General features: G+C 40.8%; 105 protein-coding genes, 2 tRNA genes and 1 pseudogene (2 of these 108 running past the window's edge). 54 read left to right on the forward strand and 54 right to left on the reverse strand.

Features of this window, described 5'->3' with window-relative positions; translation table 11 throughout:
- From OKW21_RS06110 to OKW21_RS06140, 7 genes are all read right to left on the reverse strand, one after another.
- Nucleotides 1-127, reverse strand: partial view of a cbb3-type cytochrome c oxidase N-terminal domain-containing protein gene (locus OKW21_RS06110; protein ID WP_277478300.1) — the beginning only. Its footprint begins 782 nt before the window's first position; only the first 127 of its 909 coding nucleotides appear in the window; the start codon lies at nucleotides 125-127; its stop codon lies off the left edge, out of view.
- 112 nt (nucleotides 128-239) lie between these two features.
- The gene (locus tag OKW21_RS06115; RefSeq protein ID WP_277478302.1) at nucleotides 240-440 is read right to left on the reverse strand and encodes a CcoQ/FixQ family Cbb3-type cytochrome c oxidase assembly chaperone; all 201 of its coding nucleotides are present in this window, start codon (nucleotides 438-440) and stop codon (nucleotides 240-242) included.
- Between the two features lie 84 nt (nucleotides 441-524).
- On the reverse strand, nucleotides 525-2696 hold the full coding sequence (ccoN, locus tag OKW21_RS06120) for a cytochrome-c oxidase, cbb3-type subunit I (protein ID WP_277478304.1): 2172 nt from the start codon (nucleotides 2694-2696) through the stop codon (nucleotides 525-527).
- A gap of 6 nt (nucleotides 2697-2702) precedes the next feature.
- Nucleotides 2703-2873, reverse strand: a complete 171-nt coding sequence (gene ccoS / locus OKW21_RS06125; RefSeq protein WP_277478306.1) for a cbb3-type cytochrome oxidase assembly protein CcoS — start codon at nucleotides 2871-2873, stop codon at nucleotides 2703-2705.
- Nucleotides 2874-3028: 155 nt separating this feature from the next.
- Nucleotides 3029-5419, reverse strand: coding sequence for a heavy metal translocating P-type ATPase (locus tag OKW21_RS06130; RefSeq protein ID WP_277478308.1), 2391 nt, complete (start codon nucleotides 5417-5419; stop codon nucleotides 3029-3031).
- A 95-nt stretch (nucleotides 5420-5514) separates the two neighbouring features.
- Nucleotides 5515-6342 (reverse strand): hypothetical protein, encoded by an 828-nt coding sequence (locus OKW21_RS06135; RefSeq protein WP_277478310.1) that lies wholly within the window; start codon nucleotides 6340-6342, stop codon nucleotides 5515-5517.
- Nucleotides 6343-6548: 206 nt separating this feature from the next.
- A complete protein-coding gene (locus tag OKW21_RS06140; RefSeq protein ID WP_277478312.1) occupies nucleotides 6549-7259 on the reverse strand; it encodes a Crp/Fnr family transcriptional regulator in 711 nt (236 codons plus the stop codon).
- 199 nt (nucleotides 7260-7458) lie between these two features.
- Between OKW21_RS06140 and OKW21_RS06145 the strand changes: the two genes are divergently transcribed.
- Entirely contained in the window at nucleotides 7459-8175 is a 717-nt protein-coding gene (locus OKW21_RS06145; protein ID WP_277478314.1) for a hypothetical protein, read from the forward strand.
- Nucleotides 8176-8185: 10 nt separating this feature from the next.
- Here OKW21_RS06145 and OKW21_RS06150 read toward each other — a convergent pair whose 3' ends face one another.
- From OKW21_RS06150 to OKW21_RS06160, 3 genes are all read right to left on the reverse strand, one after another.
- Nucleotides 8186-8569 carry a MerC domain-containing protein gene (locus OKW21_RS06150; RefSeq protein ID WP_277478316.1) on the reverse strand — a complete coding sequence of 128 codons (384 nt, stop codon included), beginning with the start codon at nucleotides 8567-8569 and terminating at the stop codon, nucleotides 8186-8188.
- Nucleotides 8570-8704: 135 nt separating this feature from the next.
- Nucleotides 8705-9982: a citrate synthase gene (locus OKW21_RS06155; RefSeq protein ID WP_277478318.1), complete on the reverse strand. Its 1278-nt coding sequence runs from the start codon at nucleotides 9980-9982 to the stop codon at nucleotides 8705-8707.
- Between the two features lie 76 nt (nucleotides 9983-10058).
- A complete protein-coding gene (locus OKW21_RS06160) occupies nucleotides 10059-10883 on the reverse strand; it encodes a prohibitin family protein (protein ID WP_277478320.1) in 825 nt (274 codons plus the stop codon).
- Between the two features lie 293 nt (nucleotides 10884-11176).
- Between OKW21_RS06160 and OKW21_RS06165 the strand changes: the two genes are divergently transcribed.
- Complete coding sequence (locus tag OKW21_RS06165; protein ID WP_277478322.1) at nucleotides 11177-12547, forward strand: cystathionine beta-synthase; 1371 nt, start codon at nucleotides 11177-11179, stop codon at nucleotides 12545-12547.
- Between the two features lie 136 nt (nucleotides 12548-12683).
- Nucleotides 12684-13442: a 3-keto-disaccharide hydrolase gene (locus tag OKW21_RS06170; RefSeq protein WP_277478324.1), complete on the forward strand. Its 759-nt coding sequence runs from the start codon at nucleotides 12684-12686 to the stop codon at nucleotides 13440-13442.
- An 80-nt stretch (nucleotides 13443-13522) separates the two neighbouring features.
- On the opposite strand, the gene priA is transcribed toward OKW21_RS06170, so the two are convergent.
- From priA to rpsF, 6 genes are all read right to left on the reverse strand, one after another.
- On the reverse strand, nucleotides 13523-15979 hold the full coding sequence (priA, locus tag OKW21_RS06175; RefSeq protein WP_277487615.1) for a replication restart helicase PriA: 2457 nt from the start codon (nucleotides 15977-15979) through the stop codon (nucleotides 13523-13525).
- Between the two features lie 208 nt (nucleotides 15980-16187).
- A complete protein-coding gene (locus OKW21_RS06180) occupies nucleotides 16188-18266 on the reverse strand; it encodes a thioredoxin domain-containing protein (RefSeq protein WP_277478326.1) in 2079 nt (692 codons plus the stop codon).
- Nucleotides 18263-19237, reverse strand: a complete 975-nt coding sequence (locus tag OKW21_RS06185; RefSeq protein WP_277478328.1) for a GSCFA domain-containing protein — start codon at nucleotides 19235-19237, stop codon at nucleotides 18263-18265. Before OKW21_RS06185 ends, OKW21_RS06180 begins: the two co-directional genes overlap by 4 nt.
- A gap of 89 nt (nucleotides 19238-19326) precedes the next feature.
- Entirely contained in the window at nucleotides 19327-19770 is a 444-nt protein-coding gene (gene rplI / locus OKW21_RS06190; protein WP_277478330.1) for a 50S ribosomal protein L9, read from the reverse strand.
- 71 nt (nucleotides 19771-19841) lie between these two features.
- Nucleotides 19842-20099 carry a 30S ribosomal protein S18 gene (gene rpsR / locus OKW21_RS06195; RefSeq protein ID WP_277478332.1) on the reverse strand — a complete coding sequence of 86 codons (258 nt, stop codon included), beginning with the start codon at nucleotides 20097-20099 and terminating at the stop codon, nucleotides 19842-19844.
- A complete protein-coding gene (gene rpsF, locus OKW21_RS06200; protein WP_277478334.1) occupies nucleotides 20096-20473 on the reverse strand; it encodes a 30S ribosomal protein S6 in 378 nt (125 codons plus the stop codon). Before rpsF ends, rpsR begins: the two co-directional genes overlap by 4 nt.
- A 178-nt stretch (nucleotides 20474-20651) precedes the next feature.
- Here rpsF and OKW21_RS06205 point away from each other — a divergent pair, with 178 nt between their 5' ends.
- The 6 genes from OKW21_RS06205 to OKW21_RS06230 all read left to right on the forward strand — a co-directional run bounded on the left by OKW21_RS06205 (nucleotide 20652) and on the right by OKW21_RS06230 (nucleotide 26762).
- Complete coding sequence (locus tag OKW21_RS06205; protein WP_277478336.1) at nucleotides 20652-21302, forward strand: SOS response-associated peptidase; 651 nt, start codon at nucleotides 20652-20654, stop codon at nucleotides 21300-21302.
- A 107-nt stretch (nucleotides 21303-21409) separates the two neighbouring features.
- The gene (locus OKW21_RS06210; protein ID WP_277478338.1) at nucleotides 21410-21643 is read left to right on the forward strand and encodes a hypothetical protein; all 234 of its coding nucleotides are present in this window, start codon (nucleotides 21410-21412) and stop codon (nucleotides 21641-21643) included.
- On the forward strand, nucleotides 21636-22274 hold the full coding sequence (locus OKW21_RS06215) for a hypothetical protein (protein ID WP_277478340.1): 639 nt from the start codon (nucleotides 21636-21638) through the stop codon (nucleotides 22272-22274). Before OKW21_RS06210 ends, OKW21_RS06215 begins: the two co-directional genes overlap by 8 nt.
- Before the next feature lie 40 nt (nucleotides 22275-22314).
- Nucleotides 22315-23376, forward strand: coding sequence for a toxin-antitoxin system YwqK family antitoxin (locus OKW21_RS06220; protein WP_277478342.1), 1062 nt, complete (start codon nucleotides 22315-22317; stop codon nucleotides 23374-23376).
- A 142-nt stretch (nucleotides 23377-23518) separates the two neighbouring features.
- Nucleotides 23519-25882, forward strand: coding sequence for a TonB-dependent receptor (locus OKW21_RS06225; RefSeq protein ID WP_277478344.1), 2364 nt, complete (start codon nucleotides 23519-23521; stop codon nucleotides 25880-25882).
- A 10-nt stretch (nucleotides 25883-25892) separates the two neighbouring features.
- Nucleotides 25893-26762 (forward strand): DUF4249 domain-containing protein, encoded by an 870-nt coding sequence (locus OKW21_RS06230; RefSeq protein WP_277478345.1) that lies wholly within the window; start codon nucleotides 25893-25895, stop codon nucleotides 26760-26762.
- Nucleotides 26763-26825: 63 nt separating this feature from the next.
- Here OKW21_RS06230 and OKW21_RS06235 read toward each other — a convergent pair whose 3' ends face one another.
- Nucleotides 26826-28172: a hypothetical protein gene (locus tag OKW21_RS06235; RefSeq protein ID WP_277478346.1), complete on the reverse strand. Its 1347-nt coding sequence runs from the start codon at nucleotides 28170-28172 to the stop codon at nucleotides 26826-26828.
- Nucleotides 28173-28682: 510 nt separating this feature from the next.
- Between OKW21_RS06235 and OKW21_RS06240 the strand changes: the two genes are divergently transcribed.
- Together OKW21_RS06240 and OKW21_RS06245 are read left to right on the forward strand one after the other, a co-directional pair.
- A complete protein-coding gene (locus OKW21_RS06240; protein WP_277478349.1) occupies nucleotides 28683-29078 on the forward strand; it encodes a hypothetical protein in 396 nt (131 codons plus the stop codon).
- Between the two features lie 162 nt (nucleotides 29079-29240).
- On the forward strand, nucleotides 29241-30338 hold the full coding sequence (locus OKW21_RS06245; RefSeq protein ID WP_277478352.1) for an amidohydrolase family protein: 1098 nt from the start codon (nucleotides 29241-29243) through the stop codon (nucleotides 30336-30338).
- Nucleotides 30339-30342: 4 nt separating this feature from the next.
- Here OKW21_RS06245 and OKW21_RS06250 read toward each other — a convergent pair whose 3' ends face one another.
- The 4 genes from OKW21_RS06250 to OKW21_RS06265 form a co-directional block, all read right to left on the reverse strand.
- A complete protein-coding gene (locus tag OKW21_RS06250; protein ID WP_277478354.1) occupies nucleotides 30343-31488 on the reverse strand; it encodes an acyltransferase family protein in 1146 nt (381 codons plus the stop codon).
- Nucleotides 31489-31606: 118 nt separating this feature from the next.
- Entirely contained in the window at nucleotides 31607-32218 is a 612-nt protein-coding gene (locus OKW21_RS06255) for a MarC family protein (RefSeq protein WP_277478356.1), read from the reverse strand.
- Between the two features lie 146 nt (nucleotides 32219-32364).
- Complete coding sequence (gene acs / locus OKW21_RS06260; protein ID WP_277478361.1) at nucleotides 32365-34263, reverse strand: acetate--CoA ligase; 1899 nt, start codon at nucleotides 34261-34263, stop codon at nucleotides 32365-32367.
- Between the two features lie 89 nt (nucleotides 34264-34352).
- Entirely contained in the window at nucleotides 34353-36128 is a 1776-nt protein-coding gene (locus OKW21_RS06265) for a sodium:solute symporter family protein (protein ID WP_277478363.1), read from the reverse strand.
- Between the two features lie 287 nt (nucleotides 36129-36415).
- On the opposite strand from OKW21_RS06265, the pseudogene OKW21_RS32685 reads away from it, so the two are divergent.
- Nucleotides 36416-36614, forward strand: a pseudogene (locus tag OKW21_RS32685) (DUF1549 domain-containing protein); the annotation flags it as partial.
- 95 nt (nucleotides 36615-36709) lie between these two features.
- On the opposite strand, the gene OKW21_RS06275 reads toward OKW21_RS32685, so the two are convergent.
- From OKW21_RS06275 to OKW21_RS06290, 4 genes are all read right to left on the reverse strand, one after another.
- Nucleotides 36710-37078 carry a BlaI/MecI/CopY family transcriptional regulator gene (locus OKW21_RS06275; protein WP_277478367.1) on the reverse strand — a complete coding sequence of 123 codons (369 nt, stop codon included), beginning with the start codon at nucleotides 37076-37078 and terminating at the stop codon, nucleotides 36710-36712.
- Between the two features lie 3 nt (nucleotides 37079-37081).
- Nucleotides 37082-37723: a POTRA domain-containing protein gene (locus OKW21_RS06280; protein WP_277478369.1), complete on the reverse strand. Its 642-nt coding sequence runs from the start codon at nucleotides 37721-37723 to the stop codon at nucleotides 37082-37084.
- Nucleotides 37662-38462, reverse strand: coding sequence for a M56 family metallopeptidase (locus OKW21_RS06285; RefSeq protein WP_277478371.1), 801 nt, complete (start codon nucleotides 38460-38462; stop codon nucleotides 37662-37664). The genes OKW21_RS06280 and OKW21_RS06285 overlap by 62 nt, the downstream gene beginning before the upstream one ends.
- Nucleotides 38463-38816: 354 nt before the next feature.
- Nucleotides 38817-39926: an alkene reductase gene (locus tag OKW21_RS06290; RefSeq protein ID WP_277478374.1), complete on the reverse strand. Its 1110-nt coding sequence runs from the start codon at nucleotides 39924-39926 to the stop codon at nucleotides 38817-38819.
- Between the two features lie 281 nt (nucleotides 39927-40207).
- Between OKW21_RS06290 and OKW21_RS06295 the strand changes: the two genes are divergently transcribed.
- From OKW21_RS06295 to OKW21_RS06305, 3 genes are all read left to right on the forward strand, one after another.
- Nucleotides 40208-41581: a PQQ-dependent sugar dehydrogenase gene (locus OKW21_RS06295; protein ID WP_277478376.1), complete on the forward strand. Its 1374-nt coding sequence runs from the start codon at nucleotides 40208-40210 to the stop codon at nucleotides 41579-41581.
- 89 nt (nucleotides 41582-41670) lie between these two features.
- Nucleotides 41671-42162, forward strand: coding sequence for a c-type cytochrome (locus tag OKW21_RS06300; protein ID WP_277478378.1), 492 nt, complete (start codon nucleotides 41671-41673; stop codon nucleotides 42160-42162).
- Nucleotides 42163-42388: 226 nt separating this feature from the next.
- The gene (locus tag OKW21_RS06305) at nucleotides 42389-43954 is read left to right on the forward strand and encodes a peptide MFS transporter (protein WP_277478381.1); all 1566 of its coding nucleotides are present in this window, start codon (nucleotides 42389-42391) and stop codon (nucleotides 43952-43954) included.
- A gap of 44 nt (nucleotides 43955-43998) precedes the next feature.
- On the opposite strand, the gene OKW21_RS06310 is transcribed toward OKW21_RS06305, so the two are convergent.
- From OKW21_RS06310 to OKW21_RS06320, 3 genes are all read right to left on the reverse strand, one after another.
- Entirely contained in the window at nucleotides 43999-45024 is a 1026-nt protein-coding gene (locus OKW21_RS06310) for a DNA topoisomerase IB (protein WP_277478383.1), read from the reverse strand.
- 109 nt (nucleotides 45025-45133) lie between these two features.
- Nucleotides 45134-45415, reverse strand: a complete 282-nt coding sequence (locus OKW21_RS06315) for a DUF4235 domain-containing protein (protein ID WP_277478384.1) — start codon at nucleotides 45413-45415, stop codon at nucleotides 45134-45136.
- 109 nt (nucleotides 45416-45524) lie between these two features.
- Nucleotides 45525-45680 carry a YqaE/Pmp3 family membrane protein gene (locus OKW21_RS06320; protein ID WP_277478386.1) on the reverse strand — a complete coding sequence of 52 codons (156 nt, stop codon included), beginning with the start codon at nucleotides 45678-45680 and terminating at the stop codon, nucleotides 45525-45527.
- 344 nt (nucleotides 45681-46024) lie between these two features.
- On the opposite strand from OKW21_RS06320, the gene OKW21_RS06325 reads away from it, so the two are divergent.
- The 3 genes from OKW21_RS06325 to OKW21_RS06335 all read left to right on the forward strand — a co-directional run bounded on the left by OKW21_RS06325 (nucleotide 46025) and on the right by OKW21_RS06335 (nucleotide 47877).
- Nucleotides 46025-46276: a YtxH domain-containing protein gene (locus tag OKW21_RS06325; protein ID WP_277478388.1), complete on the forward strand. Its 252-nt coding sequence runs from the start codon at nucleotides 46025-46027 to the stop codon at nucleotides 46274-46276.
- A gap of 161 nt (nucleotides 46277-46437) precedes the next feature.
- A complete protein-coding gene (locus OKW21_RS06330; protein ID WP_277478390.1) occupies nucleotides 46438-46848 on the forward strand; it encodes a V-type ATP synthase subunit I domain-containing protein in 411 nt (136 codons plus the stop codon).
- A gap of 114 nt (nucleotides 46849-46962) precedes the next feature.
- Complete coding sequence (locus OKW21_RS06335) at nucleotides 46963-47877, forward strand: diacylglycerol/lipid kinase family protein (protein WP_277478391.1); 915 nt, start codon at nucleotides 46963-46965, stop codon at nucleotides 47875-47877.
- Here OKW21_RS06335 and OKW21_RS06340 read toward each other — a convergent pair.
- Together OKW21_RS06340 and OKW21_RS06345 are read right to left on the reverse strand one after the other, a co-directional pair.
- A complete protein-coding gene (locus OKW21_RS06340) occupies nucleotides 47864-49033 on the reverse strand; it encodes an App1 family protein (RefSeq protein WP_277478392.1) in 1170 nt (389 codons plus the stop codon). The two genes, OKW21_RS06335 and OKW21_RS06340, sit on opposite strands and share 14 nt — an antisense overlap.
- Nucleotides 49034-49108: 75 nt before the next feature.
- On the reverse strand, nucleotides 49109-49573 hold the full coding sequence (locus OKW21_RS06345; RefSeq protein WP_277478394.1) for a ferritin-like domain-containing protein: 465 nt from the start codon (nucleotides 49571-49573) through the stop codon (nucleotides 49109-49111).
- A gap of 476 nt (nucleotides 49574-50049) precedes the next feature.
- On the opposite strand from OKW21_RS06345, the gene OKW21_RS06350 reads away from it, so the two are divergent.
- Nucleotides 50050-50280, forward strand: a complete 231-nt coding sequence (locus tag OKW21_RS06350) for a hypothetical protein (protein ID WP_277478396.1) — start codon at nucleotides 50050-50052, stop codon at nucleotides 50278-50280.
- 56 nt (nucleotides 50281-50336) lie between these two features.
- Nucleotides 50337-50726: a VOC family protein gene (locus tag OKW21_RS06355; RefSeq protein WP_277478398.1), complete on the forward strand. Its 390-nt coding sequence runs from the start codon at nucleotides 50337-50339 to the stop codon at nucleotides 50724-50726.
- Here the strand turns inward: OKW21_RS06355 and OKW21_RS06360 are convergent, their stop codons facing one another.
- A complete protein-coding gene (locus OKW21_RS06360; protein WP_277478400.1) occupies nucleotides 50727-50900 on the reverse strand; it encodes a hypothetical protein in 174 nt (57 codons plus the stop codon). It lies immediately after the preceding gene.
- A 144-nt stretch (nucleotides 50901-51044) separates the two neighbouring features.
- On the opposite strand from OKW21_RS06360, the gene OKW21_RS06365 reads away from it, so the two are divergent.
- Both OKW21_RS06365 and map read left to right on the forward strand, forming a co-directional pair.
- Nucleotides 51045-51824 carry a S24 family peptidase gene (locus OKW21_RS06365; protein ID WP_277478401.1) on the forward strand — a complete coding sequence of 260 codons (780 nt, stop codon included), beginning with the start codon at nucleotides 51045-51047 and terminating at the stop codon, nucleotides 51822-51824.
- Nucleotides 51825-51993: 169 nt separating this feature from the next.
- Complete coding sequence (gene map / locus OKW21_RS06370; RefSeq protein WP_277478403.1) at nucleotides 51994-52776, forward strand: type I methionyl aminopeptidase; 783 nt, start codon at nucleotides 51994-51996, stop codon at nucleotides 52774-52776.
- A gap of 66 nt (nucleotides 52777-52842) precedes the next feature.
- Here the strand turns inward: map and OKW21_RS06375 are convergent, their stop codons facing one another.
- Nucleotides 52843-53805 carry a hypothetical protein gene (locus OKW21_RS06375; protein ID WP_277478405.1) on the reverse strand — a complete coding sequence of 321 codons (963 nt, stop codon included), beginning with the start codon at nucleotides 53803-53805 and terminating at the stop codon, nucleotides 52843-52845.
- A gap of 448 nt (nucleotides 53806-54253) precedes the next feature.
- Here OKW21_RS06375 and OKW21_RS06380 point away from each other — a divergent pair, with 448 nt between their 5' ends.
- The 6 genes from OKW21_RS06380 (at nucleotide 54254) to OKW21_RS06405 (ending at nucleotide 62340) form a co-directional block, all read left to right on the forward strand.
- Nucleotides 54254-57313, forward strand: a complete 3060-nt coding sequence (locus OKW21_RS06380) for a SusC/RagA family TonB-linked outer membrane protein (RefSeq protein WP_277478406.1) — start codon at nucleotides 54254-54256, stop codon at nucleotides 57311-57313.
- A gap of 19 nt (nucleotides 57314-57332) precedes the next feature.
- Entirely contained in the window at nucleotides 57333-59027 is a 1695-nt protein-coding gene (locus OKW21_RS06385; RefSeq protein ID WP_277478408.1) for a RagB/SusD family nutrient uptake outer membrane protein, read from the forward strand.
- A 248-nt stretch (nucleotides 59028-59275) separates the two neighbouring features.
- On the forward strand, nucleotides 59276-60601 hold the full coding sequence (locus tag OKW21_RS06390) for an NAD(P)H-dependent oxidoreductase (protein ID WP_277478410.1): 1326 nt from the start codon (nucleotides 59276-59278) through the stop codon (nucleotides 60599-60601).
- 280 nt (nucleotides 60602-60881) lie between these two features.
- Nucleotides 60882-61265, forward strand: a complete 384-nt coding sequence (locus OKW21_RS06395) for a TraR/DksA family transcriptional regulator (protein ID WP_277478412.1) — start codon at nucleotides 60882-60884, stop codon at nucleotides 61263-61265.
- A gap of 33 nt (nucleotides 61266-61298) precedes the next feature.
- Entirely contained in the window at nucleotides 61299-61946 is a 648-nt protein-coding gene (gene scpB, locus OKW21_RS06400; protein ID WP_338130030.1) for an SMC-Scp complex subunit ScpB, read from the forward strand.
- A gap of 34 nt (nucleotides 61947-61980) precedes the next feature.
- Nucleotides 61981-62340: a hypothetical protein gene (locus tag OKW21_RS06405; protein ID WP_277478415.1), complete on the forward strand. Its 360-nt coding sequence runs from the start codon at nucleotides 61981-61983 to the stop codon at nucleotides 62338-62340.
- Nucleotides 62341-62342: 2 nt separating this feature from the next.
- Here OKW21_RS06405 and OKW21_RS06410 read toward each other — a convergent pair whose 3' ends face one another.
- Both OKW21_RS06410 and lptB read right to left on the reverse strand, forming a co-directional pair.
- On the reverse strand, nucleotides 62343-63872 hold the full coding sequence (locus OKW21_RS06410) for a GH3 auxin-responsive promoter family protein (RefSeq protein ID WP_477099971.1): 1530 nt from the start codon (nucleotides 63870-63872) through the stop codon (nucleotides 62343-62345).
- Nucleotides 63873-63924: 52 nt separating this feature from the next.
- Entirely contained in the window at nucleotides 63925-64659 is a 735-nt protein-coding gene (gene lptB, locus OKW21_RS06415) for an LPS export ABC transporter ATP-binding protein (RefSeq protein ID WP_277478419.1), read from the reverse strand.
- 298 nt (nucleotides 64660-64957) lie between these two features.
- Here lptB and OKW21_RS06420 point away from each other — a divergent pair, with 298 nt between their 5' ends.
- The 6 genes from OKW21_RS06420 to OKW21_RS06445 all read left to right on the forward strand — a co-directional run bounded on the left by OKW21_RS06420 (nucleotide 64958) and on the right by OKW21_RS06445 (nucleotide 69633).
- Nucleotides 64958-66253 carry a bifunctional folylpolyglutamate synthase/dihydrofolate synthase gene (locus OKW21_RS06420; protein ID WP_277478423.1) on the forward strand — a complete coding sequence of 432 codons (1296 nt, stop codon included), beginning with the start codon at nucleotides 64958-64960 and terminating at the stop codon, nucleotides 66251-66253.
- A complete protein-coding gene (gene trmB / locus OKW21_RS06425; RefSeq protein ID WP_338130031.1) occupies nucleotides 66250-66906 on the forward strand; it encodes a tRNA (guanosine(46)-N7)-methyltransferase TrmB in 657 nt (218 codons plus the stop codon). The genes OKW21_RS06420 and trmB overlap by 4 nt, the downstream gene beginning before the upstream one ends.
- A gap of 107 nt (nucleotides 66907-67013) precedes the next feature.
- Nucleotides 67014-67322, forward strand: a complete 309-nt coding sequence (locus tag OKW21_RS06430) for a hypothetical protein (protein WP_277478425.1) — start codon at nucleotides 67014-67016, stop codon at nucleotides 67320-67322.
- Between the two features lie 65 nt (nucleotides 67323-67387).
- Entirely contained in the window at nucleotides 67388-68119 is a 732-nt protein-coding gene (locus OKW21_RS06435) for a CPBP family intramembrane glutamic endopeptidase (protein WP_277478426.1), read from the forward strand.
- Nucleotides 68116-68937 carry an SDR family oxidoreductase gene (locus OKW21_RS06440; RefSeq protein WP_277478428.1) on the forward strand — a complete coding sequence of 274 codons (822 nt, stop codon included), beginning with the start codon at nucleotides 68116-68118 and terminating at the stop codon, nucleotides 68935-68937. Before OKW21_RS06435 ends, OKW21_RS06440 begins: the two co-directional genes overlap by 4 nt.
- A gap of 297 nt (nucleotides 68938-69234) precedes the next feature.
- Nucleotides 69235-69633, forward strand: a complete 399-nt coding sequence (locus OKW21_RS06445) for a hypothetical protein (RefSeq protein ID WP_277478430.1) — start codon at nucleotides 69235-69237, stop codon at nucleotides 69631-69633.
- Nucleotides 69634-69704: 71 nt separating this feature from the next.
- Here the strand turns inward: OKW21_RS06445 and OKW21_RS06450 are convergent, their stop codons facing one another.
- The 3 genes from OKW21_RS06450 to OKW21_RS06460 form a co-directional block, all read right to left on the reverse strand.
- Complete coding sequence (locus OKW21_RS06450; protein WP_277478432.1) at nucleotides 69705-72107, reverse strand: TonB-dependent receptor; 2403 nt, start codon at nucleotides 72105-72107, stop codon at nucleotides 69705-69707.
- A 424-nt stretch (nucleotides 72108-72531) separates the two neighbouring features.
- On the reverse strand, nucleotides 72532-74955 hold the full coding sequence (locus OKW21_RS06455; protein WP_277478434.1) for an ABC transporter permease: 2424 nt from the start codon (nucleotides 74953-74955) through the stop codon (nucleotides 72532-72534).
- A gap of 558 nt (nucleotides 74956-75513) precedes the next feature.
- Nucleotides 75514-76479 (reverse strand): OmpA family protein, encoded by a 966-nt coding sequence (locus tag OKW21_RS06460; protein ID WP_277478435.1) that lies wholly within the window; start codon nucleotides 76477-76479, stop codon nucleotides 75514-75516.
- Nucleotides 76480-77096: 617 nt separating this feature from the next.
- Between OKW21_RS06460 and OKW21_RS06465 the strand changes: the two genes are divergently transcribed.
- Nucleotides 77097-77378 (forward strand): hypothetical protein, encoded by a 282-nt coding sequence (locus OKW21_RS06465; protein WP_277478436.1) that lies wholly within the window; start codon nucleotides 77097-77099, stop codon nucleotides 77376-77378.
- Nucleotides 77379-77445: 67 nt separating this feature from the next.
- Here the strand turns inward: OKW21_RS06465 and OKW21_RS06470 are convergent.
- The 4 genes from OKW21_RS06470 to OKW21_RS06485 all read right to left on the reverse strand — a co-directional run bounded on the left by OKW21_RS06470 (nucleotide 77446) and on the right by OKW21_RS06485 (nucleotide 80509).
- Nucleotides 77446-77519: transfer RNA gene (locus OKW21_RS06470), tRNA-Arg, on the reverse strand.
- 91 nt (nucleotides 77520-77610) lie between these two features.
- A complete protein-coding gene (locus tag OKW21_RS06475) occupies nucleotides 77611-77880 on the reverse strand; it encodes a hypothetical protein (RefSeq protein WP_277478438.1) in 270 nt (89 codons plus the stop codon).
- 111 nt (nucleotides 77881-77991) lie between these two features.
- Nucleotides 77992-79305, reverse strand: coding sequence for a cation:proton antiporter domain-containing protein (locus tag OKW21_RS06480; RefSeq protein WP_277478440.1), 1314 nt, complete (start codon nucleotides 79303-79305; stop codon nucleotides 77992-77994).
- A 76-nt stretch (nucleotides 79306-79381) separates the two neighbouring features.
- The gene (locus tag OKW21_RS06485) at nucleotides 79382-80509 is read right to left on the reverse strand and encodes a glycoside hydrolase family 5 protein (protein ID WP_277478442.1); all 1128 of its coding nucleotides are present in this window, start codon (nucleotides 80507-80509) and stop codon (nucleotides 79382-79384) included.
- Between the two features lie 131 nt (nucleotides 80510-80640).
- Between OKW21_RS06485 and OKW21_RS06490 the strand changes: the two genes are divergently transcribed.
- Nucleotides 80641-83940 carry a UvrD-helicase domain-containing protein gene (locus tag OKW21_RS06490; protein WP_277478443.1) on the forward strand — a complete coding sequence of 1100 codons (3300 nt, stop codon included), beginning with the start codon at nucleotides 80641-80643 and terminating at the stop codon, nucleotides 83938-83940.
- A 1-nt stretch (nucleotide 83941) separates the two neighbouring features.
- Here OKW21_RS06490 and OKW21_RS06495 read toward each other — a convergent pair whose 3' ends face one another.
- Nucleotides 83942-84538: a DUF445 domain-containing protein gene (locus OKW21_RS06495; RefSeq protein ID WP_277478445.1), complete on the reverse strand. Its 597-nt coding sequence runs from the start codon at nucleotides 84536-84538 to the stop codon at nucleotides 83942-83944.
- Between the two features lie 218 nt (nucleotides 84539-84756).
- Here OKW21_RS06495 and OKW21_RS06500 point away from each other — a divergent pair, with 218 nt between their 5' ends.
- Nucleotides 84757-86091, forward strand: a complete 1335-nt coding sequence (locus OKW21_RS06500) for a Gfo/Idh/MocA family protein (protein ID WP_277478447.1) — start codon at nucleotides 84757-84759, stop codon at nucleotides 86089-86091.
- A gap of 64 nt (nucleotides 86092-86155) precedes the next feature.
- On the opposite strand, the gene OKW21_RS06505 is transcribed toward OKW21_RS06500, so the two are convergent.
- Together OKW21_RS06505 and OKW21_RS06510 are read right to left on the reverse strand one after the other, a co-directional pair.
- Nucleotides 86156-86467 carry a hypothetical protein gene (locus tag OKW21_RS06505; RefSeq protein ID WP_277478449.1) on the reverse strand — a complete coding sequence of 104 codons (312 nt, stop codon included), beginning with the start codon at nucleotides 86465-86467 and terminating at the stop codon, nucleotides 86156-86158.
- 309 nt (nucleotides 86468-86776) lie between these two features.
- Nucleotides 86777-87220: a TM2 domain-containing protein gene (locus OKW21_RS06510; protein ID WP_277478450.1), complete on the reverse strand. Its 444-nt coding sequence runs from the start codon at nucleotides 87218-87220 to the stop codon at nucleotides 86777-86779.
- A 496-nt stretch (nucleotides 87221-87716) separates the two neighbouring features.
- Here OKW21_RS06510 and OKW21_RS06515 point away from each other — a divergent pair, with 496 nt between their 5' ends.
- The 9 genes from OKW21_RS06515 to OKW21_RS06555 all read left to right on the forward strand — a co-directional run bounded on the left by OKW21_RS06515 (nucleotide 87717) and on the right by OKW21_RS06555 (nucleotide 97752).
- Nucleotides 87717-88280 carry a YqgE/AlgH family protein gene (locus OKW21_RS06515; protein WP_277478452.1) on the forward strand — a complete coding sequence of 188 codons (564 nt, stop codon included), beginning with the start codon at nucleotides 87717-87719 and terminating at the stop codon, nucleotides 88278-88280.
- Nucleotides 88281-88331: 51 nt separating this feature from the next.
- The gene (locus OKW21_RS06520; protein ID WP_277478453.1) at nucleotides 88332-90524 is read left to right on the forward strand and encodes a DUF349 domain-containing protein; all 2193 of its coding nucleotides are present in this window, start codon (nucleotides 88332-88334) and stop codon (nucleotides 90522-90524) included.
- A gap of 58 nt (nucleotides 90525-90582) precedes the next feature.
- Nucleotides 90583-90656 (forward strand) — tRNA-Thr (locus OKW21_RS06525).
- 989 nt (nucleotides 90657-91645) lie between these two features.
- Nucleotides 91646-92167: a GNAT family N-acetyltransferase gene (locus OKW21_RS06530; RefSeq protein WP_277478456.1), complete on the forward strand. Its 522-nt coding sequence runs from the start codon at nucleotides 91646-91648 to the stop codon at nucleotides 92165-92167.
- Nucleotides 92168-92272: 105 nt separating this feature from the next.
- Nucleotides 92273-93385, forward strand: coding sequence for an LOG family protein (locus OKW21_RS06535; protein ID WP_277478457.1), 1113 nt, complete (start codon nucleotides 92273-92275; stop codon nucleotides 93383-93385).
- A 233-nt stretch (nucleotides 93386-93618) separates the two neighbouring features.
- Entirely contained in the window at nucleotides 93619-94542 is a 924-nt protein-coding gene (locus OKW21_RS06540; RefSeq protein WP_277478459.1) for a hypothetical protein, read from the forward strand.
- A complete protein-coding gene (locus OKW21_RS06545) occupies nucleotides 94529-94990 on the forward strand; it encodes an SRPBCC domain-containing protein (RefSeq protein ID WP_277478461.1) in 462 nt (153 codons plus the stop codon). Before OKW21_RS06540 ends, OKW21_RS06545 begins: the two co-directional genes overlap by 14 nt.
- A 167-nt stretch (nucleotides 94991-95157) precedes the next feature.
- Nucleotides 95158-96270 carry a plastocyanin/azurin family copper-binding protein gene (locus tag OKW21_RS06550; RefSeq protein ID WP_277478463.1) on the forward strand — a complete coding sequence of 371 codons (1113 nt, stop codon included), beginning with the start codon at nucleotides 95158-95160 and terminating at the stop codon, nucleotides 96268-96270.
- Between the two features lie 3 nt (nucleotides 96271-96273).
- Nucleotides 96274-97752 (forward strand): DUF7133 domain-containing protein, encoded by a 1479-nt coding sequence (locus OKW21_RS06555; RefSeq protein ID WP_277478466.1) that lies wholly within the window; start codon nucleotides 96274-96276, stop codon nucleotides 97750-97752.
- Between the two features lie 39 nt (nucleotides 97753-97791).
- Here OKW21_RS06555 and OKW21_RS06560 read toward each other — a convergent pair whose 3' ends face one another.
- Nucleotides 97792-98469: an NAD-dependent epimerase/dehydratase family protein gene (locus OKW21_RS06560; RefSeq protein WP_277478467.1), complete on the reverse strand. Its 678-nt coding sequence runs from the start codon at nucleotides 98467-98469 to the stop codon at nucleotides 97792-97794.
- Between the two features lie 565 nt (nucleotides 98470-99034).
- Between OKW21_RS06560 and OKW21_RS06565 the strand changes: the two genes are divergently transcribed.
- Both OKW21_RS06565 and OKW21_RS06570 read left to right on the forward strand, forming a co-directional pair.
- The gene (locus OKW21_RS06565; RefSeq protein ID WP_277478470.1) at nucleotides 99035-99835 is read left to right on the forward strand and encodes a DUF4369 domain-containing protein; all 801 of its coding nucleotides are present in this window, start codon (nucleotides 99035-99037) and stop codon (nucleotides 99833-99835) included.
- Nucleotides 99786-100184 (forward strand): peroxiredoxin family protein, encoded by a 399-nt coding sequence (locus tag OKW21_RS06570; protein ID WP_277478471.1) that lies wholly within the window; start codon nucleotides 99786-99788, stop codon nucleotides 100182-100184. Before OKW21_RS06565 ends, OKW21_RS06570 begins: the two co-directional genes overlap by 50 nt.
- A gap of 115 nt (nucleotides 100185-100299) precedes the next feature.
- Here OKW21_RS06570 and OKW21_RS06575 read toward each other — a convergent pair whose 3' ends face one another.
- The 6 genes from OKW21_RS06575 to OKW21_RS06600 all read right to left on the reverse strand — a co-directional run bounded on the left by OKW21_RS06575 (nucleotide 100300) and on the right by OKW21_RS06600 (nucleotide 104459).
- Entirely contained in the window at nucleotides 100300-101004 is a 705-nt protein-coding gene (locus OKW21_RS06575; protein ID WP_277478473.1) for a hypothetical protein, read from the reverse strand.
- Nucleotides 101005-101098: 94 nt separating this feature from the next.
- Nucleotides 101099-101509, reverse strand: coding sequence for a hypothetical protein (locus OKW21_RS06580; protein ID WP_277478475.1), 411 nt, complete (start codon nucleotides 101507-101509; stop codon nucleotides 101099-101101).
- A gap of 276 nt (nucleotides 101510-101785) precedes the next feature.
- Complete coding sequence (locus tag OKW21_RS06585) at nucleotides 101786-102775, reverse strand: nucleoside hydrolase (RefSeq protein WP_277478476.1); 990 nt, start codon at nucleotides 102773-102775, stop codon at nucleotides 101786-101788.
- A gap of 279 nt (nucleotides 102776-103054) precedes the next feature.
- Nucleotides 103055-103576 (reverse strand): transposase, encoded by a 522-nt coding sequence (locus tag OKW21_RS06590; RefSeq protein ID WP_277478478.1) that lies wholly within the window; start codon nucleotides 103574-103576, stop codon nucleotides 103055-103057.
- A gap of 252 nt (nucleotides 103577-103828) precedes the next feature.
- Entirely contained in the window at nucleotides 103829-104149 is a 321-nt protein-coding gene (locus OKW21_RS06595; protein ID WP_277478479.1) for a PQLLE family protein, read from the reverse strand.
- A complete protein-coding gene (locus OKW21_RS06600; protein ID WP_277478481.1) occupies nucleotides 104121-104459 on the reverse strand; it encodes a hypothetical protein in 339 nt (112 codons plus the stop codon). Before OKW21_RS06600 ends, OKW21_RS06595 begins: the two co-directional genes overlap by 29 nt.
- 659 nt (nucleotides 104460-105118) lie before the next feature.
- Here OKW21_RS06600 and OKW21_RS06605 point away from each other — a divergent pair.
- The 5 genes from OKW21_RS06605 (at nucleotide 105119) to OKW21_RS06625 (ending at nucleotide 112110) form a co-directional block, all read left to right on the forward strand.
- The gene (locus OKW21_RS06605; RefSeq protein WP_277478483.1) at nucleotides 105119-106384 is read left to right on the forward strand and encodes a Cdc6/Cdc18 family protein; all 1266 of its coding nucleotides are present in this window, start codon (nucleotides 105119-105121) and stop codon (nucleotides 106382-106384) included.
- A gap of 324 nt (nucleotides 106385-106708) precedes the next feature.
- Complete coding sequence (locus OKW21_RS06610; RefSeq protein WP_277478485.1) at nucleotides 106709-107479, forward strand: alpha/beta fold hydrolase; 771 nt, start codon at nucleotides 106709-106711, stop codon at nucleotides 107477-107479.
- Nucleotides 107480-107634: 155 nt separating this feature from the next.
- A complete protein-coding gene (locus OKW21_RS06615; RefSeq protein WP_277478486.1) occupies nucleotides 107635-109620 on the forward strand; it encodes a hypothetical protein in 1986 nt (661 codons plus the stop codon).
- Nucleotides 109621-109716: 96 nt separating this feature from the next.
- Nucleotides 109717-110862, forward strand: coding sequence for a YncE family protein (locus OKW21_RS06620; RefSeq protein WP_277478487.1), 1146 nt, complete (start codon nucleotides 109717-109719; stop codon nucleotides 110860-110862).
- Between the two features lie 78 nt (nucleotides 110863-110940).
- Entirely contained in the window at nucleotides 110941-112110 is a 1170-nt protein-coding gene (locus OKW21_RS06625) for an N-acetylmuramoyl-L-alanine amidase (protein WP_277478488.1), read from the forward strand.
- Between the two features lie 351 nt (nucleotides 112111-112461).
- Here OKW21_RS06625 and OKW21_RS06630 read toward each other — a convergent pair whose 3' ends face one another.
- The 3 genes from OKW21_RS06630 to OKW21_RS06640 form a co-directional block, all read right to left on the reverse strand.
- On the reverse strand, nucleotides 112462-112629 hold the full coding sequence (locus OKW21_RS06630; protein ID WP_277478489.1) for a hypothetical protein: 168 nt from the start codon (nucleotides 112627-112629) through the stop codon (nucleotides 112462-112464).
- A 132-nt stretch (nucleotides 112630-112761) separates the two neighbouring features.
- Nucleotides 112762-113370, reverse strand: coding sequence for a DUF2179 domain-containing protein (locus OKW21_RS06635; protein WP_277478491.1), 609 nt, complete (start codon nucleotides 113368-113370; stop codon nucleotides 112762-112764).
- A gap of 923 nt (nucleotides 113371-114293) precedes the next feature.
- On the reverse strand, nucleotides 114294-115040 hold the full coding sequence (locus OKW21_RS06640) for a DUF502 domain-containing protein (protein ID WP_277478493.1): 747 nt from the start codon (nucleotides 115038-115040) through the stop codon (nucleotides 114294-114296).
- 229 nt (nucleotides 115041-115269) lie between these two features.
- Between OKW21_RS06640 and OKW21_RS06645 the strand changes: the two genes are divergently transcribed.
- A protein-coding gene (locus tag OKW21_RS06645; protein WP_277487619.1) for an AI-2E family transporter crosses the window boundary here: on the forward strand, nucleotides 115270-115343 show its 5' portion. It continues 1159 nt past the right edge of the window; the window shows 74 of its 1233 coding nt (coding positions 1-74); its start codon is at nucleotides 115270-115272; the stop codon falls past the right edge of the window.

A 115343-nucleotide genomic window follows, 5' to 3' on the forward strand; every position in this document is an offset into this window, starting at 1 on the left:
CCTGAGCATTGATTTCCCAGAAGCTGCTCTGGGAAGAGCTGTCCTGAGCAAATGCAGTTATTGGTAAGAGGCTGATTGCGAGCCAGATCCTGAATGCTGGTTTTATAGATTGAAGCAGTCTTTTCATCTGTTTATAATTTTGATTTCATTGGTCAGTGGTGCCCCACTGGGATGGAACCTGGCGTGAAAATTATTCTTTTGGGCGAGAATTTTTTTGCTCATGCTCGGTTTCATGACATTTATTTTAGATCGTTCTGTTGATTTCTCTCTGATTCATTATCCAGGGGGAGACTTGCGATTTCTGCTATTTCCCGCTTATCTGCTTTGATTACCCAAATCAGCAACAGCAGAAAGAAAGTGAAGAAAATGATGAAGGAGATCAGGGGATATATCTCAATCCCTGCGATGGTCTCCATATGGTATTTGATGAATTTTAGCATGTCTATTAGTTTAATGTTGCAAGTTTCAGGTTGAAGGCATGAGGAGCTGTCCTTTAACTTTCAACCTAAAACCTTCAACTAATTTTATTTTTCCTCAGCATTAATATCTGTTCCCAACCTTTGCAGATATGCGATCAGTGCGATGATCTCTTTCTCTGCTTTTACCTCTATGCCACTTTCTTTCAGATTTGCGGCAATGGCGACAGCCTGCTTATTAAGATCTTCCAGTGCCTGTCCTTCGGCATAGCCTTCAGGATAAGGTACTCCCAGGGTCTGCATCGCTTCAATTTTACCAGCCAGGTGGCTTACGTCCAGATCCTGCTCAAACATCCAGGGATAAGGGGGCATGATAGAGCCGGGCGACATAGACTCAGGGTCCAGCATGTGGTGGTAATGCCAGGAGTCTGGATATTTCCCACCTAACCTGAGCAAATCAGGACCGGTACGTTTGGAACCCCATAAGAAAGGGTGATCATACACAAACTCACCGGCTTTGGCATATTCGCCATATCTTTCAGTTTCGGAGCGGAACGGACGAACCATCTGAGAGTGGCAATTATTACAGCCTTCTTTGATGTACAGGTCGCGCCCTTCCAGTTCCAGTGGTGTGTATGGCTGCACGCTGGCGATCGTAGGGACATTGGATTTTATCAGGAAAGTAGGTATCATTTCCACCAATCCACCGATCAGGATAGCGATCAAACTCCAGAATAGTAGTGCTACCGGACGGCGTTCAAATAATCTTCTATGCCAGTGTTCCCCTTTATGCCCCTGATAATTTTTTGAAAGAGGTGCTGCATGGGCTTCTTCATCTTTGAGCAATGAGCCGCTGGATATGGTTTTGACCATATTATAGACCATGATGATTACACCTGTGATATACAGGGTGCCGCCACCAGCGCGGAGCATATACATAGGTTTGATCTGGGTGACAGTTTCCAGGAAATTGGGATACGCTAAGAGACCTTCCTGAGTAAACTCTTTCCACATCAAACTTTGGGTAAATCCTGCCCAGTAAAGAGGGAGCGCATAGAAGATGATTCCTAAAGTACCTATCCAGAAATGGGCATTTGCCAGTTTTTTAGAATAGAGTTGCGTTCTGTACAGGCGAGGAATAAGGTAGTACATCATTCCGAAGATCATAAAACCATTCCATCCCAGACCACCGATGTGTACGTGAGCGATAATCCAGTCGGTAAAGTGAGCGATGGCGTTCACGTTTTTCAGTGAAAGCATAGGCCCTTCAAATGTCGCCATACCATAACAAGTGATGGCTACCACGAAAAATTTTAGGATAGGCTCTTCTCTCACTTTATCCCAGGCCCCTCTCAGTGTCAACAGACCGTTTAGCATACCACCCCAGGAAGGCGCTATCAGCATCACGGAGAACACTACACCGAGAGACTGTGCCCAGTCAGGCAAGGCATTGTACAGCAAGTGGTGTGGCCCTGCCCAGATATAGATGAAAATAAGTGCCCAGAAGTGGATGATGGACAGCCTGTAAGAATAGATAGGACGGTTGGCAGCTTTGGGAACAAAATAATACATCAGACCCAATACGGGGGTAGTCAAAAAGAAAGCTACCGCATTGTGTCCATACCACCACTGAATCAGGGCATCCTGTACTCCGGCGTACCAGGAGTAACTTTTCATGAAGGAAACGGGCAATTCAAAATTGTTGACCAGATGCAGTACCGCTACGGTAACGAATGTAGCGATGTAAAACCAGATAGCTACATACAAGTGACGTTCTCTTCTCTTTAGGATGGTGGCAAACATATTCCAACCGAAAACTACCCAGATGACGGTAATAGCGATGTCAATCGGCCATTCAAGTTCCGCGTACTCCTTGCTGGAGGTAAATCCGAAAGGTAGTGTCAGCACGGCAGAAAGGATGATGAGCTGCCAGCCCCAGAAATTGATTCTGCTAAGGAGGTCGCTATACATGCGGGTTTTACAAAGTCTTTGCAAAGAGTAGTATACTCCGGTAAAAGTACCATTACCTACAAAAGCAAAGATGACAGCATTGGTATGCAAAGGGCGTATTCTCCCAAAAGTAACATACTGCAAACCCAGGTTGAGCTGAGGGAAAACCAGCTCAAGGGCTACATAAAGTCCTACCAGCATCCCGATAAGGCCCCATATCACTGTAGCCATGGCAAACATTCTGACAATAGCATTGTCGTAATAGAATGTTTCAAGCTGTTCTGATTGAAGCTTTATATCAGCTTCCGAAGATTTTACACTAGTTGACATATCCGATTACTTAGTATTTGATTGATTATTTTTAGACTGATCTTCGTCAAACAGAATTCGTACTGAAGGGGTGTAGTCATCATCATACTGACCGCTCTTGGTAGCCCACAGAAAAGCTATCAAGAAGCCTATCGCTACAACAAGACTAATACCGATAAGAAGAAATATTGCACTCATGATTTGATTATTAATACACAAAGAAACTATCTGAGCCAGGGAGTAGAAATGATAGGAGTCAGTGAAAAAACTGATATTTGTCAGGTTTTCTGATATTTGGTACTACTCCTCCTATCAGATCAGGCCTCCGGGCTGTGAATTATGGCAATGATAAATCATCTGAAAGCATTATGACCCGACCAATTGACTGCCAGTGTAATAAAGCTTACCACACTGACTGAACTTATCGGCATTAAGATGGCAGCGATCAATGGGGTAAGCATCCCACTTACCGCAAAGCTTAAACCGATGATATTGTAGAGAAAGGAAAAGAGAAATGCCGCTTTTACAATGCGCATACTTGTCTTGGAAAAGCGTAGAAAACTATACAGTTTCTTAAACTGTCGGGCGTCAAGAATAGCATCGCAGGCCGGAGAGAAGTGGTAAATGTTGTCCGCTACTGCTATGCCAAGCTTACTTTGCTTCAGTGCTCCCGCATCGTTGAGGCCATCGCCTATCATCATCGTTTGCTTTTGTGCTTCATCCAATGACTTCAGATATTCCAGCTTGTTAAGCGGCGACTGATTAAAATGTAAGTGATCAAAGTAAGGTTGTAAGGTTACTTTTTCCCGCTCATTATCACCCGATAGCATATGAAGTTTATACTTATCCTTTAACGAAAGCATGAGTTCATCAAATCCTTCACGATAAAGGTTTTCAAATGCATAATATCCTTTCACCTCATTATTTATACTAATGTAAACCCTGGTGGTACGCTTGTTAGAGGATGAATTAGCAGTTACGAATGCTTCCGCTCCGATCACAAGTTTGTTGCCATCCACATAGGCAATGATTCCTTTACCAGGGATCTCTTCAAAAGCATCTGTCTTTATCAAAGGTATTTCATCATCCAGCGACTGATAAATAGTTTTACTAAGCGGATGGGTAGAGTTTCTTACCACAGAGCGCAGCCACATGTTTTCCATTGGGTTTAAACTGTCTCCTTCCAGCTTTAGATGCTGAGGCTTGGACTGGGTGATGGTGCCGGTTTTGTCAAATATTATATCGCTGGTACGGGCCATCTGCTCTACCGCCTCTGTGTTTTTCAGATAAAGCCCTTGCTTACCAAACAGTCTTACGGTGTGCCCAAATGTAAAAGGTACTGAAAGTGCCAGGGCACAGGGACAAGCAATGATCAGAACCGAAGTGACAGCATTAAGGATCTGGCTGCTATCCACAAAATGCCAGTAAATAGCAGTTGTAGCGCTGATGATGAGTATGACCGCAGTGAAGTATTTACTTACAGTATTGACCAAAGAGTTGAGTTGAGAAGTCTTTTGCTTACTAAACACTTCCTGATTCCATAGTTCTGTCAGATAGCTGTTTGCTACAGGTTTTTGTATCTCAATGGTAAGGGTACTGCCTACCTGCCGTCCTCCGGCATAGAGCAGGTCTCCGCTGTTTTTAGAGACAGGCACAGACTCACCGCTGACAAAGCTGTAGTCAATGTTGGCGTCTCCTTTCAGCAAAACCGCGTCGGCAGGAATTAATTCCTGGTTACGAATCATGATCTGGTCACCGATCTGTAAATCTTTTAGTGCCACACTTTCTTCCGTGCCACGGTTCATCTTAGTGACAGCAATAGGAAAATATGAAGCATAATCGCGATCATAGGAAAGTGCCTGATAGGTCTTACTCTGATACCATTTGCCAATGAGCATAAAGAAAATCAGGCCGTTGAGCGAATCCATATAGCCGGGGCCCTGCTGCATCATGATTTCGTAAGTACTGCGAAGAAAAAAGGCCAGCATACCCAGGGCAATGGGAAAATCTATGTTGATGAAGCGATACCGGATGGCTTTCCAGGCAGATACCAGATAATCGGAGCCAGCGTAAAAAAATACCGGCAAAGCCAGCAGAAAATTGATGTAGCCAAAGAAGACCTGATAATCTTTGGTTAGGGAAAAGTCTGTATCCAGATATTCGGGTAAGCTCAGTAACATGGAATTGCCAAAACAGAATCCTGCGATACCGATTTTGATGGCCAGGCTACGATCTTTATGCTTTTTGCCTTCTTTTTTTCCATCGGCTAGAGAGATTTCCGGCTCATAGCCTACGGAAGTTAACAGCTCAACCAACTGCCGCAGCGTGATTTTGTCTTCTTCAAATGTGATACTTACCCTCTTTTTCAGGAACTGTACACTGGCGTGTAAGACACCTCTCCTAAGCTTGTACAGGTTCTCCAGCAACCAGATACAGGAGCTGCAGTGAATGGCAGGAATATAAAAGCTAACTTTCCTGAGATTACCATCCTGGAAATCGTACAGTTTGGCACTGATCTCCTGATGATCCAGAAAAGCAAATTTTTCTAATCTATTTGGGCTTTTTAACTGTTGTCCGGGATTCTTTTCCAGTGCATAATACTGACACAGATCGCTGGCGTTTAATATTTCGTATACCGTTTTGCAGCCCTGACAGCAAAATGTCTTCTCATCAAATGCTATGCTCTCATCTACACAATCTTCGCCGCAGTGGTAGCATTTCTCTTTCTCCAGTATTTGAGTCATAATTGCCTTAGAATATTTTACGGCAGCTAAGGTCTCAAGATCAGGAGGTTTTCTGTATGATCACAATCAGTCATAATTATGACTTTTGTCAGTTTTTAGCTCACGTTGGCCTGAAACAAAAAATAGATATTATCCTGTGCCTGTTTAAATTTTTCTATCTCTTTCTCCATAAATAGTGGGAAAGATTGTCCCGGCTTATTGTATACAAGCAATACCTTTTTGTGAGGGTCAATAGCAAAATGAAGGGTATGGGCAGACTCCTCACAAATTTTATGAACCCCCAAATCTTTGAAGTGAAGTCGTAGATACTCAATGAGCATTTTTTCTTCATTAGAAGAAAGAAGTGTGTTTTCTTTACTGCAGGGCATGAGTACAGTAATGGGTAAAGTATGGCATATGGGCATCAATACCATTCTTAAAAGCTTTATGGCAGAAAGTGACGTAGTATTGCCATCATAAATCAATACAATTTGTTGAATTTTGCTCAGCTGGTCAGGGATAACCATCACTGGGCAACCTGCTTTTTTGAGAATCTCATAGATAGACTTTTGTTGTCCGTAATAGGAGCAGTCTGCATAGAAATTGGTGTTTCGTATGATCAGCATATCTGCGTACTGGCTCTCCGTAATCAGCTCTTTGATACTGCTGGAAAAAATTGACTGTCTTTTGTTTTTGTTCTGACTCTCTAAAACTTTAGAGTGGCTTTTTGCCTTTACAACTGAACCCAGAACTGCTTCGGTCTGCTGGGTGCCTCCAACGGAGCCAGCAATATAAGCTACGGATAAATCTTCAACAGCAATACTTTCCAGGTGAAATTTCATGATCTGGTGTTGTGGATGTGCAAGTTGGAGATGTATAAAAGCCATTTCAAGCTGCGCATCATCCTTCCCATTAAGGCATATCAAAATCTTCTTCCTGTACATGGTCCTCATGAATTAAATTAGATGATGGTGTAGGATGTCAATATCACAAATGTAACATGAAGAGAAGGGCAAGAAAATGATAGCAGTCAGCCAAAAAAATGACAATTATCAGTAAAAATAACTACAGGAAAATATGGGAATGCTATAAAAAGCCAGTTTAAACATAAAAAAAGCCCAGTAATGGGCTTAATTCCTTTGAATGGCGTCTAGTAAAGGTTAGCGGTTTTGACCAATCCTTCCAAATCATCAATGCTAATCTTCCTGCCTTTGGTAGAAATTAACTTATCATCCTTAAACTCATGCAAGAGTCTGATCAGTGTCTCAGTAGCAGTCCCCACAATATTAGCTAGATCTTCGCGTGTCAGGTTGATTTCAACAGGTCCATTTTCGTGGTAATCTAAACCGTAAGTATCTTTCAGTTTGAGCAGGGTAATCGCTAGTCTTTCTCTTACCGTACGTTGTGCCTGATTGGTCAGACTTTCGGTCATTATCCCGAACTCATGGCACACTTGCTTCATAATTCTTCTGTTAAGGTCTGATGAATCACTCAGTGCCTGCAAAAAGTTAGGTCGGGAAAGGAAACAGATAGTGCAGTCTTCCAGTGTTTCGGCAGATACAGAGTAGGGTTCTTCGGCAAGCATCGCTTTATATCCCAAAAGTCCTCCCGCTCCAATAATATTTACAATCTGCTCTTTACCATCAAAACCGATCTTATATACTTTGATCTTGCCTTTATTAACACAAAATACACCCAGGGGTCTCGTCCCTTCATGGAAAAGTATTTGTCCTTTTTTATAAATCGTACATGACTTGTTTTGCGAAATTTCGGAGAGCTGTTTCCCGCAGACTACATTAAAGAGTGAGGCGCTTCTTGAACTGCATTCTTCGCAAGAAATAAAAGTTTGTCCCTTTCGCATAATTAGGTATTAGTTCTTAGGTAAAGCTAATTTATGAAATATGAAATAAATATCAAGTATCAAAATTCTGACAAACCTAAAACGGTAAGGTATAAAATGTAGTTCACTAATGTAGATGACTTAAATCATTGTATAGATTTTTTTATAAGCTTAATATTTAATTTTTGACATGCGTAGATATCTATTACCTCTTATTTTTTTGAGTATATGCCCCCTGTTCCTGCCTCTTTCAAGTAAAGCTCAGTTTCGTATAGATGTGGAAAGTGGTGCTGCGTTTACAGGATATAACAAAATTCAGGTACCCGGAACCAGCGGGACCCGCTTTGATCTAAGTGAAGAATTAGATGTAGACGACCGTTTCTTTTATCGGGTCAAGCTCTTGTATACAATCAATGGCAAACATACCATTGCCGCCTTATATGCTCCCTTAAGTATTACGGCACAAGGAGTTACAAATGAGCAAATTTCGTTTGCCGGATCCAGTTTTGCTGAAGGTGAAGCCCTGAATACCCGCTATGAGTTTAATTCTTACCGACTTACCTATCGCTATCTTTTTCCACGTAAAGGTGATTTCCAACTGGGTTTGGGAGCCACTGCCAAAATCAGAGATGCGCTAATCAGGATAGAAGATGATGAGAAAAGTGCTGCCAAAACCAATGTCGGTTTTGTTCCTTTGATCAATTTTCAACTGGAATGGTTTGCTAAGGAAAAACTAAGTTTTCTGTTACAGGGAGACGCACTGGTCAGTACACAGGGTAGGGCAGAAGATGTACTGTTAGCAGCTTTGTTTTATCCAAGCCGCAATGTGACACTAAAAGCCGGTTATCGTGTGCTTGAAGGCGGGGCTGACAGTGATGAGGTATACAATTTTACGTTAATACATTATGCATTGATTGGTGGCATCATAAACTTCTGAATCAGCGAAGTCAGGCAGTAGCGTTCTTGGTATGAAACCTTTGCTGATGATTCTTGAAGTTGATACTATGAAGTACCACGAGCACCACAGAAGCTGCCATGGAAGAGTATAATGCCAGGTTAAAAGTTTCGTGAAGTAGTATAGATGCTGAGAACCAAGCTACTGAAAACCACATCAATCCTTTGAGCGTGTTATTTTTAGACTGACGAGCAGCAAAAAATACGGCACTGATGGCCAGTATAATAAAAATAAAATCAACCCATTCCGCATGCGAACTCCATTCTTCATTCAACATTCCCCCCATCACGAGAACCGGAAATATTAAGCAATGAATCAGGCAAAAAATAGAACCGAGAATACCTATGGTATCTGCTTTTGTGTCTGCTAAAAACATTCAATCTTGATTTTGGGACAAAGATAGTCTGTTAACGAAGTTATTTGCAACTAAGTTGCATAAAAAAATAAGAATAAAAAAGCTTCATCAAATCATGATGAAGCCTTAATTATATAAGTCCGTTAACAAATGCGTTTAGCGGTCAAGCTTACGAAGGTTATGTCCGGTATAAATCTGACGAGGGCGACCGATAGGCTCTTTGTTTTCGCGCATTTCTTTCCACTGAGCAATCCATCCGGGCAGACGACCAAGCGCAAACATCACTGTAAACATATCAGTAGGGATACCCATGGCACGATACAATATACCTGAATAGAAGTCCACGTTAGGGTACAGTTTTCTTTCTTTGAAGTAATCATCGTTTAGCGCAGTCTCTTCCAGTTCTTTGGCAATGTCCAATACCGGATCAGTGATTCCTAAGCCGCTCAGTACTTCGTCAGCATTCTTTTTGATGATCTTGGCCCTTGGGTCAAAATTTTTGTACACGCGGTGACCAAAGCCCATTAAGCGGAAAGGATCATTTTTATCTTTGGCTTTGTCAATAAACTTCTTCACATCTCCGCCATCTTCTTTGATTTTCTCCAGCATTTCAATTACTGCCTGGTTGGCACCACCATGAAGTGGTCCCCATAGCGCATTGATTCCGGCAGAGATTGAAGCATACAGGCTGGCCTGAGACGATCCTACTATTCTTACTGTGGAAGTAGAACAGTTTTGTTCGTGTTCAGCATGGAGGATAAGTAGTTTATCCAAAGCGTCGGCACGTGCAGCATCTACCTCATAGCCTTCGGCAGGCAGGGCGAACATCATTTTCAGAAAATTACTGCAATAGTCAAGCGAGTTATCAGGATAACTTACAGGGTGGCCAATTTTATGTTTGAAAGCCCAGGCCGCAAAAGTAGGCATTTTGGCGATGATGCGGATGATGCTCAGGTTTACTTCTTCTTTTGAGCGGTTGGGGTCTAGTGATTCAGGATAAAAAGCGGTAAGTGAGCATACCAGGGATGACAACACGCCCATAGGATGTGCACTGGAAGGAAAACCATCCAGAATTTTTTTGATGTCTTCATGAACCAGGGTATGGTGCGTAATTTCTTCTTTGAACGCTTGAAACTCACTCTCATTGGGCAATTCACCGTAGATAAGAAGGTAGGCTACTTCCAGAAAACTCGACTTTGCTGTCAGGTCTTCAATAGAGTATCCACGGTAACGAAGCACACCATTTTCTCCATCTAAGTAGGTAATGGAACTGGTGGTAGAGCCAGTGTTTTTAAAGCCAGGGTCCAGTGTGATATAACCACTCTGTGCTCTTAGCTTACTGATATCTATACCTTTTTCTTGTTCAGATCCTTCGACAATTGGAAATTCATATGATTTCCCATCAACTTTTAGTTCCGCAGTGTTATTGGACATATTTGGAATGATTTAAATAGTAATAAAAATTCAAGCTAAAAATAATGGATAACATTGGAATAAAATATTTTAAAGGCTAATTGTTGCCCAGGATAAGGGGTAATCCGTCACTACCGTTGCCAATCACCACAACTTTTGCATTACTGGACTCCGAAAGTCGAGTAGTAGCTTCAATCCCTCTCATTTTTAGGAGTTCGTTTGTCAAGCTGCTATTGATAATTTTATTGGCTTCTGCTTCCCCTTCGGCAGCTATTCTTTTCCTTTCCGCTTCGCTTTTCTCTCTTTCTAACCTAAACTGATAAGCAAGAGCTTCCTGTTCTTGTTTAAGTTTATTTTCAATAGCGGTTTTAATTTGTTCCGGTAAATTAATAGAACGGATCAATAGGGCTCTCATTTGTATGTTATTGGATTCATGCTGGAGAATATCTTCAGTTTCTTCAATGATTGATGTTTCCACCTCGCTGCGTTTGGTAGAGTAGATCTCCTCAGCGGTATAACGGCCCATGACCCGGCGTACAGTAGAGCGTGTTTCCGGAATGATCAGCTTATTGATATAGCCTTCACCGAAGAGCTCGTGGATATATCCTATTTTGTCATACATAGGGTGAAAACGTACGGTGACATCCACTTTCAGTGAGAGGCCGTTTTTGTCCAGCACATCCATTGTTTCATCAATACTGTTTTCTTTGACATCATATACATACATATCATTCCAGGGTGCTTTAATTACAAAGCCAGGGGGGTAAATTCTATCTTTGTCCAGTCCTTCACCAAACTTTCTGAAGATCACTCCCCGCTCTCCTGAGTTAATGGTGAGGAAAATACTGGAGGAGAGATATACTACAGCTATAAATAAAATGACTCCAATGACGATAAATGGCAAAAATTTTCTGTTATCCATATACAAAGGTTGTTACAAAGGGTTAATTAATAATATGATTGATAAACACAATAGTGCTGAATAGCAATAATCATTTAGAATATAAGGCCAGCAAAATTTCAAACGTTTTTTTGAACACATCGTTACTGAAAGATTAAAAGTATGGTTTTAGCATCAGGCCGCTCTAAATGATTTTTTCATCTGTCACTTTAATGATAAATTTTTAATTTGACATGATTTTTTGATAATAACACCAAGTGATTGCTAATAAATAATCCTAATTTTGCGCTAAATTAATAATTACAGGCAGAAATATGTACTACAACTCAATTATAGAAACCATAGGCGATACACCTCTGATCAAACTTAACAAGGTGACAGAAGGTATAGAGGGAACGATTTTGGTAAAGGTAGAATATTTTAACCCGGGCAATTCGGTCAAAGATCGTATTGCGATAAAGATGGTAGAGGACGCTGAGAAGGCTGGTGTGATCAAGCCGGGGGGTACTATCATAGAAGGAACATCCGGAAATACAGGCATGGGGCTGGCCCTGGCTGCTATTGCCAAAGGCTACAAATGTATATTTACCCTTGCCGATAAACAGTCGCAGGAGAAAATAGATATTTTGAGAGCTGTCGGCGCTGAGGTTGTGGTATGTCCTACCAATGTTTCACCGGATGACCCCAGGTCTTACTATTCGGTGGCCAAAAAGCTGAATGAGACCATTCCTAATTCGTTTTATCCCAATCAGTATGATAACCTTTCTAACTGGAAAGCGCATTATGAAACTACCGGTCCTGAGATCTGGGAGCAAACGGAAGGCAAGATCACCCATTTTGCTGCCGGTGTAGGTACAGGAGGGACGGTAAGCGGGGTATCCAAATACCTGAAGGAGCAGAATGATAAAGTGTTTACGCTGGGAATAGATACCTATGGCTCCGTGTTCAAGAAATATAAAGAAACCGGTGAGTTTGACGATAATGAAGTTTTTCCTTACCTCACTGAGGGTATAGGAGAAGATATCCTTCCCAAGAATGTGAATTTTGACCTGATTGATGAGTTTGTGAAAGTGACTGATAAAGACGCGGCTATCATGGCCCGTCGTCTTTCAAGAGAGGAGGGCTTATTTGTTGGTTGGTCATGTGGTTCTGCAGTTTTTGGAGCCCTTAAATATGCCAGAAAACATCTGAAAAAAGATGACCTGATGGTGATTATTCTGCCGGACCACGGCACTCGCTATCTTGGTAAAATTTACAATGATAGCTGGATGAAAGATCACGGGTATTTGGAAAAGAGAGAATTTGCTACTGCCCAGGATATACTGAAAGCACGTAACGGACAAGATGAGCTGGTGACCGTCCCTTCGGATACCACAGTAGGTGAGGCTATCAGTATTTTAAACTCTAAAGGGATATCACAGATTCCGGTTACTGAAGGTGAGTCGTATGTGGGCAGCCTTACGGATTCCAAGTTATTGCATCAGTTGATAGATGATCCGGCAATTAAAACGCAACCAGTTTCCAAGGTGATGGATAAGCCATTTCAGTTTATCTCTATCCATGATACCCTGGATGTGTTATCCTCACTCATAGATAAAAACAATAAGGCATTACTAGTGAGAGACCGCCTGAATCAGGTGCATATCATTACCCGTGCCGACCTTTTGATGGCTATGAGTAATTGATGATTTGATGCATAATAATGTAAGCCCGGTTTACTGCCGGGCTTTTTTATGCTTTTTACATTATTGCTTTTGTGGATGATTTATTTCAATTTGTAGACGTTTTATACTTACACGCTTATCAATTTTATAACAACTCATGAAATTATTTGAATCTAAATTACCTGTTTTATTGATTTTCGTTGCCACTTTTGGATTTGGTGCCTGCTCATCCAGCACTACTGAAGAGGCTGCTAATGATGAAGCTACTACAGAAACTGCCGAAGTCCCTCAGGAGGAAGAAGTGTGGGTAGAACTCGTAAAGGGAAGCTCAAAAGAAGGGTGGACACAACTTAATGGTGATGCTACCTACGAAGTGGAAAACGGAGTAGTAACCGGCACAACAAAATTGGGCGAGCCAAACAGCTTTCTCACGACCAACAAGATGTACGATGATTTTATATTAGAGTACGAAGTAAAAGTAGATCCACGCATGAATTCCGGGGTGCAGATTAGAAGTAATTCATATGAGCATGATACCACTTATGTGTTTACTGATGCCGAAGGTAATACGGTAGAAAAAACCGTAGAATCTCCCCGTGTGCATGGTTATCAGGTAGAAATTGACCCCTCTGAACGTGCGTACAGCGGAGGTATTTATGATGAAGCCCGCCGTGGTTGGTTAGCAGATTTGTCTGAGAATGATGAAGGACGTACTGCTTTTAAAAATAATGAATGGAACAAGTACCGTGTAGAAGCAAAAGGAGATACCATACGTACATTTGTGAATGGGATAATGACAGCCGAACTGGTTGATGACATGACTGATAGTGGGTTTATCGGGCTTCAGGTTCACTCTACCAAAATTGAGGATCCTATGCAGGTGCAGTGGAGAAATATCAGAATTCAAGAGCTGTAAAAATGGTTGAAGGTTAAAGGTTTGAAGTTAAAAGAGAATATGTTGAGCTTCTTTTAACCTGGAACTTTTAACCTTTAACTTTAATAAGGATCAACATCAATTACAGTATTGGTTCTTTTGAGCTGCTTATCTTTTTCCAACATAGTGCAGGCATCAATGATAATTTTTTTTGCTTCCTGGATAAAAGACTGCTTCCGCTCTAGTTTGATCATCAACTGCATCAGGTATTGGTTTCTTAGGCGAGAAATCAAAGGCTCTTCCGGTCCTAGCACCCTTTTAGGCCCCAATATATCTCTCAGGTTTTCGCTGAGTTGCTTAGCAGCTTTGCTACAGCTCAGCTTATCAGGATTCTTGATGGTAATACGAATCAGTCTCACGAAGGGTGGATAATGATACTCCTGACGTTCAGCGATCTCTTCCTGAAAAAGACCGATGTAGTCATTAGAAACAATCTTGTGAAGAATAGGCTGCTCCAGATTAGTCGTCTGGATAATTACTTTCCCCACTTTATCACGCCTTCCCGACCGGCCACTCACCTGAGTAATGAGCTGAAAAGTACGCTCATGAGAACGAAAGTCAGGGAAGTGAATCATACGGTCAGCGTCGAGTATACCTACCAGGCTTACTCCGTCAAAATCCAGGCCTTTACTCACCATCTGAGTTCCTACCAGTATGTCTAGTTCATGCTTGGCGAATGCATCAATGATATTCTGGTAACTGTTTTTCTTGCGTGTGGTATCCAGGTCCATGCGCTGAACCTTTGCAGTGGGAATGAGCATTTGAATTTCTTCCTCCAGCTTTTCCGTACCATAGCCGGCTGTCCTGAGCTTTGTGGAACCACAGGCCTCACATTCCAGGTGTAGTTTCTCATGATGCCCACAGTAATGGCAGCGTAATTCATACGCAAACTGATGGTAAGTGAGACTGACATCACATTGTTCACATTTAGGAATGTGGCCACAGTCTTCACATAAAATATATGGAGAGTAACCTCTTCTGTTTTGAAAAATTATGACTTGTTCTTTCAGGCCGAGCGTAGCTTCCATATGCTGGAGTAGTACGGAAGAAAAGTCCTCTCGCATGGTACGACGTTTTCTTTCTTTTCTGATATCTACCAGCTCTATTTCTGGAAGTTGGGCATTGCCATACCTGCGGTTAAGTTGTACCAAACCGTATTTCCCCTGTATCGCATTCTGGTATGATTCAACAGAAGGGGTAGCAGAACCTAAAAGCGTTTTGGCATGATGCAGTTTGGCTAAAACGATCGCTACATCACGAGCATGATAGCGTGGAGCAGGGTCAAACTGCTTATAGGAAATTTCATGTTCTTCATCTACGATGACCAGCCCCAGGTTCTCGAAGGGAAGAAGTACCGCGGAACGGACGCCCACCACCAGTGGGTAGCGGCCATCCAGTATGCCCTGCCAGACTTCCACTCTTTCATTATCAGAAAACTTTGAGTGATATATGCCCATCTGATCACCAAAAATTTTCTTTAAGCGGTAAACGATTTGAGTGGTAAGGGCAATTTCAGGTAAAAGGTAAAGCACCTGTCCGCCGCTAGAGAGTACATCCTGAATCAGGTCAATGTAAATTTCTGTTTTACCGCTCCCGGTGACACCGTGGAGTAATACCGTTTCTTTATCATTAAAATGGGTAAGAATCTGATTTTTGGCTTCCTGCTGACTGTCAGTGAGTTGTATTTTAGCCTCCTGGGTAGCCACAACAGGCTGGAAGCGGGAAACGATCTCCTCAAACTCTTCTAACACGCCGTTTTTAACCAGTGTGTTGACAGAGGAAGTAGAGACACTTTCATTATTCAGAGAAGATTTGAGCAGGCCTCTTTCATTTTCTTCAAGCTTTTGGAATGCTGGTTTTAGCTGAAGATAACGGAGGAGGACATCCATTTGCTTGGGTTGTTTTTCCAACTGCTCAAAAAGCTTTTCCAGGCTGATAGTATCATGCGCGTACTTTTTACTCAGCCTTACCCTTTTTACAATTTTAGGACGGTATTTTTCTTTTACCTCCTCAAAGATTAAAACTGCCTCCTTGCGGATCAGCGACTTGATGACGTGATAAAAATTTTTCTCATTGAGCAGGTTACCAATCTCATTATAAGTAAGGGTTTGTTTTTCCTGTAAAGCTTCTATAACCTGATATTCTTTGTCGTTAAAGCTTCCTTCAAATTCTTCCAGATCAAATTCAGGATTCATTTGCACTTTGGACTCACTACTCAGCTTCAGCCCTGATGGCAAAGCCACATTGAGCACTTCTCCAATTGTGCATGCATAATATGCAGCAATCCAGTGAAAATGCTTGATCTGAACGGGGTGGACTACTGCCTGCTCATCTAACACTTCAAGAATATAGCGGGCCTGATATTTTTTAGGAGGGTCTTGGTGAAGTTTGCCGATTACTCCTGTGAGCACCTTTTTACTTCCAAACTGCACAATGACACGGCTACCCACCTGAACGATCTGTTCCAGGTCTTTGGGTATACGATAAGTAAAAAGTTTAGGAATAGGTACCGGCAGCATCACATCGGCAAACCAGGTGATTCGCTCGTCGGGGGCTTCTACATTGAGTTTTAACTGATCCAAAGTATTGAGTAAACAGTGTTTTCGCTGAAAGAATTTCTAAACCAATGAATTTGAAAATTACACAACTTCATGCACTTTCAGAAATTCAGCCTGACAGGATCTCTCCAAAGTTTTGTCTTCTGTTTGAACAAAATAGCTGGCTTTTTTAGTATTTCAGGAAGTCTTTATTTTCATAAATTTGCGCTAAAGCCGCTTCCTTGCTATGCACCGGCATTTTACAGGCTTTGTCAAAACAAACGTAAACAGTAGTTTTTCCATCAATTGCTTTTCTGTCTTTGAGCAGAGGTAGTTCACTTATCGTCTCTGTACCTGCCAACAGTTTATCAGGAATATAGTGGCTCAACAAGGCTTTGGCATAAGCTTTACTTTCTTCTCCAATGATCGCTACTTCCAGGCTTGGTTGCATCATTTCCATATATAAGCAGGCCCAGTTGCTGAGATAAGCAGGATCAGTAGCCAGAATTTTGAGCATTCTGTTCATCATCCGTTCACTCATCTCTTTGTATTCTTTGTTATCCAGAAGCAATGAGAGGCGATACAGGTTTTTTGCCATCGCGGAGTTTGAGGCAGGTATTACGTTATCAAAAAACTCTTTCTTGCGAGCAATAAGCTGACTGTCTTCATTGGTATAGTGGAAGAAGCCCTCCTCTTTATCGTAAAAATGATCTACTACAAAAACAGTTAAATGCTCCGCATGTCGCAACCATTGTTCGTCAAAACTGATCTGGTACATGGCAATAAAGGCATCTACAACAAAAGCATAGTCGTCCAGATATCCTTCCAGATAGGCTTTTCCATCTTTGTAGCTGCGATACAGGCTGGCTCTGTTGCCCTGCTGCCGCATGAGTTTATCTACAATAAAATGTGCGTTGCGAAGCGCAAGTTCAAGAATGCCAGTATCCTGTAGGGTGGCATAAGCATCAGCAAGGCCTTTGAGCATAATGCCATTCCAACTACACAGAATCTTATCGTCTAGTCCCGGCCTCGTTCTTTCTTCCCTTTTGTGTAAAAGCTTTAGCTTGTTTTCCTGAAGTATTGTTGAAAATTCAGTTCTGTCTAATTCATACTTTTTAGCAAAACTATCTTCTGATTCTGAGCAGTGAAGAATATTGTAAGTATGCTCCCAATTTCCTTCTCGGTTGACTTGATAATAGTCTGCCAGCATTTCAGCGGACTCTTCTAAGGTTTGATGAAACTCGTCATAAGTCCAGACATAGAATTTACCTTCTATGCCTTCACTGTCGGCATCCAGAGCGCTGTAAAAACCTCCTTCCTTGTTTGTCATCTCGCGAGAGATAAAAGAGACGGTTTCTTCCATTATTCTTTTGTAAAGCGGCTTATGCGTAAATGAATAAGTCTCAGCATAGAGGCTTAGTAGCTGACCATTGTCGTACAGCATCTTTTCAAAGTGGGGGGCAAACCAGGCTTCGTCTACAGAATAACGGGCAAAACCACCGCCTACCTGATCATAAATGCCTCCAAAAGCCATTTGGTCAAGCGTAAGCTGCAGTTGTTTAAGTGCCTCCTGATCTTTGGTATAAAAATGATAATGGAGAAGAAACAGCCAGTTGCTGGGCATAGGAAATTTAGGCGCTTTTTTCATGCCTCCTTTTTCCTTGTCATAGTTAGCAGAGAACTTTTCGTAAACTTTACCCAGCAATTTGCGATAAGCCTGTTTTTCCATCTGCTGCTCATCTTCTATAATGCCAAAGCGCTGAAGTTCGCTGTGCGAAAGATGGTGGGCGAACTGCTCAGCAGACTCTTCCAACTTGTCTCTTTGTTGATCATAAGCCGTACGAACATTGTCTAACAGCTTGGTCCACTGTGCAGGTGGAAAGTACGTACCCCCATAAAATGGTTTTTGATCCGGCAGGAGAAAGACATTCAAAGGCCAGCCACCTTGTATACCCATGCTCTGCACCGCCTCCATATAAATCTGATCTACATCAGGCCGCTCCTCTCGGTCTACTTTGATACATACAAAGTTTGCACTCATGTACTTGCCTATCTCCTCATTTTCAAAACTCTCCTTTTCCATCACATGGCACCAGTGGCAGGAGGAGTAACCGATACTCAGAATAATGGGTTTGTCTTCTTCCTTAGCTTTCCTGAGCGCTTTTTCATTCCATGTATGCCAGTCTACCGGGTTATGGGCATGCTGAAGCAAATAAGGGCTTTTCTCCCTGGCTAACTGGTTGGTATATTTATGGTGCATTGTACTCATAATAATTGACTTTTCAACGCCTGAACTTCATTGCTCACATCTACTTGCTTACTTAAGAGATTTAGTTGCTCAATAGTTTTCAGAATAAACTGCTGATGCCGTTCTGAAGCAGGCTGAAATGAACGATGTGCTAAAGCTCTCTTTATCTTCTCCCATTCTTTTAAAAATTCACGCGCTTCTACATGCAGGTAGGTCTTCACCCATTGTTCCCAAATATAATCTTCGGCAACTTCAGTGGGATGAATCATGTCAGCTTTATAGAAGCGATAATCTCTGAGGTCATCCATCATAAATTCATAGCTGGGGAAGTAAGTAGTATTTTCAGGATAGTGTTGTATAATTTCTTCCACTGCCAGCCGAAGTGTGGCCTTGCTTACTGTATTTTGAATCAGGGTATCACGAATATGCCTCACCGGACTGACTGTAAAAATAATTTGAGCTTTGGGATTTAGCGTTTGAAATGCCTGGTAGAAGTGTGTGAAGTGCTTTTTAACTTCTGCCGACTGAAATATCTTTTTTTCAAAGAAATCGGAAGGCATCTTATGGCAGTTCGCCACGATATCACCAGTATCTTTTTTTTGGTAATAAAAAGCGGTACCTAATGTGATGATAAGCCAGTCCGCGCCTTTGATGAAATCATGGGTTTGCGATAAAGCGTTTCCAATCTGATCTTCCAGCATCTCCTTATTTTGTGAAGCAAAGTCCGAATGTAGTAAGTAATTGTAATGCATGTGGTCCCTTTTCAGGTAGCTGTTTTCCTCCGGAAGTTGATTATTCAGAGAGAGCGATAACAAATTGAAAATAGAGGCAGGATTAAAAAGTGTCCCGAAAGGATTGGTGTAGGCCTGAAACTTATTTTCTGCCAGCCTTCTACCAATGGCCTGCGCAAAGCATGAGCCTATACTCAGAACCTTTGAGCCGAGCTGTATTTTATGCGGTGATGGGTTTACTGTAACAGGAGTCCTAAACATAAGAAAAAGTAAACGTTAACCGTATTATAACAAAAAAGCACTCCAAATGGTAGGAGTGCTTTTCAAAAAAATGTAATGAAGATAATGACTTAACCTTCTACTACTTTGATAGTGATTTCATGCTTCACCTCTTTGTGCAAGTCAATCTCAGCAGTGTATTCACCCAGATTTTTTATGTCCTGGTTGAATGAAATTTTACGACGGTCAATATCAAACCCTTTTTCTTTAAGCGCATCTGCTATCTGCAGGGTGGTTACCGCACCAAATATTTTACCGCTCTCGCCAGCTTTGGCAGGAATTTCAAGGGTAAGGTCACCCATCTTTGCTGCTTTTTCCTCAGCGTCATTTTTGATCTTCTCCGCTTTGTGCGAAGCCTGACGTACATTTTCCTCAGCCATTTTCAGGTTTGAAGTACTTGCGATGATCGCAAGCCCCTGAGGAATCAAGTAATTTCTTCCGTAGCCTGGTTTTACTGATACAATGTCATTTTTATAACCCAGGCCTTTGATATCATCTTTAAGAATAACGTCCATGTTTGTTACATTAATGGTTAATGGATGTGCATTTCAGGCCTCCTTATGATGGCAGCCCTGCTATGACTTCCTTACTTCAGATTATCATCCACATATGGCAAAAGGGCCAGGTGTCTGGCTCTTTTGATGGCCTGTGCTACTTTCTTCTGATACTTCAGGCTGGTGCCAGTGATACGGCGAGGTAAAATTTTACCCTGATCATTGACAAGTTTCAGGAGAAAGTCCGGATTCTTATAATCAATATACTTGATACCCTGCTTTTTGAAGCGGCAGTATTTTTTCTTATTTTCAGTTTTATTACTGATTACGGGTTCGTTCTGTAATGTCATGATGCTGACTCCTCCTTAGCCTCTTTTTTAGATTTTTTGAATTCACCTTTTCTTCTTCTTTCATTGTATTCTACTGCGTGCTTATCTAAAGCAACAGTTAAATAGCGCAAAATCCTGTCGTCTCGTCTGTATTCAGTTTCCAGAGTAGTCACTACCGATGGTTCAACATTAAATTCTACCAGGTTATAAAAACCTGTAGTCTTGTGTTGAATCGGGTATGCAAGTTTGCGTAAGCCCCAGTGCTCTACGTTGACCACGTCGGCACCATTGTCTTTAAGAAGCTGTACAAACTTACTTGCAGCATCCTTCATCTGATCTTCAGACAAAACGGGATTTAAAATGAATACTGTCTCGTAATTTTTCTTAAATTCCATTGTTTATTTATTCGTTAACTGGAAAAGAGGTGCAAATTTACACTTATTTTGATTCTAACAAAAAGTTATTAGTTTTCATTTATAAAGTATGCCCTTTTCAATTTTTGAAAGCAGCATAATTACAGAGGGGTGCTTGACCCAGGCACTTTAAACCAAAAACCTACAACCAAGAACTCATATGTGTGGCAGATATAGTATTGGTGCAGAAATACAAGCACTGGCTAAGCGACTCGAAGTAACAGTCCCCCCTGATTTTGAACCCAATTACAATGCGGCACCTTCTCAGCGCTTACCCATAGTCAGTAATTATCAACCGTCAAACTTTACATATTTTCAGTGGGGAATAGTTCCATTCTGGGCAAAAGAAGAGCAGAAACGGCTGATCAATGCGCGGGCTGAAACCATATTGGAAAAAGCTACATTCAAGAAAGCATTCAAAAAGCGCAGGTGTCTGGTAGCCGCAGACGGCTATTATGAATGGATGAAAACCGAGCAAGGCAAACAGCCCTACCGTATTTGTAGGGTAGATGAAACCCCTTTTGTATTTGCCGGTATCTGGGACAGACAGAATGAGTTTGAGGATCAGGCTGACTTTTGTATCGTTACTACCAGTGCCAGCCCATCGGTCGCTCATATTCACAATCGTATGCCGGTAATCTTACACCCTGATGCCATTGATTTCTGGCTGAGTGATACGGAAGACTATGAAGGTTTACAGGACGTACTTCGCCCAATGGAAGATAAGCTGATTAAAGCCTATCAGGTCTCTAAAAAGGTGAACAATGTGCAGAATAATGAATATGAATTAATCGAAAAAATAAATGACTGAATGCCTCTCAAAAAATGCATTCTTAAGCCAATAATATGCTTGTAAAGTATCAATACCTATGCTAGCTTGAAGTCTCTATTGAACATTTACTCACAAAGATATATAATATGCAAACCGAACGTTACAACCCAAGCCATCTGGAAATACAAGTGGCTAATGCCATAGAAAGTCTGAAAGGACAGATTGAAGAACAATTAGAGCAAAACAAGATTATAGAATTAAAGAACAATACAGACCTGGATAACCCTCAGTTGAATATCTATCTGCAGGATAAAGATGGTGATCAGCATGAGATCGTGATTAAGGTTATCCAGCGGATAGACAATTTACAGAATGAATAGGCTTATGGAGCATGATGTGCAAATTACGGATAAAGAATTAACCTATATCGGAGATCTTGATTTTCTGTTGACCCGTCACCGGATCAACAAAAAAATTAATCATCTTTTGCTGGAAACAGAAGCAGCGCTTAAGCATTTTATCCGTTCAAATGCTATTATATTTCCTGAGCATATTAAATTTAAAGCCGGAAAAATTGCCAGGGGAGAGAACTATCGTTTGCTCCCTTACTTAATTTTGGACTATCCGCGTCAATTTCATCGTGATAGTATATTTGCTTTGAGAACGATGTTCTGGTGGGGGCATTATTTCAGCGTTACCCTACAGCTGGAAGGGAAAGCGCTGGAGCAGCTACGTCCTTCATTAGATGAGCACGCAGCCGAACTCCAGGAGCAGCATGTCTACCTATACATCAACGAAAATGATCCTTGGCAACATCATTTGGATGAGGATAACTATATCTCTTCAAACGCTCTTTCATTGGAGGAGCTTCGTACTAAAATGCAGGAATTGCCGTATATAAAATTGATGTCAACCCTTAAATTGGAAGCCTGGGATGAACTTCCCGATTTTACACTTTCGTTTTTTAAGCGGATGTTGACAGCGCTTTCTCTTTATGAAGAAAGCAAATGATTAGATAATGGTTAACTGCTTATTGAGCAAAAGATTAAATATGAAACGCATCCTAACAATCCTATGCATTACAATTAGCTTCCAGCTTTGGGGGCAAAGTGGTATTACTCCCATTGATAGTCTAAGGGGAAGAGGCGAACTGCAAAATGGAGTACGAGAAGGCCGCTGGACTTTTTTTAATGGTAATGGTCAGTTGGTACAGCGGGGCCAGTTTGAAAAGGGTGAAAAAGAAGGCCGTTGGCTTTTTTTTGATGAATACGGCAGTATGATGGGAGTGGGGTATTATGACGGAGGCGATGCAGAAGGAGAGTGGAAATTTTATTATCCCAACGGTCAGCTTAAGTCTATCACTTATCTTAATAATGGTATTCGCGACAGTACATATACTGAGTATCACTACAATGGAAAAATTAGCGTTGAAGGTCAGTTTGAGGCTGATATTCAAACCGGAATTTGGAAAACTTACTACGAAACCGGTGGTATATATTCGGCCGGAGAATATGTAAATGGCTTAAAAAGCGGCATCTGGAAATATTATAATCCCGAGGGTGTATTGATAGCGGAAGGTCCTTACCGGCTGGACCTGGAAAATGGTCAGTGGTTCAAGTATCACGATAAGGGGCAGTTAGAATCAGTAGGGAGTTTTGTCATGGGAGAGGAAGATGGGCCCTGGGGGCTATTTTACATCAACGGACAACTGATACAGGAAGAAAAATGGAGTATGGGGCGCCTGATGAATGTAGGTCCTTATATGTCCATTACGGGTGATACGCTGGATAGCGGTACTTTCAAAAACGGTGAAGGTATAAAATTAGCTTATTATAACATGGGCGAACTTGAAGTGAAAGGTGAGTATAAAAATGGTAAGCCAAATGGTGCCTGGACCTATTACTTCAGAGAGGGAAAAGTATCGGGAGAAGGTAATATGGTAAATGGGGAACAGACGGGTGTGTGGACTTACTACTATGACAATGGCAACATTGAGTCAACCGGTGAGTATAGCCAGGACCAAAAGTCGGGATTATGGAAATATTATACCCGGACAGGCAAACTAATAGAGGTGGTAGAACATAAACCTGTTGATGATGAAGAGGAGCTTTGAGTTAGAAAATCTAAAATTCTAAGGAGCCAAGCCTACCTTAATTTTTCCATTTTTTTAACGATACATACCTTGTAATGTATAGCCTAACTTGCATTGCAAGCTGCTTACAACATCACTAATATGCACCATAAATCATAGGTGCATGCGCAGAATTATCATCAGCATATTTTTTATGCTGATATTGTATTCCCAATTTGCTAACGCTCAGAGTAAGGTCAACATCACCGGCCAGGTGCTGGATGCTGAAACCAATGAGCCCTTACCGGGCGTAAATGTGATGATTAGTGAGCTTGGACAGGGTACTGCCAGTACCTCGGATGGCACATTTCAACTAAGTTTAATACCAGATACTAAACATCAGCTGCGTTTTTCCTTCATCGGTTATGAAGAACAGCTTTTTGATCTCATTTGCACAACTGATACAGTGCTTAGTGTGCAGCTTTCCCCTTCTGTGTTGATGACAGAGGAGGTAGTGATACAAGCGGATAAAAGTGAGGACTTGCACACGCAATTGGTAGATAGGGTTAGCCTGAACGCTGAAGAAATTGAGCGTATCCCTCATCTTCTGGGAGAGGTAGATCCGGTAAAGGTAGTACAGATGCTTCCCGGGATCCAAACCGCCGGTGATGGTAATACCGGCTTTTATGTTAGAGGTGGCCAGGTAGACCAGAATCTGATTTTGCTGGATAAGGCTACCATCTATAATGCCAGTCACTTATTTGGCTTCTTTTCTGTCTTCAATGGCAACACGATTGGAGAAGTTTCCCTGGATAAAGGTGGAATTCCAGCTTATTATGGTGGAAGGTTATCCTCAGTACTCAACATAGAAACCCAGGCAGGTGACAAGCATGAATGGAAAGGCAAAGGGAACCTAGGTTTAATCGCGGCCAATTTCAAACTTGAGGGACCGATAGTCAAAGATAAAAGTTCGTTGATGATTGCCGGGAGGAGAACCTATTATGACGTTCTTCAAAAATCAGTTTTGGAAAATACTTCTCTACTGAAGTCAAGCCTGGACTACTATTTTTATGATCTGAACCTGAAATGGGACTATTTATTATCTGATAAGGATAAGCTCACATTGAGCAGCTATATGGGTAATGATCATTTTCATTACGCTAACTTTGAGGCATTTCAGAACAATATAAGCTGGGGTAACCAAGCTTCCTCTTTACAGTGGCAACATTCCTTTTCTTCTCAATGGCTTTCAGAGACTACAATATTTGGAAGCAAATACGAAATGAACCTGGGGGCACAAGTCAGTGGCTACCATATTCAGATTTCGTCAGAAGTAGGGGAAGCAGGAGTACATCAGGAATTCATTTATTCACCTTCGGATAAGCAGACGTTAACAACCGGTATCAGGTTTACGCACTATCGATTTGTGCCGGGAGCCTTGCAAGCTAATACCGAAGAGCAGGCATTAGACTTTGGCGTGCCTGTACCTTTGCAAGCTCGTGAAGGAGCCGCATTTTTGCATTATGAATCCGCATTAGGTGAAAAGTTAAGTGCGGGTATCGGGATAAGAGCCAGTCTCTTTCAGCAAATCGGACCATTTCAACGTTTTCTCAATGACGAAAACGGACGCCATCTGGATACCTTGTTTTACCAGAAGAATAGACGCATAGCACAGCATACAGCCTTAGAGCCGCGTATTTCTTTGGTGTATGAGCTTTCTGAAGCTACTGCGCTTAAAGCCACTTTTGACCATAATGTGCAGTATATTCACATGGCCCCTATGTCATCAGTGTCCTTACCAACGGATGTCTGGGTGCCTAGTTCCAGCCTTATCAAGCCCCAAAAAGCCAATCAGTTTTCTTTAGGATACAAGCGCTGGCTGAAAGCGCTGGAATTGAATGCTTCAGTGACGGCATACTATAAGCTGATGGAGAACCAGCTTGAATATCAAAACGGTGTACTTCTTGGAAAAGGACAATATCAGAACTTTGATGATAAATTTTATTCTGGACAAGGAGATTCCTATGGACTGGAATGGATGATTAAAAAAGAGAAAGGAGGTATGAAGGGCTGGCTTGCTTATACGTTATCACGTACTAGCCGAACTTTTAAAGATATCAATCAAGGTTTAAGTTTTCCTGCTAAATATGACAGGCTGCATAACCTCTCCTTGCTTGTCAATTATCGTAAACATCCCAAATGGCACTTTTCTGGGGTATTTACATTAGCCAGTGGCAATACCATGACTTTGCCAGTAGCCCGCTATATCATGCAAGGAAATATTGTCAACGAATATGCGGGCAGGAATAATTTTCGTCTGCCCAGTTACCACCGTTTAGATCTTTCTGCAACCTATTACCCTGTTCCTAAGGGTAGAATCAAGTCTTACTGGGTGTTTTCTTTGTACAATGTCTATAGCAGGATGAACCCTTACTATATTTATTTTCAAGCCGAAGGTAGCCTGAGAGATTATTCTTTAGAGATCAATGCCCGTCAGGTTTCCTTATTTCCGGTAATTCCTTCGGTATCCTATCATATTTCCTTTTAAAAATACCCTCATGAAGTTTTTCGATATTCCGGGCACTTTTACCATAGTATTATTATCAGTCATCTTCCTTTCCTGTGAGCAGGATATTGCAGTTGAACTCCCCGAATATGAGCCAAAGCTGGTGGTAGAAGGTTGGATAGAACAAGGCAAATATCCACAGGTAATACTTACCCAAAGTGCTGCGTATTTTGATAAAATTGATTCAGCTTCTATGCGTGAGTCTGTTGTTACTACTGCTAAGGTAACCGTAAGTGATGGCGAACAGGAAGAAGTTCTGACCTTAAAGAAAAAAGACGCTTTCTTTCCTGCTTATGTGTACGAGGGGAACGAAATCAGAGGGAACGTTGGTAAATCCTATAGTCTGAAAATTGAATCACAAGGCAAAACTTATACTGCTGAGACCACTATTCCAGAAGTGGCTTACATAGATAGTCTTTGGTTTAAAGCTCTTTCTTCTAAAGATACGCTGGGGCAAATATGGGCCAGAGTTTATGATGACGAATCGCAAGCAAATCAGTACCGGATTTTCACCCGCCGAAGAGGAAAGGACAAAGGCTATGTGCCAGTATATCTCTCAGCCATTAGCGACGAAATTTTTAATGGCGAAAAAGTTGATTTTACTTTATTAAGAGGAGCAGAATCACTCAGTAATGTAACTGATGATCTGTATTTTGATGTGGGTGATACGGTGCATATTAAGTTTTGTACTATGGACATGAACCACTACCGCTACTGGAACAGCCTGGAAAGAGAGCTCTATGCTTCTAAAAATCCTTTGTCAGCTTCAGGAAATAAGGTGCTATCAAATGTGGAGGGAGTGGATGTAATAGGAGTATGGGGAGGGTATGGTGCCTCTTACTTTACCATTATTGCCAGGTAACTGCCAGATAACAAAAAAGCCATCCAGTTGCCCGGATGGCTTTAGATGAAACATTAATTTCTATTAACCTTCAAGGCTTCTCAGAAACTTTGCGAGTTCACTGGAAAGCTCATCAAAACCCTCACCAAAATAGGTTTCCATATCAGACTTGGTTTCGTCAGCGAAAATGAACCTCATATTTACTGAAGTATATGATTCTTCCACCTCTTCTACTTCCCACGTTTGCGTATCTTCATTATAATAGTAGTTGTCATACGTGTAAGTTTCCTCATAGGTATAGAACTCTGAGTCAGCAATTTTTTGCTTTTTACTCGCGTAAAATACAACCAGATTTACGGTTTCATTGAGGAGCTTAGCTTCTTTGACAGCTTGCTCACTGTAGTTTTCTTCCTCTACATCTCCTTCCATTACGGCATCATCTCCATAAATTTCTTCCATTCCGTCTGCCAGTGGCACAATATCAACATTACCCGCGATCTTGATGTCCATCACCTGGAAAAATGCATTGGCTTCGGTAGCAAGGTCTCCCGGATTCGCATCCTCACTTGCAGAAATTTTCTCAATGTTTTCTGTAGTGAACGTTCCTTTAGCTCCCGCTCCCATTGAAATCAATATTTTGTCACCTTTGGTCAGAGAATAAGCGGAACCTACATTTTCGCTGTCATTTTTTGCTTCAAAAGCAAAAGTATAGTTGCTGATGCTCAAAGAGGTTTTGACACTGGTAGGCGTTCCATCCTCATTATAGGCAGCGTTGAAGTTATAGACAAGAGCCTGTTTGCCCTCTACTTTCAATTCTGAAACAAACTTAGTGGGCAAGTCTCCTTCATAATCATCTCCCAAAGGGTTGGGTGAAGCTATACCTTCATATGAATGGATAGTAAGCACAGCATCATTGGCAGTTCCGCTTTCGGTAGAAGGAAACTCAAATACGATCTTATCACCTTCGCTATTGTAATCCCATTTTTCGGTGCCATGATTCCAGGAATAAATACCGGTGTATTTGTCGTAATATTCCTGGATGCTGGAAGGCTCATCAGCCTGTGTACGCAGTGTTGCAAAAACGTCTTTGACAGTAGCACTACCATCCTGATATTTTTGAAGCGTACGTGCGGCATTTAATATTCTGCCATTTGCCGGAGCTTCTGATGATTGCCCCATCCAGTAAGCGAAGCTGGCACTAGCCTGAGTTCCTGGAGCTTCCTGTAAAGCATCCATTTCATGGATTAATTCAATGCCGTTGTCTTCTAAATTAGCTTTATTTTGTTCAGAAGTATAACTGCTAAAGTCTTCAGGGATCTCAGTAGTACCTGTGGAAGGATCTCCACTTTCTACGATTTCATCTTCTTTACAAGCTGAAAAGCATACAGCTAATGCTACTGCAAGGGCAGTGAGTCTGTTGAGTTTTTTCATAAAGTGTTCAGTATTTGTAAATGCTAAACAAATATTTGAAAAATTATATTAATAATTGTTTTATTAATATAAAATGTATTGCTGTGTAGGAATTTGAACCATTAAAAACCTTTTTATGAGGCTCACCATCCCTTTAATGCTATAATCTGTTGATTAAATATTTTAAGCCAGCGCTAAAAATCATTAAAGAAAGTTTTTAAAATTCTGATAAATAGTTGAACTAACTATCGTGACAGAGTCATCATTTTTGTTCAGCAATCCACCAGCAAGTATGCAGGCAGGCAATACGAGATTATTCCGTTGATAGTGATCAGAAGTATATATAATGACATAGCGAGGCTGGATTTTACGTCCAATTGGTTTGAAAATCAATACGCCCTTCAGTTTACCTATGATATCATTGCAACGCTCGTCTTATTTTATCTGATATTCCTTTTTTACAGGCTAAACCAAAAAAGGACTCAGAATACTTCAGAATCTTATCCTCCAAGGTTGGCTCGTTTCATCAACATGAAAAAGTTTATCGCAGGTCTTTTGATACTCGTGTTTTTTCTACTGGCTATATATAATCTCTGGATGTGGATAAGTTCTAACCTCTATCTGGTAAGTGAGGAAGTAGATTCAATCAAGGATATCAACAAGATATTTTTTGAAGACTTTTTTACGATTCTCATATTTACAGACGTAACGCTTTTATTGATCTCTTTACTCTATACGCACCAATTCAGTACAGTCATTCGTAATTCTGCATTCATTATTTCAACGCCTCTTATCAAAATGTCATTTGGGATAGATGGTATCGTAAGTACCATACTTACAGTATTTACAGTTGCGCTCGGGGTGCTGATTTTAGCAATACAAAACCAATATAACAGGCTAAATGCCACGTCAAATACCAAATTGTAAACAGAAATTTTGTAGCTTCAAATTTACTCTTTCATTCAGGGTTTTGACCTTTTTCTTATATAGTAATTATCAGTAGAATCGTAAATTTCCTGATGATTTGATTCAGCGAATAAAATAAAACTTCATAAAAGCCATTCATCAAAACTTGTAAGTCACATTTCTATGCGTAATCTATTTTTGATTTCCTTGCTATCAGCTGTCTTTTTTATGCCTGGTCATTCACACGCTCAGTCTTCTGAGGACGATCCCAATCAACTGTTACTAAAGAACCATCGCCCCAATTCTATTTACAATATTCCTCAGACATCAGTTGAAGCAGCTAGTTTTCCGCTGATTGATATGCATACCCACCCTTATGTGAAGAATGAAGAGGAACTGGATCAATGGGTGCAAACAATGGATGATCTTAATATTGATAAGTCGGTCATTCTTACCTATGCTACTGGCGAGGCCTTTGATTCGCTTTATCATTTTTTTCAAAAGTACCCTGATCGTTTTATCCTTTTCTGCGGTTTTGACTATTCGGCTTATGAAGATGACGATTTTGCAGAAAAGTCAGTGAAAGAACTGGAACGTTGTTTTGAGGTAGGCGCCAGAGGAGTAGGGGAGCTAGGTGATAAAGGGGCTGGCCTGTTTTATTCTAAACCCAATCCTGCTTACGGCATGCACATTGATGATGAGCGTATGAAGCCCTTAATTGAGAAGTGTGGTGAGCTGGGCATACCGATCAGTATACATGTGGCTGAACCCATCTGGATGTATGAGCCCATGGACTCCACCAATGATGGTTTGATGAATGCCTTTAAATGGCGTCTGGATAATAAAGAAAATATCAAAGGGCATGCTGAGATGGTTAAGACCCTGGAAAATGCAGTAAGCAATCATCCCGGCACCACCTTTATTGCCTGTCATTATGCTAATAGCTCTTACGACCTCTCTATACTTGGAAAACTCTTTGATCAGTATCCGAATCTTTATGCGGATATCTCAGCACGATATGCTGAAACCGCTGCCATTCCACGAAATGTCAATCGCTTCTTTACTCGGTATGCCAATCGCCTGGTATATGGTACGGACATGGGGACTGACAAAGAAATGTATCAGACTACTTTCAGAATATTAGAAAGTGATGATGAGCATTTTTATGACCATAGCATATCTTCTTACCACTGGGCATTAAATGGCTATGGTTTAAACAGAGAGGTTTTGGAGAAAGTATATAGAATTAATGCCCTGAAAGTGCTCAAACTTGATAATTGATTTTCTATACCTTAAAAAATATTTTTCTCTTGTATAGCCAGTAACATAAGTACCAGTAAAGGGCAAACACCGCAATAGAAGCGACAATTGCCATCGTATGTGCATTGGCTCCTATCCAGCTGAGTACACCATCGGTAAAAATGGCTGTGAAGTCATTGACCCATTGATGACCCACTGTTTGTGTAAAGAGGTAGATAAAAATAGAGTTCATGCCCACTATGCTAAAAAAGAATACGCCTGCCCGTACTTTTTTGACATCTACCAGCCAGTAAGTTGCGGCTAAAACCAACAGACACCAGCCTCCGGTGACAATGGTGAAGGAGGTAGTTGCAATACGCTTGATGATAGGTGTAATACCAGCAAAATCCATAGTATATCCAACGACTAAGCCTAAAAGACCAGCTATCATAAGAGGCTTCAGTTTCTCAGAAGCACTTCTGTCTGAGATTAGTATTTTTCCCGCAACTACTCCCCAGATGGTATGAGCTGCAGTAGGTAAGCAGTTGATGGTGACCCATCCCCCTCCATTAATTTTTCCCATCAAAACCATATCCATCCAGGCACCAAAGTTTTCTCCTTGTACAAAAGGCTGTTCAAAGCCATCAATGAGTATAAAGCGATACAAAACCTCAGTCAACAACAAAAATCCAAAAGAAGCAATGATCTGAGTCTTGATAGTTTGGCGAAAAAGAAAAAAAGCGACCAGTATAGTAAAAGACAGTTGGGTGAGTACGTTCCAGAGTTCCCATACTAACTTTCCGCTATATACACAGTGCAGCATTACGCCAAATGCAAAGAGCAGGGCACAGCGTTTGTAAATATGGTGACTTGCCTTTTTCCAGTCATCCGGAAAATGAACACGTTTTTGCAAAGAAAAAACCATGGCTACTCCGACAATAAACATGAAGAAGGGCTGCACCAGGTCCCAAAATCTTAGGCCATTCCAGGGGTGATGATGAAACTGCAATGCTAATGCATGCAAAAAACTTCCTTCAGAACTAAACTCAAGTGCATGATGATAAAGTTCGGTGGTTTCACCTACCAGCAAAAACATGGTTGCCCCTCGGAAAAGGTCTAAAGAAAGTAATCTTTCAGATTTCTTAATGGTTAAATGAGGATCGGCAATAGGTTTCGGCTGGGTATCAATCATGGGGTATTAAGCTTAATTTCCATGAATATAAAAAATAGCTTTTGAAAACCAGGGATTAGAAAAAACTATTGTACAATAAATAGGCTTAAAATAGCTTTTTAGGCTAGTAATTGCAGTTTCAACTCCTTTGAATCAGGTTTTCAATGCCTCTTATTACCATATCCACTCCGATTGCCCCTACAAAAAAGCCGTTGATTCTGGTGAGTATATCTAGGTTTTTATCAAAAGCGACTTTCAGTTTACGAGAAGTAATACGTTGTCTCATTTCTTTTAAGCCGATTACGAAGGTAAAATTCACAATCATAATTATCACCAAAGAAAGTATGCTTTCGTAAAACATCAGCTGGTCCCCCATCAGGATAGATAGCGAAATTGTGCCGGCACCCACCATAAAGGGAAGCGCGATCTCTGAAGCCAGGTCGTCCAGGTCTTCTTTGATCTGAATAAATCCCCGTTGGCCTTTCACGATAAAAAGGTAGGCGAATGAAAAGAGAATAACTCCTCCAAAAATCCGGAAAGATTCAAAATAGATCTGAAAAACCTTTTTAAAGATGAAGTCTCCTAACAATAGGAAAAATAAAAAGACAAAGAATGAGATCAGAGTAGCTCTGAAAAAGACCTTTAAAAAATGCTGATCACTCAGGTCTTGCATCACTGGTTTTAAGTATAGAAAAAGCGCAAATGGATTGAGCATAACTAAAAAACCAATGACTACAGAGATGATATCCATAAAAAATCAGGTTTGTATAAAAAGTATCTTTTTCAAAAATATAAAAATAGAAGTGATACAGAAAACACCAGCCCTTTTCTCTGTTCAGATAAAAAAAGGGCTGGCTTGTTAGCCAACCCTCAATGAAGTTAAGGTGTTGTTAATATTTACTCCACAGCGCCATTCTTGATCTCTTCTACCACATCAGGATTCAGCAGGGTAGAAGTATCTCCCAGGCTGGAAGTATCGCCCTGTGCAATTTTTCTCAAAATACGGCGCATAATTTTACCTGAACGTGTTTTAGGCAAGCCCGGAACAATCTGAATCTTCTCCGGCTTGGCGATTGGTCCAATGATTTTGGTAACCGTTGACCTTATTTCGTTTTTCAGGTTTTCTTCAGAACGATCAGTCATATCACAGATGACAAAAGCATAAATTCCCTGCCCTTTGATGTCGTGAGGGTAACCTACTACAGCAGACTCAATTACTTTGGGATGTTCGTTGATCGCGTTTTCAATCTCGGCAGTACCCATTCGGTGACCGGAAACATTGATCACATCATCTACTCTTCCCAGAATTCTGTAGTATCCATCTTCGTCACGCTTCACACCGTCACCGGTGAAGTAATAGCCTTTAAAAGCTGAGAAGTAGGTCTGACGGCACCGCTCATGGTCCCCGTAAGTAGTTCTCAAAATAGAAGGCCAGGGGAATTTGATACAAAGATTACCTTCTACGCTATTACCTTTCAGCTCTTTGCCATCATTGTCCAGAATTACAGGCTGAACTCCGGGTAGCGGTAAAGAGGCGTAAGAAGGTTTGGTAGGCGTCACACCGGCGATTGCTGAAATCAGGATACCACCGGTTTCGGTCTGCCACCAGGTGTCTACAATTGGACATTTATTTTTACCCACATGGTCATGATACCAGTGCCACGCTTCTTCGTTAATGGGCTCACCTACCGAGCCTATTACCCGTAGAGAATCAAGAGAATAAGGCTCCAGAGGCTCAGTGCCATGGGCCTGAAGCGCACGGATAGCTGTAGGAGCAGTATAAAATTGATTTACTTTATACTTGTCTACGATTTTCCAGAAGCGCCCGGCATCCGGGTAGGTAGGTACCCCTTCGTACATCAGGGTGGTAGCACCAGCTAACAAAGGACCGTATACGATATAAGAGTGTCCGGTAATCCAGCCTACATCGGCAGTACACCAGTATACATCTCCGGTACTGTACTGAAACACATTCTGGAAAGTATAATCCGTGAAAACCATATAGCCACCGCAGGTATGTACTACTCCTTTAGGCTTACCGGTAGAGCCGGAAGTATAGAGGATGAAGAGCATATCTTCTGAGTCCATCTCCTCAGCTTTGCATTCAGCAGACTGCCCTTCAATGGCTTCATGCCACCAGAGATCACGTCCCTCTTTCATGTTGACTTCAGCGCCGGTGCGGTTAAGTACGATTACTTTTTCTATGGATGAAGTATTTTCTAAAGCTTCGTCTACGACCTTCTTTACCGGAATATTTTTAGCTCCTCTGAAATTTCCGTCGGAGGTCAGCACCATTTTAGCCTCGCAGTCATTGATGCGATCAGTAAGTGAAGAAGCTGAGAAGCCAGCGAATACGATAGAATGAACCGCTCCAATGCGTGCACAAGCGAGCATTGCAACAGCAGCCTCAGGTACCATGGGCATGTAGATGATGACACGATCCCCTTTCTGTACACCATTCGCCTTCATAGCATTGGCAAACTTGCAGGTCTCTTCATAAAGCTCTCGTAAAGACAGTATACGGTTCTCACCATCCGGTTCGTTGGGCTCCCAGATAATGGCCGGTTGATCACCCCGGGTAAAGAGGTGCCTTTCAAAAATATTTTCAGTGATATTGAGCTTGCCATTTACAAACCATTTGATGTCAGGCTTATCAAAATCCCATTCTACGACCTTATCCCATTGTTTTCTCCAGTAAAAAGATTCTGCAATTCTGGACCAAAACTTTTCGGGTTGTTGTACACTTCTGTCGTAATCATGAATATAGCCAGCCAGCGTTTGAATTTTATGACTCATTGTGTTGTATATCGTTAGGTATTATTAAAAAATGTATTAATCGTAGTGCTAATATTAGCAATTAATCAACTTAATAAAAAGAATTTGGGTTAATGACCACCCGCTCTACCAGCACCTCTGGGGAATCTTATGGTTTCTACGATTTCCTGTACATCAGCGGGGGGAGGAGTACTAAGGTGACAAACAACCATAGAGACGACGAAGTTGATCAGCATGGCCACAAAGCCGAAGCCTTCGGGCGAAACGCCAAACCACCAGTCTTCAGGTGTACTCTCACCGAGTAGGTTAAACTTAAACTTAAGCATGTAAAAAATCATGGACAACAGGCCTACGATCATCCCACTTACTGCCCCTTCTTTGTTCATGCGTTTGTAAAATATACCCATAATGATTGCCGGAAAAAAGGATGCCGCTGCCAGACCAAAAGCCAGGGCAACGACAGCCGCTACATAGCCGGGTGGGTTGATACCAAAATAGCCTGCGATGATCACGGCTACTGCCGCGGCAGCACGCGCTATAATTAACTCTCCTTTGTCGTTGATATCCGGCATGATCTGTTTTTTGATCAGGTCATGAGAAACTGAAGTGGAAATAACCAGTAACAATCCGGCAGCTGTAGAAAGGGCGGCAGCCAAACCACCGGCAGCTACCAGCGCTATCACCCAGTTTGGTAGATTAGCAATTTCAGGATTAGCCAGCACTATAATGTCGCGGTCTACATAGAGTTCGTTGGGAGATGAAGTGTCTACATTAGATACGATTCTTTGTCCGAACGAGCCTTTCTCACCTTCTATAAATTCGGGGGTGATGCCACTGATTACCGCGCCATTGCTGTACTGCACTACACCGTCCTCATTCTTGTCAATCCAGGCTAACAAACCCGTTTGCTCCCAGTTTTTAAACCATTCAGGGATTTCACTATAATTTTTGTCCACCACAGTGTCAATTAAATTCACCCTGGCAAAAGCAGAAATAGCAGGTGCAGTCGTATAAAGAATGGCAATAAATACCAAAGCATAGCCCGCTGAAATTCGCGCGTCTTTTACGCGGGGAACAGTAAAGAAGCGGACAATCACATGTGGTAATCCTGCGGTACCTGCCATGAGGGCAGCAGTGATGGCAAATACGTCCATCGTACTTTTACTACCGTTGGTATAGGCATTAAACCCTAATTCCTGACTCAGGCCGTCCAGACGGTCCAACAAGTAAGTATCAGTCCCTTCAAGGGTAGCTCCAAAACCTATCTGCGGAAAAAAGTGCCCTGTCAATTGTATAGAAATAAATATGGCTGGTACCATGAAGGCAAAGATGAGCACACAATATTGCGCTACCTGGGTATAAGTTATGCCTTTCATACCTCCTAGTACAGCGTAGAAGAAAACGATCGCCATACCGATAATTACGCCCAGCTCAATCTCTACCTGCAGGAAGCGGGAAAAGACCACGCCTACACCTCGCATCTGTCCCGCTACATATGTAAAAGAAACAAAGAGAGCGCAGATCACGGCTACAGTACGGGCAAGTTCAGAATAATAGCGGTCTCCTATAAAATCAGGTACAGTAAACTTACCAAATTTACGCAGATAGGGTGCCAGCAACAGTGCCAGTAAGACGTATCCCCCGGTCCAGCCCATTAAGTAGACAGCGCCATCATAGCCCATAAATGAAATGAGCCCTGCCATAGAAATAAAAGAGGCGGCTGACATCCAGTCGGCAGCGGTTGCCATGCCATTGGCAAGGGGAGGTACACCCCCGCCGGCAACATAAAAATCTCTGGTAGATCCTGCTCTTGACCAGATGGCAATGCCGATATAGAGGGCGAAGGTGAGACCTACGATGATATAGGTCCAGATTTGTACGTCCATAGTTTGGTTAGTCTAATTGGTTTAGGTTGTTATTTATGATCAGTGAATTCATCAAATGATAAATACATTTGAATCAGATGATGATATCCTTGTACAAAGATGTAAATTGATCTCTGTTGTGCAAGTGAGCTTGCTAATTGTTATGCGTTAATGCTCTATTTTTTTTGTCAAGCTGTATGAGATGCTACAAATAATGAAATCCAATCCTGCTTTAATGCATAGCAGTTTTGCTGAAAAATTTCAATGTTATGGAAGTAGTATTTTTCTAAGTGAATACAACACCTAATGCCTTCATTAATGATATACCATTTGATCAGTTTACCATAGAACAATTGGCTGGTGACCTCCTTTCTCATCCCACCGAAGCACAGCTAATAGCTACGGCTTTTCACCGCAATAGGGGGTAGGGTGAATGAAGAGTTCAGAATGGCAGCGGTCTTAGCTCGTGTGTCTCCTACTTTTGAAGCATGGCAGGACTTGAGCATGAAAAGCTGATCTCTACATTTCAGGGTAGGGCGTTTCGCTGACCGGTGTACACAGAAAAGTAGCGAGAGACATTCTGGCCTGATACATAAACCATATCATTGCTCTGACGATCTATCAATAATATCTTTCAACTTCTGGAGCTCTTCTTCACTTAAGTTCTCTTCTCTAACCATAAAGGAGAGGAGAGAGGCCGGTGAATTGTCAAAGTAGCCTGACAGCAACTTCTTTATGTACATTTTACGGTAAGCCGCTTTACTGATGACAGGATGATACTGATGCGTTTTTCCATAAGCTGTAAAACCCAGGTATCCTTTTTTCTCCAGTATCCTCACTACGGATGAAATTGTGTTGTAAGGCGGTTTGGGATCATCCGGCAATTCCTCAATCACATCTTTTACAAAAGCTTTTTTAAGCTTCCAGAAGATTTGCATGATACGCTCTTCGGCTTTGGTTAGCTCTTCCATGAGTTAATTTTTTGCATTGATTTCTGTGAGCACAAACTCAATGTCTACGGTTCCTTCATCAGCATGAGGAATTGGATTAATTCTTACGTTTTTAGCATCAAAATATCCCATCTCAGCGATCGCTTTTTGCGATGCAATCAAATCAGCACGATTGAACCAGTCGCCGGATTTAATGACTAATTGGCTGAGAATCTCCTCTTTGCTTACAGATTGATTTCCTTTGATGATGATATTTTTAGTCTTAACCTGCTCACCTTCATAAATGTCAAATACAAGTTCATTAACTCCAGGCTCAACTTTAATCTCTTTAACACTGATATTGAAGAACAGATAACCATGATCCATATACAGTGAAGAAAGATCATCAAGGCCTGGATTATAATATAAGCGGGAATTTAAAAGCTCTTCATTGTAAAAATCTCCTGGCTTTAGATCCAATGCTTCGCTAAGCTGTTCATCACTATATACCGAATTACCTTCCCAGCGGATACTGGCTATCTTATTGCCATCTTTAATAGAAGCCTGAGCATTGGGTTGCTCAACAAGTGCAGCATCGGTTACGGATTGTAGATCCTCATGACCTTCATCTATGCAGGAAAAAAGAAAGAGTAAGGAAGCGATCAGAGGTATAAGCAGTAAGAACATAAAACTTCTTGAGGGCTAATGTTCTGGTTTTCATGAGCATCGTAATTCTGTTATGGATTTGTTTTTTGGTAAAGCTGGTTGCCAGTGTAATTGAATCAGCAGGACCGGATAGTTTGATGAGTAGATGAGCATAAGCTTTTTGTTGCTTTCCCTTTCCCGAGACTTCTTCATCTGCCAGAAACTCATGCACGTTCTGCAAGCTTTCTTTCAGATACGTTACAAGGGGGTTAAACCAAAAAACAATGCTGAAAAGCTCAAAAAACAGTAAGTCCAGGCTGTGCTTTTGTCGGACATGTACCTGTTCATGCGCTTTAATCTTTGCTACTTCCCAAGCATGCAGGCCTTCCACTCCCTTTCCAAGAAAAATGTAGTTTAGAAAAGAAAATGTGGATAAGTGCTCCGCCTGATAGACTATCATGTATTGGCTTTCTTTCACTTTTGGATGACAACTGATAAGTCTGCTGATTTTGTGTAACTCCTTACAAAGAACCCAGCTTTTGTATACAATGCCTCCTATGTACAAAAATAGTGGTAACATTAGTAGCCAGTTTATTGCCTTGGCTGAGGTATTTTCGGAGGTGGCTTTTGTATAACTCTTTAGGTTCAGCCAATCATAGGTATTCCATCCATAAGCATTATCAGGCGGAGTATCTATCGCAGAAAGTGTGGAAGGAACAGTAGTATCAAGCACCGGAAGTACACAAGCCAGAAAAATACTCGTCAGTAAATATGCGCGCATTCATTTGAAATGCGTCAGCCTGGCGAAGAACAGATAATAAAGCAGAGAGAAAGCTAAGAGGCAAAAACTGGCCTCCAGCAGGTACTGAAATAAAGCAAGTATCATACTTTGGATGTTAGCATGCGCTAAAAGTAAAACTAAATTATTAGTTTTACAACGTAAATATCAGTTTTATAACTGAATCTTCAGTTTTATGATAGAGCTTTAGCTTTAAAGCCTTATGCAGCAACTAATATTGAGCAAAAAAAACCGTAAACCTTTGATTTTAATCAAGGCTTACGGCTGAATTCAATAAAATATATGATTGGGATATTATGCAAAAACATGTATGATCATGCTCTTACAGTATCTAATTTAGCTAACGACTTCTTCCAGGACCGGGTAATCCAGATAGCCTTTTACGCCGGGCGTATAAAAAGTGTTGCTGTCCCACTCATTGAGAGGAGCGTTTTGCTCAAATCTCTCAACCAGATCGGGATTGGATACATAAGGTTTGCCAAAAGCTACCAAATCTGCATTACCAGCCTCTATCACTGCATTACCTTTCTCCTGATCAAAATTAGCATTGATAATCAGCGTGCCTTTGTAGATCGGACGGTATCTTTTGGCGATTTGCGTTTCCGCAAAAGGAAGTGAGGACACATCGGTAAAAGGCTCGGACAAATGAAGGTAAGCCAGGTCATACGCATTTAGCTTATTGACAATATAGTCAAAGGTAGGAATGCTTTCCTCATTCATCTCCATTCCGAAAATACCGTGTAAAGATGGGTTTAGTCTTAAACCGATTCTGTCTTCAGGCATTACCTCCTTGATCGCGTCAATAATTTCAAATAGTATTCTGGTGCGGTTTTCTATACTACCTCCGTACGCATCAGTGCGTATATTGGAGGTGCTACTAAAGAACTGGTGCAGCAGGTACCCATTGGAAGAATGGATTTCTACGCCATCAAAACCAGCTTCCATCGCATTTCTTGCAGCATTTTTGAAGTCCTGAATGGTTTCCTTGATTTCTTCAATGCTCATTGCTTTGGGCGTAACCGTTTCTTTAAACCCTTCTGGTGTAAATGACTTGGCATCAGGGTTGATGGCTGAGGGCGCTAAAGGAAGTTCCCCGTCGTGAAAATCAGGATGAGAAATACGTCCTACATGCCACAATTGAATAAATATTTTTCCACCTTCATCATGCACTGCCTGTGTCACTTCTTTCCAGCCTTCCACCTGGGCTTGAGAATGAATGCCTGGAGTGTTGACATAACCCACGGCCCGGGGAGAAATCTGAGAACCTTCAGTAATGATCAAGCCTGCTGAAGCCCTTTGCTTGTAATATTCACCCTGTAATGCTCTACTCGGAGCTTTTTCAGGATTATCAGCACGACTTCTGGTCATCGGAGCCATCACCACTCTGTTCTTTAGTTTCAGACTACCCGATGTATATGATTGCAGTAAAGCTTGTTCTTTGCTCATCTTAATTTTATTTGATTATTGATTAAAAAAAATGTGAAGTTCAACTGAAAACTATTAGATACAATGTATTTAATGTTTATACAAAAAACGTAGTGTAAGATTATATGTTTAGATATTTGAAAAAATAAAAAGAGATTGAACAATCCATTAAACAAATCTTCTACTCGTGCTATTTTATCATTACAGAATTATGTGTTTCCATGAAAGCTTCTGGATAATTCTTAAATCAGTATTTCATTGCTTATTTTGTAATTCAACTAACTATCAATTTATTTTTTACTATGAGAAAGCTTAAATCTAAATTTCTTAAGAATTCTGATTTCAAAAGTTTTTGCTTCAGAATGTCTATGTTCGTGATAGCCTCAGTGCTTTTTTGGGCATGTGAAAATAATCAGAGTAGCGAAGATCAGATGGCTGACAATGAGCCCAACCCTGCATTTGTAGCCGATGATGATAATGGTTCAATCACACTGGAGAATGGATTCAGTGCCTATGTGGTCGCGGATGATCTTGGTAAAACAAGACACATGGCGATACGTGAAAATGGGGATATCTACATAAAAGTTCGTGAGCCAGAAAGTGGGGGGGTACTTGCCCTCAGAGACACTACCGGTGATGGGCGTGCGGATGTTAAAGAATATTTTGGAGAGAATGTAACAGGTACGGGGATTGGCATCCATAATGGCTACTTGTACTATGCTTCTCTGACTGCGGTGTATCGTATTCAATTAGACGAAAATGCATTAGTTCCCACTGGCAGTTCGGAAGTAGTAGTAGATGGTTTTCTGGAACAGCCCCAGCATGCCGATAAGACCCTGGCTTTTGATAATAGCGGTAATATGTATGTCAACATAGGCGCTCCATCAAATGCCTGTCAGGAGCAAATGCGCTCTCCCGGATCACCAGGTCAGGACCCATGTCCACAATTGGAAAGACAGGCGGGTATCTGGCGTTTTGATGCTAATCAGCTTAATCAGACACAGGCAGACGGTATACGCTATGCAACGGGTATCAGAAATGCGGTAGGTATTGAGTGGAATGAAGAGGTAAACAGCTTATATGCTATGCAGCATGGCAGAGACCAGTTAAATACCATATGGCCGGAATACTATAATGATAGCAGTAGTGCGGAACTGCCTGCGGAAGAGTTTTTGAAAGTGGAAGAAGGAGATGATTTTGGCTGGCCTTATTGCTACTATGATGCTAACAAAGAACTCAAAGTACTATCTCCCGAATATGGTGGAAACGGAGAAGAAGTAGGGCGTTGTGAAAACGCTAAAGACCCTATCATGTCATTCCCGGCGCACTGGGCTCCTAATGCGCTAGTGTTCTACAATGGTGATCAGTTTCCGGAGCAGTATCAGAATGGTGCTTTCATTGCGTTTCATGGCTCATGGAATCGTGCGCCATTACCTCAGCGAGGATACAATGTTGCTTTTGTTCCTATGGAGAATGGCATGCCTACTGGTGAATTTGTACGTTTTGCTGATGAGTTTGCCGGAGAAGGCGGGGATCTGGGCAGCCCGGCAGATGCGGAATTCAGGCCAACCGGACTGGCTATTGGTCCAGATGGTTCTCTCTACATCAGTGATGACCAGAAAGGGCGTATCTGGAGAGTATTTTACGATGATGCCAGTGCTGTAGCGATGCGCTAGTATTCATGACATGAAATTCCCAAAGCTTTGTGAGCTTTGGGCTTTTTTTGTAATTTTCCCCAATTAATCAATTTAAACAGGAAATAACCTTGAAAAAACTAAGCCTTTTTTTAGTGGCAGCTAGCATGGCTTGCCTTGTTGCTTGCTCCGGAGGAAGTGAAAGCAGCAGTTCTGCAGCAAATGAGAGTCAATCGGAAACGGAAACAGTTGAAGAAGAAGCCCCTCAGGCATCTGCCGAACTTACTCAAAAAATGGAAACCGGTAAAACAGTTTACAATACTTACTGCATCGCCTGCCATCAGGCGGACGGTAGTGGTGTTCCCGGTGCTTTTCCTCCACTTCAGGAGACTGAATGGGTGAACGGAGAAACTGACACTTTAATTTCCATCGTATTGAACGGTCTACAGGGGGAAATTACTGTAAAAGGGCAAACTTATAACAGTGTTATGACTGCACATAACTTCCTGTCTGATGATGAGGTTGCCGGTGTGCTTACCTATGTTCGTAAGTCATTCGGTAATAATTCCAGTGAGATCACTGCTGAAGAAGTTGCCGAAATACGGGGAGCAGAGGTTGAATAGTGAGGTAATACTCATGTCAAAAACCACTACGCTCTCATTCGTAAAAATGTAGTGAAAATATCAATGCTGGTGTGCAACATCAGCATTTGTTTTTTATAAGTATAATGCTGGTGTTTAACAGTAGAATTTTAGGTAGAAATATAATATTGTGAGTTCGGATCTGTTATTCACGCGACAGAAAACTTTTACTGACTTCAGAAAATAAGAATGTATTAATAAAACCTATATGGCAGAGACTAACGCTACTTCTGATCTGAATACGGAAAAAAGATCCCATGAAATGTTTGGGCACCCAAAAGGCTTGTTCTATTTATTCTTCGCTGAACTCTGGGAGCGTTTCAGTTTTTATGGCATGCGGGCCCTCCTGACTTTATACATGGTTCAGCAGGTTTTTGAAGCACTGGCCAATAGAGATACGGTCTCAGCCATAGTCTATTCCTCCTACGGATCTTTGGTATATGCTTCGCCCCTGATAGGAGGGAGGATAGCGGATCAGATACTGGGCTACCGCAAGTCAATTATGCTAGGTGGAATATTTATGGCAATTGGTCATTTTGTGTTAGCCATTGAAAATAATGTAGCCTTCTTTGTCGCACTGGCTTTTATCATCGTGGGAAATGGATATTTTAAGCCTAACATTTCCACATTTGTTGGCGCGCTGTATCCTACCGGTGATACGCGCAAAGATTCGGGTTTTACCATATTTCATATGGGTATCAATATTGGTGCTTTCCTATCACCTATTTTATGTGGGTGGCTGGGAGCAAACTACGGCTGGCATTATGGCTTTGCTTTGGCAGGCATAGGAATGGTCGCCGGGGTGATAGTTTTTCAGCGAGGTATTAACAATGGGGTGTTTCATGATCACGGTTTGCCCCCTTATCCCAGAAAATTACAGGAGAAAAAGCTGGGTTTAAAAACGGAACCCAGAATATGGGTAATTTCTTTGGTGACGGTTCCGCTTATTGCCGTGTTGTTGTCTTCTTATGAGTTTATTGCAGGAGGTACGAGTTTTCTGGGAAAAATAACCTTCGTTAACCTGATATTTTATGCTCTGAGTATCTTTATTCTGGGATATATAGGCTGGGTGATGACTACTATAGACCTTAAAGCCCGCAAGCAATTGGCAGTTGCTATGTTTTTAACAGTTTTTATGACGCTCTTCTGGGGCTTTCATGAACTATCAGGAAACATCATCACCCTATTTTCAGAGCGAAATGTCACCTTGGATGTTTGGTTGTTTGATAATGCTGCCGCTACCAATGCATTGAACCCGCTTTTTATCATTCTGCTTGCTATCCCGATCTCAGCCCTGTGGGTAAAGTTATCCAAAAGCAACATCAATCCCCGTACTCCCTATAAATTTGCGATGGGACTGGCATTGCTGGGGCTTGGTTTTTATATACTTTTTCTAAGTCAGGGTGCTGCCAATGAGGCGGGGAAGGTGCCCTTCATATTTCTTGTACTCATGTACCTTTGTCTTTCGTTAGGTGAGCTGTTTACTTATCCCGTGGGGCTTTCTAAGATTACAGATCTTTCTCCCAAGACAATTGTAGCCTTTATGATGGGGGTTTGGTTCCTCTCCTCAGCGTATGCTTTTCAGATTGTAGGCTTTGTAGGGCAACGACTGGCAATTGATAATCTGGAATCAGGTGAGGCTGTGCCAGCAACTGAAACCTTGCAGATATATACCTCAGGTTTTGAATCCATTGCCTATGTTGCTTTAGGAGGTGCGGTTGTTGTTGTTTTGCTTTCACCCCTGCTCAACCGGTGGATGGATGAAATTCACTAGTAAAAACAAGGGCTTATGCATCAAAAGGTCGCGAGAGCGGCCCTTTACTGCTGAAGAATATTCAATGCTATAATCTCACTATCTCTCAAAAGTTTGCGCTGGCTTGAAGGTAACTCTATACTTGTTCTGCAAGAGTAAGGCTTCAGACTTTCTTGAATAACTGCCTTCAAAACCTTGGGGTGGATATAATATTCCTTGCATACACTCACTGTGTTTCCCAGTTCCTTGGCTACCAGTTTGACCAGGGTTGACTCGTATTTAAGTCGTGGATTTTTATCAACTGCCTCACGTGCTTTAGCCTGTCTTTCTACCGCCAGGGTAGTTCCTCCCCATGTTCTGAAGTCTTTACTGCTAAAACTTTCACCAGCTATCTGGTGTAAATATTCGTTAACGTCATGAGAATTTACTGCCTGGTACTTTCTATGGCCGTCTTTATAAGTAAAAATTTCGTAACCGGGCAGATCAGCGCATTCTTTGATGAGTCTGGTAATATGATTATTATGCAGGCTTATCTTACGGTATTTCCCACTTTTTGCTTTATACTCTAACCTGCCAACCCCTTTCTCAAAATCCAGGTGTTTATTTCTTAGTGTGGTTGCCCCAAATGTTTCATGCTGATCCTTGTAGTATTGATTCCCGATGCGTATGTGATATTCATCCATCATTTGAATAACCAGACATATTACCTTTTCTTTTGACCAGCCTTTTTCTTTCAGAAGTTCGGATGTGTGTTTGCGGATGGTAGGGATAGCCAGACCAAACTCTTTGATTCTGGAGAATTTAGCGAGGTTTCGGTATTCTATCCAGGCGGCATGATAAATGTATTGCTTGCGGTTTTTCTGATCAAGCCCTGTTGCCTGTATATGACTTTGGGCGTTCGTGCTGACCCAGACTTTTTTCCACATTGGAGGAATCCCTAATGACTTTATTCTATCCAGCGTACCGTCATCTTTAATAATATTTCCTGACTCATCGTGGTAACTAAAGCCTTTACCTCTCTTTATCCGTGTAAGTCCTTTCTCTTCCTGAGAAGCATACACTAAATCCGCGGGGCACTCTACTGATTTCACTTGGTACTAAAAAGTATATTGCTGACTATAAAATGATTAAAAAAAGGGTAATCTCGTATCAGATTACCCGGTAATCAGGAAAAAGTTTTCCAAAGTAATGTATTTATTTTTAGAAGTTTTCTTCAAGCTCTACCGATACATTTCTTCGGATAAGTAATTTTGTTATGCTTACTAATATACCCGTCAATACAGTAAATAAGAAAGCGCTTTGCCAGGAGACCTCTCTTGAAGCCGGGTTTTCAGGTGGTTCAGAATTAGTACTCAGTTTCCAGAGATACTTGATAAGGTTCCGTACTGCTAAAGCTGCCAGAAGAGTCATGCCACTAACCATATACTCTTTAAACTTATCATTATTTGTATGTTCCTTGATAAATTTTTTGGCTTTTTTCATTTGATTATAAATTTACGAAAGTTGGGTGGTGTATGGGTTATTAAATTTACGATAAGTTTCTAAAAAATCCCTGATATAGATACATATCACATACAGGGATATGCTGCACTTATCGTGATAATACCACAAAAGCATGAATCACACCTGGTAACCAGCCTATAAGTGTTAGTAAAAGATTAATCCAGAATTTTCCTGATAATCCATATTTAAGTGCAACCCCTAAAGGAGGGAGAAAAATTGCCAGTATAATTGAAAGTATAGACATTGTTTTAAAATTTTAAGGTAAAAAAATAGCAATAGCGAAACTGAGCGCTATCACATTGACATCTGTATAAGGTCAAAAGCAACTGAAATGTTTTAAGCATTTCTGAAAATGCGCTTGAAAAATAATTTATTAGAAAGTGTTCTACATAGTGTAGAATACTTTCCTCGGAAAAATATCGCACTTAAAAGCTCCACCCGATTTTCAATTTGAATTTTCACCTCAAAAAGCCTGTAAAAACGCTGCCAGAGGGTTATTTTACCTTTCTTAATCAACTGGTCATTTCATTGGCACGGCTTTTACAATAGGTATAGTATATTAATTAAATCAGACTATAATATTTACTTATGAGACTTATATCAGGAATTGTAATTGGTTTGTTAGCAGGTGTAGCAACAGGACTGTTAACAGCACCCGATAAAGGTAAAAAAACCAGGAAAAAGTTTAACAAAGACAGCAATAGGTTTCGTAAAGACGTAGAAAAGTCTATCAACAAAAATATAGACAGTCTTTTAGAAACTATCAACAAAGGTGTAGACAGATCATCTAAGAAAAGTAAAAAATCAATTTTTAACTTAAAGAGAACTGCCAAAGCATAGTAATTAGTAACTTTTTTGATTCCCCATTTTTTTACTATATGTCTATTACCTGAGAAAAATTATTGATGAGGCTGGGGGAAATTCAAATGCCTGAGGTAAATTTTTTTACATTTTTTTATCAACTATTATACATTACAATTTTTAATTAAAATTTTATAAACATGAATACTAAACATAGAAACATAAGCTTTATAGTAGCTACAATATTTTCTGTATCTATTTTTGCTCAGTGCACTTCTCCTAACGAAAATACCAACGATGATTTAGGTGAAGATACTGAAATCATGGAAGACAACAATATGGAGCAGATGGAAGCCAACTGGGAAGCAGAGCAGGAAGAATGGGAGTCTGCACTCGAAAATAGAATTTCCAAAGTTGAATCTGACATGGAAAATGCTTCTGAAGACGCTAAAGCCGAAATGGAAGAAGAACTTGATGAACTGAATAACGATTTGGAAGAAGTTCAAAATGCAACTGCCGATAACTGGAATGAGCTTAAGTCTGATCTAAACGAAACTTGGCAAGATATTGAGCAGGGTATTGAAGAGGAAATAAATGAAATTGACAGCTAATTTTATTTCTTATAAATTTTGAAAATCAGGGATCATTCCCTGATTTTTTTTTGTGCATTCATAAAAAAGATGCTTTTTTTTAGCTTAATCTCTTTAGAATGTTTTTTTTGACGTATGAACCGAGAAAAGTTCCTTTTTATTATCAACCCCATTTCAGGTGGTTTAGATAAATCTAAATTTTTAAACAAGTTAAATCAGGTTTTTCAAAACCAACAGAAATCATTTGAGCTGTTTGAAACCCAAGGTACTGAAGACGATCATATCAATGCACAAAAGGCTATTGAAAAACTCCAACCAGATGTAGTGGTGGCTGTAGGTGGTGATGGTACCTGCAATTTCGTAGCGGAACTCATTATCGATAAGCAAGTATTATTTGGAATTATTCCTCTAGGTTCCGCCAACGGACTGGCAAGAGAATTAAACATTAGTGAGAATCATGAACTCGCTATCAAATTATTGCTGAATGGTATAGAAAAACCTTTAGATGCCCTGATAATCAATGATAAACATCTTTGTTTACACCTCAGCGATATTGGACTAAATGCCAAAGTGGTAAAAAGATTTGAGGAAGAAAAGATAAGAGGGAAATTTGGATACTTACGCCAGTTCATCAGGGAGATAATTCATATTACACCTAAGAAATACCAATTTGAGCTGAAAGGAAACGAGTTTAAGAAAAAAGCCAATATGGTGGTGATTGCCAATGCATCAAAATATGGAACCGGTGCGGTTATGAATCCTATTGGTAAAATTGATGATGGTAAGTTTGAAATTTGTATTGTAAAACCTTTTCCCAAGTACGCTATTTTCTCAATCGCTTATCATATGTTTAGAGGTACCATCAAAACATCGCCCTACATAAAAATCATATCCTGCAAAGAAATTATCATTCATAACCTTCAAAAAGAGGTGTTACAAGTTGATGGGGAAGTAATAGGTTACCCAACTACTGTGAAAGTAACTATAAAAAAACACGCTTTTCACATTATCGCTCCCAAACCCTCCACCAGAACATCTATTCTTGGTTAACCATTCTATCAAACACCATCTGGAAGTCACTAGCCATATGCTTGTTAAATGTTTTCTCGTCTACAATACCTTTTAGTGCTTTGGGAGGCAGGTAACCATTTTTGATCGCATCTATTGCCGCAACTTCGGTATCTTTTACCAGAAGCATTCTCGTATCATATTCAGCAAGTTCTTTGGCAATGTTGTACACAAAATCATGACGTTTGGGGTGAACATCCCTGATATAGATGGTTTTGATCCTCTCAGGATATTCATGGACGATCTGCTTATAAATTTCTGCATCATGTTGTCCGCTATCACCTATAAGGATAAACTCTCGTTCTTCATGAAGGCTAAGGATATGTCTGATTTTGTCAAGTTTATGATCATGATTTCCACCACCAGACTTCCATATCTTTTTCAAATTAATCTTTACTTCCCTAAGTAGGAATGGGCCTTTGGGGAGGTTGTGATGATAACAAAAATCAGCCAGCAAGTCATATAAATTCCATTCACTGCTTGAAACATAAAAAAATGGATTGAAATTTTTCTCATCCTCAGAGTTAGAAGTTCCTCTTTCTAAAGCACAATAGAATGCGGCAACACCATCAAAAGGCAGGCGAGTCTTGGCATTCTTGAATAACATCAGCCTCAGCTTCTTTCGCATATTGGTGGCATGTGAGATCAGCAAAGTATCATCAATATCGGTAATCACTCCATATTGTGCTTGTTTACGAGTTAGCAGTATTTCTCCATACGATTCAGTAATTACATTACCCTCTTTGAGCATATAAAAATGAATAGGTTGCCAGTCTTCATCGTCAATCATTCCTTCTTCCACTATTTGATTAACAATAAAAAAACCGTCGTCATCGGTTGTATATCGCCTTACCCTTCCAGCAAACTCAGCATACACTTCTACTTCGGAAATTCCACTACTACTATATCTTTTAATCATAGCCAGCAGATTCTGCCAGAGACTATCATGTTCTTCCGGCTGAGATAATCCGGTATCCTCAATTACTCTACCTCTGATAAAAAACTGGTTGTGATTGCCATAGCCTCTATAAGGTAAAATAATGGGCTCACCGATCCACCCCAGTTTCTTCTTAATAAATGACTTTAGTTTCCTGAAAGGATAATTAACGACATCTACCAGTAGATTAAAAATGTCCATATCATGAAGTTTGGTGGTTATCCAAAAAAAAGCAAAGGTTTAACCTTTGCTTTTATTCACGAATATATTTTCTGATTAGGAATTAGCCTTTTCCGCTTCAAATTCATGTAATTGGCTAAGTGTACCTTTGATCATTGTTAACTGTTCCTGAACGCGTTCTTCAATGTATGCAGGTAATTTACCGTCAAGAGATTCAGTATACTTGTCAATAGCATGCTTTTCTCCTCTAATGCACTCATCTAATACCGCTTTGGTATCGTTGCCACTTAATCCTGACTTAAAATCCATCCAACCACGGTGTAGTTTACTCACTATAGAATCGTCACTCTTAGCTTCCTCACCGTAATCTTTGATCAGTTCGTTTTCCAGTTCAGAGCCAAATAAAGCTCTTTGTTGAGACAAGCGGTATAAAATGGTTTTAAACTCGCTATCTTCTATTTTTTCAGAAGCGTTTTTATAACCTCTTTCACCTTCTTTGCAAACAGCAATAAGCTCGTTTATTGCGTTTACTATCATCTTATTTTCATCAGTAATACTCATAATCTTATTCAGATTAAAATTAAAAAATTTAATTAATTACAATAAAAAAATTCAAGTCGGTATATAACCTTATGATACAAACTTGATCTTCATATCATACTGTTCTTATATTCAATAAACATAGGAAAACAGGGCATGTTTATAATTTTTTAAAAAAAAGCATGCTGTCTTCAGACCAGCTTCTTTCATAATTTAGTAGCAGTTTCTACACATCATGGAATAATATTTACAACTAGTAAGCATTTGCTGAGGTGTGTAAGAAATATAAAAATACATATTTTTTTAGGTATATATGCCTAAATTTCATTAAGTAAAATGATATAATTCTTAATAAATATGTTCTTTTTTTAATAAATATTTTAAGTAAGTATTTAAATTTAGCAATATTATGCTATATTAGTAAAAAGCAAGCTCTTCTGCTTTGTTATATTTGACATGTAACTTATAAATAGTTTTGCACAAAAATTGATACAGTTATGGTAAGAAAATACAATAGAGTGATGGATAAATTTAAAATATCATTTAAATGTAGCAAGCAGCCAGAAGGGCCTAATGGTCTTTTGGGCTTTGAACCTGACAAAGCATATATCGGTAGAGCTTACAATGGCTTGTATGAAGTATCTACTGACTGGGGTAGGGGCAAGCCTACCATATTACTAGATAGAAAAATCTTTGACCGTTATTTTGAGCTAGTCAGAGATAACTGATTTAATACTAATGAAATGAATATAACAGAAAGCCAATCGCTTTCTGTTTTTTTATTATGGAGATCCAACAAATTAAAGAAAACTGTCTGTACGTAAGCGACCTCCAGAGGACAAAGCACTTTTATGAAAATGTGTTAGGATTGGAACTGATCAGTTTTGTAGAAGGGCGACACGTATTTTTTAGAGCAGGGAGCTCCGTACTCTTATGTTTTTTGCCAGAAGTAACAAAAGAAGAGCACACTTTACCTCCCCATTTTGCCTACGGCAAGCAGCATTTGGCATTTGAAGTACCACTTAGTGAATATAATGAATGGCAGAAGAAGCTGAGTGATCAACAAATCAAAATCATCCATGAGCAGCATTGGAAAGAGAATCTGTACTCTTTCTACTTTTATGACCCCGACCTACATGTGTTAGAAATCATCCCTCCAGGAATTTGGGAGTAATCAGACTTTTTGATTTGCCATCAAAACTTCCTGTGCGGCCATTACGATCAGACGATTGTTTCTGCGGTGTTCTACACAATTTTTTATGTATTCACAACTGTAACCTGTGAGTCTGCTAAGGTGGAGGTAGTCTTCCTTATGCAAATGTTTTTTTATTTCCCTGATATTTTCCATATTTGTACTTGCTATAAGTACAAGTATATGCTTTAAAAAAGTATATTGCAAGAGAAAGTATTCTTAAATAAAGTATAATTTTAATAAATGTCTGATAATCAGTATAAAAATCATGTAAATGAGCGCTTCTTTGAGTGTATTAACATGCTTAAAAAAAGTAAGAAAGTGCATTCAGACAGAGAATTTGCTACTAGTATTGATGTTTCTCCTTCTAATTTAGGTGATATCAAGGCAAATCGTCGCTCAGTAACGCTTGAGATCCTGAACCGCGCTTTTCAGCGATTCGGGATTAACAGCGCGTATGTAATTACTGGGAAAGGAAAACCTTTTCATAACCAAGCGGAAAACGGTGAGGCAGAAGGAAAGCAGTTTACTGAAGTCATTGTAGTAGCTACACAGGACACTCAGGGTAACACTACTGTGCCTCTTATTAACCACAAAGCGGCAGCAAACTACCTCACTGGCTACGAATCGCAGGAATTTCTTGAGTCACAGGAAAGCATACAGTTGCCTGGCTATATGCTTAAAGATGGCCTGTGCTATGCTGTGCAGGTAAGTGGTGATAGTATGGAGCCAACGCTTTCTGAAGACGACTGGGTAATCTGTAGATTACTTGATAAAAGTGATTACCGTTATATCAATGATGGTACTGTATACGTGGTCGTTTCTGAAGAAAGAGGGATACAGGTAAAAAGGCTGAAGAATCGTCTTCAACAATATGGAAGTGTTCGTTGTCTATCGGATAACCCTAAGCACGAGCCCTATGAGCTTTCCGAGCAACAGATATTGCAACTTTGGAAAGTAGAGTGGCATCTTAGGTCACATTTGCCTGAAGTTAATTTTGAGCTTGATGACTTGCAGGATAAAATTTCTGCTATGGCTAAAGAAATGAAAAAGCTTCAGCAGAACTTAGGGGCAAATTAGCACTATAACCAGTACTTTCTCTTGACTGACTTGCAGGACATTCAGTTGTAAAATTTCCTATTGATTTTTTTATGCTAACTTGCTAAAGTTTTGAGAATCATTCTCAAAACTTTTTTATGTTTTACCTATTGTTAATATAGTTAGTTAGTATAGTTAAGTCGCCTTTTGTATGATCCACTATAAAAGTATTGAAGAGATAGAGCTTATGCGTGAAAGCGCGCTCATCGTTTCAAAAACGCTTGGGCTAATAGCCCAGGAGATAAAACCTGGGGTTACTCCCCTTTATTTGGACAAGCTTGCTGAAGAATTTATTCGTGACCAGGGAGCTAAACCGGGCTTTCTCGGTCTTTATGATTTTCCCAATACGCTTTGTATGTCACGCAATGAAGCGGTGGTGCACGGCATACCCAATGAGCAACCGCTTGAGGATGGTGATATCATTTCAATAGATTGTGGTGCTGTGAAAAATGGTTTTTATGGAGATCATGCCTATACTTTTGAAGTTGGAGAGGTTGCGCCAGAAGTAAAAAAGCTACTTAAAGTTACCAAAGAATGTTTGGATTTAGGTATTGAGCAAACCAGAGCAGGTAAAAGAATTGGTGATATCAGTTTTGCTATACAGCAGCATGCGGAACAACACGGTTATGGTGTAGTTCGTGAGTTAGTAGGGCATGGGTTAGGGAAGAAAATGCACGAATCTCCTGAAGTACCCAACTATGGTAAGAGAGGGAGAGGGCCCGTAATTAAGAATGGATTAGTGATTGCAATTGAACCGATGATTAATTTGGGCACGCGTAGAGTAAAACAACTTAGCGATGGCTGGACAATTATTACCGGTGACCGAAGACCTTCAGCACATTTTGAGCATGATGTCGCAGTGGTAAATGGTGAGCCTGATGTATTGTCTACTTTCAAATACGTGGAAGAAGCACTAGCACAAAAAGTAATATGATATTAAAAAGCCTCTTAACAGTTAAGTATAAGAGGCTTTAAACTTATTATGATTTGGCTAAATATCTCAAGCGTTTTGCTCTTCTTTGATATGTTTTCTTCTTCCTGATAAAGTTCTGAACTCAGCGATTTTTTCAACCAATTCTTGCAGTTCATTTACAGTGATATGCTGATGGGTGTCACACTTGGCAGTACCAACTTCAATCAATATTCCATCATATAAATATTCATCCTCACTTACTTTCATTCGCATAGCCTTTACTGTTTCTTCCACGATCTGGTCGCGCATTTTGGGGCCTAGCGAGTGGCTGGGGTCAAAATAAGCAGCTACATTTTTATCTGCATGACGTCTTTTAGTACGCGTGGCAGTATAATGGATAGGCAGGTTGCGGTATTCCCCCTTAGCAGGCAAGTCGCAGCCTCTTTGAATCAATATGACTTCATCTGCTATTGAAGCATAATTGACCAAACCGTCCCATACAGTCTCTATACTGGTTTTGCCTTTAAAGTCTTTGCTTTCAGCTTTTTTATATTCTTCGCCCAGCCATTTGCCGTTTTTCAAGCCTACGATCCAGCCATGTTCTTCAGCAAAACCAGCCATCTGACGGATATGCCATCCCAGCTGGTCTACCGCAGAGTTCCAAACAAGAAAAGGATCATTGGCGAATGACTTCTTAATACAGGCAAGCTGTATTGCCGGAAGCATAATTTCTGAAGAGGGTATGAGTCCGGTTTCCTTATAAATCTTTTCAGCCATTTCTACGGTAGGAAGCGGTACCAGATCATCAGCATTGCCACCCTTTCCGAAAATGTTGAAGTTTTGCATGATCGCCTCAAAATCATAACCCATGAACCCTGCGTCAGAATTGTCCATATCAAAGTTAGTGCGGGATTTTAAACCCACTGTTCTGGCACCGTACAAGGCAGGCTTATCATCAGATTTGATTTCGGCCATCTTGTAGACTTCTTCTATATTAAAATCATCAAGGGAATCAGGGCCCGCATAAATTTTTACTTCAGGATTTTTCATGATCAATGAATTAGATGTGCTAATTCGTTCTGCGAATAGGTAATAATTATTTAATAAGCTACAAACCTAATCATTTCCAGACTTTTAACTAAGTATTTAAGCTAAAAAAGTCATTTCCATTAGGAAGAACGTACACTTCGGGTAAATCACAGCATGCATGTATAGTAATAAATTAATAAGGAGTACACTTAAAAAGGAAGGGAGGAATTAAATCGGTTGCATTTTTTCAATACCTAGCCAATATGCTCAGACAGTGATTTGGAATATTTATAAAAAAATATGCGTAAATTTCTTTTTTTTAAAAAACACTATTGTTTAATTGGATAATAATAGGATTATTTAAGAAAAGTTTGAATTGTGCGATTTCAACCAAAGTAAGGGAAGTGTTACAAATTCAGTTGTTAAAGCAATCTTTTATTAATCAATTATCTAATAAAACAATCTAATTATGGAAAATTATTTACCGCCTTGGCGGAAGTCCATGAGCTTACTCATGGCTTTCATGTGTTTTAGCCTCTTTGCCTGGTCTCAGGACAAAACAATACGGGGAACCGTAACCGATGGAGAGACAGGAGATGCCTTACCGGGCGTAAATGTCCTGGTGAAAGGTACTACAACCGGAACAATTACAAATGTGGAAGGACAATTTACACTCAGTGTTCCTTCAGGTGCACAAACGATAGTTTTCTCTTCTGTAGGATACACTAGTGATGAAGTAGACATTAATAACCGCACAACCATTGACATGGCGCTTATGCCAGACATCCAATCACTTTCTGAAGTGGTAGTGGTAGGTTATGGTACCCAAGAGAAAAGGGATGTAACTGCGGCCATCGCGTCATTGGATGAAGAGGCCATTAAGCAAATTCCTACAGCTAACCCCCTTGAGTCTATGAAAGGGCAAGTGGCTGGTGTGGATATTGTATCAGCTGGTGGAAGGCCTGGGCAATACCCTTCGGTGACTATTAGAGGTAGACGTTCTCTTACCGCGTCAAATGAGCCTCTATTCGTAGTAGATGGAGTGCCAATGACCTCTGGTACAGGAACTATCTATGATTTCAACCCTCAGGATATTGAGTCCATGGAGGTATTAAAAGATGCTGCTGCTACAGCAATATATGGTTCCAGAGGTGCGAATGGAGTAATCCTGGTAACTACAAAGCGCGGTAAAGCTGGTAAGACAGTGGTTAGCTACGATGGTTATTATGGTGTTTCAAATGCCCTGAATCAGGTAGATATGATGAATGGAGCTGAGTTCGCAGAAATGAAAAGAGAGTCTCGTAGAATAGATGAAGATGGTAACACAGGAAGACAGGCCTGGGGACCAGGAAGTAGTCTTCAGTCTGATGAAATTGTTTTTGAAGATCCAGCTGAATTAGAATCTATTGCAATAGGTCGTTCTACTGATTATCAGGACCTGGTAATTAATAGTGGGTTTCAAACCAATCATCAACTAAGTGTTGCAGGCGGTAATGAGAAGACTCAGTTTAATGTTTCACTGGGTTACTTTAAAGAGCAGGGAATTATTGAAAATCAGGACTATCAAAGATTTACTGGTCGCTTAAATATTGACCATAACATTAGCGACCGATTCAAAGTGGGGATGTCTTCTTTCTTGTCTACCTCGACACAAAACTGGGGCTCAAATGCTACTTTGAGTGAGGCGATAAACAATAATCCATTAGGCCAGCCTTATAATGAAGATGGTACGCCCAAGTTTTTACCTATTGCGGATGGTATCCGTACCAATCCATTGAATGAACTTGTTCCCGGAGCTTATGTAGATGAGCGTGACTTTACAAGGATATTTACTTCCATGTATTTTCAAGCTAACATCATTGAGGGCTTACAGTACAAGCTTCTTTTTGGACCTGATATCCGTTACCGTAGACAAGGTGTTTTTCAGGGTAGTTTAACCAATGCAAGAAGAGGGGCAGACCCGGCTGCAGAACTGGAAAATGAAAAAGTCTTTGGTTATACGCTGGAGAACCTGTTGACTTACAATACTAGTATTGGTGAAAATCACGATTTCACATTTACCTTTTTACAAAGTATTCAGGAGTCAAAAGATGAGAATCATTTCAATCGGGTAGTGAACTTACCCTATGAAACTCAGCTATGGTATAATATAGGTACAGCCGGGACTATAGAATCAATTTCTTCTCGTCTTGAAGAGTGGCAGCTTGCTTCTTATATGGGGCGTATTAACTATAGTATCGCTGACAAATATCTTTTTCAATTTACTTATCGTGCCGACGGGTCTTCAAGGCTAGCACCAGGTAATAAATGGGCTTATTTCCCTGGTATCTCTGCCGGATGGCGAGTGATTGATGAGCCTTTTATGTCAGGAGCTTCTAACTGGTTGACTGAGTTAAAGTTAAGAGCTTCATATGGTGAAGTAGGAAATACTTCTGTAGATCCCTATCAAACTGCTGGTAGATTGGCCAGAACAGTATATGACTGGAATGATGCAAATGCTGCGGGCTTTCGTTTGAATGAAATCCCAAATGCTGATCTTGGCTGGGAAATTTCAAAAACAATAGATGTTGGTGCTGATTTTGGTTTCTTTAACAATAGGCTCTCAGGTTCATTTGACTATTATGTGACCAACACTGAAAATTTGTTACTAGAGAGACGACTTCCTTCTACCTCAGGTTATGATCAAATTTTACAGAACATTGGGTCAACTCAAACAAGAGGTGTAGAACTTCAGGTAGGTGCATTTATCATTGACAGTCAGGAACAAGGCGGATTTAGATGGAATTTGAACATGAACGTTACGCATTATGAAGAGGAAATTACAGAATTAGCCTTAACAGATGAGAATGGTAATCCGATAGATGACATTGGTAACGAATGGTTTATAGGTGAACCTATTCGTGTGTTCTTTGACTATAAAAAAACAGGTATTTGGCAGGCAGATGAAGCTGATCTTGCCGAGCAGATGGATGGAGCTTTTCCAGGAGAGATCAAAGTTGCGGATATGAATGGTGACGGCATCATATCACCTGAAGACAGAACTATCTTGGGCTCAGATGTACCTGATGTACTTGGAGGTATTAACAACAGATTTGAATTTAAAGGTTTTGATCTTTCTGTTTTCTTATATTATCGCCTTGGCCATATGATTAATAGTAACTTCAACGTAGGTCAGGTTACTATGCAGGGGCGTTATAATAACCTTGATGTAGATTACTGGACACCCACTAATCCTACAAATGCTTACCCCCGTCCTAATATCAACCAGGAGCGTCCACAGAAGGTATCTACCCTGGGTTATTTTGATGGAAGCTACTTAAAGTTGAGAAATGTAACCTTAGGATATAACTTCAATCAGGGAATCACCGAAAGGCTAGGGTTGTCAAGTTTGAGAGTGTATACCACTGCTCAAAACCCTATGTACTGGGCTAAATATGAAACTTATGATCCTGAAAATAACAATGATATAGGTACAGGTGATGTGCCTTCTACCAGCCTGTATTTGTTGGGTATCAATTTTCAGTTCTAAATAAAAAATATCTAATAGAATGAAAACGAAATCAATTATATCATTAGTTGCTTTACTGGCTTTTTTCGGTCAGTCTTGCGAATCGTTTTTGGAAGAAGATCTGGTCTCAGATGTTTCCGCTTCTTCTTATTACACAACTCCTGCGGGTTTTGAAGATGCTGTGGATGCAACGTATGCATGGCTGAAGACTACCTATGGACCTCCTGAAAGAGGATTTACCTCTACTGTTTTTGGTACAGATATCCATACCAATGGTGCTGATGGTAGCCATAAAGTATGGAACTGGTATGACAATAATTTTAACTCCAGTCAGAGTTTCGTAAGTGAAATTTGGAGAGATTGGTATAAGGGGATCAATCAGGCCAATGCTGTCATCAACAGGTCCGCAGATATTGAAGGTTTAGATGCTGAGCTGGTTGCACAGAGACTGGCAGAAGTAAGATTTATCAGGGCATTTTTCTACTGGAATCTAGTGAAGCATTTTGGAGATGTACATTTGACTTTAGAAGAAACAGAAGGAATAGAGGTAGAAGCAAACAGAACTCCTATGTCTGAAATCTACGCTACGGCTATCATACCTGATCTTGAGAATGCCGTGAGTGTTTTGCCTGCTGAGCAAAGCGATTATGGAAGAGTGACTAAGCCTGCGGCTGAGTTTATTTTAGCCAAGGTATTACTGACCAGGGCTTACAAGCCATTTGCACAGTCTGACGACGCTGCCAGAGCGGAGCAACTGATGAGTTCAGTAATTAACAATTATGGTTTTGAGTTATTAGAAGACTTTGAGGCTTTGTGGGAGATGGACAATCAGCTCAACTCAGAAGTGATTTGGTCAGTTCAAAACACTTTAGATTTGATTTTGAACGGAGACGATGGTAACAGAGGACACCTTTACTTTTTAATGGAGTACGACAAACTGCCTGGTATGCAGCGTGATACCGAAAATGGACGCCCCTGGAAGCGTTTCCGTCCCACTGACTTTTTGTTGGGGTTATGGAATAGAGATATTGATAGCCGCTACGAAAAAAGTTATAAGCATGTATGGTATGCGAATAACGCAGAAAGTATACCTACTTGGTCTGCTGAGGATGCAGCAAATGGATATGGTGTAGAAGGTGAGCCTAAGTTTCAGTTAGGTGATACTGCTTTATTCATCCCAGGGCCTGGTAGAGATGCTGAATGGACTGCCGAACGTGAAGCTGCTACTCCTTATGTTGTGTATACTACTGATGAATATTCTGAAAGGCTATATCCAACGCTGAAAAAATTCCTTGATCCTTTACGTCCGGATAGACAATGGACTCAGGGTTCCCGTGATTTTGTAATTGCACGTTTGGCAGATGCCTACCTTATTCGTGCAGAAGCTCGTTTAATGCAGGGAGATTTACAGGGAGCAGCAGAAGATATTAACGTGGTACGCCGTAGAGCAGCTTGGCCAGGAGAAGAGGATGCTATGGAAATCACTGCAGCTGATGTAGATATTGATTTCATTCTTGATGAAAGAGCAAGAGAACTTGCTGGAGAAATGCATCGCTGGTTTGATTTGACCAGAACTGGAAAATTAGTAGAAAGGGTTCGTCTCTATAACAATGAGGCAAAAGATAATATACAGGATTATCATATACTTCGTCCAATTCCTCAAGACCAGATAGATAGGACATTGGGTGGTTATCAACAAAACCCTGGTTATCCCGGTGCTAATACAAATGGCTAGTGCATATATTTAATTTCATATAAGAAAAAGGTGACTCTCAAAGTCACCTTTTTTTGTAAAAAAGAGTTCTCTAAATCATTACTTAGAGATCTTAGCATGAAAGTTTGTAGTATTGCTGAAATGAGAAAATTAAGATGTCTTACATGTTTAGTTAAAAAATAAACTTAAATAGTTATATAATTACTTGCGTTAAAATAATTTTAATCTTACATTGTTTCAATATTACAAAAAAATGCTTTTTTAATGCTATGATTATTACAGATAAAGCTTTACACTTCAGAGAAGATATTGGTAACCCCATCCGGGTAGGTATACTTGGTGCTGGCTACATGGCCATTGGAATCGTAAATCAGATTGTTAAATACACGCCTGGTATGAGGGTGGCAGCAATCTGTAACAGGAGCTTAGACAAAGCCATTCATTGCTATAAAAAAGCAGGAGTAGCGCAAATTATGGACTGCGAAGATCCAAATGTTCTTGATAATTGTGTGAAGAAAGGAATTGCAACGGTTACAAGCAATCCTGAGGTACTTGCCATGGCAAAAGAGGTAGATATTATTGTTGAAGCCACTGGTACCATTGCATATGCTGCTAAAGCGGTATTAACTGCTATTCAACACCAAAAGCCAGTAATTCTGATGAATGCTGAGCTGGACTCTACATTAGGCCCGATTCTTAAGCATAAGGCAGACCTCGCAAACGTGATATTGAGTGGTAGCGATGGAGATCAGCCCGGTGTGATCATGAACCTCTATCGTTTTGTCAAAAATATGGGATTTACGCCCCTGGTTTGTGGAAATATCAAAGGGTTCCTGGATGTGCATAAAAATCCTGAAGATATGGAGCAGTATGCTAAGAATGCGGGGCAAAACGTCAACATGATTACCAACTTTACGGATGGTACTAAGATTGCATTTGAACAGGCATCTGTAGCCAATGCTACTGGTATGAAAGTGTCTCAGAGAGGGATGAATGCTTTTCGCTCACAAGAACACATTGATAACTTAACAGATCTTTATGATGCAGAACAACTCAAAGCATCAGGAGGTATCGTAGATTACGTAGTGGGTGCCAAACCTGGCCCGGGCGTATATGTATATGCGACTACTGATGATGAGATGTCTAAAGAATATTTAAGTTACCTTAAGTTAGGTAAGGGACCGATTTACAGCTTCTATACCCCCTATCATCTTTGTTATTTTGAAATACCTAATTCTATAGCCAGGGTATTTCATTTTAATGACCCTGTTATGGCGCCCATTGGAGGACCAGTGGTAGAAGTAGTGACCACAGCCAAGATAGATTTGAAGGCCGGACAAACCCTAGATGGTTTTGGTGGATATACCGCTTATGGTCAGTGTGAAAACGCTGAAATATGCAGGAAGGAAAATTTATTACCCATAGGTCTGGCAGAAGGTATAGTGCTTAAGAGAGATATCGCCAAAGATGAAGTGATAAGCTTGGATGATATTGAATATCCTGAAGATAATTTTGTGTTCAACTTGTACGAAGAGCAGGTTAACCATTTTTTTCCGGATGCTAAGCTGAAAAAATCTCCTATGATTAAGCATTGATGTTCATTATCTTAGTTATTAATACTCTATGAAAACCGGCTCAAGCCGGTTTTTTCCTAATATTGAAATAATATCCTAGATCATAAGTTATATTTACGATAGGGAGCTAAGCTTCTGTAAATGAGTTGTTAGCAGAGAAAATCCCATTTTTAATAACATTAATAATGAACTATAATTCTTAGATTTTTCTTTTTTTAATATAATTTAACAGGATAATGAAATCAAATTTTGAGATTTGATTTCATTATTTAAATTTGCGCATTCATTAAACATTCCCACTATGAGCCAGGTAGAAAAAACAAGATACTCTGAAGAAGAACTCAAAGAGTTTGAAGTATTGATTGATCAAAAGCTTGAGAAGGCTAAAGAAGAACTTGAAAATATAAAGGCCAGTTTGAGCAGAAAAAATGAAAGTGGCACAGATACTACTTCTGGGAATACCAAACTGATGGAAGATGGTGCTGACACTTTAGAAAAAGAAAGCCTGAGCCAGCTTGCTGCCAGACAGCAAAAGTTCATCAATCAGCTAGAAAGTGCAAAAGCTCGTATCAAGAATGGTACATATGGGATTTGTGTTGATACTGGGAAATTGATTTCTAAAGAGAGGCTAAGAGCAGTTCCTCATACTCGTCACTCTATAGAGGCCAAGCTTAAAAATCAGTAAAACACCTTTTTATCACCTTTTAAACTACCATCTTTGGAGTTTTTAAAGAATCATATAGAGGCGCTAATTTTTTGTGCCTCTAAGCCTATCAAAATAGAAGACATACAGAGTTGTCTAAATGAAATGTTTGACGCTGAGATTTCTCTGGATGATATCAAAGCAGCAATTGATAAAATTATTGAGCAGTACCTTGATGACCAATATCCCTTTCAGGTATTTAATATCGGTGGTGGGTATCAATTTCTTACCAAGCCCGCATATCAGGCCAGCATCAGTATATTACTAAAACAACAATCAAATAAAAGGCTTTCTACCGCAGCAATGGAAACTCTTTCAATCATTGCGTATAAGCAACCGGTCACTAAAGCGAATGTAGAGCAAATCAGAGGGGTGGGTTGTGATTATGCTATTCAGAAGCTGCTCGAGAAATCACTGATTGAGATTAAAGGCAAAGAAGATACCATAGGAAAACCGTTACTTTATGGTACCACTGATTTTTTTATGCAGTATTTTGGTATTAACAGAATTGGTGATCTTCCAACCCCTAAAGATTTTGAGAAAAAAGAAAATGAAATTGGATTGCAGGAGCCAGATTTTGATAATGAAGAAGATAGAAAAGATACTGATATAGAAGACTCAGATAGCGATGAGAAGACATCAGGTACTGATACCGATATCTAGAGAACATCATGAGCTATTAATTTTAGCTCAACTATTGAAAAAAAATGCGCCACCTTATCGTGGGCTCCCTGAGACGCTCTCCGGAAAACTTGCTTTTGCTTCAGAAGAATATAATCGTATTATAGAAAAGCATCTGAAAAGAGATGCTTTTTTACTTTTCCCTTTTCTTCATGAGTTTGCTATTTTTGAAGTAACGCTAGAAGAGCTCAAAGGAATAAATCACGACCTTAATTCAGCACTTCAGCACACAGAAGAGTTGACTGAAGAAGAGGCAGACCAATTAGGGTTTATGCTTGAAAAATACGTTAGAACTAAAGAAAGAAAGCTTTTTGAAAAAATGCAGCATCATTTGAAAGAAAGTGACTTTGCCTTACTTTCCAAAAAGCTTTATTAATATTAAACAGTTTCTTCCGCTAGCATTTTGAGAATATCATCTACATATTCGCGATTATTAGAAAGTCTGGGAACTTTATTTTGTCCTCCAAGCTTGCCTCTTTTTTTCATCCAGCGATAAAAAGTACCTGAGTCTACTATATGGATTTGCGGGGAGGTTACTGCAATATCCTTTTGACGTTTGGCATCGTAGTCTGAGTTAAGTTTTCGTAAATGATCGTCCAGTGCATTAGTAAAAGCTTCAATACTTTCAGGGAGTTTTGAAAATTCAATAATCCACTCATGGCATCCCTTCTGTCCTTCACTGATGTAACGGGGCGCTGCAGTAAAGTCATCAACTAAAGCCTTTGTCACATCACAGGCAAAAGCAATCGCTTTTTCAGCATTTTCTACGATAAGTTCTTCTCCAAAAGCGTTGATGAAATGTTTGGTTCTGCCACTGATTTTGAATCTGTAAGGATCAAGTGAAGTAAACTTAATCGTATCACCAATTTTATAGCGCCATAAACCTGCGTTAGTTGAAATGACAACAGCATAATTTGTATTGAGTTCAACTTCGTCTAAGGCTACAGTTTTGGGGTGCTCACTATCAAATTCTTCACTGGGAATGAACTCGTAAAATATGCCATAGTCCAGCATTAGGAGCATCTCAGTTGAATTCTTCTGATCCTGTATGCCAAAAAAGCCTTCGGTCGCATTATAAGTCTCAAGATAATGCATCTGAGGAGAAGGTATCAACTCCTTAAATACAGGACGATAAGGCGTAAAAGAAACAGCCCCATGTACAAAAAGCTCAAGGTTTGGCCAGACCTCTAGTATATGTTTTGCTCCCTTCATTTCCATAATCCTTTGTAAGAGAAAAATGGTCCAGGTAGGGACACCGGCAATACTGGTAATATTTTCATTAACGGTAGCTTTGGCGATCATCTCAATTTTTTCTTCCCAGTTCTCCATCAATGCGATTTCAAGCTTGGGAGTACGAGACAGCTGAGCCCAGAAAGGTAAATTTTTCATAATTACTGCGGATACATCACCACTAAAAGATTCTCCGTTTTTATCAAGTGGGTTGATTTGCTGGCTACCTCCAATGGCAAGATTTTTACCTGAAAACATTCTGGATTCAGGATAATTATTGACATAAATAGAAAGTAAATCTTTACCACCTTTATAATGACAATCTTCCAAAGCTTCAGCAGATACAGGGATAAACTTGCTCTTGGCATTAGTAGTACCTGAGGATTTGGCGAACCACTTAATTTTACCGGGCCATAGGATATGACTTTCACCCCGCATCACCCGCTCAATATAAGGGTATAGGCTTTCGTAATTTACTACAGGTAGCTGTTCCTGAAAATCCTGAAAATTATTGATTTCATGGAAATGATAGGCTTTACCGTAAACGGTTTTTTGGGCAGTGTCTATCAGGTTCACAAATACTTCTCGCTGTACATCATGGGGATACTTTAGAAAAAGCTCAATCTGATGAATCCTTTTCTTCATCAACCATGTCATTACCGAATTAATAAACTCCATGCAATAATTATCTCCTCTCTGTTTATAAAATGTTAAGCTGGTACTAAATTGATTAAACTTTTCTTTTTAGTTCAAAATGCTGGCCCAAATAAACTCTTCTTACCTGTTCATCATTGGCAAGGTCTTCAGCGCTACCGGCTTTAAGTAGCTTTCCTTCAAACATGAGATAAGCCCGATCAGTAATGGACAATGTTTCGTTGACATTATGGTCAGTGATCAATATTCCGATATTCTTATTTTTGAGCTGGGCTACAATCGTCTGAATTTCTTCAACTGCAATAGGGTCCACGCCAGCGAAAGGCTCGTCAAGCAACACAAAATCAGGGTCTACTGCCAGGGCACGGGCAATCTCGGTACGTCTTCTTTCTCCGCCAGACAGTACCATGCCCATATTTTTTCTCACATGTGTTAGACTAAATTCTTCAAGTAGGGCATCAGCCTTCAGATGTCTTTCTTTTTTGGACATTTTGGTCATCTCTAGTACGGCAAGAATGTTGTCTTCCACACTGAGCTTACGAAAAACCGACGCTTCCTGGGCAAGATAACCGATACCTTTTTTGGCACGCTTGTACATAGGTAAAGCGGTGATTTCCTGACCATCCAAAAAAATTTGACCTTCATTAGGTTTGATCAAACCTACAATCATGTAAAAAGTAGTCGTCTTGCCTGCCCCATTGGGCCCTAGAAGTCCGACAATTTCTCCCTGAGAAACCTCCAAACTAATATGGTCTACTACGGTTCTTTTCTTATATTTTTTGACCAGATTTTCACCTCTAAGTCTCTTCATCGGTTTGCGTGGTTGTGTAATAAAGCACCAACATAGGTTGCATGATACAATACTATTAGCAAAAAACCTGCAAATATAGCTTAATAGTATTTATCAATGTTGTTTTCAAACAAATATAAAGGGCATGATAATTCTTTTTAAGGGTAAAAATGTCAGAGGATTTTGGGTCGCAAATGTTTAGCAAGGGTGAGGCATGAAATGGATTCTATCTCATGTCAAAAAAAATTGGCGTGACTATTAATAACTGTGATGTTTAACTTTTGCAAATAGAGTGTAAGTTTGCAGCAAATTTGAGTTTATGAACTATCAGGAGGCTACTAAATATTTGTACGATGCTTTGCCGATGTTTCAGCGGATTGGGAATGCGGCTTTTAAAAAAGATCTGGGAAACACACTGGCTCTATGCGAATATTTAGGTCAGCCTCAGGACGACTTCCCCAGTGTGCACATTGCGGGTACCAACGGAAAAGGAAGCAGTGCCCATAGTATCGCGGCCGTTTTACAGGAAGCAGGGTATAAAACGGGTTTATATACATCTCCACACCTCAAAGACTTTACGGAAAGGATCAGGATTAATGGTCAGCCTATTGATCAACAGTCAGTGGTTGATTTTGTCGTACATCACAGAGATTTTATAGATCAGCTAAAGCCTTCATTTTTTGAGACTACTGTCGCGATGGCTTTTGACTATTTCAGTCGTGAAAAAGTGGATATCGCAGTCATAGAAGTAGGTATGGGGGGACGGTTTGATTCTACCAACGTCATATATCCTATCCTAAGCCTTATTACCCATATTGGTTTAGATCATACTGCATTTTTAGGTGATACCCTGGAAAAGATCGCTTTTGAAAAAGCAGGTATTATTAAGCCGGATGTACCCGTAGTGATCGGAGAGAGGCAAGGAGCTACGCAGGCTGTTTTTGAAAAAGTTGCCAAAGACAAAAACACTTCCCTTCATTTTGCCCAGGACACTTATCAGGTAAACATCGCTGCAATTGTTAATGGTAAATACACTGTAAATGTAAAAAAGGAAGATGAGTTAATCTTTAATGACCTGGCTCTTTCTCTGGGAGCACATTATCAAATCAAAAACCTGCCTGGTATTCTCAAGTCAGTAGACGTGCTGAAAACACTGGGATATCAAATAACGCAGGAGCAGATACGCACTGCTTTGGGCAACGTAAGCCAGCTTACAGGACTCAGGGGACGCTGGCAGATCATTCAAAAGAAACCATTAATCATATGCGATACCGGGCATAATCAGGGCGCATTTGAAGAAATCGGGCTGCAACTCAAGCATATTCAATACAACAGACTTTTTGTGGTGATTGGTATGAATGAGGAAAAAGATCCGCAGACTGTATTATCACTACTACCAGAGCATGCGTACTATCTCTTCTGTCAGGCTGATTTGCCACGTGCCATGCCGGTGGAGTTGTTAACGCAAAAAGCAGAAGCTTCAGGTTTTTCCGGTGAAAGTTTTAAACAGGTACATGCTGCATATCAGAGAGCAAAAAAGCTAGCTAATAAAGATGATTGCATATTTGTAGGCGGAAGTACTTTTGTAGTAGCTGAAATTGAAGACTTATCATGAGAAGTAAACTAAACAGATTTAAAGATAACGAAGAGCGTAGGAACGTTGTGCAACCCGGTAAACCTATATTTGATACTATCAAAGGTAATTGGCATCAGTTTTTCGGAAATGATCATCCTATTGTTTTTGAATTAGGCTGTGGCAGAGGGGAGTACACTGTGGGGCTGGCCCGTAGGTTTCCTAAAAGAAATTATGTAGGTGTAGATGTAAAAGGCGCCAGAATCTGGAAGGGGAGCAGTGTAGCCATTGAAGAAGGGCTGCTTAATGTAGCATTCCTAAGAATCCGGATTCTGGAAATTGAGAAATATGTAGAAGAGAATGAGTTGGATGAAATCTGGATCACCTTTCCCGACCCCCGACCCAAGAAAAGAGACATCAAGCGCAGACTGACGAGCGAAAGGTTTATGGATATCTACAAAAAGCTTCTCAAAAAGGGAGGAATTGTTCATTTCAAGACTGATAATGAAGCGCTTTTTGCATTTACACGAGCACTACTGGAAGATAGAAAAGATATCATAAACCTTGAATATACCTACGATTATCATGCTTCAAAATTCAAAGAAGAGCTACCCGATATTGTTACCAAATACGAGGAGCAATTCATGCGTGAAGGAGTGAAGATAAAGTATCTGAGATTCAATTTTTCAGATTGAGTACATATTTATAAAATTAATATTTCCTAAATATTGGTGTTAATTATTCAATAATTTTTATTATTTTCCATTCTATTGTAGTGTTTTTTATCAAAAATATTAATAGCATGGGAATGCCGGATGAAAATGAAGCGGTCAGGGGTTTGCTAAACTTGATTTCTACTAACAATAAAAATCTTGAATGGAAAAAACGTTGTATTTACAGTAACGGTCAGGATAATAATGTTTTGGAAATTAAATTTTATCAGTATCCCCGCAATACACAGGTAGGTAGAATAGTATACAATGCAAACAGTGGAAATGTGCTCCAGATGAAATATAGAGGGGCAGTTACACGCGCGCCTGGCCATATTGTTGATATACTGCTTGATATGATCAACCTGGAAAACGAATGCCATAGCCAGTCTTTGCTCTAGGATAAGATTAATTCTTCCGATTTCCCATCCTCTTCTTATCTTTGCGGCTCACTTGAGTAGCCGTTATGGATAAAATTTCTTTTACACTTGCTGAGCAGGATATTCCGGCAGTCATCAGCATTAGTCTCGCCATTATTGGCTTTATTGCTTTTTGGTTTATTGCCGAGTCCCCCCAGCGAAAAGCTTCTTTTGATCAAAAATATTCTGAAGAGAAAGCCACTGTACTTTGGGTACAGTTTCAAAAATATACTGGCGTCCTTTTTCTGGGCATTATTCCCCTTGTCATCTGCCTGATTACCCTGCCTTTTTCACTGACTGAGCTCGGTCTGGGGTTTCACCACACGGGCACTTCCATGTTATGGATCTGTGGGTTGTCCTGTATTATTTTTCCATTAAACATCAGTGCTGCCAAAAGACCCCAGAATTTGAGTATGTACCCTATGATTAGGGCAAAAGTATGGGACAGTAAGCTCATTGCCATCAATGCCCTGGCTACCATATCATATCTGTTTGCATATGAGTTACTATTCAGAGGAATATTGTTGACTGCTTGTGTGTATAGCTTAGGCGTTTGGCCAGCTATCGTTATTAATGTGGCCCTGTATTCAGCAGTCCATTTGCCTAAAGGGCCTGCAGAAACAATAGGCGCTTTGCCTTTCGGTTTACTCATTTGTTATATCACCCTGACTACAGGAACCATATGGGTGGCAGTGGTGATTCACATCATCCTCTCACTCAGCAATGACTACCTCGCATTGCATTATAACCCTGAAATGAAGGTAAAAACCCGGTCATGAAGCATAAGCAAGCCTTTAAAGATAAAGTGGCCATCGTTACTGGCTCCAGCATGGGAATTGGAAAAGCTACAGCAAAACTACTTGGAGAGCAGGGAGCAAAAGTGGTCCTGAATGGTAGAACTGCCGAGCGTCTGGAGCAGACTGCTGCAAACATGAAATCTATTGGTTTGGATGTACTGGCAGTGCAGGCTGACATGAGTAAAGTAGATGATTGTAAGAAGTTAATTGATGAGACGATCAAGTATTATGGCCGTTTGGATATTCTCATCAATAATGCGGGAATGTCATCCAGAGGGTATTTTGAAGAACTGGACCCTAAAGTTTTCCAGGACATGATGAATATTAACTTTTTGGGCTGTGTATTTCCTACTCGCTTTGCCATTCCCCATCTCAAAGAAAGTAAAGGAAGTGTGGTTTTTATTTCCAGTGTAGCCGGAATCAGAGGGTTGCCTGAAACAATCATGTATTGTGCTTCCAAAATGGCATTAACCTCTATAGCTGAATCACTGAAAGTAGAGCTTGCGGAATATCATATCCACGTAGGTATTGTCTATGTTGGAATCACTCAAAATGATGAGGGTAAGAAAGTGATTGGTAAAGACGGAAAACTGGTGCTCCTGGAGTCACGAGAGGATAGAAAAGCTCAAAACCCCGAAGATGTTGCGAAATCTATTGTAAAAAACATTAAGAAAAGGAAGTTCAAATCTATATTAACACTACTTGGTAAAGTTAATTTTTTCGCCAATATACTCATTCCTCGTATTGTTGATCGTATTCTTATCCGTGCAAAAGGTAGAATCAACCAAATGAATAAGTGATTTTGGAAATAGTTATTCTGAAAAAATGTTATTATTGATGAAGTGATTTACTTCAAAAGGACTAATATTATTGTCATGCAGTACCTAAGTATAACAGAAAAATAGTACTTTTGAAGTTATAAGTATTGCAAGTATGCGCACTTTTGTGTGTAATGACGAAAGTCACTTCATTCTTATCATAAGATAATATCTAAATTTAGAATATCGCTTAACACTAAGTTTTAAAAGTAAAATTTAATTTTTTCAATAATTATATGTAATTTTTGTGGTTTACTTAAGTGTTGAGCTCTGTGTAAGATGAAAAAAGTAGATAAATTACTTTTAATAGATGATGATAGCATTGCTAACTTCGTCAATCGTTATCTGATCACATGGCTTGACCTGACCCATGAGTTAATCGTCACGCATAGTGTTCCTTCAGCAAAACAGGCACTACTCTCTATGATGGAGAAAATGGATGAAAAGCAGGCCAATGAATATGTAATCTTGCTGGATACAAAATTTGAATATTTTAACAAACTACTCCCTTCTTACTTCCTTGGCAGTTTGCCACCCCCCCAAAAAGAAAGCCTTTACCTGATTGTAATTTCCTACAACAAATATGAAGACCCTTCACTCTCTTTTCGTTTAGAGGATACGTTAGACAAACCGGTAACTCGAGATAAACTAAGCCTGGCCTGGAATAAAATGAATTGAGTTAATACATTCCATAAAAGAGAGGGGCTACACCATTGAATATTATGTATACCCCTTTTTGTCTGGTTTATTTAATTTGCTCTTTGCCTCAGGTCATCAGATGCAGTGCCACGTTTTCTGGCTTGTTTAACTTTATCATTACCAAAGCGGTAAGAAAGGTTTAGCATAAATACTCTGGACTCCCACTTGTTTTTTACTACGGTATCAATATCACCTTGTACTATATTTACCCTATTATTACGGATATTGAACACGTCATCCAGACTGGCCTGTATCTTCAATTTACCTACAGATTTAGAAATACCCGCATCTATCTGGTACTGCTCCTGAATTTCAAAAATACCCCAAAGTTGAGGAGACTGATACATCCCCATGAGCTCAAACTTAATGTCACCAGGAAGGGTGAAAGTATTTTGCATTCTTGCCATATAGCTTAGTCGACTCTTATCTACTTGCCCTCCTTCTGAAAATGATGATTCTATTGTATTGTAAAAACCCGTTAGGTTAAAGTTCATTACCCACCATTGGGTAAGGGGTAGCGGAGCCGCTATATTGGCACTGTAGTTTCTCTGTTTATCCAGATTGACGGTAGTCTGGAAAGTAGTCTGGCTCTCTTCATCCTGCTCCAGCACCTGTGTAATTGCGTCATTGGTTTCATTATAGTTAAGGGTCAGGAACACCGCGCTTTTGAAGCCATAATTCAACCCGTATGCATTCGTATATTGGGGGTTGAGGAAGGGGTTACCCCTTTCAAAAGTAAAACGATCCAGAAAGAACTCAAATGGATTCAGATTACTATAGTTGGGTCGGTCAATTCTACGGCTATATGATAATGAGAAGCTGTGGTTCTCAGACATGGTATACGACAGACTGGCACTGGGAAAGAGGTTAAAGTATTCTCGCTCGGCAGCACTGTCCAAAGTTACCGAGTAGCCCATAGAAGAAGTATACTCCCCCCTGAGGCCAGCTTGTAATTGCCAGGCTTCGTTAAATTTTTTGCTTACATTTAAATAAGCTGCATGTATTTGTTCGTCGTACTGAAAACGGTTGCTTCTGAGCGTATCTTTTTGTAGTTCGCCATCCTCAATCGTATTAAAGTCCAGATTATTATCTGTGGTTACTTTACTGGTTTTGAGCCCGCTTTCCAGACCCCAGTCGCCAAATATGGTAGTGCTATAGTCTGCTTTGATGGCAAGGATATCAATATTTGTATTCATGTTGGTGCGCACCAAAAGCGGGGGTTCTGTAGTTTCTCCTTCATTGCTAAAGTAGAAATTATCATTTTTTTGATAGCTTTCGCGATCCCACACGGCATAATCTGCATCAAAGCTAAGCTCGCCTCCATTGGCTAGTTCCTGCTTAAAATTAAGGTTGTAGGTTATATTTGTCCAGTTGTTTCCTGAACGGTTTTCAGCATTTAAGCCATCATAAGGATTATCATAAACGCCACCCAGTATGGTGGTATTTTTCGCGTCTCCGTTCCATTCTCCAAAATTTCCACTTACCAATACGCCAATAGTGCTTTTGGGCGCAACATACCAGTCAGCACCGCTACGGAAATTATTGTTATGTACCCAGTTGATCATACGGGATGACTGATCAAAAGTAGTGATGGCAGTATCACCCAGCTCTGTACGGTAAGGTATGTTACGGAAGATATCGTTATTCTGAACCTTTTTGCTGTAATAGTGACTATAGTTTCCAAAAAGATTAACTTTTTCAGAACGGTAATTCAGGTTCAGGCTTGGGTTTAGCTTGGGATAATTACCATAGCCTACCCCTACACTTACATTTCCATTCAACCCCATATCAGAAGATTTTTTTCTTACAATATTGATGATGCCCGCATTACCTTCCGCATCATACTTGGCAGGAGGATTATCCATGATTTCGATCTTCTCAATATTTTCAGCAGAGGTACTTTCCAATAGCTGAGAAAGGTCACTGTCTGAAAGGTAAGTGGGCTTGCCATCCAGATAAACCAATACGTTTGATTTTCCTTTCACACTGATGTTTCCATCCTGGTCTACTGTAACTCCGGGAGATTTTTCCAGAATCTCTCTGGCTGTGCCATTTTTGAGAATAGGGCTGGCTTCAACGTTGACCACCAGTGCGTTAGGTGTCATTTCCATCATGGGTTTGGTAGCAGATACTACTACTTCGTTAAGTTCGGTAGTCGTCTCTATCATCTGAATGTCAGCCATCACTTTATCGTCGTTGATGCTCATTACAGGTGAAAAGGTACTTTTATAACCAACCATTTGCGCTGAGACGATGTAATTACCTTCAGTAATTCTCTCAATCACAAAATGGCCTGTAGTATCAGTGATGGTTCCTTTAACCAATGAAGAGTCCTGTGGATTCATGACGAGTACGTTTGCAAAAGGAACGGCCTGGCTATTTTCATCTTTCACTTTTCCAGAAAGCTGGTGCTGTGCCTCTGCCGAGAGGGCCAAAAAAATCAATGCCAGCATGAAACAAGCGGTTCGGCACCTCAAGGTAAAAATTCGTAATTGCATGTTAATTTAATCTTTTGGGTTAATGTCGTTTTTCGTATTAGTTAGCTTATCCAAAAAAATGTTGCAGTGATCAGGATAAACTAGGTACAAAGTAATACATAGTACTAGGCCAAGAACAATGCCACTATCACTTATAGTAGCTTGCCTCCAAAGGATTCACTTTTGAAGTAATGATGAAGAAATGGGGTAGAGAGTTGCTTATGGGTAATTTTTCTCCGGAGATTTTTTTAAGAAAAACATTAATATAAAAAACAGAGACAAGAAGCTCACTTTCAAGTGTTCACTAGTGTACAAGATATGTACGCTAACGCACACCATTTGCAATGAAACGCAAAGACTCTTTGCATTAGCTTTCTATATATACATACGGTCCTATACATCATTCATAGCGGAGCGACTTAGCCGGATCGGCTAGCGCTGCTCTGATGGTCTGAAAACTGATGGTAAACAAGGCGATAAAAAGTACGATAATTACTGGACTGAGTAATAGCCACCAGGCAATTTCAATGCGAAACGCATAATCATCCAGCCAGGATTGCATCACAAAATATACAAGGGGTAAGCTTAACAGACTGGCGATCATCACCAGGCGTACAAAATCCTTAGAAAGTAAAGCCACAATACCGGTAACCGAGGAGCCTAGCACTTTTCTGATGCCAATTTCTTTGGTTTTCTGTACAGCCATGAATGAGGAAAGTCCGAATAAGCCCAGGCATGCCACGAAAATAGCGAGTAGTGCAAAGAAGCCGAAAGTTTGCCCAAAACGCAGATCCGCTTCATACTGCTGGTTGAAATGATCATCCAGGAAGAAATAGCTGAAAGGATTTCCGGGAAAATAATTATCCCATACCGCATGGGTAGTAGCGATAATTTCTGAAAGCTTAGCAGTTTCTACCTTGAGCGAGAAAAAGCTTCTGCTGGCGGGAATGAGTCGGAAAATAAGTGGATCAAAATCTGCTTTAAGTGACTCCTGATGATAGTCTTTGACAACCCCCACGATTTTGAAAGTATCGCCCCAGAAGAATATCTCTTCGCTGAGTGCGGCTTCTGCCTCATTAAATCCGATGAGTTTTACCGCAGATTCATTAAAAAGCACTGCACCTTCATCGGTGCCAAAGTCACGAGAGAAATTTCTTCCTGCCACAGTTTCTAATTGGAAGGCCTCCAAAAAGTCATAATCAATGCCTATCACCCGATACTGGTTACTCTCACTATCATCTTCTGACAATAAGCGGATGCCTCCCGCATTCCAGCCCGGTTTGTTGCCTGGTACAGTAGTAGAGGCGGTAGCAGCTTTGATAGAAGAGTTAGCAGTAAGCGCTGCTTTGAATGATTCTACTCGCTCAGCATAAACCGAGTCATCTACTACGCTGGGAGCTTCAATGACTAGTGTCTGATCAATGGCTACACCCAATTCCTGATCCTGCATGTACATGATTTGCTGATAAACGACGAGTGTACCCGCAATCAGAAAAACTGAGGCGGCAAACTGTAAGATGACAAGCGTTTTTCTTAGTAGCACACCATTTTTAGAAGTACTCATTTTTCCTTTCAATACCTGCACAGGCTTGAAAGCAGAGAGCACAAAAGCGGGATAAACCCCTGAGAAGAACGCGCCAATGACAAAGATGCCTGATAAAAACCACCAGAAAGAAGCACTACTGAAAATTGATAAGGTAAGTTCCTGTCCGATCAGGCTGCTAAAGTAGCGGTAAGAAAGCAACACCAGCAGAATAGCAATGATAACTGACAATATATTGAGCAAGACGGATTCAGCCATAAACTGGCGAATGAGTTGCGTGCGCTGTGAGCCCATTACCTTGCGTATCCCAACTTCTTTGGCACGGTCTACTGATTTAGCAGTAGCCAGATTGATATAATTGACCCAGGCGATGATGATGATAAAAATAGAGATGATCAGTAAAGCATATACAGCTTCTCCATCCCCATTGACTTCCGCTTCCATCATGAAATTGGAATACAGGTGAATATCAGTGAGAGGCTGTAAAATAAACTTCATATCTGCGTCATATTCGACTAAGTCTTCACCTGCTTTAGCTTGGATTAGCGCGGGAAATTTCTCTTCTAAAGCCTTTGGGTCAGTACCATCTTTAAGTTGTAGGTAAGTATAGAAACCATCCCATTGCCAGGCGGTCACTACTTCTTCACCTGCCCAGCCAGTGAAGGTGGAGTAGGAGAAAAGAAAATCAAATTTCAGATGTGAGTTTTCCGGAATGTCCCGGAATACGCCGCTGATTTCGTATTCATGCTCATCATTGACACTGATGCGTTTGCCTAGCGGGTCTTCAGCCCCAAAATACCGTTGGGCGGCAGAGGCTGAGATGACAGCTTTATAAGGCTCCACCAAGGCGGTCTCTTCATCTCCATCCAGAAGGTCAAAGGAGAACATAGGAAGAAAAGAGGCTGTTGCAAAAAATATTTTTTCTTCCTTGAAACTGACCGGTCCATTTGGCGCCTGTTTGTAAATTACTACGCCATCGGTGGGGCGGAGCGTGGCGTATGCTTCAACCTCAGCAAAACCTTCCTTGAGTTCATAGCCGGCAGCGCCACAGCCAGCAGCCCATTCCGTAGTCAGTACACCTTTGTTATAGCGGTTTTGCTTGACGCGGTAGAGGTTTTCTTTGTTAACATGGAAGTCATCATAACTCAATTCCTGCTGCACATACTGAAGGATAAGCAGGCAGGCTGCAATACCAATCGCCAGCCCCAGAATATTGATGAAAGTAAAAACTTTGTTTTTCAGCAGGCTTCTCAGCGCGATTTTGAAATAGTTTTTCAGCATGTCGGTGGAATGGTTGGGTAGTAATTAGAAAACGACTGACCATGCAAATCATTACAGACACTCCGGAAATTTGGAAAGGTTACAAAGTAGAATGTATTTATTCAATAAACTGTGGATAGAAGGATTTGAGCAACAAAAATTACTGATTTAACTATTATACTTCATGGTGCATAGATTCGTGAATGGAGGAAGGTCTGAAACCTGAGTGTTAGTAGTGATTTAAGTTCAACTTGATGTTGATCTAAAGGAGCGGAGAGATCGGTGATAGCTAGGTGAAAACTAGGCCGTGTTGACATTGTAGTGCCGAACATAGAAATCTAATATTGAAGGTTTCCAGAAATTTTGTGAGACACAAACTTCGGCGGAGAATGAATACATAATATTAATTTTCAATGCGCTAGACTAGTATGTGAACACGGTCTAGGGTATAATTTCTAGGTTGAGCTTGATTAAGCTTTTAGTTTTTGGCTTTTAGAATATCCAATTATACTCTTGATACAATTTTCTAATTAGCATACATCAAAAGGATACAACTATAAAATGTACACCTAAATTGAATTAATATACAAACCGTATTTCAACCCTACGATTCTGGGCACAGCCTTTCTGGATATGACCTTTTTTATTATCCCTTCCATGGGAAAAACTATTATTTGCTTTTTGCTGCTTTTCCCTGCTATCGCAAAAATCATTATTTACTCTTGGCTGGCTTTCACCCTTACCATCTACTATAAAATGTTGGGCACCTTTACATCCGTTTTGAATTAGCCATTGTTTTACTGCTCTTGCCCGTCTAATGGAAAGATCCATGTTGTAACTTTCTCCCCCAACAGAGTCTGTATGGCCTTGAATTATTACCTCCTGGTAATCACGCATTTCAATTGAGGTCAAAGCACTTTTTAAAACCAAAAAGGCACTTGTCTTTAATTCATGACTATCAAAGTCAAACATTACATCTCCAGGAAGAACCATCAATGGTTTTTCAAAGGGTTTTATAGAAAAGTAAGGTTCACGAGGAGGAGGAGGGCCAAAGTCTTCATCAGGTAAATCTAAGACATGTTTTATTGTCCCATGACGTTTTCCATCTCCATACTCAACAACTATGGCACCATTCACAAAAGCCTGACCCTCTAATTTGAGTTGAGGTAGCTCAAATCCCCCCATTGTAATCTTTGCTAATTTCTTCCCCAAAGGATTAAGTCCATCGTAAATAATAAAATAGGTTTTAGAATATATTGGTAAGCGAATTGATGTAATACGTGCACCACGGCCATCAAAATCACTAAATTGCACTGGTTTTTTTGTTTTAAAACTGGTATAACTTAGATTTTTTGGGTTTGCTGATTGTCCCTTTGGCTTACTAAAACCCAATGTCGCTCCTCCACCAGCAAAATACAGTGCGTGGGCACGTCCGGTTACTCTATTCGCAAGCATGAATTTTTGTAAACTACCAACAAAAGATATACCGTCAACATGCGCCAAAGCCCATTCAGTTGTATTGCGATGATCTTCGGAGGTTTTCATGTTTATTTTCTTTACAATCCAGACTTGAGGGTGTGTTGAAGGGCTGAATATTAAACATACAGAATTTTGCTTCAATAATCTATTAAAAGTAAATACCGTGGATAAGACAGCATAAGATTAGAGTTTATTACGGTTAATTTTTATACTGCCCATCGCTGACATCTAAGGTTATGCAATCCACAAGCGATATTCATCACCCTGTCCCTTTTCTGCCATCCGTGTAATCTTATTTGATTACGGACAATTTAAGTCTTTTACACCAGCAATAGTATGCTCCACTTTTACTCTAATGCTCGCAATGAGCGTATTTAACTCTTTTTGGAACTTGGAAAGTTCTTTTCCCGTTCCACGTCGGCTTTGAGCTTCTTTTCAAACAGCAATACCAATCGCCAGTCCCGGAATATTGATGAAAGTAAAAACTTTGTTTTTCAGCAGGCTTCTCAGCGCGATTTTGAAATAGTTTTCAGCATGTCGGTGGAATGGTTGGGTAGTAAATAAAAAACGACTGACCATGCAAATCATCACAGACACTCTGAAAATTCAGGAAGGTTACAATTATTGAATAAAAAATTAATAGATGTTTTTATATTGAAAGGTTGGTTAAAATATAATGCATCATGATAAATAAAATTTTGACATCTGAAGATAGAGGATCAATTGTGAAGCTTTCCAATCTTGACCTTGAAAAGCTTCATACACAGTTATCCTCAGAAATAGAGTCAGAAGTAAATCCTTGGAATATCATACAGGGACTAAAGAAGTTTTATGTTATGTCAGGTTTTCTCAATCAAAAAAATGCTTATTCTGTACCTGAAGGAATATTAAAACTGAAAGAAATTCTAAAGGAAGTAAATAAAGAATTGTTAAGGCGAAAAAAAGAAAGCCAAAAAGCAAATTGATATCCTAAGAAAAGGAATAAAAAAAGCCACTCAAAAGACGAAGCTTAAGAGTGGCTTTTTTAAAGTGTGCAACCGGAAGGAGTCGAACCCTCAACCTTCTGATCCGTAGTCAGACGCTCTATCCAATTGAGCTACGGTTGCGTTTTGGAGTTGCAAATGTAGTTATCTCTCCGATAATTGAAAACTCTTTTCAAAAAAAATTAAAAAAGGAGCCGAAGCCCCCTTACATTTTTTATACGTTTCTTTTGTAATCTCTGTTCCTGAATAGCCTGATATCATTCCCACTTCCTCTTAAAAAGTAATTATCGTACTGTGTATCAGAAGTAGGAGAAAGGCTCTGGTTTCCCGGTGTACGGGTATCCTGAATGTCTAATCCTTGATCAGATAAGTTCACACCTTTCAAACGAACATATTCACCATCATCATCTGTGATAGCGTTAGCTTCATGTTCTTTCCACAATGCTTCCAGTTTTTTTTGTATGTCTTTCACTTTAGTATCCATAATTAAAAAATATTAAGTGTAAAAAAATAGAATATTGCCTTTGCGCAATATTACTAGTATAACAACAAAAATATATAATTGTTTGAATTTAATAAGCTGATAATCAACTAATTATATAATTTCTCTCTTCCTGTTCTCTTCATCTTTGTCACTGTGGTTCTTATCATTTGTCTCAATACGGTCAATCTCTTTATCTACCTGCTGCCAGTAGTTACTCGCGAAATCTTCGTACGGCTCTATCTTATTACCACTCAGTACCAGCGCTAGTGTCATGGCAATGCTGGTAATAAGGATGATAAAAAGTAAAACACCCGTATTGAATATGGGTTCCTGTAAGTTCGTTGGAATGCCAAAGAACAGCAAGATGGTTATCAACCCCCTGGGCGCAATGAAAAGCTGGGGCAAAATATCTTTTCGAACAAATAATTTGAGCAGTACGAACCTCAGTCCATACATAATTCCTAACAGAATTAAGCTGACTATTGCTACCCTTACATTGAACAGTGTAGCCAGGGTTATGGTCATACCGAAAATGACAAAAAAGAAGGTGCGCACCACAAAAGCGGACTCCATCGTCACCAAACGGAAATTGTGCAAAATGCTGTTTACCGATGAACTATCCAGCATTTTCTTGAATTTGCCAAAAAAGAAAAGCTTGTGGTTGTTCAGTACTAACCCAAAGATCAGTATGATGATAAGTGAGGATAGGTGGAAAAGCTTACCAATTGAGTACAATAATAAAAGTACTGAAATCAGGAGGAATAGCTTAACCTGTGTATCCAGTTTCTGAAAGATCAACACCAAACCATAGCTGATAACGATAGAGAGCGTAATGGTAATCAGGATATTGCTGACTACATCCCAAACAATGAGGTGGGTATCCGTAGTATCAGCATTACCGATCAGGAAATAGAAAAGCATAATCCCCAGAATATCAGAGAAAGTAGCTTCATATACCATAAACTCCTTTTTGTGTTCATCCAGTGCCCCTACACTGGGAATCACGATGGCACTGCTCATTATTGAGAGCGGTACAGCGTACACGGTGGCTTTAAAAAAATCGTCAATATAAAAGTACTGTATGACATAAGCAGAAGCAATCGTACCTATTCCTAATGCTAAAAGCGCTATGGAAAACGATTTCCAGATGAGCGGCCACTTATCTTTACTAAGCTCCAGGTCAAGGGCAGCTTCCAGCACAATCATGGTAAGACCTACGATGCCCAGTATCTCCAGTATCTTCATCAGAGAGTCTCCGCTAAAAATACCGAACTCCGCCGAAATCCACTTCAAGGCTACGCCTAGTATAATCAGTAGTAATACACTGGGTATATTGGTTTTTTTAGAGATTACATTAAACAAATATGATAGAATGATGATCACAGAGGTAGCAATCACCGCTATATAGGCATTAAACTCAGTCATGTTTACAATTTCATAAACTAATCTTTACTGAAACGAATACTGCCCTCATTAGTTTGTGAGTAGCCTGTGAAAGCAACTATTCTGATGAAATAATCTGGACGAGTTCAGTATTTTCAGAGCCATCATCTTCTACCAAACCAAAGCTGCCGCTTTTGTAATCCCAGTTGGCATACGCGATTCCATTCTTTTCAAAAATATCCAGCATGTCACGATACCATTGTAAACGGGCTTCTTCCGGCGCTTTAGTAATTACACCCCATTCGCCACAGTAGAGCGGTAAACCAGTTTGCTGTGCTACACGCAATGGCTTTTGCATCATTTGTTCCAATGTGTCCCGCGTATATGTCCGCATGCGGTGGTCAACCATATCCTGTTGCGAGGGTGAAAGTGCTTCCATTTCTTCAGCCGTTACCAGAGGGCCCGGATAGTGAACCGGTCCGTTATAATCTGCCAGGTCTGTCCAACTGGCCTGGTAATGTGTGAGCAGAAATGGCTCATAAAAATGAAAACTAAGCAGGATATTGTCATCATTGGCTGGCACTTCCAGTGCATCAAAAGTATCAGCTGATTGCCAACGATTGGAACCAATCACAATTGTTCTTTCAGGTTCTAATTCTCTGATGGCCGCAAAGGCTTTGGCAACCAGTTGATTCCATTCATCCGCATCATCAGCGACCGGCTCATTCATAAGTTCGTAGGCCAGCATGCCGTTGGGGTACTGACTTAGCTCCTCAGAAAAAGAGCGCCATAGTTCAATAAATTTCTCCTGCGCGGCAGGGTCGGTCCACAAAGGTTTTTCTTCTTCGTTGAAATGATGAGAGCGAAGAATATGCAGATCAACGATGGCTCTCAGGTTCTTTTCTCTGCACCAGCTCAGTGCGTTGTGAAGCAACTGAAAAGCTTCTTCCTCTTTGTTGCCAGCTTCATCAAACATTTGTTCCTCATCAAGCGGGAATCTTAAGTGGTCAAATCCCAGGCTAGCCAGGTAAGCCACATCCTCCTGCTGAAAGAAATTTTCTCTGGCCTCTCCTCTTCTCTGGCTTTGCGATAACCAATGTGAAATATTGGTGCCGCTGCTGATCTGAAAGTCTTCATAATTGTTTTCTGCTTGTGCATCCTCATTTGGTTTTTCCGAGGGAGGGGTACAGGCGAGTGTAAATGAAAACCAAAGAAATATTGATAGAAATTTTAATAGGTGTTGCATAGCTTGTTCACTTTTTTTTCACATAATAAAAAAACCGAATCCAAGAAACAAATGCACCGGTTCGCATAGTAAATAGCATTTGTAAAGGGTAATTGATTTCCATTTATTTGCTGAGAGAGATTGCATTTAGTATGGAAAAGCCCTTTATCATCTACCGTTCCTCAGCGGGTTCGGGTAAGACATTTACACTAGCCCTGGAGTACCTCAAATTGGCGCTCCAAAGTCCGGCAGCGTTTAGGAGTATCCTGGCGGTTACCTTTACCAACAAGGCTACCCGGGAGATGAAAGGACGAATCATTCAATTTCTTTACGAACTGAGTCACGGCAGTAATGCTACGCTCAGTGCTATGCTGGAGCCAGCTACCGGATTGGAAAGTATGGCGCTGCAAGAACGTTCCCGGCTGGTGCTTGCTAACATTCTGCATGCCTACTCCTACTTTTCAGTAATGACCATAGACTCTTTTTTCCAGAAAGTGATTCGGGCTTTTGCCCGGGAGCTGGGCTTACAGGCAGGCTTCGCCATTGAACTGGATCAGGATAAAGTACTGGACGAGGTCATTGACCAGTTGCTGAATGAAATAGGAGCACCTGAGCAACAATTGCTCAAGGAGTGGCTGGTCCGTTTTTCTGAGGAAAAAGTAGAGTCAGGTAAGGTTTGGGATTTTCGGCGTGACTTAAAGCAGCTTGCTGGAGAATTGTTTAAAGAGGAATATAAACTCCAGCAGGATAGTGGTGCTCAGGGGCAGGGGCATTTGCATTACCAAAATGTACTTTCTCAACTTAAGGCCATCGTCAAGACCTTTGAAAGCAGCATGCAAAGCTTTGGCAAAGAAGGCCTGCACATGATGGAAAAGCACGGCTTGAGCTTTGTAGACTTTGCATATGGTAAAAGTGGGGTAGGGGGGTATTTTGTACGCCTGGTAGAAAAAACAGACTTTGACCCAAAAAAAAGAGCGAGAGACGCGGCTGAAGATGCAGAGAAATGGGCTACTAAGTCATCTAAGAAAAAAGAAGAAATTCAGGAAGTTGTCGCTCTTGGCCTGCAGGGCATTTTACATAAAGCGGTATCTCTCTATGACCGTGAATTTATTAATTACCAATCCGCGCTACAACTCCTTAAGTTCATATATGCTTACGGAATTTTACGGGACCTTTCGCATAAACTGGATGAGTATAAGAAGGAAAATGATCTGATGCTGATCTCTGATGCTACTGTCTTTCTCAAAGAAATTATCGGTAAGGATGAGACGCCCTTTATTTATGAAAAAATTGGCAGCAGCTTTCAGCACTTTCTGATAGATGAGTTTCAGGATACATCCGGAATGCAGTGGAATAACTTCCGTCCCCTGATAGAGAATAGCCTGGATTCTGGTTATAGAAACCTGGTAGTAGGTGATGTTAAGCAATCTATTTACCGCTGGCGCGGAGGTGATTGGCAGCTTTTGCTGGAAAAAATTCAGGATGATATTGCTCCCTGGAACACTGCTTCCTTCAAACTGGATATGAATTTCAGGAGCAGTAAAAATATTGTAAACTTTAACAATTGGCTGTTTTCTACCTTACCCACCATCATACAGGAAGCGATTTCTGAAAAGCTACAGCACTTAAAAGAAGAAGACAGGGCTTTATTAACCTCCAAAGCTGACATTATTACCCATGCTTATGCGGACGTACAGCAAAAGCTTCCGGAAATAAAGCTTAAATCCGACAGCTTGCCGGGTTATGTGCATATGGAAATGCTGGATAAAAAAACAGAGGCCGAGGATGGTGAAAAAAGCTTGCACTGGAAAGAACAGGTAAAACAAAAACTACCTGCACTGGTGGAATCACTACAGGATCAGGGATTCGCCCTGCGGGATATTGCTTTTCTGGTCAGAGACAAAAAAGCAGGAAAAGAAGTAGTGGATACCTTAATGGCATACAAAGGGGAAGGCAGAGCCAAGGATGGATATAGCTATGAAGTTATTTCTTCTGAATCTTTATTTCTGGATGCCTCCCTCAGTGTGAGCTTGCTTATTGATCTGTTACGCATACTGGATAATCAGGACGACGTAATCGCGAAAGCCAGTGCGGTCTATAAGTACCGTAAATTACAGCGATATGATATTAGCTCAGATCAGCTTCATGAGGTATTTGTTACTTCTGCTGCTGATGATGAGTCTGATAATCCTTCGCTGTTTTTTGATTGGCTGCCTGAGTCTTTTGCTAAGCGCTTCAATTATTTGAACAAATTACCCCTCTACGAATTGGTTGAAAATCTGGTCAGTATCTTCGGCTTGAATCTAATGCATGACGAACTGGCTTACATTCAGGCTTTTCAGGATGCTGTCTTAACATATAGTGGGCAGGATAGTGGTGATCTGTATACTTTTCTTCAGTGGTGGGATGAGAAAGGTAAAGAGACTTCGGTAAGAGTTTCTGAAGATGTGGATGCCATGCGAATACTAACGATCCATAAGGCAAAGGGCTTACAGTTTAAGGTTGTTATCATCCCCTTTTGTGATTGGGAGCTTGACCACCGCAGTGGACAGGATAATATCATATGGACACAGACTCAAGCCAGGCCTTTTGATCAGTTTGGGTTAATGCCTATGCGCTATGGAAGTAAACTTTCAGATACCTACTTCAATCTGGACTATTATCAGGAAATGCTCAGAGCCTACATTGACAACCTAAATTTGCTCTATGTCGCTTTTACCCGTGCAGAAGAAGCGCTCTATACCTTTTCAGCACCATCGGTAAGTAAAAGTGGTGTTACAGTGAACTCTGTAGCCAATGCGCTCTTTGAGGCATGCAATTCGCTCTCTGATGATGAAGCGATGAAAGCTGCCTGGAACCAGGAATCAAGACTATTTACACTGGGGGGATTTCAACAGAAAAAAGGCCAAAAATCACCTGCTGAAGCATCGGCTTTGAAGATGAACACCTATCCTACGGAACGATGGAGAAACCGGCTAACGGTCAGGTCCCTGGCAAAAGGTTTCTTTTCCATAGATGCGGAAGGAGGAATGAAGACCAATCATGCGATTATCATAAAAGATGTGCTGGCAAATTTGCGCAAATTTTCAGATCTCCAGCAGGTCTTAGAAAAGGTGCATTTTGAAAGAGGAATGAGTGAAGAAGAGAAAACATTGGTTTCACACAAAATTCTGAAAGCTTTGGAGGCTGCTCCGCTAAAAGAGTGGTACAGTGAAACTTATGATAAAATATACTTGAAAGCCTCTCTATCAGCTAAGCATGGAAAATTAATACAGCTTGATCGCCTCCTACTTGAAGGGCAGTTAGCTGTAGCCATCCAATACCATGAAGATAAAGAAGACAAGGAATCTCTCTCCACCCTGAAGTTAGCTTCACAAACCCTAAAGCAAATAGGATATACTGCAAAAGCTTACCTCTTTGACACTGAAAACATGCAGGTACTTGAAATTTGATTTACTGAAGCTGCAAAATAGCGATTTGTATCAGTCCGATCATAAAACCCAAGACACCCCCGAGAATTTCAATAAACTTAAACTCTTTGCTCATGATAGAATAAAGGATACTCTCCAGTTTGTCCGTAGAAAAGTTAACTACTTTTTCGTATACGGTTTTTTCCACGTCCACATCCTGCTCAATTTTACCGATAAATCGATCAATCAATTCAGGAAGCATAAGTTCTACTTCAGCCAGTAAAGTGCCTTTTATTTTTTGTTTAAGCTCTTCATTCATAAACATTGCCAGCATGGGCATTACTTCAGGAAGGCGATTCTCCAGAAAATCATCCAGTCGGGTATTAACGATGGTTTCAATTTCTTCTGTATTCCCGGGCTTCTGAAGGCTCTGTTTTACATCTTCAATGGAGAAAAGTTCATCGGCTACAATTTTTCCAAGCTTCTCAGCCAGTTTGTTTTGTCGTTTTGGAAAGATCCCCTGAATTTCAAGAAAGAGAACTTTTACTTTCTTCCGGGGGTGAAACAGCATTTTGATGGCGATGTAATTTGTAATATATCCTGTAAGGGCAGCTATTATAGGTAGCGTCCAGATGATCATAGTTTTCGTTTTTTCCGCAAAGCTATAGGAAAGATTGTATTCGCCCAAGCCATATTTTCATCATGAGAAAAAGTCTGTAATGCAAGTTTCGCCATATTTTTGTAAATTTTGGCAGTATTGCAATAAGAGGCATGATTAGCTATAATTTTTAGTAAATTATATGATATGCATCTTATTTTTTTATAATGATATTTACTGCTAACAATAATTAATTGAACATGTCGAACAAACTTAACCGTAGAGATTTTGTGAAATCTGCAAGCGCTGCAGGAGTGGGATTGAGTGTAGCCGGAGGATTTTTTCCGGTATACGGAAAAAATGCACCTAATGAAAAAATAAGAGTAGCCATCATGGGGCTGAATGGTAGAGGAAGTGCTTTAACAGGTGAATTCGCACGCTTGGATGGTTATGAAGTAGCCTATATCTGTGATGTGGATGAGAGAGCCGTTGCCAAGGGAATTGAGATTACGATGAAAGCGGGTAAGCAAAAGAAAAAACCTAAAGGTATTGCTGACTTCCGGGAAGCCTTGGATGACAAAGACGTAGATGCTTTGGTCATTGCCGCTCCCGATCATTGGCATACACCCGCCGCCATTATGGGACTTCAGGCAGGCAAGCATGTCTATGTTGAAAAACCCTGCGGACATAACCCTAAAGAAGGTGAGATGCTGGTAGAAGCGCAGCAGAAGTACGGAAAAATTGTTCAGATGGGTAATCAGCAGCGTTCTGCGAGGGAGTCTATTGAGGCGATCAACGAAATTAATAAAGGGGTCATTGGTACGCCTTACTTCGCCAAAGCATGGTATGCAAATACGCGTGGACCTATCGGTAATGGAAAGAAAGTAGATGTACCTGCATGGCTTAATTATGATTTATGGCAGGGCCCTGCTCCCCGAATGCCTTATCAGGATAACCTGATTCACTATAATTGGCACTGGTTCAAACATTGGGGCACCGGAGAAATCTGTAATAACGGAACCCACGAGATAGATATCTGTCGTTGGGCACTAGGTGTAGACTACCCGGTAAGGGTAAGTTCACACGGTGGTCGTTACCACTATAATGATGACTGGGAGTTTTATGATACCCAGATTGCCAACTATGACTTTGAAGGAGAGAAAACAATTACCTGGGAAGGCAGAAGTTGTAATGGTCGTCCTGTAGAGGGTAGGGGGCGTGGTTCTGCAATCTACGGTACTGAAGGAACCATGATCATTGACAGGAATGGTTATGTGCTATATGACATGGACAACAAAAAAGTGAGGGAAGTTACTCCTGAAACCAAGAATGCCACCATGGACACCGTGGGAGGTGATCAGCTCACCGCATTACATATTGTGAACTTCCAGGATGCCATTCGTACCGGAGCAGAACAAAACTCACCTATAGAAGAAGGTCATAAAAGTGTTTTGCTGTGTCATTTAGGTAATATGGCCCAGGAGTTAGGAGAAACTTTAGAAATAGATCCTAAAAATGGTCACGTAAAAGATAGTGATGAGGCTATGAAGTTGTGGGCGAGAGATTATGCTCCTGGTTGGGAACCATCAGTATAAGTTCAGGGAATCTCAATTATAATCATAACTGTCTTGGGGTATACCTGAGGCAGTTTTTTTTTGATCAATTTGCGTGTTTATAAGATTTGATCAGAGACTTATCTTTGACGGGGCCTGACTTCTTATCGGTAGCGATTCGGCGGTAATTTTCCATTTCTATATCTTCCAGCTTTTGTGACTGTCGGGCATATTCATTTAGAATACCTAATTCTACCAAGTCAAACTCATCATCTGAAGTGAGTACAAAAAATACTTCGTCTTCATCATCGGAGCCATGATGATTGTAATGCTTACTGAATTCATATCCATATTCATTCAGTAATATCTCAAATTTTTTTTCTGTGCCCCTATCTATGGATACGCTAAGTGTCGGCATAATATTAAGTTTAATTTTGCCTCAATCTATAATTATATACTTGCTTACACACACAAATACTTAAATCCTCAGTACAATGTAAGGCTAATTGTCAATATGGCAAAAGTTTGTTGATTGTTTACTAAAAGTGATTTTATTTTCTTTTGCCGAGAAAAATATGATGCTAAGCAAATTAAATATTAACAAATAAAAAAAATACCAGAACTAAAATCAGTAAGTAAATTTAGGGATCAGCCAATAATACCCTCGATGCCCGGTTGTAATGAATATTAAAATCTTGCTGAAGATAATTTCTAGCTACGCATTTTTTTATTGTATGTCAAGTGTCTTCTCATAAATGTTAGGTTCCCCTGAAATTTTTCTTATGGCCTCATTATAAACTTTACGAGGTAGGTACTCACCGTTTTCTTTAGCATTTTTTAGAAATACTTTCACCTTGTCTATATCATTTATTTCCATGAGTTTGCCTAGCAGTTCTTCTTCAAGGTTTTCGTTCATATTAAAGTCAAGTATATCATCATCATCCTGATACTTTTTCTTAAACACATGCCGAAGGCTATACTTACGGTTGAAGACTGCATAACTCATAAACAGAAATACAAACCCATCTATGAAACCAATGAACATAGGGAGGAGTGTCCAGAAAAAAGCCAGATACCACCAGCCATACTTGTTTTGTTTGAGATAAAAGCGATGAACACCAAAAGCACCCAGCGTAAAAGCCAGTAGCGTAGCTAACTGTTTGTTCTTCATTGTCTTGATCTTATCGGTAAGCAGTTATATTGATCTAATGTAATATTAGTTTTGAATATACGTTTTGCAAAATGTTGGGCTATGCCACGTATTGCTCTTTAGATATTGTATATTAAGTATCTCAGTTTCAAAAAACTTATTGAAATCATAGTATCTGGTGTAGCTAACTTTTTCATTACGAATCACTTAGTTTTAAGTATGCTACCGCAAAAACAAAATCATACATAATTTCTTCTTGAAGTTTTTTGTGGCAATAATAAATGATCAAAAACTATGTTAAAAGTGATAAACATTTTAGCGAATGAGGTAATAAATTTCTTTTTTAAGGAATTAGCGGTTAATCTTATTCATAAGGGTAATAGCGCTGACATCATAGGTTTTTAGTATTTCTTAATTTGATCGTAATGAAAAAGCATAGATCAATTTTTTGTCAATATGAGTAAACCTTTTCATTATTGTATGCTTCATGTTGTTCGGAAGATAAATTTAAATTTGTATGCCATCTTACATTAAACCGACAAAAGGTGATTTATTAATATCAGAACCTTTTCTTCCTGATCCCAATTTTGAGCGTTCGGTGATCCTCTTATGCGAACATAATAAAGATGGATCTTTAGGGTTTGTCTTAAACAAACCTATAGAACTACATTTGTCAAATGTGATAGAAGAAGTCAATGGTTTTGAAAAGGTTCTTCACAAAGGTGGTCCTGTACAGGAAGATACCCTGCATTTTATACATAGGATGGGAGAGAAATTACAGGGTAGTCAGGAAATTGCAAACGGTATTTACTGGGGGGGAGATTTTGAGCAACTCCTGTCAATGATCAATACGAAACAGCTTAACCCTCAGGATTTTATATTTTTTGTAGGGTATTCCGGCTGGTCACCCAAACAATTAGAATATGAGTTGGAAGATGGTTCATGGATAGTATATAAGCAAGCTAGCCCTGATGATATATTTAGTTCTTCTCCATCAGGCCTCTGGAGAGATGTACTAAGTAATATGGGAGGGAAGTACCGTATGCTTTCAAATTATCCTATTGACCCGCGCTTAAATTGAATCATTTTGCTAATTTTGGGCTTTATTCTTAAGAACTAATATATATAGCTTATGTCAGAGGGCTCTGAAAATAAGAAGCAGGAAGAAGTTAACATTACTACCACCGAACAAGCTGAAGATGCCAATAATAAAGAGGAAACTAGCTCGTCTTCCACTGAAGGTGAGAATAAAGACTCACAAGCTGAAGCTTTGTCGGAAGAGGATAGTAAGACTGAGTCATTAGCAGATGACACATCTGCTAGTGCTGCGCCAAAGAGTAAGACTAATGAAAGCGAAGAAGCTGAGAGCCAAAAAGCTGAAAGCTCAGAAGAAAGGACTTCAAATGGATCTCAGGCAGAAGCAGTAGAGCAAAAGCAGGAGCAAACCACCTCAGAAAGTGTTCAGGAAAAGTCTCCAGGTGGAGAAAAAGAAACTGCTGAAGAAGTAAAAGCTGATACTACTACTGATGAGCCTGAGGATGCTTCTGATGTTGACAAAGGTGAAGAACACGATATCCATCATCCTAAAGAAGAGGAGGATGATCATGATGAAGAAATAGACTATGGTAGTTTGTCCCGTGAGGAGCTGGTGAAGGCCATTAATGAGCAGCTTAAAAACGAGAATGTAAAGAAAGCTGATGCCCATGCGCAGGAAATGAAATCAGCATTTGATGAACTGGAAGCGGAGATCAAAGAAAACGCCTTAAAGAAGTATCTCAATGATGGTGGGGAGAAAGATGGTTTTGAGTATAAATCTGATGAGCTGAGTGAGCAATTTTATCAATCTTTCCGTTTTATCAAAGAAAAGAAAGCCAGTTATTATGCCAAGCTAGGTCAGGACAGAAATAAGAATTATGAAGCTAAGCAGGATATACTAAACCGCCTCAGAGAGTTTATTGACAGTGAAGAAACACAGGTAAGTATCAATAAACTTAAAGAGCTACAGAATGAATGGCGTTCCATCGGGCCGGTACCTCCGCAACATAATAAAACCCTATGGGCCAATTACAACGCACTGATTCACCGCTTCTACGATAATCGTAGTATTTATTTTGAGCTCAAAGAGCTGGATCGCAGGAAAAACATGGAAGCAAAGCTTGCACTATGTGAAAAGGCTGAAATGTTAGTGGATGACACTGACATCAAAAAGGTGCTGCGCGAACTGGACGAACTACATGAAGAGTACAAGCATATTGGTCCGGTTCCTAAAGAGGATCAGGAAGCGCTCTGGCAGCGTTTTAAGTCTGCTTCAGATAAGATTCATGAAAGAAGAAGGGAATATGTAGACCAGTTCAAAGAAGAGCTGAATAAAAATCTGGAACAAAAGCTCAGGCTTTGTGATGAGGTTGCAGGCTTTACTACATTTGACAGTGAAAGCATTCGGGAATGGAACCAAAAGACCAAAGAGATACAGGCCTTGCAGAAACGCTGGGATGCTATCGGTCCTATGCCCAGAGAGAAAGCCAAAGAGGTAAATAAAAAGTTCTGGTCAAACTTTAAGCAGTTCTTTTCTAATAAAGGAAACTTCTTTAAAAAGCTTGACGCTCAGAGGGAAGTTAATTTAGAGAAGAAAGAACAACTGGTAGAGAAAGCTGAAAGTCTTAAGGAGAGCACAGATTGGCAGAAAACCGCAAATGAGCTAAAAAGGCTGCAAAGGGAATGGAAAGACATAGGTCCTGTGCCTGAAAAAGTTAGGAATGAAGTATATCAGCGCTTCAAATCTGCCTGTGACACATTCTTTGAGAGAAAGCGAGAAAATAATCAGGAGCTTGAATCTTCTTATGAGAACAACCTGGAAGCGAAAGAAGCTATTTGTACGGAGATAGAAAATATAGCCAAAGAAGGCTCATCTGATACAGATAAGCTTCAGGAACTGAGTGAAGAATTTGCTGAAATAGGCTTTGTGCCTCGCAATGCCATCAAGAGGATTAACCAGCGGTTTGAGAAAGCTGTGGAAAGCTTTATGAAGTCTATCAAGGGACTTGATGCGCAGCAGAAAGAAGACCTTAAACTAGAGTTAGAAGTGACAACAATCAAGGGGACGCCCAGGGCTGAGAGAAAGCTTGATCACAAGGAGTCTTCATTGAGGAAAAAGATTAGCAAATTGGAAGAGGATATTTCTTTATGGAAAAACAATATCAGCTTCTTCGCCAACTCAAAGCAGGCCGATAAGCTGAAAAAGGAATATGAGCAAAAAATTGAAGATGCTGTTGCAGAATTGGAGCACCTTAAATCACAATTAGATATCATAGAAAATATGCGATAATTTTTTCAGTGAAGGGTTGCAGTGAATAGAGTGTATTTCTATATTTGCAGTCCTTTAAGCCTCCTTAGCTCAGCTGGCCAGAGCAACTGACTTGTAATCAGTAGGTCGTTGGTTCGAATCCGACAGGGGGCTCTTAAAAATCAAGCACTTACGAGTTAATTCTTGTAAGTGCTTTTTTTTGTACACTCTTTTTGGTTATTTCTGTTCAAATGCAAAAGTTAAGGGGCAAGGGGTTAGCCATCCATATCTTTTAATGCCAAGCTCAATGCTTTCATGTACAGTTTAGAGGGAAACATCATTTTCTTTCTTAAAAGCCTTTCTAGAATGTAAGCTTAGAAATACTACTCCCGGATTTATTGCTTGATTATGGAAGATTAGGCATTACTGATTTCATGCATAAAAAAAGACAAGCCCATAAGAGCTTGTCTTCTTTATTAGCTGTAGGGGGAGGGGGCGAACCTCCACGGAGCGGTTAGTGCTGAAAAGATCAGCATTTATACCGTTGTCTCCACCCTCGAGACGGGAGGGCATGTCTGCCAGTTTCATCACCCTACATTATTAAATTGATAACGTATTATCAATACCATTACACCAAACGTAGCAATTCAGTTCATTTAATGAAAATGTTTTCGCAAATAAGTTGATTTGTTGTAATGACTATCATCCAAATATCCTTCAGGTTGCAATAACAAGCCCATAAGAGCTTGTCTTCTTTATTAGCTGTAGGGGGAGGGGTCGAACCTCCACGGAGCGGTTAGTGCTGAAAAGATCAGCGTTTATACCGTTGTCTCCACCCTCGAGACGGGAGGGCATGTCTGCCAGTTTCATCACCCTACATTATTAAATTGATAACGTATTATCAATACCATTACGCCAAACGTAGTGATTTAGTTCATTTAATAAAAATATTTTCGTAAAAAAGTTAATTTATTGAAATGATCATGATTAAAAGCCCCTTTAAATTGCAATAAAGGCTATGAGGAGCTTTTTTATTCCTAAAAAAAATGTCTTGATATCTAACCCAGTGTGAAAATCAAAATTTGAGTTTGGCGCCCTGAAGTTTTGAGATCTGACAAGGATTAGCTAATTAAGGTTAGTGTACCGGAGGAATAAAAATAATTATGCAATTAGAATCTGATAGGCTTTTATTTAAGAAAATTACACATTCAGAATTTTCAGCCTATGCGCGCTGGTATATGAATGATGAGGTGATGAAATATATTACTGGTAGGGCACTGACCCTGGAAGAAACCAAACTGAGGTTTGCTAAAGCCATGGAAACAAATGAGAAGTATCCTGAATTAGGCTTGTTTTCTGTGAAAAGTAAGCAGCATCAGCGCTTTATTGGAATAGCTAAGTTAGTTTACCTAAATGAGTATCAGGCAGAGGTAGGTTACGGCATGATGCCTGAATACTGGGGAAAAGGATATGCTTCCGAGATATTGAAGACCATTATAAATTATGCTGAGAGTGCATTACATGTTAGTGAGCTGGTAGCCATTGTTGATCCTCAGAACCAAGCCTCTAAAAAAGTACTAGCCAAACAACATTTTCATTTCCTAAGCAAGGGTAGCGAAAACACTAAACCTACAGAGCATTTCCGCCTGTTGTTGCCAGTAAAAAGTCATTCAAACAATGTATGATAATACAGGGTTCTACTTTTGTGTCAACCTTACTTCGTTAGTCCAGTAAGCCACACACTCATGCTCAGTATCTAACTTGTCCAACCCGCTTACTTCATCTGGTTTATGAACTATCAGGAGGTAGAAACAATAGCTGCTTTCAAAAAATTACTTCGCAGAACTTCCGTCTTAAAGCAATTTGCTTTTCAGAGTCTTGACTTTAGCAAAGTGCAGGACTTACTGCATCACGTTAATTTTGTTAACTGTATTTTTTTAGGCTGCCACATACCTGAAAGCGTACTGAAATACCTTCCTGAGAGTAACCTCATCTTTCCTCAACTGAATTTGCCTTACAATTCTTATATCAACAAACTGTATAATCGGGAAATATTGTACGAGGGCTATGAACTGGGCATTCCTGATTCATATGAAGAAACTTTTGATCACAGAGTATACACGCACTATTTGTCCAGAGGCAAAGAAGCGCATGATATAGGTGAAACGCTGGCGCGCAGACTACATGATCATTCGGTCACAGATGCATTAAATGATTTTCTGAAAACTGTTGAGGAGAAAAAAGTAATTGCGATCATGGGAGGGCACAGCTTGAGTAGAACAAGTGAAGATTATCATATCGTCACCCGGCTCAGCAAACAACTTACGGAAATGGGATATCTGATGGTTTCAGGAGGTGGACCAGGTGCCATGGAAGCTACCCATCTGGGGGCCTGGTTGGCAGGACGTTCACTAGGAACAATAGATGCAGCAATTAAACTCATGTCAAAAGCTCCATGTTATGAGGATAAACTCTGGCTGGATTCTGCTTTTGAAGTGCTGCATACCTATCCAAATTCCCTTTATGAGAGCATTGGTATTCCTACCTGGCATTACGGTCATGAGCCGGCTACCCCTTTTGCCTCCCGTATTGCGAAGTATTTTGCAAATAGTGTGAGAGAAGAAGGGCTGTTAACCATTGCCAAGGGAGGCGTGATTTTCTCGCCCGGAAGTGCAGGTACCGTGCAGGAGATTTTTCAGGATGCGGCGCAAAACCACTATTTAAGTTTTGGCTACGCTAGCCCCATGATTTTTCTGAACCAAAAGTACTGGGTTGAGGAACTTCCAATATACCCTTTGCTTAAAAAGTTGGCAGAAGATGAAAAATATCAAAATATGCTGCTTTCTTCATGTTCTGATCAGAATGAAGTCATCAAAGTGCTGAAAAATTTTCACCCCGGTTAATAACAAAATACCGTCCTATACCTTTTCATTTTGTAAATGGCGTGAGATGCGGCAAACAGAATAATTTTATTCGCCGATTATTTGAACCAGTGAATTTCAGACAAACAAGCATTAAAATGATCTGAGATGATCAATGACGTTCATTTTGTCATAATTATCATAAAGCTTTATCTTCATCTCAAATTATTTTTTAACAAGAGATATTTTTTCACTAACCCGTTTCGCTCATCCGCATGAAAATTCCCAAGCAACTTCAAAGAGAAGGAGAGCAATTATCATCACTTAAGGTGTTAGAAGAAGAGTTGACAGGCTCTGAACTTAACTCTTATCTGCTGCATCTTTTTCAGCGAAGAGCTAATCAGTTGCGTCCGGCAGATCTGTTCCGACAATTTGAAGAAAATCGTTTCGTAAAGGTTTCAGAAGTTAATCCACTTTCATATAAAACGCTGGAACTGGAATGGCTGGGTAATGCTGAAAAAGAGGGCTTCACACTGTTGATGCTGTCTCCACTTGCTCCTTTAGGTACTTGTTCTGTAGTGGCAGAGGTAAATCAAAATAATGTAGTAAGCGCTACACGGGGTACGGAAGTCGTTTCAGATGCTACCAACATGCTGGCATTGCAGGTTGCCAAAGAACAAAAAAATGTTAACGATAAAAGTAAATTGTACAGGTACGCTAGTACACACCAGCATGTGAGAGGGCAGTCATTCAGTAATCCTGCCTTTAGTGCGCACTTTGGCGTTTATTGTATGGTGACCGGAGGCTTTGATACAGGTAGTTTCTCTTTTGAGCTTGCACGGCTTTTTGAACACCTGAATTTCCATTACAAACTGTTATCTCAAAAATTTGGAGCAGAAGCTCTGTTAGTCAAATTTTTCCTGAAAAATAAAGCGCACCCTTTTCATGCTTTTCTGGAAGATCAGCTTCACAAATTAACTTTTAGTCCGGAACTGATCCATCAGGATGACTGTGGAGACTACTACCAACTGATACAATTCAAAATTTACCTAAAAAGGCAAAAGATGGAAGTTGACCTGGCTGATGGCGGCCTGGTTGACTGGACGCAAAAGTTGCTTTCTAACAAAAAACATCGTCTTTTTATCAGTGGTTGTGGACTTGAACTGGTACATAAATTTCTGAATAATGGCATCTATTAAAAGAGTGTTTCAACTTGAGCTTTCTCCTGATGAGGTTTTTCATAAATTTATAAATGAGCTGGGTATATGGTGGCCCCGGGAGTATAGCTGGTCACAGGAAAAACTGCAAAATATAAATATTGAAGCTCGTAAAAACGGCCTTTGTACTGAAACAGGACCTCATGGTTTTCGTTCGGACTGGGGCAGGGTGACAGAAATAGACATTCCTCACAGTATCGTTTTCAAATGGCAGATCAGCCCTCAACGAGTGCCCGAACCAGACCCATCCAAAGCCAGTACAGTAAGCATTCAAATTGAAGAAGGGAAGTCCGGTAGTACAAACCTTTTTTTTGAACATCGTGACTTTGAGAATCACGGTGAAGGCGCTGAGGAATATATGCAAGCCATGGACTCTGAAATGGGTTGGGATTATATTCTTGCTTTATTTTTGAAATATGCCACAAAATGATGAGCGTCATTTATAGCTCAGTAACTATCTTTCGCTTACTATCTTGAAGTGCACTAAAATTAGTCTGACCATTTAAGCTAATTGGGCATAATTTTCATATATTATCACGCTGAGGCCTGACTAATACTGATGAGTAGATAAGCCTTTATTAACGAGAAACTAATACAATGCAATCATTACGGAATTACTTTTTTCTTTCTTTCCTGTTTCTGGGAGGGGGAGCCATACTTTCTTCTTTCTTTCTACAGCAAGCGCCTGAACAGGCAAAGCGTGAAATCATCATCAAAGCGATTTCTGGCTTACAGTACGATACGGTACGTTTCAAAATGTCTCCCGGCGAAACCATCAAAATAACACTCATCAATACCGATGAGATGGCACACAATATGGTCATTACTAAGCCCGGGAAGAGGGAAGAAATTGTAGACATGGCCCTCAAAATGGGAAGTGAAGCTGAAGCTAAAAACTTCATACCTGATGCTGAATGGATACTGGCTTCTGCCCCTGTCCTTAAGCCGGAGGAAAAATTCAGCTTCACGTTTACAGCGCCTGATAGTGAAGGTGTCTATCCCTATGTGTGTACTTATCCCGGTCACGGAGCCATAATGTATGGAGCGATCTATGTCACCAGCAACATGATGCCTCCTCTGGCCAATGATGAAAACATCCCTCCCCAGCGAAGAGGTAATACTGATGATAATCAAGCTAACAAAGCTGTACATCCTTATCCCAATACCTTTCCAAGGATGTACCGTGCATTTCTGCCGGATACCGGTCCTGCGAGCATAGCCGTGGGCATGACCAATAAGCTAAGCTACTGCTGGGATGCCGGGACCTGCCGTTTTCGTTACCTCTGGAAAGGGGGCTTTGTCGATATGACTAGAGCATGGAGCGGCAAAGGAAAAGAAAGGGCAGATATTGTAGGTACAGTCTTTTATCGTGAAGAGAATGAGGCTCCCTTCAGATTGGGGAGTAAAGACAATATACCTGCTCCTGAATTTCTGGGGTACCGCATGGAGAATAAGTATCCTACCTTTAGCTATAGGCTGGATGGAGTGGAAGTAAGTGAAAGAATTACCCCTACTTTAGAAAAACCCGGTATGAAGCGTGTGATGCAGTTCAAAAATTTGAAAGCACCTATCTGGTTTGTCAGGCCTAAGCAGCAGGGGGTTGATATTTATGTAAACAAAGGAAAATGGGAAGGTGATTATCTGAAGCTGAGTCCTGAAGAAGCAAAAGAATTTACGATTATTGTCACCGAAAAGAAACCTGAGATCTGACATATGAACGCAAAATTTTTTTTATTGATATTAGTATGTAGCTTCCTGTCTTTCGCTTGTGAGAAGGAGGATGAGGAGCACCTGGGTGATTTTTATACGATTGAAGATATTCCCCTCCCTGAAGGATTGATGCCCGAAGTAGGTGGAATGGATTTCCTGCCTGACGGGCGCTTGGCAGTGGCTTTCCATAGGGGAGAAGTGATGCTTTATAATCCGGATTCAGCGAGTTGGAAGCTTTTCGCCTATGGCTTACATGATCCACTAGGCATACATGCATTAAACAATCATGAAATGCTGGTGATGCAGCGCCCTGAACTGACCCGTCTCAAAGATACCAATGGTGATGATGAAGCAGACGAATACCTTACTGAAACAGATGACTTTGGTATCTCTGGCAACTACCATGAATTTGCTTATGGTCCTATTCCCGACGGAGAAGGAAACTACATCATTGGTTTGAATGCTGCTTCCAACAATGCAGGAGTCTGGGATGAGACCAGGGGCGTTTACAACCCTTTAGGACATACCGAAAACGGGATGTTTTCACCGGTACCTTATCGTGGCTGGTTGATGAAGCTCAGCCAGGCAGGGAAGCTGGAACCCTTTGCCTCCGGCTTTCGCTCACCTGATGGTATTGGCTTTGACCAGCAGGGCAACCTCTTTGTCACTGATAATCAGGGCGACTGGCTGGGTACCAGCAAACTGTATCATGTAGAACCTGAAAAGTATTATGGCCATATAGCCAGTCTGGTATGGAAAGAAGGGTGGGAAAAAGATTTGAGCACTATTGCCGTCAGTACATTTGATAGCATGCGTACCAAAGCCGCGGTACTTTTCCCTCACAATATCATGGCAGATTCACCCACCCAGCCATTGGTGATTCCTGATAGTATAGACTTTGGCCCATTTGGTGGGCAGCTACTGGTAAGTGAAATGGATTATCCCCGTATCATGCGGGTGATGCTAGAAGAAGTACAGGGTGAGTTTCAGGGTGCCTGCATCAGCTTTATGGATTCCAGCGGGCTCACATTGGGTAACCATCGCATGGAGTTTGGACCGGATGGAAGCTTATGGGTCGGGAAGACCGCTTATGCCTGGGTAGGGGATAAAGGCATACAACGTATCCGTTACAACGGAGGCACCCCCATGGATGTGCTACGGATGCATGTGACGCCTGATGGTTTTGACCTTATCTTTACCAGGCCGGTCAATCTGGAAAGGGCCTCTGACCCGGATAATTATCACTTTAGTCGTTATTACTATCAATACCATGCTGAATATGGCTCTCCCCGTACTGATGAGCAGGCCGTAAAGGTAGAAAGTGTGATAATTTCAGATGATAGAAAGAAGGTGTCACTGAAACTGGAAGAAATGGTGCCTGGCTATGTGTATGATCTTGAGATAGACAGCCTGGCGTGTGATCAAGGAGTACGGTTAATCAACAATCGCATGTTCTATACGCTGAATAACCTGCCTGATTGATTAGATAAGATAAGAAGTCGCAGGGCAGTTTTCGAAGGGTTAACTCCTGGTCAGGCTCACGATATCTCGCACTTCCAATATGTGTTTTTCGTAGCCTTTCTGTGCAGTATGAATCATAGCCTGACCTAATTCCCTGAGTGAGCAAATATATTTGGGAGCAATTTTTCTGAGGACAGGAATGAGCCAACTGACGTATTTATAATACTTGATATTTTTCATGCCACTGGTCGGCTCCAGAAAGCCGGGACGAAAATTATAGACTGCCTTGAAAGGCAGTTCCATCAGGTCATTTTCTGTCTTGCCTTTTACTCTTGCCCACATAATCTTTCCCTGTTCAGTACTATCGGTCCCTGCTCCTGAAATGTAGCAGAACGTCATCTCATCGTTATATCTGGAGAGCACCTTAGCAGTGTTCATCGTCAGTTCGTAAGTAAGGTGATAATATTCTGCTTCTTTCTTACCCACCGAAGATACGCCCAGGCAAAAAAAGCAGGCATGGTAGCCGCTCAATTGGTCTTCAATGGGTGAAAGGTCAAAAAAGTCTTTGTGAATAATCTCTTTGAGTTTAGGGTGCCTTACTCCACAGCTTCTTCTGTTGACGACCAGTATTTCTTGTACATCTTCATGCTGTAAACATTCTATGAGCACGCCTTCACCCACCATGCCGGTGACGCCGGTAATGATGACTTTGAGGTTCTTTTGAAAAGGGTGATCCATAAAGGGGGTAGTAGGTAAGAAAGCTTATGCGTGTTTCCTTTTACCTAAGATACGTTTTTTTTGCTTAAGAATTTTTTTCAGCCTTCTCTTCTTAAGCTTGTCACTGATTACGATAATGAGGATGATCATGAAAAAAAATAACCATCCTATGATTATAATATTGGAGAGATTCATTCAGTCAATTAATGCGCCATCTCTCTATATTACGTAAGAATACAGGAATTTATCAGAATATGTAATGTAGTTTGGTAAATTATACTATTACAATAATTTTTTGACTATAATAAAGAATGTGGTCCAGGCTTAATTACTGCGATTTTTATCCTAAGCATGGTCAAACTGCTTCTTTGCCTATGTTTTTGTTGAAATACAAGCAGAGCGTTTTTTCCAAGCGTGTTCGTATGAACTATTATTTGTTGAGCAGTGAAGTACTTTTATTGAAGTATAAACACTTAATTTCTTCTATTTCAGGTTGAGTTATGTTGAAAAACCCATGCATTACAAAATAATGCTAAGGCTTTACACGTAATACTCTTAATCAATACAACTAAACCGACCATCAAGCATGATACGCCTAACCTTACTATTAGCCACCCTTTTCTTCTTGGTATTTCAGAGCTCTGTCCTTCTTGCCCAGGATAGCAAGCTTTATCCCTTTGAGATTGAGGGAAAGATTAATGCGGATACCGGTAAGCTAATGCTAATGCCTTTACATCATGCCGAGTATTATCCTGAGAATGTTGAAGTGATACAGGTCATAGTAGAAAATAATAGCTTTCATTTTAGCGGAGATATTCCCTATCCTTTAGGTTTTACCTTACAATATGAAAATAGCTATACTTCCCGAATTTTTGTCATAGAAGCGGGTCAACAATCAATAACTATCAATATAAAGGCAAACAGGGAAGTGCCTGAAGTAGATAACCAGTCAATGAGGGAATATCAGGCGGATTTTACTGCCGCTTTTGAACCTATATACCAAAGAAGAACACGATATAATGAAAGACGGGCCGGCCTGCGGCAAAAATATCAGAATGAAATTCCTGATGAGATTGCGCTTGAACTTGAAAAAGAGTACAAAAGCATGTATGCCCTCAGTGACAGCGTACTGATGCAGTATGTAGCTGACCACCCTGACTCTTATTTAGCACTTTGGAAATTGGTGGAGCTATTTAGTATGGTGGGCTACGAAGATATCTATGCATCAACTTATGCGCATTTTTCCGATGCTCTAAAAAATACCTATCCAGGGAAAGTGTTAGGAGAAAAGCTGCAAGTAGCGGCAAAGCTTGCGCCGGGAAAACCATTTCCATCCCTTGAGACAGTGGATACTGACTTGCAGGAGTTACCTGATCAGCCATGCTGATTTCACCAACAATCAGTACACCTTTGTGGATTTCTGGTACAGCAACTGCAGCCCCTGTATCGCGCAGTTTCCGCACCTGCGGGAAACCCATGACAAGTACCGTGAGCAGGGCTTTGAAATCGTGGGCATCTCTACCGACCGGATCAAGTACCAGGAAATGTGGATGAAAGCTATTGACAGATTTCAATTGAGCTGGCCGCAGTATTGGGACAAAGACGGCAAAGAATCTGCCGAATTAGCCATCAATAGATTCCCTACAAACTATCTGCTGGAGAGTGAAGGAAAAATCATTGCCAAAGACCTGCAGCCGGTAGAACTGGAGGACTTCCTGGCGAAGCATTTGCAGTAGTGAGTGGTTTTAGGTTGTCAAGTATTTTAGGGTAGCTTTACAAAGAAAGATAGGATCTTAAGTAAATAAAAAACATTAGATATTTGTGTACAGTGCTCTTTGAATGCCTGTTAGTTTACCCAACTAACCTGGCCATAAGCATGATGCGGTTCATGGGAGCCATTTGCCTTATCCCCCCCACACACCAATATCTACGACCGGCAGGATTTTGCCATTGCTGTGTGTTATCTTTCACATTCAGCATAAGGATGGAGTAAAAAGTACCGACTGTTGTCATCAACGCAAAAATTCTGCTGACTGAATTAGCAGGACCACCAAGGTTAGTCTGTACCGCAGTAATATCTGGGGCTGGCCAGGCTGCCAAAGGATTAAAACCAGTGGCATCTGCCGGCAGGTTTTGCGCAAATTGTTGTTTTACAGTCCTGTTGGATTCTCGGCTGGCTGCATCATCCCCATCAATTGTTCCCACATGAAAGGCACTCATGGCACCACCGTATGTTCCACGTATGATCAGGCAACCACTCATATAACCTGAAAGAATATCGTTGACACCAATAGCCACTCTAGCGGTGCGTCTGGGAGCGTAGTCAAGCCAGGTATATGGCACATTTACCATACCCACAGCAAATCCTAATACATTGGCCGGGTTACCAAGCAAAAGAAGAGGGTCTATGACTGCCGGATGACCGTCCAACCCATCATAGCTTAGATTAGTAGCTACCCCTACATTAGGTACAATAGCACCATTTAAGGGACCAAATGTATCGTTGGGCTTATTCCATAAATACCGCACTCCGCTTCTGAATCGTTGTTCTATCATGATTTTTCATTTTTTTTGTTTCAATGATGGGGTTATACCTCTTGAGAAAAAATAATAAAGCAATAGACGGTACGCATTACAGTTTGTTGAACCATTAATGATGAGGAATAGGCCCTGTTCTTTCTTCACGATGATAGTCAGGTTCACGAGGGTTCCCTCTGCTAACGGAAGAAATATACATACGCCCGCTTATAGTTTGCTGTATATTTAAGTGCCAGTTTACATTATTGTATAAGGCACCAATATGCAGTTGAAAGCCATTTTCCTGATCCTCAACTTGGTGCGCTCCAGCTCTAATTGAAACTATGGGCCCATTAGATCTGGAAGCGCATTGAAAAAGGTTTTTGGTAGCGGTATCAGTCCAGCCTCCATTCAAATGAGCTTCATTCAAGACGGTTTGAATCAAAGCTTCATCAGGGTTAAGCAATCGGATCATGGCAGCATCATTGGCATTGGCGAACTTAGGTGCCACCTGATTCCAGCCTTTTCTGAATTGTAGTGTCATGACGTATTTATTAGTAATAAGGTAGATCGTATAAGAGCGGTAGATGTGTGCTGATGAGCTCAGATTTCAATAAAATACTTTGAAACTCACGCTATTACTCAATATAACTAATTTTTGTATAACACTAATATTGTATTTAAGGTATTATGCTTTTCTATAAGCCCTTGCAACAATAAGAAAGCAGGGCAGGTATTATTTTGTCCGATTTAAATAGAATGCTTCCCCATATTTCAAAAGCAACCCTAACCCTCAGTGGTACCTCTCCAAAGGTCTGGCTTAATCAATATTATACTGTTCTACCTTCCGAAACATATCCCTGAATATCGGGTCGCGATGCAGATAAGTCGCCACTCTATACAGAGGGCGGGTATTATCAAAGCTATAAGTCTGCTGATCGGTAAGTATGGGGGTATGGACAAGCTCAGTTTCAAACCAGCTCGCATTGATCATATAAGCTACTGCCGAAATATCCCAGATTACCTTTGACCAGGCATAATGCTCCTGATGGTAGTCCTTAAATATCTCTACCAGATAATCCCCTATGGCTCCCTGCCCCTGCAGATGCTTTTCAATCTCCGGCACAGTGGTGAGCAGGTGCGAAGTAACCGGCTGCGTAGGTAACTGTATCAGCGGAACACCGGAATCAAAAATAACCTGCGATGAAATGATGTCCTGTTGCAGATTAAACTCGCTGGCTCTGCGCCATTGCAGTCCTTTGCCTCCCAGCCAGACCACTACGATCTTGTTGACGATCTCCGGCTCCATCAGAAGGGCTGAGGCCACATTGGTAGGTGCACCAACTGCCAGTACGTATAGCGGTTCGCTTGATGACATAGCTCTTTCCACCAGGTCTTGGGCGGCATCGCTCTGGATAGGCTGATCCACGCTTTGCAGGAAAGCATCGGAGCCTTTGTAGACAAAATTATCAGGAGATTTACCCAGCTTATCCAGCAGTCTCAGTATCTCCTCATAACTCTTCTGCATGCCGTCGGCCGGGCTGGTAGAACGGTCGTTGAGATAAGGAGCGGCATAGAGAGCTTCTACCTCTAACTGCTCAGGAGAAAGCAAAGCATAGACTACGGCAAACTGATCGTCAATTTCATTGTAGGTGTCGGTGTCCAGTACCATGCGGATCTTTCCCTGTGGGGCCTGCAGGCGTTCCAGACGAGTTTGATCAGAGAGTTGTGGATAAGACTGAGCGAAGGAGAATGAATAATGAAGCAGTAAAGCAAATGAAATCAGTACAGCAGTAAATTGAGCCTTCATGCGTATAAGTTAGGTTGTGTAGGGTTGTCAATGCGTGTTCAAAATAATGAAAATATCCGCAAATCCTATAGTATCAAATACAGCTTTTCAGCACAGCACTACACTTTTTCTATCGCCATCGTTTGTTTCTCGTCTGGAAGTCACTGGGGTGTTCCGTTCTCCGCCAAAGTTTGTGTCCCGGCCTGGAAGTCTCACAAACTTTCTGACTACACTCCGCCATCATTTGTGAGACACAAACGATTAGCACGACGACGCTCACTACAATAAGAGCCGTGAAGCTTATATCCGCTCCCCTATATGAGTAAGCAATCCAAATGTATCAATCCCAGTTTCATAAAACTTAGCAGAAGAGTAATGATATTCCGGAGGACTGGCAACTAACATCCACTTAGCTCGCACCGGATTGCGATGAATGTAATCAAGCTTCTGATAAATCACTTTTGGAGAGTAAAGGTATATCGGTAAAGCATCTCTTTGCCAAAACTGATGTACACGAGTAAGGCTATTGACTTGATAATATGACAAACTTACAGGATGATGCAGCATTAAATCTTTGCGTATCTGATGGCTGGTAAACTTCATGAAGCTGGCATGAGGCAGCTCTTTTCCATTCATCTTTAATAATTCCCATATTAGGTGGATGTGATTAGGCATTATAACGAAGCCGTACATCTTTATACACCCTTTCTTTACCAGATAAGTAAGGCTCTCAATAATTAAATCCTTGTACTTATTATCGCTAAGGAGAGGCTTCCAGTCTAAGATAGTAGCGGTATAAAAGTAAAGCTTGTTCAGTTCCATATTAATAATAATACAAATTAAGTGCTATATCTTATCTGTTGAAGTCGTGATAAAATATGTACTAAGCTGTTTGTGAGACACAAACAGTGGCGACAAAATTATCCGTTTGTGAGACTTCCAGGCCGGGACTTAAACGGAGGCGTTTGATAGCCACCCCATATGTATCCTATACTGGAAGACCTAGACAGGAAGTCCCTTTCTCCGCCATCGTTTCCGCCAAAGTTTGTGTCTCACAAACGATCAATTCACCCATCACGAAGGAACTACGATGCCCAGGGCTTCCATCTGCTGGGGAGAATCTTTTGTAGCTACTTTGGCGATTTGCATAAACTGCTGCATCCACTGCTTCATGACTTCCAACTGCTGATTTCTTTGCTGGGTAAGGTCCTGCACCTTCGCTTTGGCACTGGCCTGCAGGGCAAGCAGTTCCATGACCTGCTGAACCATCTGACTCGCCTGATTGAGTTCCTCCTCCCTTACGTTGTACTTCAGCAACATAGCCTGGGGCACAGTAGCATAAAAGCGTTCTGCCTGATTCAGCCATTCAATCGTAGCGTTTTTTACGACGTCCACAGATTTTGAGATGATCTACCTGCTCCGCTTCTCTTTTATACGCCAGCCTGGCGGTTTCCAGGTGGATGTTGAAGAGTGCCAGTAAAGTAGTTTTGGCTTGATTGAGCCGGGCGGTAGCTGCACGTGCTTCTTCCGCGGCTTTGTCTCGTAGCTGAGTCAGACTTTTAAGGGTATCCAAATCGCTCATGCCTTCCCTGAGCCTTTTCTCATTGTAATTGAACTTTGAAAACAGGCTGACTAACTCAGGATTACTGAGTACATTGTAGAGCGCTACAAACAACTGCTTGATAAACTTTTGTTGATTCTTCATGATGATATAATTTTGATTTTCAGTGCTTTAGCCTGACAAAAACTTTGCGTTTTTGATGTAAAAAAATGTGTGAGTCAGCCAATATATAGAAGGTGTAAGGGAAGTGTGTTTTGTGCAAAGCTTTGGAAACGCCTGTGAGAAATACATACGCCAAAATGCTCAGAAATCAGCCTTTTTACTCAGGGATTTAACAGATAGATTTGTAACGAAAAGAAAAATATGAGGTAAGAAAAAGCCTGCCAAATCACGGGTGAGGCTCTCCGGTGACAAATCTGGCAGGCGGAGGCGCTGAAGACCCTCATGAGCCATTTTTTTTCGCTGCGCCTTCACCCGTGAGGCTCAGTAGCCCTTCCGCAAAGCTGCCTCCTTGCTAAAGAACCTCTTCAGCCATGAAGGAGCACCTCCCTCATCACCCAGGAGCCTCACAGGTAATTGAATCGGCTTGCCGCAAGGCTTATTCCATTCGTAGCTTAACAATCAAGCTGAAAGCTTGATGCGTATATATCGTCCACAAGTTTAGCGAAGCGTAACTTGCTGGAGGGAGGCTATACAGTTTTAAAAAGATCAAAAATCTATTAGTTTAGCACAAAAGATGTTTTGCAGATAAAGTGCACTGTGCACTTTATCCAGATGTAATCAGCAAAACTTAAGAACTAGACATGAGCATTGACAAAATACAATCTGCATTCTTTCCCTCCAAGGAAATTACCGACCCCGACTTTTTCGTTGGAAGGAAAGAAGAAATTAAAAACTCAATTCTTGCATTAAGTGAGGGAGGCTCATTTCTAGCAGTACACGGATTAAGGGGAGTTGGTAAATCTTCTATTGCTCAACAAGTAAAGTTGATAGCTCAAGGCAATGACAGGCTTCCCAAAATGCTGAAAATAGAAAAATATTTACCTAAAAAAGGGTTTAATTACTTAACACATTATGTCAGTTGTGATAACTACACTTCCAATGTTGGGGACTTGCTAAAAAGAATTCTGTTTGGTGATAATAATAACCCTTCATTGTTTTCACTGACTAAGACTGGCGATAGGAAACTTGAACAAATAAAAGAGACATTCAAATCTGGGGGGGCAGCTGGGTTAATGGGGATAAAAGTAGAGGCAGGTGGTAGTGATGAAGCTGTATACTCTACTCACCTTTCAGATGATCTAATCCAACAATTCAAAACAGTATTAGGAACAATACAAAAAGACAACCAAAGCAAAACTGGTTTACTAATAATTGTTGATGAATTTGATGTCCTTGCCGACAAAACTGGATTTGGTTCAATAGTCAAGACCTGTTCTAATGAATTCATAAAATTTGCTGTCTCTGGAATTGCAAATACCATCACAGAATTGATTGTAGATCACACGTCTATTGGCCGTCAACTACATGCAATTGAAGTCGAAAAAATGCCTTCTGAGGAAATGTATGGTATAATTTCAAGAGCTGAACACAAAGTTGATCACGAAATCACTTTCTCAGAACCTGCAAAACATGCTATAATTGGTCAGGCAGAAGGCTTTCCATATTTTGTACATTTATTAGGAAAGCAAGCTCTATTTGAGGCCTTCGAACTTGGACAGAGTTCAGTGGATCATGAAACCATACAAAATCTTAATGATAAGGTATGTAAAGGCAGATTAAAAACTATTTATGAGGACATTTATCACTCTGCAGTTAAATCATCAGAACAACGTGAGTTATTGCTAAAACTCTTTGCAGATGAAGATGCAGATGAAATATTCTCTGGACCTATTTACACAGCAGCTAAAGATTTGGGTGTAACTAACCCTTCTCAACTAATGAAAGAGCTAACTCAGCCACAAGATGGTTCTTTGGGAATATTAACCAAAGTAAGAGACCAATACTATCGATTCACTGATCCTGTGGCTAAAGTGTATACTCGTATCCGGAACTGGAAATTTGAGTAAAGCTGATAACAGACACTAAGATGAATATGCGAACTGAGCTATCTGATAATTTAATTCGTACAGGACATTTCAGTGCATCTAGCAACTGAGGCGCATACTCATTTTAGTTAGACGTTGTATTGTAATGAAATGAAGCCCCTCCCACAAGTTTAGCGTAGCGTAAATGTGGTAAACATGCTGTAGGCTCAATAATCCAAGCCTCCATCTCCCGCAAGTTTAAGCAAAGCAGTAACTTATATTTATAAGCATCATAATAACTCCCAAGCAACTAAACATTTCTGTTCAACAAAGGCTTAACTCTCTATTTAGACACAAAAATGAGAGATGTTTGATCATAAGAGCGGCGCTTACCTCCAGACTGAAGATGCTAAATTATATTACGAAACGCAGGGCAATCCTGACAATCCACCCTTACTTTTTCTGCACGGTGGGCTGAGGCATATGGTAACGCTGAACCCTCTGGCCCAAAGTCTGGCTAAAGATTTTTACCTGATAGGCCTGGACAGCAGGGGACAGGGAAAGTCCGGGCTGGGTGATAATCCACTAACCTACCAGATGATGGAAGAAGATACGTTGGCACTCCTTTCGCATCTCAACATCAATAAGGTAACGATCATAGGCCATAGTGATGGAGGAATCATTGCGTACCGCATGGCTGCCAGACATCGGGAACGAGTAGCTCATCTAATCACCATTGGTTCAAGGGTAACAGCAGAACAGGGCAAGCCAAACTGGGAAGAGTTTATGTGTTTGGAACCTAAGCTCATGGAAAAGAATATGCCCGAACTGGTAAAGGATTATCACCGGCTGAGTCCGGATCCCAGGCTTGATCAATTATGTGTGATGTTCCGTGATTTATGGATGGATGGGTCAGACTGTGGTCATCCGGGCGAAGCGGTTCGTTCTATAGTAGCGCCCAGCTTGTTACTTCGGGGCAGTGAGGATGGTTTCCTTTCAGCCGTAGCGCTGCAGGATAACCAAATGATGATATCCAATAGTGTAATGACTGAAATACCTGATGCTAAACATGATGTGGCGTTGGAGAATCCTGAGCATACGAACTCAGTCATTCGGAATTTTCTGAGCACTCAGTAATTTGTCAGGCAAAGTTCACAGCATGTCCAAGCAGTACTTAATTAGCCAATCAAAGCATAACACTACTACACCTTAACAGCATAATATTATTGTTTCCCTGATGGAAAAACGGCTTGCTATGCCTATTTTTAGGAATTCACCTAACCAAACATAGCATGAAAGTATTCCGGATAAGCCTGTTCCTGATATTATATTCTGTCACCGCGCTAGTGGCGCAGGAATTAAAGATCGTAGCCGAACCTGCCGAGCTGACATTGGATGTAGAAAAGACTGCCCAGATCAAGGCCAAGGTAGTAGATGCTAATGGCAATGAAGTGCCCGGTCAACAACTGTTTTTTTATTCCCGCAAAGGCAAAGCGGTAGAAGTAGACACCACCGGACTCGTTACTGCTCACCAGCCGGGAGAGCATCAGTTGATCATCATCACGCCCCGCACTGCCGGTGGTGAGCGCCTGCGTCTGGACTATCCGGTGAGGGTTAACTATCCGCCTGTTAGCGAGATCAAAATAGAAGAAGTGCCTTCCGAAATCTATGCAGGTACCACCCTTCCTCTTAAAGTTACTGTTATGGATGAAATGGATATGGTGAGGGAAGAAGTACAGCTTAGTACCAGCAGCACTGATCCTGCCGTAGCTTCCACTGACCCTTACCTCAACCTCAAAGCCCATAAGCCCGGCAAGACGACCGTCACGGTTGCTACCGGAAACATAGAAAGCAAAATAAATGTAAATGTAGTACCCTTTCCTGCCAGCGAGGTAAAGCTGGAAAGTGATATGCAGGAAGCCCGGACCGGAGATGTATTCCACTTCACTGCCAAAGTAATGGACAAAGAAGGCAATGAAATTAGCGATGCACCGCTTACTTACTCTTTTGAGGGCAAAGCCGATGATGTATCCAGTAGCGCCTCCGGCCTGATCAAACAGGATGGGCGCTTTGTGGCCGATGTAGCAGGTATGTATACCATCATGGCCGCTTCCGGTCCCTATGTAGCCCGCCAGACCGTCAAGATCGTGCCCCGCGATGTGGATCGTAAGATAGAGCTGGTAGGGCAGGGTTCGGTAGACGACAAGCATACTTCCGACTTCTGGGTGTGGGAAGGTGTAGATGGGCGTGATTATGCCGTGACCGGAACCTGGGGTGCCGATGGCAAAGCCTATTTCTGGGATGTGACCAATCCTGCCGCCATTGAGCGCATAGACAGCATACAGGTAGATGCCCGTACCGTAAACGATGTGAAAGTGTCGGAAGATGGTACGCTCTGCATCATCAGCCGGGAAGGAGCCTCTAACCGTAAGAATGGTATCGTCATCATAGATGTCACCAATCCCCGCGAAGCGGAAGTGATCTCTACCTTCACCGAAAACCTGACCGGAGGGGTGCATAACCTTTTCATCTCCGAAGGGTATGTGTATGCATTAAGTGCCGGACAGAAATACTATGTCATCAACATCAAAGACCCTGAGCAGCCTAAGATCGTCAGCAAGTTTGAGCTGGAAACGCCTGCCCACTCCATCCACGATGTATGGGTGCAGGATGGCATCGCCTACTCTTCCAACTGGTCGGATGGGATTCAACTGGTAGACGTGGGGAATGGTATAGCCGGAGGCTCGCCGGAGAATCCCCAGCAGTTTGCCAGCTACGCCTATCCCAGCGGAGCCAATCATGCTACCTTCCCGTTTAAGAGCAAGTCAACCGGCAAGTTTTATGTGATCGGAGGCGATGAAATCTTTCCCTACGGCCTGGATGTAAACAAGGAAAATATGGCCGCCGGCTTCCTCCACTTCATTGACTTCAGCGATATGGATAATCCCGATGAAATCGCACGTTTTGAGGTGCCCAATGCCGGCTCGCACAACTACTGGGTGGATGAAGAGAATGAACTGCTCTATGCTGCTTTCTACAATGGGGGCGTTAGGGTAGTAGATATCAGTGGAGAGCTGATGGGCGACCTGTACAAGCAGGGCAGGGAGATTGCCTGGATTATCCCCGGTGATCCTGAGGGATATATTCCCAATGCGCCATTTACCTGGGGCGCACAGCCCTACAAAGGCCATATTTTCTACTCCGACTGGAACAGCGGCCTTTGGGCAGCCAAGCTGGAGCCGGAAAAGCCTGAAGAAACCAAGCTGGAAAGTCGTTAGACAAATAGCTACCTGCCACTTCAGTGTTACCCGCAATGGAATTGTCGCAGAGGACACTGAAGTTTTGGAAAGTCAAATATTAAATAGCGAAGAAGTATGAAAAAAATATGCATAAGTGCAGCCATCATCCTGATATGTTTGCACACGCTACAGGCACAGGATTATTATGTGTATGTCGCTGCCGAGTCGGAAGATGAGGTGGCCCTGATCAAGTTTGATGGCGAGAAGGCTGAGACCATCAAGCGCATTCCGGTAGGCGTATGGCCGGCAGAAATAGAAGGGCCCCACGGCATGACTGTAGCCCCTGATGGCAAGCATTGGTACCTGTCTATGGCGCACGGTAATCCTTTTGGCTATCTCTATAAGTTTGAAACTGGCAGTGATGAGAAAGTAGGAGAAACGACTCTGGGATTATTCCCTGCTTCCATGCAGATCTCACCGGCCAATGGTTTGCTCTTTGTCGTCAATTTCAATCTGCATGGCGACATGGTGCCGAGTACCATTTCGGTAGTAGACCCTGAAACGATGAGTGAACTCAAGCAGGTGACAGTAGGCACCATGCCGCACGGCTCCCGCATTACGCCCGATGGGATGCATCAATATTCGGTAGGCATGATGTCAGGAGAACTTTTTGAGATCAATACCATGACGCTGGAAGTATCGCGTATTCTCAAGCTGGATACCAACGAAGCGATTGACCCTGAAATGGAAGATGCTCATGCCATACACGAAGGTCATAATATGAGTGACAACAATACGATGGCTACGATGAGCGATATGGCAGCGATGGAGCATCAGCATTCACCCACCAAGCCTACCTGGGTGATGCCTCACCCTACCAAGCCGCTGGCTTATGTAGCTGGTAATGGCTCCGATGAAATTCTGGAGGTTGATCTGGATGCCTGGAAGATCGTTGACCGATTCAAAGGGGGCAAAGGGCCGTATAATCTGGACATCACGCCAGATGGCAGCAAACTGGTCGTAAGCTACAAAAGCGATGGCAGTACCGGTGTCTGGGATTTGAGGAAGAAAAAAGAAATCGCCCGCATAGAGAACCTTCGCAAAGTTACGCATGGAGTAGCCATGTCGCCCGACAGCCGTTATGCTTTTGTTTCTGTAGAAGGCATAGGAGGAGAGCCGGGCACGATGGAAGTGATTGACCTGAAGAAAGGCAGGCGTGTCGCTTATGCCGAACTGGGCAAGCAGGCCGGAGGCATCGCCTTCTGGAAGATGGAAAATTAAAAAGTTTACCCTGAATTTATTTCAGGGTCTAACTTGAATTTATTCCTGATAGAGCGGCAGCCGCCTGGCAACAGTCAAATGATCTTGACGAACAATGATACGGCAATACAGTGCTCCCTGGCTTTCCCCTTGACCTTTCTGAGGTGGAAGAAATATGAAGATGGAAGTCGGGCGACTGAAGACCGAAGTCTGTTGTTTCCGGCTACCGACTTCTATCCTAAATCAAAATCAATGCATAAAATATCTACTTTACGTTATAGCCTAATTCTATCATCCTGTCTCATTGTCCTTTTTTTATCCTGCTGTAAGCCCCCGGAGACAAGTACTTCTGCTTCTGGCTTGGAAGGAAAAGTGATCTGCGTAGATGCCGGTCATGGGGGTACTGCTGAAATAGATTCCTACAGGGTGGGGGTGGGAGGAGAGCGTGAAGAATGGATCAATCTCAGGGTAGCCCGATATTTAAAAGATCTACTTGAAAATGAAGGAGCTCAGGTAGTGATGACCCGCACTGAAGATGTACAGGTAGGATTACAGGAGCGAGCGGAATTAGCTAAAGACAAAGGTGCGGACGTTTTGCTGTCCATCCACCATAATGCAGCGGCTGATACTTCGGTGAACTTTCCTATCATATACTATCATGCCAATGCTACTGAAAATGAGGCCAGCGTCAAACTCGCAAGATTGGTAGGAAGACAATTACTGTCCGCTCTTTTCCCGGAAGATAGCCTCATCAGCATTGCCTCCGATCATACGATTTTTCCCACAGCAGGTACTGCTGTTCTTCGGCACAGCTATGGTGTTCCCGGTATCATTGGAGAAGCAACATTCTTTACCAATCCATCGGAAGAACAACGTTTGAGGCAGGAAGCCTATAATCTGCGGGAAGCACAGGCCTATCTGCAGGCATTGATTGGTTTCTTTGATGAAGCGGTTCCTCCAATAGAGGAGAAGTACAGTCACATCAAAATTCCAGCTTTCCAGGTACTTCAGGAAGCTGAACGTATGGCTCCCACTGCCCGCCTCTGGTTGCAGGACTATCAGCAGGGCAAAACTTTGTACACTGAGGGTAAATTGGATTCCGCTTTTCAGTTCTTAACACGTTCTGCCCGTAGCTTTCCTGACTCATATGTAGCGAGTGATGCGCACCGCTTAAGGGGGGAAATATTGTTGAAGCTAGGCAAAACTAAAGTAGCGGATACTGCTTTCCAGCGGGTGGAAGAATATTACGTTGAGCTATACGAGGACTAGTAAGTTAACAGCTGATGTCGTTTCGTCTATTTGATTTTGAGTTCATGAGATGACTGCCAGGAGAGGCCAAATTCAAATGTAGCTGGCATGTCAAACCTGCTTAGGGCAATATACATATCAGCTTGCGGGAGTACATTACAATACTCGCCAGGCTAATTAAAAGTTAACAAAAGTCCTTCTCCATTCGCACGCTCAGCTACCAATAGTTTTTTATCACTGTCTATGGCAAGGTCTACCAGGCTACTCAGCATGGTTTTGTCCTCTTCCAGGTGGTGTTAATCAACTTTAGATAGTATCTATATTAGCAGTCTCCATGATGGTCTGACAAAACTCAGGGATTACATATATACCTCAGTCAGCATCGCTGGCAGGCTCACCTACATCAGTAAACAACAGTATGTCCTGCTTTAGGACATAGCCTATGCCATAGGTTCTAATAATGCCATAGATCGTTAAGGTCTTGCCGGGCAGTACCCACCCTTCAGGCTGGCTCAGTAAATCCTCAAATATTGCCAACATATCGGTTTTGCAAGAAAGTTACGATATGGAGATTCTTCATTTTTATTAAAAAAAGCTGTACCCATTGACAATGAATTTATGCCAATAGATACAGCTATGTGTTACCCCAATTTGTTAAATTTTATTATAAATCTACCAATGGTAGAAGGCTGCCTGCGTTCTTTTACCCCAGGAAGAAAGCATACGGGACAGGTTTGGTTTTGAGGTTTTTTGGTGTTCAGGGAGTAAATCATGGCTCACCTGTTTTACTCCTTCAATCGTATATAGTGCTTCTGGTGCGATGTTCTCCAGATTACGCAGAAACGTACTGACTTTACTACGCTTACATACCGTAAATAGAATCTGGGTATTTCCCGACTGGTCATTGGCATCTACCATGGAGTAACGATAGCGGTTTTCTGACAGATGTATCAGCAAAGTGTCCGGAATTTTCTTGCTGATGATTCTGATTACTACACTACCATAAGCCAGCTTTTCCTCAATACGCATTCCTATATAGGTTCCGGCAGCAAAGCCGGCCGCATACATAACATAAGCAGCCATATTGCTGGCATCTTGCATAATGCGCGACAAAGCCAGTATGGTAATCAGGGCTTCAAAAAAGCCTAGTATGGCCGCGAATTTACGCGCGTTATTGACTACAAACATCAGTTTTACTGTAGCCAAAGTTACGTCTGATACCCTGGCAATAAAGATCATCAAGGGTAAAAAAACGAAGTCAAAGAAATCAAATTCAATCATGTGATTACTCTTTTTGTAGTTTTGTGGGTTTATCCCGAATCATAGCCTGCCAGAGGCAAACTTGATTCAGGATATCTCCCTCTCTTTTTGTGATTTAAAGCACTAGACTTACAGGCTTTTTAGTATTTGCAAAGCAATACATCAAATATACCCTTCAGGTACTTAGACCTTGGGGGATGCTTTTTTACAATAAATTAAATGAAGGTTATTATAAACCGGTTAGGTATATATTCTCAGTACATTACTTTCAGGCGAACCTCAGTTCGTCACTGCTGAATTTTTATATGAGATGTCGCAGATGGGGTTTCATCTGCTCCGGCTTTAATAATTTAAGTGTTATGTTAAAAAAAATATAAGTACTATAGCACTGATTTTTGATGACAGCGCTTTGATTTATCTATTGGATTATTCTTGCCAGCTATTGCTGGCAAGAATCTCTGGCTTCACTCCTTTTTTTCCTATTAAGGAGGGTAATTGGTTTTACTCTTTTTGCTCCACCTCAGGACAATGTTTGCTGACTAAGTTCATCTTTAATCTATGCCCTTTGATATTGTTAAGTTACGAAGAAAAAGAATATCTGTTGCATATATCCTAAAAATTGATCTGTATGAATGAAATTTTAATATATAAAAAACCTGTTTATTAAAAATAAATCAAAGTATTATGACTTTGTATTAAAACGAGTAGTAAATGAATGGTATGATCAACAAATCTGTAAAATATCAGCCTTGTAGTTGTAAGACTATTAATTGAGCGATTTGTAAGCTTTTACCTTTTTTTTAAATATTTTTTTCACAACCTCTGATAGAATATCGGAAGTGATTGAAGTGCCCTTAATAAAAAAAATAGTTTCTAAGCCTAAAGCTTCAGGCTTAGAAGAAAAAAATAGCAATGATTTACTGTCAGTATCTGATTAACAAATCTTAAGGCCTTGGGTTTTCAGCATTTAAGTGTGCCGAATTATTTTCAGAAAAGAGGCATGTAGAGCCAGTTCCCATACTTACAACCGTACGCATGGCCTTGTCGGTGCCTACTTTCAAAAACTGAACGCACTCCTTGGGTACATGATAGATGTTGCCGTTGGTCGGGTTGGGAGCGGTAGGTACAAAAACGGTGAATATGTCCTTGGAAACTTCTTCGGTTACAAAGCCAGTCATGAGGACACCGGTCTTAAAAGGATCTATCAGTACTACCTGGCTGAAAGGCATTTTCTTGAGCCCGCTGAATTGCTGTACCGTATCTTTTACGGTGGTATAGAGAGGAATTTGGCTCAGGTAATTTCTTTCAAAGTAGGTGTAGTAAAACTTTCCAGATCTATTACGTGTAGCAAGCCCCACAGCAAACAGGAAAAGTAGCAGGATGACAAGCGAAATAATATTGACCGACCAGTGAGGTTCTTCGCTGCCTGTAGTTAAAATAGCACTGATTGGCACCAGAAGATTAAAAACAAACCTAAAAAGTAAATAAAGTGCAAAAAGAATAATCGCTAAAGGAAGTACAAGCAGTGCTCCGTCTATCATTGTCCTAAAAATGTAGGCGCGGTTCCATGTTACTTTTTGGTGGTGAGCATGATTTTTCATTGCGATAGACTTATTTGTTTTTCCAGAATGATGTGCTTTGGCTTGTCGGTACTTGTTGTTTTCTGATTCACACTGATCAGTATGTTGCATAATTTCTGAAATTAAGTAATAGTTTAAAAAATTAATGTTCAGTTGCTAAGACAGTATTGCTTCACAATAGGTAAATATAAAGCCAGGCAATTACACTTGAGAGTATTTGATTTTTTGGTTCAAATAAAAAAATACAAGCCTGAATATACCATTAAACAAATAAGACTCTTTCCAGTTTAAATCGCTGAAAGATTTTATATGCCTTTAAATTTTTTAATCTATCATGAAAATGAGGTTGAAGTACATCCTCACTTATTTTGCATTAATCGTAGTAAGCTTATCTTTCTTTTTCTGGGGACTCGT

Origin of the sequence: Catalinimonas alkaloidigena, assembly GCF_029504655.1 — a bacterium.
Classification (GTDB): domain Bacteria; phylum Bacteroidota; class Bacteroidia; order Cytophagales; family Cyclobacteriaceae; genus Catalinimonas; species Catalinimonas alkaloidigena.

Coding starts and splice junctions, on each gene's coding strand:
- OKW21_RS06365 (WP_277478401.1), top strand. CDS start 51,045: ATGCTTAAAAAAAGTAAGAAAGTGCATTCAGACAGAGAATTTGCTACT.
- OKW21_RS06590 (WP_277478478.1), bottom strand. CDS start 103,576: ATGGAACTGAACAAGCTTTACTTTTATACCGCTACTATCTTAGACTGG.
- rplI (WP_277478330.1), bottom strand. CDS start 19,770: ATGGACGTTATTCTTAAAGATGATATCAAAGGCCTGGGTTATAAAAAT.
- OKW21_RS06430 (WP_277478425.1), top strand. CDS start 67,014: ATGGGAATGCCGGATGAAAATGAAGCGGTCAGGGGTTTGCTAAACTTG.
- OKW21_RS06565 (WP_277478470.1), top strand. CDS start 99,035: ATGATACGCCTAACCTTACTATTAGCCACCCTTTTCTTCTTGGTATTT.
- OKW21_RS06290 (WP_277478374.1), bottom strand. CDS start 39,926: ATGAGCAAAGAACAAGCTTTACTGCAATCATATACATCGGGTAGTCTG.
- OKW21_RS06445 (WP_277478430.1), top strand. CDS start 69,235: ATGAAAAAAGTAGATAAATTACTTTTAATAGATGATGATAGCATTGCT.
- OKW21_RS06615 (WP_277478486.1), top strand. CDS start 107,635: ATGAAAGTATTCCGGATAAGCCTGTTCCTGATATTATATTCTGTCACC.
- OKW21_RS06585 (WP_277478476.1), bottom strand. CDS start 102,775: ATGAAGGCTCAATTTACTGCTGTACTGATTTCATTTGCTTTACTGCTT.
- OKW21_RS06235 (WP_277478346.1), bottom strand. CDS start 28,172: ATGAAAAAACTCAACAGACTCACTGCCCTTGCAGTAGCATTAGCTGTA.
- OKW21_RS06160 (WP_277478320.1), bottom strand. CDS start 10,883: ATGGATAACAGAAAATTTTTGCCATTTATCGTCATTGGAGTCATTTTA.
- OKW21_RS06215 (WP_277478340.1), top strand. CDS start 21,636: ATGAATAGGCTTATGGAGCATGATGTGCAAATTACGGATAAAGAATTA.
- OKW21_RS06325 (WP_277478388.1), top strand. CDS start 46,025: ATGAGACTTATATCAGGAATTGTAATTGGTTTGTTAGCAGGTGTAGCA.
- OKW21_RS06305 (WP_277478381.1), top strand. CDS start 42,389: ATGGCAGAGACTAACGCTACTTCTGATCTGAATACGGAAAAAAGATCC.
- OKW21_RS06625 (WP_277478488.1), top strand. CDS start 110,941: ATGATCTTGACGAACAATGATACGGCAATACAGTGCTCCCTGGCTTTC.
- OKW21_RS06285 (WP_277478371.1), bottom strand. CDS start 38,462: ATGCGCGCATATTTACTGACGAGTATTTTTCTGGCTTGTGTACTTCCG.
- OKW21_RS06345 (WP_277478394.1), bottom strand. CDS start 49,573: ATGAGTATTACTGATGAAAATAAGATGATAGTAAACGCAATAAACGAG.
- OKW21_RS06225 (WP_277478344.1), top strand. CDS start 23,519: ATGCGCAGAATTATCATCAGCATATTTTTTATGCTGATATTGTATTCC.
- OKW21_RS06600 (WP_277478481.1), bottom strand. CDS start 104,459: ATGAAGAATCAACAAAAGTTTATCAAGCAGTTGTTTGTAGCGCTCTAC.
- OKW21_RS06150 (WP_277478316.1), bottom strand. CDS start 8,569: ATGTTTTTAGCAGACACAAAAGCAGATACCATAGGTATTCTCGGTTCT.
- OKW21_RS06480 (WP_277478440.1), bottom strand. CDS start 79,305: ATGACTGAGTTTAATGCCTATATAGCGGTGATTGCTACCTCTGTGATC.
- OKW21_RS06250 (WP_277478354.1), bottom strand. CDS start 31,488: ATGATTGATACCCAGCCGAAACCTATTGCCGATCCTCATTTAACCATT.
- OKW21_RS06535 (WP_277478457.1), top strand. CDS start 92,273: ATGAACTATCAGGAGGTAGAAACAATAGCTGCTTTCAAAAAATTACTT.
- OKW21_RS06295 (WP_277478376.1), top strand. CDS start 40,208: ATGAGAAAGCTTAAATCTAAATTTCTTAAGAATTCTGATTTCAAAAGT.
- OKW21_RS06315 (WP_277478384.1), bottom strand. CDS start 45,415: ATGAAAAAAGCCAAAAAATTTATCAAGGAACATACAAATAATGATAAG.
- OKW21_RS06340 (WP_277478392.1), bottom strand. CDS start 49,033: ATGGACATTTTTAATCTACTGGTAGATGTCGTTAATTATCCTTTCAGG.
- OKW21_RS06475 (WP_277478438.1), bottom strand. CDS start 77,880: ATGGATACTAAAGTGAAAGACATACAAAAAAAACTGGAAGCATTGTGG.
- OKW21_RS06210 (WP_277478338.1), top strand. CDS start 21,410: ATGCAAACCGAACGTTACAACCCAAGCCATCTGGAAATACAAGTGGCT.
- OKW21_RS06630 (WP_277478489.1), bottom strand. CDS start 112,629: ATGTTGGCAATATTTGAGGATTTACTGAGCCAGCCTGAAGGGTGGGTA.
- OKW21_RS06520 (WP_277478453.1), top strand. CDS start 88,332: ATGTCAGAGGGCTCTGAAAATAAGAAGCAGGAAGAAGTTAACATTACT.
- OKW21_RS06115 (WP_277478302.1), bottom strand. CDS start 440: ATGCTAAAATTCATCAAATACCATATGGAGACCATCGCAGGGATTGAG.
- OKW21_RS06540 (WP_277478459.1), top strand. CDS start 93,619: ATGAAAATTCCCAAGCAACTTCAAAGAGAAGGAGAGCAATTATCATCA.
- OKW21_RS06610 (WP_277478485.1), top strand. CDS start 106,709: ATGTTTGATCATAAGAGCGGCGCTTACCTCCAGACTGAAGATGCTAAA.
- OKW21_RS06460 (WP_277478435.1), bottom strand. CDS start 76,479: ATGAAAACCTCCGAAGATCATCGCAATACAACTGAATGGGCTTTGGCG.
- OKW21_RS06580 (WP_277478475.1), bottom strand. CDS start 101,509: ATGACACTACAATTCAGAAAAGGCTGGAATCAGGTGGCACCTAAGTTC.
- OKW21_RS06440 (WP_277478428.1), top strand. CDS start 68,116: ATGAAGCATAAGCAAGCCTTTAAAGATAAAGTGGCCATCGTTACTGGC.
- OKW21_RS06170 (WP_277478324.1), top strand. CDS start 12,684: ATGAAATTATTTGAATCTAAATTACCTGTTTTATTGATTTTCGTTGCC.
- OKW21_RS06605 (WP_277478483.1), top strand. CDS start 105,119: ATGAGCATTGACAAAATACAATCTGCATTCTTTCCCTCCAAGGAAATT.
- OKW21_RS06635 (WP_277478491.1), bottom strand. CDS start 113,370: ATGATTGAATTTGATTTCTTTGACTTCGTTTTTTTACCCTTGATGATC.
- OKW21_RS06550 (WP_277478463.1), top strand. CDS start 95,158: ATGCAATCATTACGGAATTACTTTTTTCTTTCTTTCCTGTTTCTGGGA.
- OKW21_RS06485 (WP_277478442.1), bottom strand. CDS start 80,509: ATGCAACACCTATTAAAATTTCTATCAATATTTCTTTGGTTTTCATTT.
- OKW21_RS06530 (WP_277478456.1), top strand. CDS start 91,646: ATGCAATTAGAATCTGATAGGCTTTTATTTAAGAAAATTACACATTCA.
- OKW21_RS06465 (WP_277478436.1), top strand. CDS start 77,097: ATGATAAATAAAATTTTGACATCTGAAGATAGAGGATCAATTGTGAAG.
- OKW21_RS06240 (WP_277478349.1), top strand. CDS start 28,683: ATGAAAAAGTTTATCGCAGGTCTTTTGATACTCGTGTTTTTTCTACTG.
- OKW21_RS06515 (WP_277478452.1), top strand. CDS start 87,717: ATGCCATCTTACATTAAACCGACAAAAGGTGATTTATTAATATCAGAA.
- OKW21_RS06390 (WP_277478410.1), top strand. CDS start 59,276: ATGATTATTACAGATAAAGCTTTACACTTCAGAGAAGATATTGGTAAC.
- acs (WP_277478361.1), bottom strand. CDS start 34,263: ATGAGTCATAAAATTCAAACGCTGGCTGGCTATATTCATGATTACGAC.
- OKW21_RS06275 (WP_277478367.1), bottom strand. CDS start 37,078: ATGGAAGAGCTAACCAAAGCCGAAGAGCGTATCATGCAAATCTTCTGG.
- priA (WP_277487615.1), bottom strand. CDS start 15,979: ATGCTGCCGGTACCTATTCCTAAACTTTTTACTTATCGTATACCCAAA.
- OKW21_RS06245 (WP_277478352.1), top strand. CDS start 29,241: ATGCGTAATCTATTTTTGATTTCCTTGCTATCAGCTGTCTTTTTTATG.
- OKW21_RS06490 (WP_277478443.1), top strand. CDS start 80,641: ATGGAAAAGCCCTTTATCATCTACCGTTCCTCAGCGGGTTCGGGTAAG.
- OKW21_RS06555 (WP_277478466.1), top strand. CDS start 96,274: ATGAACGCAAAATTTTTTTTATTGATATTAGTATGTAGCTTCCTGTCT.
- OKW21_RS06510 (WP_277478450.1), bottom strand. CDS start 87,220: ATGAAGAACAAACAGTTAGCTACGCTACTGGCTTTTACGCTGGGTGCT.
- OKW21_RS06385 (WP_277478408.1), top strand. CDS start 57,333: ATGAAAACGAAATCAATTATATCATTAGTTGCTTTACTGGCTTTTTTC.
- OKW21_RS06135 (WP_277478310.1), bottom strand. CDS start 6,342: ATGTACAGGAAGAAGATTTTGATATGCCTTAATGGGAAGGATGATGCG.
- OKW21_RS06320 (WP_277478386.1), bottom strand. CDS start 45,680: ATGTCTATACTTTCAATTATACTGGCAATTTTTCTCCCTCCTTTAGGG.
- OKW21_RS06495 (WP_277478445.1), bottom strand. CDS start 84,538: ATGATCATCTGGACGCTACCTATAATAGCTGCCCTTACAGGATATATT.
- OKW21_RS06230 (WP_277478345.1), top strand. CDS start 25,893: ATGAAGTTTTTCGATATTCCGGGCACTTTTACCATAGTATTATTATCA.
- OKW21_RS06280 (WP_277478369.1), bottom strand. CDS start 37,723: ATGTTCTTACTGCTTATACCTCTGATCGCTTCCTTACTCTTTCTTTTT.
- OKW21_RS06500 (WP_277478447.1), top strand. CDS start 84,757: ATGTCGAACAAACTTAACCGTAGAGATTTTGTGAAATCTGCAAGCGCT.
- OKW21_RS06545 (WP_277478461.1), top strand. CDS start 94,529: ATGGCATCTATTAAAAGAGTGTTTCAACTTGAGCTTTCTCCTGATGAG.
- OKW21_RS06375 (WP_277478405.1), bottom strand. CDS start 53,805: ATGAAAAATCCTGAAGTAAAAATTTATGCGGGCCCTGATTCCCTTGAT.
- OKW21_RS06220 (WP_277478342.1), top strand. CDS start 22,315: ATGAAACGCATCCTAACAATCCTATGCATTACAATTAGCTTCCAGCTT.
- OKW21_RS06265 (WP_277478363.1), bottom strand. CDS start 36,128: ATGGACGTACAAATCTGGACCTATATCATCGTAGGTCTCACCTTCGCC.
- OKW21_RS06130 (WP_277478308.1), bottom strand. CDS start 5,419: ATGACTCAAATACTGGAGAAAGAGAAATGCTACCACTGCGGCGAAGAT.
- OKW21_RS06640 (WP_277478493.1), bottom strand. CDS start 115,040: ATGCAACATACTGATCAGTGTGAATCAGAAAACAACAAGTACCGACAA.
- OKW21_RS06360 (WP_277478400.1), bottom strand. CDS start 50,900: ATGGAAAATATCAGGGAAATAAAAAAACATTTGCATAAGGAAGACTAC.
- OKW21_RS06335 (WP_277478391.1), top strand. CDS start 46,963: ATGAACCGAGAAAAGTTCCTTTTTATTATCAACCCCATTTCAGGTGGT.
- OKW21_RS06380 (WP_277478406.1), top strand. CDS start 54,254: ATGGAAAATTATTTACCGCCTTGGCGGAAGTCCATGAGCTTACTCATG.
- OKW21_RS06420 (WP_277478423.1), top strand. CDS start 64,958: ATGAACTATCAGGAGGCTACTAAATATTTGTACGATGCTTTGCCGATG.
- OKW21_RS06560 (WP_277478467.1), bottom strand. CDS start 98,469: ATGGATCACCCTTTTCAAAAGAACCTCAAAGTCATCATTACCGGCGTC.
- OKW21_RS06455 (WP_277478434.1), bottom strand. CDS start 74,955: ATGCTGAAAAACTATTTCAAAATCGCGCTGAGAAGCCTGCTGAAAAAC.
- OKW21_RS06185 (WP_277478328.1), bottom strand. CDS start 19,237: ATGTTTAGGACTCCTGTTACAGTAAACCCATCACCGCATAAAATACAG.
- OKW21_RS06450 (WP_277478432.1), bottom strand. CDS start 72,107: ATGCTGGCATTGATTTTTTTGGCCCTCTCGGCAGAGGCACAGCACCAG.
- lptB (WP_277478419.1), bottom strand. CDS start 64,659: ATGAAGAGACTTAGAGGTGAAAATCTGGTCAAAAAATATAAGAAAAGA.
- ccoN (WP_277478304.1), bottom strand. CDS start 2,696: ATGTCAACTAGTGTAAAATCTTCGGAAGCTGATATAAAGCTTCAATCA.
- OKW21_RS06395 (WP_277478412.1), top strand. CDS start 60,882: ATGAGCCAGGTAGAAAAAACAAGATACTCTGAAGAAGAACTCAAAGAG.
- OKW21_RS06435 (WP_277478426.1), top strand. CDS start 67,388: ATGGATAAAATTTCTTTTACACTTGCTGAGCAGGATATTCCGGCAGTC.
- rpsF (WP_277478334.1), bottom strand. CDS start 20,473: ATGGAATTTAAGAAAAATTACGAGACAGTATTCATTTTAAATCCCGTT.
- trmB (WP_338130031.1), top strand. CDS start 66,250: ATGAGAAGTAAACTAAACAGATTTAAAGATAACGAAGAGCGTAGGAAC.
- OKW21_RS06505 (WP_277478449.1), bottom strand. CDS start 86,467: ATGCCGACACTTAGCGTATCCATAGATAGGGGCACAGAAAAAAAATTT.
- OKW21_RS06165 (WP_277478322.1), top strand. CDS start 11,177: ATGTACTACAACTCAATTATAGAAACCATAGGCGATACACCTCTGATC.
- OKW21_RS06575 (WP_277478473.1), bottom strand. CDS start 101,004: ATGATAGAACAACGATTCAGAAGCGGAGTGCGGTATTTATGGAATAAG.
- OKW21_RS06155 (WP_277478318.1), bottom strand. CDS start 9,982: ATGTCCAATAACACTGCGGAACTAAAAGTTGATGGGAAATCATATGAA.
- OKW21_RS06255 (WP_277478356.1), bottom strand. CDS start 32,218: ATGGATATCATCTCTGTAGTCATTGGTTTTTTAGTTATGCTCAATCCA.
- OKW21_RS06355 (WP_277478398.1), top strand. CDS start 50,337: ATGGAGATCCAACAAATTAAAGAAAACTGTCTGTACGTAAGCGACCTC.
- OKW21_RS06205 (WP_277478336.1), top strand. CDS start 20,652: ATGTGTGGCAGATATAGTATTGGTGCAGAAATACAAGCACTGGCTAAG.
- OKW21_RS06140 (WP_277478312.1), bottom strand. CDS start 7,259: ATGCGAAAGGGACAAACTTTTATTTCTTGCGAAGAATGCAGTTCAAGA.
- OKW21_RS06620 (WP_277478487.1), top strand. CDS start 109,717: ATGAAAAAAATATGCATAAGTGCAGCCATCATCCTGATATGTTTGCAC.
- OKW21_RS06350 (WP_277478396.1), top strand. CDS start 50,050: ATGGTAAGAAAATACAATAGAGTGATGGATAAATTTAAAATATCATTT.
- OKW21_RS06410 (WP_477099971.1), bottom strand. CDS start 63,872: ATGGAGTTTATTAATTCGGTAATGACATGGTTGATGAAGAAAAGGATT.
- OKW21_RS06180 (WP_277478326.1), bottom strand. CDS start 18,266: ATGAGTACAATGCACCATAAATATACCAACCAGTTAGCCAGGGAGAAA.
- map (WP_277478403.1), top strand. CDS start 51,994: ATGATCCACTATAAAAGTATTGAAGAGATAGAGCTTATGCGTGAAAGC.
- ccoS (WP_277478306.1), bottom strand. CDS start 2,873: ATGAGTGCAATATTTCTTCTTATCGGTATTAGTCTTGTTGTAGCGATA.
- OKW21_RS06330 (WP_277478390.1), top strand. CDS start 46,438: ATGAATACTAAACATAGAAACATAAGCTTTATAGTAGCTACAATATTT.
- rpsR (WP_277478332.1), bottom strand. CDS start 20,099: ATGACATTACAGAACGAACCCGTAATCAGTAATAAAACTGAAAATAAG.